The following is a 115343-nucleotide window of genomic DNA, read 5'->3' on the forward strand; positions in this document are numbered from 1 at the left end:
GATGGGTGCCGTCACCCTGGGCCGGTCCGCTCAGCCCGAACGGTTCACCGCGATGGACGCCGCCCTGCTGGAGGACATCGCCCGACGCGCCGGCATGGCCCTGGAGAACGCCCGCCTCTACCAGCGTCAGCGCAAGGTCGCCGAGACCATGCAGCGCCATCTGCTGCCGAAGCTCCCGCACGCACCCGGCCGCAGCATGACCGTCCGCTACCTGCCCGCGCCGGACGCCTCCCACGTGGGCGGCGACTGGTACGACGCGTTCACCCTGGTGGACGGCGCCACCGCCCTCGCCGTGGGGGACGTCGTCGGGCACGACCTGGAGGCCGCGGCGGGCATGGCGCAGCTGCGCAACATCCTCAGGGCGTACGCGGTGTCCCAGCAGCAGCCGCCGAGCAAGATCGTGGAGTGGCTCGACCATGCGACGACGCAGGGCATCGCCGAGGTCTCCATGGCCACGCTGGTCTTCGCCCGCATGACGGAGAACGCGGGCCGGTGCGAGCTGTCCTGGACGAACGCCGGTCACCCCCCTCCGCTGCTGGTCACGCACGAGGGCGTGGCCCGCTATCTGACCGACGGCCAGGGGGCCCTCCTGGGCCTCATGCCCGAGCAGGCCCGCCCCGACGCGACGGTGGAACTGCTGCCGGGGTCCACCCTGATCCTCTACACGGACGGCCTGATCGAGTCCCGGGCCAGCACCCTGGACGAGGGCATGGACCGACTGAGTCGGCACGCCGCAGCCCTGGCCCACCGCCCCTTGGAGGACTTCACCGACGAGCTGCTGGCACGTTCCCGCCCGCCGGACAACGACGACGACGTGGCCCTGCTCGCCGTGCGGTACGTGCCGAGCCCGTCCGGTTGACACGTCCGCCCCCGCAAGAGGGTCAGGGCGTGTCGTAGGTGTCGTGCCAGCGCCACCAGGCGTACGGATCGGTCTGGGGGTAGGTCTCCGGGGAGTCCTCCCAGGTCTCCTGGCGGCCCAGGGCCGTCATGTCCAGGTAGGTCCAGGTGCTGCCGAGGGCTTCGTCACCGCGGGCGTTGATGAAGTAGGTGCGGTAGACGGTGCCGGCGTCGTGGAGGAAGGCGTTGGTGCCGTGCCACTCGTCGACGCCGAAGTCCGCGTCGAAGTCGTCGGTGAGGGTGTACCAGGGGATCGTCCAGCCCATCCTCGCCTTCACCCGCCCGATGTCCGGCTGCGGGGCGCGTGAGGCGAAGACGAGGGTGGTGTCGCGGGCGTTGAGGTGGGCGAGGTTGCCCACGTGGTCGGCGACCATCGAGCAGCCGACGCAGGCATGCTCCGGCCAGCCGTTGACGCCCGGCTCGAAGAAGGCGCGGTAGACGATCAGCTGGCGGCGGCCCTGGAACAGGTCGGCGAGGGTCACTTGGCCGTCGGGGCCCTCGAACTCGTACGCCTTGTCCACCTTCAGCCACGGCATACGGCGGCGCCTGGCCGCCAGGGCGTCGCGGGCCCGGGTCAGGCGCTTCTCCTCCACGAGGAGCTCCTGGCGGGCCGCCTCCCACTCCTGCGGTGAAACGATCGGGGGTGTCTTCATGACGGAGGTCACCTTCCTCTCGGTCCCCTTCCAGGGTCCGCCCTCACGGCCAGTTTGGTGCGGGCGAAGTCGTGGTTGGCGGCCACCCGCTCGCGGTGCTGCGCGGGCAGCTTCCCGCCGTCCAGGAGCTGCTCGCAGGCCTCCAGCGACTCGCGGTAGGCGCCCATCCAGTACGCCGCCACCGCCAGCTCGTCCAGGGCCCGCCAGTCGTACCAGCCGTGCTCGACGAAGAGGATGTCGTCGGGCGGCGGGAGCTCCGCCGCGCGCCGCGCGAACAGGTAGGCGAGCGGCCAGCGTTCTCCGCGGGTCCGGCACAGGTGGGCGAGCTCCCCGAGCGGTTCGGCGCGGGTGGGCCGGTGTTCGTGGGCGTCCAGGAAGCGGGACATGACCTCGGGCATACGACGCTTCAGCTCCAGGGCGAGGCGGGCCGCGTAGAGCCGGGAGCAGAACGCCTCCTCGGCGAAGCCGTCCATGGCCGCCCGGCGGTCGTAGGCGGCCAGTGCCTTCGCCGGTTCGTCGGCGTCCCGCCAGCTCTGGGCGAGATAGAAGGCGTACCGGGTGTTGCCGGGCTCCTTGGCGAGGCCGTCCTTCAGGAGCGCCGCGTCCCGCAGGTACTTCGTGCGGGAGCTGCCCTGCGACCGGCCTCCACCGCCCATGATCACCATGCGGACGCCGTCGAGGGTGGCCCGGCTGAACTCGGTGTCGCACTCCAGGTATTCGTGCAGCACCCCGACGTACCGCCAGGGGAGACGGGTCGACACCAGCGTCGGGCGCCAGTGGACGACCGGGCCGTGGCGCACCTGCATGTCGTAGCAGTCGTGGGTGAGCGCCGGCAGGGTGAAGCCGGGCTCGGTCTCCAGTACGTCGTCGGCGTCGATGAACAGCAGATGGCTCGCCTGATCGCGGGCCCGTTCGATCGCCTCCGTACGGCTCGCGCCGAAGCCGCGGAACGGGCTCTCGTACAGCGCCCCGGGCAGGTCGGCGAGGGTCTCGCGGACGACATCCTGGGTGCCGTCGGTCGAGCCGGTGTCCAGGATCACCCAGCTGTCGACGAGGGGTCGTACGGACTCGAGGCAGCGCCGGATCACATGCGCCTCGTTCTTGACGATCATATTGAGGCAGACCGCGTTTGTGTTATTCATGGCATTTTCTTTTCTCTGCAGAAAAGGACCGCCCGGTGAAATTATCCAGCGCCGGGGGTGCGTGCAAGCAGCCACCGGTGAAACGACCGGTATAGGTATTCCTATGGTCATCGCCGCGCAGCTTCCCCCGCCTCGCGAAGAATTCCGCCCCGATGTCGCGGACGCGTCCGTGCGGGGCCGGGTACTGCTCTGGCTGGGGCCGTTCGCCCTCGCCCTGGGCCTGGGCGGCTTCGGGCTGACCGGCCCCCTCCTCGGCCGCGACGAGCTGGTCACCTGGGACATGGCCGGCCGGGACACCGACCGGATCGTCGCCACGCTGCGCCACGTCGACGCCGTACACGGCACCTATTACCTGCTGATGCACGGATGGGTGGAGCTCTTCGGGGATTCCGTCCTTTCCCTGCGACTGCCTTCCCTGTTCGCGGTGGCCGGCGCGGCGGCCGTCGTGGCGCTCCTCGGGAACCGGCTCTTCGGATATCGGGCCGGAATTCTGGCCGGTTTTCTCTTCGCGCTCGTCCCGGCGGTGAGCCGCTACGGCCAGGAAGCCCGCTCGTACGCGCTGGTGATGCTGGCCGTCGCCAGCGCCACGCTCCTGCTGCTGCGCGCCCTGGACCGGCCGCGCGGCCCCTGGCGCTGGGCCGCCTACGCGCTCGCCCTGGCCCTCACCGGCCTCCTGCACCTGATCGCACTCTCCGTCGTGATCGCCCACGTCTGTCTGCTCGCCGCCCACGCGCGCCGGGACCGCTCCCTGTGGTGGCGGGCCGGCCTCGCCCTCACGGCGGCCGGCGCGACGGTCGCCCCGCTCATCCTGCTCGGCCGCTCCCAGGCCGGACGCCAGCTGTACTGGGTCCCGGCGCCCGACGGCTGGGCACTGCTCTCCCTCCCCGGCGAGGTCTTCGCCTCCGCGCTGTGCGCCGGAGCCCTGATCGCCCTCGCCCTCGCGGCCCGCTCGGCGCGCAGGGCGCCGCTGCTGCTGTGCGGCACCTGGGCGCTGCTGCCCCCGGCCCTGGTCTGGGCCGCCTCGCACGGGGAGGTCTCCTACTTCCGCGGCGTCTACGTCCTGTTCACCCTCCCGGCCTGGGCGCTACTGGCCGGCTCGGGACTGGCCTCGGCCCGGCGTTCCTGGAAGGCGGGAGCGGCGGTCGTCGTGGCGCTGGCCCTGCTCGCCCTGCCGGATCAGCGGCAGCTGCGGCAGCCCTTCGAGCACAACGCCCCGGTGCCTCTCGACTACGCGGCGGCGGCCAGGGTGATCGAGCGGCTCCACCAGCCCGGGGACGCCGTGGTCTACGACCGCTTCGACAGCTGGCAGCTCGACGGTGGCGTGCGCTACTACCTGCCGCGTGAACTGCGGCTGCGGGATGTCTTCCTGACGCGGACTCCGGCGGAGATCGACGACCTCTACGCCGTCCAGTGCGCGGTCCCGGATCGGTGCGTCGCGGGCGAGCCGCGGATCTGGCTGCTGACGCAGGGCACCGACTTCCCCTTCAACGCGATCGACCCGGCGCAGGCGGGGGCCCTGCGCAGCCGGTACACGATCTCGAGGAGCACGCCGGTGACGGGGATGACGGTGAGTCTGCTGGAGCGTGTCGGTGCGGCAGGGGGCGCCCGGCAGTCCTGACATGCTGCCGGGCAGCCCCTTGTCGTGGTGCTACTTGGCTCAGACCCCGCCGTTCACGGCGCCTGGGGTCGGTTGCAGGGTCACGAGGGACCAGCCGTTGGGATCTTCGCAGGTGAGAGTGGGTTCGTTGTCGGTGTCCACGTCACAGGTGGTCTCGTAGATCGCACCGGCGGTGGTGATGACGTCGATGTTGACGTCCCCTTCCGTGCCCCCGCCCAGGGCCTGCTGTGCGATGGAGATTGCACAGGCGTTCGACGGGTAGTTGGCGAGGCCGCTGAGGTCGGTCCACAGGTAGTCCCCGACGGTCGGCTGGAGGTCGCGAATGCCGGCGTAGGCCCTCGTGACCGGGTCGCTCTGGGTCGCCGGGGACAGCACGGCCCGCAGCTCGAAGTTGTTCTCGTCCCGGGTGGCGTCGATGTCGACACACGGGCCGGGCGCGCCGGTGGCGCCGGTCGCTCCCGTCGCACCTGTGGCCCCGGTCGCCCCCGTCGCGCCCGTGGCACCCGGCGTGCCGTTCTCGCCCGAAGCACCGGTGGCACCGGTGGCACCGGTGGCGCCGGTGGCTCCCGTCGCGCCCGTGGCTCCGGTCGCTCCCGTTTTGCCCTTGTCTCCCTTCGGGCCCGTCGGCCCGGTGGGTCCGGTGGCGCCCTTGCACTTGTCCTTGCCGGTGTACGCCTCCGCGCCCACCCTCGACTGGTGGGGCTTGTGCGGCTTGCAGTTGTCGCCCGTCCGCGGCGTCGCCGCCGGCCTCTCGGACACCGCCTGCGCGGCCGCCGCGGCCGGGGTGACCAGTCCGCCGGCGATGACCAGGGCGAGGGAGGTCAGCATCCCGGCCTGCTGGAACCTCGCCCGGGCCAACGGCCCCAGCAGCGAGGGAGTGTGTCGAGGACTCATAGGCATGCTCCTTGGCACGAAACGGGTCCGGGGGAGTTCCCGGACCACGGTGCGAGGGTGACCCGCTCGCCCACGACAACCGACGCGCGCGCGACGGACGCGCCGTCAAATAGGTAAAACGGTCTAGCGGACAAGCGCCGTGACGGCATCGCAACCCACCGCGTGCATCCACGGCGCGGGCCGCGGCGTCTTGTCCGGTATGGAACCGCAGAAGCCACTGCCCGAGCCCCGACAGCCGGAGGGGTGCCTCGTGACGGCCATCCGCATCCCGGTGCGGATCGTCGTGCTCGTGCTGGTCGTGCCCGTGCGCATGGCGTGGGACGCGCTCGTCGTCGCCGGACGGTTCCTCAACGACACCGTGCTGCGGCCGCTGGGGCGGGCCCTGGAGTGGGCGCTGGAGTGGACAGGGCGAATCCTGTTCGTGTGGCCGCTCCTGGGCCTGTGGCGGTATCTGCTCGTACCGCTCGGCAAGGGGCTCGCGTGGCTCGGGAACGTACTGGTCGTCGTGCCCGCCGTATGGCTGTACCGGTACGTACTCACCCCCCTCGGGCACGGCATCGCGTGGACGGCACGAGGGATCGCGACCGGGCTGTATGCCGCGGGGGCCTGGCTCGTGCGGTATCTCGTCGTCGCCCCCGCTGTCTGGCTGTACCGGTGGGTCCTCACGCCGTCCGGGCACGGCGTGATGTGGCTGCTCCGGGGGATCGGGCGCGGGATCGCCGCCGTCGGGATCGGCGTGTACACGGCCGTCGCCTGGCTGGCGCGGTATCTCGTCGTCGTACCCGCCGTGTGGCTGTACGAGTGGGTCCTCACGCCGGTCGGGCACGGGGTGACGTGGCTGCTGCGGGGGATCGGGCTCGCGCTGTACTGGGTCGCGCGCGTGGTGTTCGTGCTGCCGGTGCTCGCCCTGTGGCGCTGGGTGCTCACGCCGGTCGGGCGGTTCCTCGCCGTGGTCGGGCGGGAGGTGGGGGACGCACTCGGGCACGCCTGGCGGATCGCCGGGCACGTCTCGCTCGCCGTCGGACGCTTCCTCGCCACCCTCTTCCGGTGGGTCTGCGTCGAGCCGGTGCGCTGGGCGTACCGGACCCTGCTCACCCCGGTCGGACATGTCGTACGCGATGTCGTGCTGCGGCCCGTCGCCGAGGCCGCCCGCGGTGTGGGAAGGGCCACGCGCGAGGCGCTCGCCTCCGTACGGGAGACCGCGCGGCAGGCGCGCGCCGACTTCCGGCGCATGCTCTTCGGCGAGCCCCGGGAGACGGTCGCCGTGGACCGGCGGGAACCGACGGGGCTCGAGACACGTACTCTTGGTAGCAGTACGACCGCTCTCACGAAGGACTGAACGACACTGGGCAAGCGACAGCCCGAAGGCCCGCCGCCCGCACCCGCGGTGCAGCGCATCCGACTGCGTTACACCAAGCGCGGCCGCCTCCGGTTCACCAGCCACCGTGACTTCCAGCGTGCCTTCGAGCGTGCGCTGCGCCGTGCCGAGGTGCCGATGGCGTACTCGGCGGGGTTCACGCCGCATCCGAAGGTGTCGTACGCCAATGCCGCACCCACCGGCACGGGCAGTGAGGCGGAGTATCTGGAGATCGCCCTCACCGAGGCCCGGGACCCCGAGAAGCTCAGGGTTCTGCTCGACGAGTCGATGCCCCTCGGCCTCGACATCGTCGACGCGGTCGAGGCCCGGACGTCCGGGCTCGCCGACCGGCTCACCGCCTCGGTGTGGGAGCTGCGGCTCGACGGAGTGGAGCCGGCGGAGGCCGAGAGGGCCGTTGTCGCCTTCAACGCCGCCGACGCCGTCGAGGTCCAGCGCAAGACCAAGAACGGCATCCGTTCTTTCGACGCCCGCTCCGCAGTCGTACAGCTGGAGACGCACAGTCCCCAGGCTGATAGGCCGACCGACCAGCCCTGTGCGATACTGCGGCTGGTTGTTCGGCACGTGACGCCTGCCGTACGACCCGACGACGTCCTGTCCGGTCTCCGCGCCGTGGCCGACCTGGCGCCGCCGGTCCCCGCAGCGGTGACCAGGCTGGCGCAGGGGCTGTTCGATGAAGAGACCGGCGAGGTGACCGACCCGCTCGCGCCCGACCGCGAGGCAGCTGAGGCCCCCACAACGGCCGCTGCCGCCGCGAAGGCGCCGGCGTAGGGAAGGTCCCGCGAAAGGACGGACGTCGTAGCGCCGCCCTCGTACTCGGGAGCCACCTGGGTCGGGCAGCGCACCGACCAGAAGACTTTCGCCAGGCCGTACCCAACAGGGTGTACGGAACCGGCGAGACAGGACACAGAGAGCTCCCGTGCGGCGCCCGCGCCCCGGACGGCGGCACCGCGCATCGCGCGAGCCGCGGACGTCACCGGCATCGCCGGACCAGGCGCGGCGCCCGGGAGCCTGACGGGAGAAACGCCCGCATGCTCGAGCCGACCGAACCCACCGAGGGTTCCGAACTCAACACCCCCAGCGACACCCTGCCGCCCCGCCGGCGGCGCCGTGCCGCATCCCGGCCGGCGGGTCCGCCGGTCGCCGCCGCGGCCGAAGCGCCGGACGAGGTGACGCCGGCCATACCGGCCGCCGCAGAGACCGCCGCCGAAGAGCCGACTGTGGCCGAAGAGACGGTCGCCGAAGAGGCGCCCGCGCCGCGTACGCGTCGGCGTGCCACCCGCCGGGCCTCCGCGCCCGCCGGAGCCCCCGCTGCCGCCGAGAGCGCTGTCGCCGAGACGGTCGTGCCGGTGGCCGAGGAGAGCGCGCCCGCCGAGGCCGCCGCGGTCGAGACCCCGGCCACCGAAGCCGCCGAGGCCGTCGAAGAGGCGCCCGCGCCGCGTACCCGTCGTCGGGCCGTCCGCCGGGCCTCCGCGCCGACCGGGTCCCCGGCCGCCGCCGAGACCGTGGCCGCCGAGACCGTCGTACCCGCCGCCGAACTGGAGGCCGAGGCCGAAGCCGAGGTCGTCGAGGAGCCGAAGGCCGAAGAGGCGCCCGCGCCGCGTACGCGTCGGCGTGCCACCCGTCGGGCCTCCGCGCCGGCCGGTGCGCCGGTCGCCGCCGAGACCGAGGCGGCCCCCGAGGCCGTTTCCGAGCCCGCTCCTGCGGCCGTTTCCGAGGCCGACACCGAGGCCGCTGCTCCTGCGGCCGTTTCCGAGGCCGCGTCCGAGGCCGATGCCGACGCCGCCCCCGAGGCCGCTGTCGAGGAAGAGGCCCCGCGTCGGGGTCGTCGGCGTGCCACGCGTCGAGTGGCCGCGCCCGTCGAGGCGCCCGAGACCGTGGAGGCGCCCGTGAGCGCTGACGAAGAGACCAAGCCCGCCGAGGAAGCCGCCGCCGAGGCCCCGGCCGCCGAGGAGGCCGCCCCGCGCCGCGCCCGCCGGCGTTCCGTGCGCCGCGCCGCCACCGGGTTCTCCGAGCCCGCGCAGGCCGCCGGTGACGAGGCCGCCGAGGACGACGCCCCGCGCCGTCCCGCGCGGCCCGCCGTGGCCGTGTTCCAGGCGCCCGTGTTCACCGAGCCGCAGTTCCAGACGCCCGAGCGGGCCGCCGCCGCGGCCGCCGCCGAGGCGGAGGTCGAGGAGCCCGAGGAGACCGTCGCCGCGGAGCCCCAGGAGGAGCCGGTCGCCACGCGGCGCCGTCGCCGCCGTCGGGGTGAGCCCGCGGAGACCGAGGCGCCGCAGGCGGTCGAGGCCGAGGACGAGGCCGAAGAGGCCGACGCCGAGGCCGAGGACGCCGTCGAGGGCGACTCGGAGGACTCCGAGGAGACCGGGTCCCGTCGTCGCCGTCGTCGCGGCGGCCGTCGTCGGCGCCGTGGCGAGTCCGCCGACTCCGAGGCCGAGGGCGAGGAGGGCGACGAGCTCGCCGCCGAGCAGGCCGACCAGGATGCCGAGGACACCGCCGAGCAGATCGAGGAGGACGCCGAGGACGAGCACGGCGACGAGGGCGGTTCCTCGTCCTCCAGCAGCCGTCGCCGCCGGCGCCGTCGTCGTCGCGCCGGTGACTCCTCCACCGACACCGAGCCCGGTGACGGCGACCCGGAGCGCACGGTCGTCAAGGTCCGCGAGCCCCGCCCGAAGTCCGAGCCGTCCGACGAGGTGCAGTCCATCAAGGGCTCGACCCGTCTGGAGGCCAAGAAGCAGCGGCGCCGGGAAGGCCGCGAGCAGGGCCGCCGCCGTGTCCCGATCATCACCGAGGCCGAGTTCCTCGCCCGCCGCGAGGCCGTCGAGCGTGTGATGGTCGTCCGGCAGAGCGGTGAGCGCACGCAGATCGGCGTCCTGGAGGACGGCGTGCTCGTCGAGCACTACGTCAACAAGGAGCAGGCCACCTCGTACGTCGGCAACGTGTACCTGGGCAAGGTCCAGAACGTGCTGCCGTCCATGGAGGCCGCGTTCATCGACATCGGCAAGGGGCGCAACGCGGTCCTGTACGCCGGTGAGGTCAACTTCGAGGCGCTGGGCATGGCCAACGGGCCGCGGCGCATCGAGTCCGCCCTGAAGTCCGGCCAGTCGGTCCTCGTCCAGGTGACGAAGGACCCGATCGGCCACAAGGGCGCCCGTCTGACCAGCCAGGTCTCCCTCCCGGGCCGCTACCTCGTGTACGTCCCCGAGGGCTCGATGACCGGCATCAGCCGCAAGCTGCCCGACACCGAGCGCGCGCGTCTGAAGACCATCCTCAAGAAGATCGTCCCCGAGGACGCGGGCGTCATCGTGCGCACCGCCGCCGAGGGCGCCAGCGAGGACGAGCTGCGCCGCGACGTCGAGCGGCTCCAGGCGCAGTGGGAGGACATCCAGAAGAAGTCGAAGAACGGCAACGCCCCGACGCTGCTGTACGGCGAGCCGGACATGACCGTCCGCGTCGTCCGCGACATCTTCAACGAGGACTTCACCAAGGTCGTCGTCAGCGGCGACGACGCGTGGCAGACCATCCACGGCTACGTCTCGCACGTCGCGCCCGACCTCGCCGACCGGCTGTCGAAGTGGACCAGTGAGGTCGACGTCTTCGCCACGTACCGGATCGACGAGCAACTCGCCAAGGCGCTGGACCGCAAGGTCTGGCTGCCCAGCGGTGGTTCGCTGGTGATCGACCGGACCGAGGCGATGGTCGTCGTCGACGTCAACACCGGCAAGTTCACCGGCCAGGGCGGCAACCTGGAGGAGACGGTCACCAGGAACAACCTGGAGGCGGCCGAGGAGATCGTGCGTCAGCTGCGGCTGCGCGACCTCGGCGGCATCATCGTCATCGACTTCATCGACATGGTCCTGGAGTCCAACCGGGACCTGGTGCTGCGCCGCCTCCTCGAGTGCCTGGGCCGGGACCGGACCAAGCACCAGGTCGCCGAGGTGACCTCGCTGGGGCTGGTCCAGATGACCCGCAAGCGGGTCGGCCAGGGCCTGCTGGAGTCGTTCTCCGAGACCTGCGTCCACTGCAACGGCCGCGGTGTCATCGTGCACATGGAGCAGCCGACCTCCGTCGGCGGTGGCGGCAAGCGCAAGAAGCGCGGACGCGGCGGCATCGAGCACGTGCACGAGGCCGCGGTGGCGGCGGAGGCGGCCGAGGCCGTCGACCACGACCACGAGGTGGAGACGGAGGCCGAGGTGGCCGCCGAGCTCGCCGAGCCGGTCGCGCTGCCCGCGCCCTTCGAGCCGGACGAGGAGCTGTACAGCAGCGCCGCCGAGGCGGAGGCCGCGGCCACCCGGGGCCGTTCGCGGCGCCGGGCGAGCCGGCGGGCGTCGGCTCCGGCCGGCGCGCCGCGTCGCGAGAAGGCGTCCGAGCGGGCCGACAGGTCCGAGCGGGCGGAGCAGGTCGAGGAGACCGTCCCGACCGCGCAGGACGTCACCGTCGCGGAGGAGGTCGAGCGTCCGGTGCAGCCGGAGCCGGCCGCCGAGGCGCACGCCGAGCCGGTCGCCGTCGAGGACCCGGTCGTCGAGGAGGCCGCGCCCAAGGGCCGTACCCGTCGCCGCGCCACCCGCAAGGTGTCCGCGCCCGCCGGTTCGCCGGCCGGTGCCGAGGCCGCCGTCGTGACCGTCGCCGAGGCCGCTCCCGCGGTCGAGGCGCCGGTGGAGCAGCCCGAGGCCCAGTCCGAGGCCCCGTCGCAGGCGCCCGCCGAGAGCGCCGCCCCGGCCCGGCCGCGGCGCCGCGCCGTGCGCAAGGCCACCGCGCCGACCGCGTCCGAGGAGGCGGCCGTCGTGGTCGTGCCGACGGCGACGGAGACCGCGGAGGCGTCGGAGGCCCCGGCCGCCGACACCGAGGAAGCCGCGCCCGCCAAGAAGACGGCCCGTAAGACGGCCAAGAAGGCGACGGCGAAGAACGCCGCCACCAAGAAGACGGCGGCCAAGAAGACCGCGGCGAAGAAGACCGCCGCCAAGAAGACGACCGCCAAGAAGGCGGCCGCGAAGAAGACGGCGGCGGCCGAACAGCAGCCGCTCTCGTCCGTCTCGACGACGGCCGACGAGAGCTGACGCTCCGACAGCCGCGCCTGCATGAAGCCGCCCCCCGGTCCCACGGCCGGGGGGCGGCTTCATGTTTTTTTCTTGTTACGTGGGCAACCCCGACGGAGTTCGGGCCGTCATACAAGTGTCGAAAGTGCGAACAGGCGTTGAATCACCCCTAGCTGCGGTGAATCACTCTTCCGCCAGCATGGTTACGATGTAAACCGAGATCGACGACAAATCCTGACAGTTGGGGTTTCACCCCCTCTCGGCACAGTCATTGGGGCTCAATACGTGAAGGCACTCGTGCTCTCCGGGGGAGCGGGCACTCGCCTCCGCCCGATCACCCACACCTCGGCCAAACAGCTCGTGCCGGTCGCCAACAAGCCCGTGCTCTTCTACGGCCTGGAAGCGATCGCCGACGCCGGGATCACCGAAGTCGGCATCGTGGTCGGCGACACCGCCGACGAGATCCGCGAAGCGGTCGGCGACGGCTCGCGGTTCGGCATCGAGGTCACCTACATCCCGCAGGACGCGCCGCTCGGCCTGGCCCACGCGGTGCTGATCGCGCGGGAGTTCCTCGGCGACGACGACTTCGTCATGTACCTCGGCGACAACTTCATCGTCGGCGGCATCACCGGTCTGGTGGAGGAGTTCCGGGCCGAGCGGCCCGAGGCGCAGATCCTGCTGACCCAGGTGCCCAACCCGACCTCCTTCGGAGTCGCGGAACTCGACGCCCAGGGACGGGTGGTGGGCCTGGAGGAGAAGCCGAAGCAGCCCAAGAGCGACCTCGCGCTCGTCGGCGTCTACCTCTTCACCCCGGCCATACACGAGGCCGTCCGCTCCATCGAGCCCTCCTGGCGCGGCGAGTTGGAGATCACGCACGCCATCCAGTGGCTGATCGACGAGAAGCGTGACGTCCGCTCCACCACGATCTCCGGCTACTGGAAGGACACCGGCAACGTCGCCGACATGCTGGAGGTCAACCGCTCCGTCCTGGAGACCGTCCCCGCGGTGAACGAGGGCACGGTCGACGAGGACAGCGAGATCATCGGCCGGGTCCGCATCGAGGCGGGTGCCCGGGTCAGCGGCAGCCGGATCGTCGGGCCCGCGATCATCGGGGCCGGGACGGTCGTCAGCGACGCGTACATCGGTCCGTTCACCTCGGTGTCCGAGGACTGCCGGATCGAGGACAGCGAAATCGAGTACTCCATCGTGCTGCGCGGCTCGTCCGTGACCGGCGTGCGCCGCGTGGAGGCCTCGCTCATCGGACGTGACGTCGAGGTCACGCCCGCACCCCGTAACCCGTCGGCCCACCGGCTCGTGCTCGGTGATCACAGCAAGGTGCAGATCTCCTCATGACGACCACCAAGATCCTGGTGACCGGCGGCGCCGGTTTCATCGGCTCGCACTACGTCCGTACGGTGCTCGGCCCCGAGGGCCCCGGTGACGTCGAGATCACCGTCCTCGACAAGCTGACGTACGCGGGCAACCCGGCCAACCTCGACGAGGTGCGCGCGCACCCCGGGTTCTCCTTCGTGCAGGGCGACATCTGCGACCCCGAGCTGGTCGGCAAGCTGATGGCCGAGCACGACCAGGTGGTGCACTTCGCCGCCGAGTCGCACGTCGACCGGTCCATCGACGGCGGCGCCGAGTTCGTCCGCACCAACGTCGTCGGCACCCACACGCTCATCGACGCCGCCCACCGCGCGGGCATCAGGACTTTCGTGCACATCTCCACCGACGAGGTCTACGGCTCCATCGACGAGGGCTCCTGGCCGGAGACGCACCCGCTCCAGCCCAACTCGCCGTATTCCTCCGCGAAGGCCTCCAGCGACCTGATCGCGCTGTCGTACCACCGCACCCACGGCCTGGACGTGCGCGTCACCCGCTGTTCCAACAACTACGGGCACCACCACTTCCCCGAGAAGGTCATCCCGCTCTTCGTGACCAACCTCCTCGACGGCAAGAAGGTCCCGCTCTACGGCGACGGCGGCAACGTCCGCGACTGGCTGCACATCGACGACCACGTCCAGGGCATCGAGCTGGTCCGCACCAAGGGCCGGGCCGGCGAGGTCTACAACATCGGCGGCGGCACCGAACTCTCCAACAAGGAGCTCACCGGGCTGCTCCTGGAGGCCTGTGGCGCGGACTGGGAGACCAGCGTCGAGTACGTCGAGGACCGCAAGGGCCACGACCGCCGCTACTCCGTGGACTGCACGAAGATCCGCGAGGAACTCGGCTACGAGCCCCGCAAGAGCTTCCGGCAGGGGCTCGCGGAGACCGTGCAGTGGTACAGAGACAACCGCGCCTGGTGGGAGCCGCTGAAGGAGCGGGCCGCGCTGTGACCGACAACCGCATCTGGCTGGTCACCGGCGCCGGCGGCATGCTCGGCCAGGACGTCCTGGCCCGGCTCGCCGAGGCGGGCGAGCAGACCGTCGCCCTCGACCGCGCCGCCCTCGACCTCACCGACGCCGACGCCGTGCGCAGCGCCCTCGAGGCGCACCGGCCCGCGGTCGTCGTCAACTGCGCGGCCTGGACCGCCGTCGACGACGCCGAGAGCCGGGAGGACGAGGCCCTGCGCATCAACGGCGACGGCCCCGCCCATCTCGCCGCCGCCTGCGCCGCCACAGGCGCCGTCCTCCTGCACGTCTCCACCGACTACGTCTTCGCGGGCGACGCGACGACCCCGTACGCCGAGGACGCCCCCACCGCCCCGCGCAGCGCCTACGGCCGCACCAAGCTCGCCGGCGAGCGGGCCGTGCTCGGCATCGAGCGCGGCTATGTGGTGCGCACGGCGTGGCTGTACGGCACGGGCGGCCCCAACTTCGTCCGTACGATGATCAAGTTGGAGGGGCTCAAGGACACCCTGGACGTCGTCGACGACCAGCGCGGCCAGCCCACCTGGAGCGCCGATCTCGCTGGGCTGCTGTACGACCTGGGCCGCGGCGCCCTGGCCGGCACCGCCCCGGCCGGCGTCTACCACGGCACCAGCTCCGGCGAGACGACCTGGTACGGCCTCACCCGCGAGATCTTCCGGCTGCTCGGCACCGACCCCGACCGGGTCCGCCCCACCACCAGCGAGGCCTTCGTCCGCCCCGCCCCCCGCCCGGCGTACAGCGTCCTCGGCCACGACCGCTTCGCCGTGGCCGGCATCCAGCCTCTGCGGGACTGGCGTGCGGCGCTCACCGAGGCCTTCCCGGAGATCCACCGGGTCCAGACGAAGGAGAACCCGGCGTGACCCTCAAGGTCAGCGTGGTCATCGCCGTCCACAACCCCGGCAAGTACATCGAGGACTGCATCGGCGGCCTGCTGCGGCAGAGCCTGCCGACGGACGAGTTCGAGGTGTTCTTCGTCGACGACGGCTCCACCGACGAGACCCCGGCCCGCCTGGACGCGCTCGCGGCCGAGCACCCGCACTTCCACGTCGTCCACCAGGAGGCCTCCGGCTGGTCGGGCAAGCCCCGCAACACCGGCATGGACGCCGCCCGGGGCGAGTACGTCATGTTCGTCGACCACGACGACTGGCTGGGCGACGAGGCCCTGGAGCGGATGTACGACTACGGCACGGCGAACGACGCCGATGTCGTCGTAGGGAAGATGGCGGGCATCGGACGGCCGGTGCCGCAGGAGCTGTTCCGGGTCAACCGGCCGCGGGCCACGGTCGAGAACGCGCCGCTGATCGACAGCCTCACCCCGCACAAGATGTTCCGGCGGGCGTTCCTCGCCGAGCACGGCATCCGCTTCAAGGAGGGGCGCCGGCGGCTGGAGGACCACGTCTTCGTCATCGAGGCGTACCTGCGGGCCAAGAGTGTCGCCGTCCTCGGCGACTACCTGTGCTACTACCACATCACCCGCGACGACGGCTCCAACGCGGGCTTCCAGCGCTTCGACCCGGCCGGCTACTTCGGCAACCTGCGCGAGGCCCTCGACGTGGTCGAGGAGCTCACCGAGCCCGGCCCCCTGCGCGACCGGCTGTTCAGCCGCTGGCTGCGCAACGAGATGGTCGAGCGGCTGCGCGGCCACCGGCTGCTGAAGCTCCCCGAGGACTACGCCGAGGAGCTCTACCGCGAGATCCGCGGCGTGGTCGTCGAGCGCTTCGGACCCGGCGTCCTCACCCACGTCGCCCCCATGCAGCGGGTCGTCGCGGGCCTCGTCGCCGCCGACCTCTACGACGACGTCCGGGAACTCGCCCAGTGGGAGGCCGCGATCCGGCCCACCGGCGAGCTGACCTCCCTGACCTGGGAGAACGGCCGCCTGGCCATCGGCTTCGGCGCCGAGTACGAGTCCGGCGGCGCCCCTCTCGTCTTCCGCCGGGAGGACGGGCGTGACGTGCTCGACCTGCCGCTGTCCGAGAAGGCGCGCGAGGCGCTGGACGGGCAGGGCATCACGCTGGACGCCCGGACCGACGACAGCGACGTCGACCTGGTTATCCGCAACCGCGACGACGCCACCCAGTACTACCTGCCGCTGGAGAGCGAGCGGCACGAGATCGACGCCGAGGCGGAAGGCGCCTTCCGGCAGCGGATCACCGCGACGGCCGTGCTCGACCCCGAGACCGCCGCCGCGGGCTCGCCCCTGACCAAGGGCATCTGGGACTTCTACCTGCGCATCAAGGCCGGCGGCTGGAGCAAGGAGTGCCGGATCGGCGCGGTGCACGGCGAGGGCGTGGAGCCCGGGCGGCTGGCCGCGCTCACCGGTGAGCCGCGCCGGCTCGTGCTGCCGTACTGGACCGACGGGCCGGGGAACCTCTCCCTCGACGTCGACCAGCACACCAACAAGCTGGAGCGCGAGGCCGTGGTGCTGGTGGACCCGGCCGCGGCGACGGTGGCCGAGGGGGCGACCGTCCGGCTTCCGCTGCCGCTCGCGGTGACCGGCGAGGAGACCGTACAGCTGCGCTTCGAGCGCAAGAACGTCGGCAAGTTCGTCGCCGACGCCGTGGCGGACGGCCGTACCGTGACCGCCGAGCTGCCGGTCGAGCGGCTCACCGGGGCGCGCTGGGCGGTCCGGATCGGGCTGCCGTCCCCCGACCGGGGCGAGCCGAAGTGGACCCGGCTCCCCGTGGACGTGGTCGTCGCGGCCGATGGCACCGCTAAGGTCATCGACCGGCACATCCCGCCGGCGAAGCCCGCCCCGAAACCGGCGCCGAAGCCCAAGCAGCCCGCCCCGCCGCGGCCGCTGTGGCGCCGGGTCGCCGGACGGGTCAAGCGGGCCTTGACGAACCCGCAGAAGAAAAGCTGAGGGCGTTGTGATGCGACGCCTGCAGAACAAGAGCTGAGGACCTGTGATGCGACCTCTTTCGATTTCCGGCTCCTGGGTGCATGAGCCGAAGGTCTTCCCCGACGGCCGGGGCAGCTTCCACGAGTGGTTCAAGGCCCCCCTCTTCACCGAGGCGGCCGGCCATCCGCTCACCCTCGCCCAGGCCAACATGTCCGTCTCCAGCCGGGGCACCCTGCGCGGCATCCACTTCGCGGACGTGCCGCCCGGACAGGCCAAGTACGTCAAGTGCGTGCGCGGCGCGGTCCTCGACGTGATCGTGGACATCCGGGTCGGCTCGCCCACCTTCGGCCGGTGGGAGATCGTCCGCCTCGACGACCAGGACCACCACGCCGTCTACCTCTCCGAGGGCCTCGGCCACGGCTTCATGGCGCTGACCGACGACGCGACCGTGGTCTACCTGTGCTCCGAGGGCTACGCCCCCGAGCGGGAGCACGGCATCCACCCGCTCGACCCGGAGCTCGGCATCGAGTGGCCCGCCGACCTCGCCCCGCTGCTGTCCGCCAAGGACGAGCAGGCGCCGAGCCTCGCGGAGGCCCGTGAGCAGGGGCTGCTGCCCTCGTACGAGGAGTGCGTGGCGTACCGGGAGGGTCTCGGCAGGTGACCGGGACGGGGCCGGTTTGACCCGTTCGGCAGCGGCCCCGTAACCTTGACCCTCGGCGTGTCCTTGGATATGGGCGCGCCACATCCCCGTAAACCTCATCCTCTCGGGCCTTGCGGCCGGGAGAGGCCGCTCGTTCTGCCGGGCGGCTGGACTGCGGGGGTGCCGTTCCCGAGCGAGAGAGTGAGATCCGCGTGTACGCCATCGTGCGCAGCGGTGGTCGCCAGCACAAGGTTGCTGTCGGCGACATCGTTGAGGTTGACAAGATTTCCACCGCCCAGGTTGGCGACACGGTCGAGCTCTCGACCCTGCTCGTTGTCGACGGCGACGCTGTGACCAGCGACCCGTGGGTGCTGGCCGGCATCAAGGTCCAGGCCGAGGTCGTGGACCACCACAAGGGCCAGAAGATCGACATTCTGCGCTACAAGAACAAGACCGGTTACCGCCGTCGCCAGGGCCACCGCCAGCAGTACACGGCGATCAAGGTCACTGAGATCCCCACGGCTGCGAAGTAAGGGACTGAGGAGAAATGGCACACAAGAAGGGCGCATCGTCCACCCGGAACGGTCGCGACTCCAACGCCCAGCGGCTCGGCGTGAAGCGCTTCGGCGGTCAGGTCGTTTCCGCTGGTGAGATCCTCGTCCGCCAGCGCGGCACGCACTTCCACCCCGGCGCGGGCGTCGGCCGTGGCGGCGACGACACGCTGTTCGCGCTGAACGCTGGTGCGGTGCAGTTCGGTACGCACCGTGGCCGCAAGGTCGTGAACATCGTTCCGGTCGCCTGAACCAGGCACTGATCGGAAGCTTTCGCGAGGCGGACCTCACTTCCCTTCCGGGAAGGCGGGTCCGCCTTTCGCGTGTTACGTAGTTAAGTATTCGTACGTCTCTGGAGGCACCGAACCATGACCACCTTCGTGGACCGCGTCGAACTGCATGTCGCCGCGGGTAACGGAGGTCACGGCTGTGCCTCCGTTCACCGGGAGAAGTTCAAGCCGCTCGGCGGACCCGACGGCGGCAACGGCGGGCGCGGCGGCGATGTGATCCTCACCGTCGACCAGTCCGTGACCACGCTGCTCGAGTACCACCACTCCCCGCACCGCAAGGCCACCAACGGCAAGCCCGGTGAGGGCGGCAACCGCTCCGGCAAGGACGGCCAGGACCTGGTCCTGTTCGTGCCGGACGGCACCGTCGTCCAGGACAAGGCGGGCAACGTCCTCGCCGACCTGGTCGGGCACGGCACCTCCTACGTCGCCGCCCAGGGCGGCCGCGGCGGCCTCGGCAACGCGGCGCTGGCCTCCGCCCGCCGCAAGGCGCCCGGCTTCGCGCTGCTCGGTGTGCCCGGGGACATGCAGGACATCGTCCTGGAGCTGAAGACCGTCGCCGACGTGGCGCTGGTCGGCTACCCGAGCGCCGGCAAGTCCTCGCTGATCTCGGTGCTGAGCGCGGCCAAGCCGAAGATCGCCGACTACCCCTTCACCACCCTGGTCCCGAACCTCGGTGTGGTCACCGCCGGCTCGACCGTCTACACCATCGCCGACGTGCCCGGCCTGATCCCGGGCGCCAGCCAGGGCAAGGGCCTCGGCCTCGAGTTCCTGCGGCACGTGGAGCGGTGCAGCGTGCTGGTGCACGTGCTGGACACGGCGACCCTGGAGTCCGACCGCGACCCCGTCTCCGACCTCGACATCATCGAGGAGGAGCTGCGGCAGTACGGCGCCGGGCTCGACAAGCGGCCCCGCATGGTCGTCCTCAACAAGATCGACGTCCCGGACGGCAAGGACCTCGCCGAGATGGTCCGCCCGGACCTGGAGGCCCGCGGCTACCGCGTCTTCGAGGTGTCCGCCGTGGCCCACATGGGGCTGAAGGAGCTGTCGTACGCGCTGGCCGACGTGGTCGCCAAGGCGCGGGCCGCGAAGCCGAAGGAAGAGGCGACGCGGATCGTCATCCGGCCGCAGGCCGTCGACGACGCGGGCTTCACCGTCGTCCGCGAGGAGGACGGGCTGTACCGGGTGCGCGGCGAGAAGCCCGAACGCTGGGTGCGGCAGACCGACTTCAACAACGACGAGGCCGTCGGCTACCTCGCCGACCGGCTCAACCGCCTCGGTGTCGAGGAGGAGTTGATGAAGGCGGGCGCCCGCTCCGGTGACGGCGTCGCCATCGGACCTGAGGACAACGCCGTCGTCTTCGACTGGGAGCCGACCGTCATGGCCGGTGCCGAGATGCTCGGCCGCCGTGGCGAGGACCACCGCTTCGAGGCCCCGCGTCCGGCCGCCCAGCGCCGCCGCGACAAGCAGGCCGAACGGGACGAGTCGGAGCGGGAGTACGACGACTTCGACCCCTTCGAGAAGTAGCCCTCCGGCAAGGGTTAACGGCAGGAAAAGCCGGGGCCTACGGCAGGGCAACCAACCGCCGTTCCGGTGTGTCGTACAGGGCAGCACGGATGAGGATCTTGATCCCTCCGCCGTGATCAACTGCCCTTGCGGCCAACGGAGTTCGCATGTCCCTGCCCAGTCACAGAACCCGGCGCGCCGTCGTCGCGGCGATCAGCCTGATCGCCGCCACCTGCGGCGCCCTGCCCGTCGCCCAGGCGGTCGCTCCGGCGGCCGGCGTACGGCAGGACTTCAACGGCGACGGCTACGAGGACCTCGCCGTCGCCGCGCCCTACGCGACGGTCGGCGGCAAGGCCAAGGCGGGATACGTCGCCGTCCTGTTCGGCTCGCCGAGCGGCATCCGGACGGCCTCCAGGAAGGTCTACAGCCAGGCCTCCGCCGGCATCCCCGGTGCCCCCGAGGCCGGTGACCTCTTCGGCTCCCGGCTGGCCGCGGCCGACCTCGACGGCGACGGGTACACCGACCTGCTCGTGGAGACCCTCGCCGAGCAGTGGCAGCAGGACGGCGTCGAACACTCCGGCACCCGGACCGTGCTCTGGGGCGGCCCCGCCGGTCTCACCTCCGGCAAGGTGCTGCCCGCCGAGGGCACCGGCCGCCTCCAGGCCCCGCTCACCGTCACCGGCGACTTCAACGGCGACGGCCACCAGGACCTGGCCCGCGACGGCCGTATCCTCTTCGGTCCCCTCGGCCGCGACGGACGCCCCGCGGCCACCCAGGAGAACGCCGCCCTCACCGACGGCGACCTGCTGATCGTCGCCGTGGCCGCCGGCGACACCGACGGCGACGGCACCGACGACCTCGCCATCATCGCCCGGGAACACGACTGGGACGACGAGACCAACTACGGCAACTACGTCTACTACGCGCACGGCAGCCGCGAAGGCCTGCGCCCCGGCGCCCAGTTGACGGCCCTCGCCCTGCGCAAGCAGGACGCCATCGCCCTCGGCGACCTCGACGGCGACGGCCGCGCCGACCTGGTCCTCGGCGAGGACGGCCTCCGTGTCGTCCACGCCGGCCGGCAGGGCCTGCCCGACACCGCACCCCGGATCATCACCCAGGACACCCCGGGCGTGCCCGGCGCCCAGGAGGCCGGGGACCGCTTCGGCTGGACGGTGTCCATCGGGGACACCAATGGCGACGGGTACGGCGACATCCTCGCCGGCATCCCGGAGGAGGACTTCGGCACACTGAAGAACGCCGGGACCTTCGCCGTCGTACCCGGCGGACCGGGCGGGGCGACCGGCGCCGGCACCAAGGTCCTCAGCCAGAACACCGCCGGCGTGCCCGGCACCGCCGAGAGCGGTGACCGGTTCGGCCTGAACGCCACGTTCGTCGACGGCAACGGCGACGGAAGGGCCGAGCCGGTCGTCGCGTCCGTCGCCGAGAACTCCTTCGCGGGCGGCGTCTGGGTCTTCCCCGGCGGCGCCACGGCCAAGGGTTCCTTCACCTTCGGCGCCGGCACGCTCGGCACGGTCGCGAGCGGCGCCCGGCTGGGCGACCAGTTCCCCCGCTGACACGCCCTCCACCCCCCTTCACCCCGATCAACCGGAGCATCATGAGCAAGCGCAGGCTCGCCCTCGCGGCGGCCGTGGCGGTCACCGCTGCCCTCACCGTCCCCGTGGCCGCGCAGGCCGCCGGGGCCGGACCGGCCGCGAGCAGGCTGCACGACGACTTCAACGGCGACGGGTACGACGACCTCGCGGTGGCCGCGCCCGCGGCGACCGTGGGCGGCAAGGCCAGGGCCGGGTATGTCGCGGTGCTGTACGGGTCGAAGAACGGGCTGACCACCACCGGCCGGAAGGTGTTCACGCAGAACACCGCGGGGGTGCCCGGCAGTTCGGAGACGGGCGACGGCTTCGGCTCCGCGCTCGACACCGCCGACCTGGACGGCGACGGCTACGCGGACCTGGTGGTCGGCGTGGGCGGTGAGGACACCTCGGCCGGTGTCGACGCCGGGCTCGTCGAAGTGGTGTGGGGCGGCGCGAACGGCCTCGCCGGCGGTACGTCCGTGGCGAGCGGGAAGGCGTACGACCAGCTCGGCGCCAAGGGCCGGCTGACCGTGGGGGACATCGGCGACGACGGCTCCCCGGACGTGGTGACCGTGGCGAACCAGCACGATCTGCGGGTCCTCAAGGGCCCGTTCACGCGCGGCGGGGCGAACGGCGGCGAGGCGCTGGTGCCGGACCGGTACGACAGCCGTGTCCTGGACCTGGCCACCGGTGACGTCAACGGCGACGGCCGCACCGACGTCGTCGGCGCCGAGAACGACGGCGACGAGTTCGACGCGCGCCGGGTCGTGTACTGGCTCGGCAACGGGACCGGGCTCAACCCCTTCACGCTGGTGTACGACATCGACGGCGCCGGGCTCCAGGGCGGCGAGAGCCTCGACGTCGGGGACGTGAACCGGGACGGCTACGACGACATCGTGGTGGGCCGGGCGATCGACGGCTACGACAGCGACCTCGACACCTACCTCGCCAAGGGCGGCCGGGTCGCCTGGATTCCGGGCACCGCGGACGGGCCCGACGGCGTGAAGGCGCAGTTCCTCAACCAGGACAGTCCCGGCGTGCCCGGCACCGCCGAGAAGGGCGACCGGTTCGGCACCGACGTACAGCTCGGGGACGTCGACGGGGACGGTTTCCTGGACGTCCTCACCGGGGTGCCCGGCGAGGACATCGGGTCCGTGACCGACGCCGGTGCCGTGGTAGTGCTGAGCGGCCGGGCGGACGGGCTGACCGGCGCCGGCTCCCACCAGGTCGTCACGCAGGACACCGGCAACGTGCCCGGCACCGCCGAGAAGGGCGACGCGTTCGGCACGGCCGTCCACCTCGGGGACGCCAACGGCGACGGACTGGCCGACGTGGCCGTGGGGGCGCCGGGGGAGAACGCGAACACCGGGTTCGTGTGGAGCTTCCGCTCCCGGGCGTCGTACGTCGTCGAGCCGGGCGGGGTGCCGCTGCCGGCGACGATCGTGGCACCGAACGGCACGACGGCCTTCGGCAACACGCTGCTGGGGACGACGGCGACGGGGGCGCGGCTCGGCACCGGGTTCGCCTACTGAGCGGAATCGTCTGATCATCCCTCAGACCCGTTGCGGCCACGACGAGTTCGTGTGCCGTGACGGGTCTCCTGTTGTCTGCCCAGTTGTCATGTGCGGGCACCCCGGCGTTCAGCGGGTGGACCGACCCGGAGCATGAGCTTCCCCTGTCCATGAGGCCAGTGAGGCAAGGGAGTTCGCTGATGACCGGAGCAGTTTCGCCCGACCGCCGCCGCTTTCTGACCGCCGGGGCCGCCGTGCTCGGCGCCGCCGCCTCCGCCCAGCTGTGGCTCCCGACGGCCGCCCGGGCAGCCGAAACCCCGCTGCCCGACGGGGTGTTCAGCCTCGGCGTGACCTCCGGCGACCCGCTCCCGGACGGCATCGTGCTGTGGACACGGCTCGCCCCGGACCCGCTGAACGGGGGCGGGATGCCCGACCGGACGGTCCCGGTGGAGTGGGAGCTCGCCGAGGACGAGCGCTTCAGAAAGCCCGTCCGCCGCGGCGTCGCCCAGGCCCGGCCCGAGTACGGGCACAGCGTTCACGTGGATGTACGGGGCCTGCGCCCGGGCCGCGCGTACTGGTACCGCTTCCGCACCGGCGGCCAGCTCTCCCCGACCGGCCGCACCCGCACCGCCCCGCACCCGCACAGCAAGGGCGGCAGCCTGCGCGTCGCGCTCGCGTCCTGCCAGAACTGGCAGCACGGCTACTTCACCCCGTACGCCGACATGCTCGCCCAGGACCCCGACTTCGTCCTCTTCGTCGGCGACTACATCTACGAGTCGACGCCGTCCTCGACGGGCGTGCGCAGGCACGAGGGCACCGGTGAGCCGTACAGCCTGGTCCAGTACCGCAACCGCTACGCCCAGTACCGCACCGACCCCGACCTCGCCGCGATGCACGCCAACGCGCCCTGGGTCGTCACCTTCGACGACCACGAGGTCGACAACGACTTCGCCGGCGAGATCCCGCAGGACCCCGACAAGCAGCCGCATGACGCCTTCGTGGCCCGTCTGACCGCGGCCTACCAGGCGTACTACGAGCACATGCCGGTCCGCGCGACCTCGGTGCCGAACGGGCCGCACATCCAGATGTACCGGCGCCTGGAGTTCGGCCGGCTGGCCCGGCTCAACGTGCTGGACACCCGGCAGTTCCGCAGCGACCAGGCGACCACGCAGGAGGGCGCCCAGGACCCGTCGCTCACCATGCTCGGCGCCCGGCAGAAGGAGTGGCTCCTCGACGGGCTGCACGACTCCCCGGCCCGCTGGAACCTCATCGCCTCGCAGATCATGATGGCCGAGACCGACCTCAAGATCGGCGAGGGCAAGCTCTGGTACTACGACGCCTGGGACGGCTACCAGGCCGAACGCAACGCCCTCATGGGGGAGTTCGCCGACGTCCGCAACCCGGTCGTCTTCACCGGCGACCGCCATCTGACGATGATCAGCGACCTCAAGAAGGACTTCGCCGACCCGGACTCCGACGTCGTCGGCGCCGAGTTCGTCGGCACCTCCATCTCCAGCAACGGCGACCAGGACCAGGCCGCCTTCCACGCCCAGTGGGACCCGCTGATGGCGGACAACCCGCACTGGAAGCTGCTCGACGCCCACCGCGGCTACCACCTGTTCGACATCGACAAGCACGGCATCGACGCCCAGGTGAGGGTCGTGGACACGGTCCGGCAGCCGACGGCGACGGCGAGCACGCTGGCCGCGCTGCGGGTGGAGTCGGGACAGCCGGGCGTCGAACTCGCCTGACCGGGTGTGAATCCTGTGTGACGGGAGCCTGGGACTCATCTGTGTCCCAGGTCTCTCTCAGCGCAGTCTCAGGAACCCCTCTTACCGTCCCTTAACCATGGAGACGGACTGTACGAGAAGACCTGAAGGCGTCCCGCCGCTGCCGCCCGGCACCCGCCTGCTGCACATCGGCCCCCACAAGACCGGCACCACGTCGATCCAGGGCGCGATGTTCGCCGCCAAGGACCGCCTCGGCGAGCACGGCGTCCTGTGGCCCGCCACCACCCGGCACCCGATGGAGGCCGTCCTCGCGGCCTGCGCCCGGCCCGGGATGATGGGCGACGCCGGGCCCAGCGAGAAGCAGTGGCTGCACCTGGTGGACCGGGTCAACGGCGCCGGGCGGGCCGTCACCTCGGTCATCAGCAGCGAGTTCTTCGCCGACGCCCCCGACGACGCCACCATCGGGCGGATCGTGGCGCAGCTCGGCGGCGACTCCGTGCACGTCCTGGTCACCCTGCGCCCGCTGGCGAAGATCATGCCCTCGCAGTGGCAGCAGTACGTGCAGAACGGGCTGCGCATGGGCTACGAGGAGTGGCTGGAGCACATGCTCCGCAAGGCCCCGTACGAGAAGCCCAACCCCAGCTTCTGGCGCCGGCACCGGCACGACCGGCTGGTCGAGCGCTGGGTCCGGGCGGTCGGCGCCGAGCGGGTCACCGTCGTCGTGGTCGACGACCGCGACCGCGACGGGCTGATGCGCACCTTCGAGCAGCTCCTCGGCCTTCCGCAGGGCCTGCTCCAGGAGGTCCCCGACACCGCGAACCGCTCTCTCACTCTCGCCGAGACCGAAATGCTGCGGAATCTTAATAAGGAATTCCGCGGCAATGGACTCCCCGACGAGCTGTATTCCAAGCTGGTGCGGCACGGCGCGGTGATGCATATGAAGAACGCGTGCAGTCCGACCCCGCAGGACGTGAAGATCTGTACCCCGCAGTGGGCCGTCGAGGCGGCCGCGGAGATCGGCGCCGAGATGGCGCGCAGCATCGGGGCGACGGGCGTACGCGTCCTCGGCGACCCGGCGCTGCTGTCCGCCGTGCCCAAGCCCGGCACCGAGACCCTCGCGGAACCGCGGATCGCTCCCGAGGTGGCCGCTCAGGCCCTGTACGGGGCGCTCGCGGCGGCCGCCGCCGCGCCGATCCGGAACACCGCCCCGGTCAAGTCCCGGACCGTGCACCAGACCTCGTCCAGGGAACTCGTGAAAGTGCTCGGCCACCGGTGTCTGAAGCGACTGCGCCGCCGCTGAGCCGGTGTCGGCCCCGACGCCGCTGAGCGGTACGGTCGTCACACACAGCAATACGTAACTCCTGTGGAGTTACTCACAGCAATTCCAGGGTGCTCACCACAACGGTCTCCTCAATCACCAGGAGTGCAAGGTGAATGACAGGTAGCGCGCACATATGCGGCGGACGGCGCTCACCTTGCACTGCGGTAACCCCAAGTGGGACCATTTCCAAGTTCCCTGTCGCCCCGAGGTAGGTCACCTGTGTCCCAGCACATCGCCAAGCCCCGTACCACCGCAGTGATCCTGGCCGGCGGTACCGGTCAGCGCGTGGGTCTCTCGATCCCCAAGCAGCTGCTGAAGATCGCCGGCAAGGCAGTCATCGAGCACACCCTGACCACCTTCGAGAACGCCGACTCGATCGACGACATCATCGTCCTGATGGCGCCGGGCTACGTGCCGGACATAGAGAAGATCGTGGCCAAGGCCGGGTTCACGAAGGTCAAGAAGATCATCGAGGGCGGTTCCACGCGGAACGAGACGACCGAGCGCGCCATCGAGGCGCTCGGCGAGGGCCTGGCCGAGGGCGAGGACCTCAACGTCCTGTTCCACGACGCCGTTCGCCCCCTTCTCTCGCAGCGTGTCATCGACGACTGCGTGGTCGCGCTCGAGCGCTACCAGGCCGTCGACGTCGCCATCCCGTCCGCGGACACCATCATCGTGACGCGCACCCACGGCGAGGACGGCGAGTTCATCACCGAGATCCCGGACCGCTCCCGGCTGCGCCGCGGCCAGACGCCGCAGGCCTTCAAGCTGTCCACGATCAAGCGGGCCTACGAGGTCGCCGCCGGCGACCCCAACTTCCAGGCCACGGACGACTGCTCGGTCGTGCTCAAGTACCTGCCGGACGTGCCGATCCACGTCGTCGCGGGCGACGAGTACAACATGAAGGTCACCCAGCCCGTCGACGTCTTCATCGCCGACAAGCTGTTCCAGCTGGCCTCCACCGCCGCGCCCGAGCAGGTCTCCGAGGAGGCCTACCGCGAGCTGCTGACCGGGAAGACCATGGTCGTCTTCGGCGGTTCGTACGGCATCGGCAAGGACATCGCCGAACTCGCCGAGTCCTACGGCGCGAAGGTCTACGCGCTGGGCCGCTCCACCACCGGCACGCACGTCGAGAACCCCGAGGAGGTCGACGACGCGCTGTCCAAGGCGTACGCCGAGACCGGGCGCATCGACTACGTCGTCAACACCGCCGGCGTGCTGCGCATCGGCAAGCTGGCCGAGACCGACAACGCGACCATCGAGGAAGCGCTGAAGGTCAACTACCTGGCCCCGGTGCAGATCGCCCGTTCGTCGTACAAGTACCTGTCCGAGACCAAGGGCCAGCTGCTCCTCTACACCTCCAGCAGCTACACCCGCGGTCGCGCCGAGTACAGCCTCTACTCCTCCACCAAGGCCGCGATGGTGAACCTCACCCAGGCCCTGTCCGACGAGTGGGCCGGTGACGGCATCCGGGTCAACTGCGTGAACCCCGAGCGCACCGCAACTCCCATGCGCACCAAGGCCTTCGGTCAGGAGCCGGCCGGTTCGCTGCTGTCCTCCGAGGTCGTGGCCCGTACCTCGCTGGACGTGCTGCTGTCCGAGCTGACCGGACATGTCATCGACGTCCGCCAGCAGGACCCGACGGCCGCCGCGGGCAAGGCCTCCGGCTTCGAGCAGGCGCTGGCCTCCGTTCTGGACCGTCAGGACGGCGTGGCATAATCAACTGCAATTAGACATCTGTTATTCAGGCCTCTGTGTTCGCCCGTTATCGGAGCATTCGCAGAGGCCTGAATCCGTACCTCTCGCGAATTCCTCACATTTTCGCCGCACCACAGAACAAAACCGGCACTCCCCCTCCAAGAGCAGGTTCCTCCGTGATAACCAGAGCCATTCGCGTCGCCCGGGTGGGCAGTGCGGCCGAGCTGGCCGCGGCGGCCCTCATGATCCTGGGCTTCCCTGTGCTCATGCTGGCCGCGCTCGTCCCGAGCGTTCCCGCCTTCGCGGCCGCGGCCGCAGTGACGTACCTGGCGGACCACTATCTGCATCGCAAGAGCAGCTATCTGATCAACCGCCTGAGCAAGGTGCGCGCGGGTCTGTCGATCCGCTTCCTGATCCGGCAGCTGCTGCTGATCCTGCTGCTGGCTCGCCTGGATCTCGCGGACGGCATCGTCTTCTACGGGGCGGTCGCCTGCTTCATCGCGTTCTACGGCCTCCAGGCCCCGCACGGCGCGCTGGTCACCCTGATCCGCAACCGCCGCCGGATGCCGGTCGCCACCCGCAACGTCGACCTGGCCGCCCGGATCCGCATCCCGGACGCCCCGCCGCGCCGCCTGCTCAACCGCTCCGCGGAGAAGATGCTGCACCTGGACCTGTTCGCCGTGATCGGCGTGCTGGTCTCGGCGTTCATGGACGACACCCTCGCGGCGTTCGTCGGCATCGGCGCGACGATAGCGCTGGGCACCCTGTACGTCGTCGCGCTCATGCCGTACGTCCGCGGCAGCAAGATCCCGCCGAACGCGGAGAAGGTCCTGGCCGCGGTCGACGACTGGCTGGCCGGCTACCGGCCGGAGACGGTGCTGTACTTCTCCGGCTCCAAGGACTCGGCGTACCAGGTCAACATGTGGCTGGAGACCATGGAGCAGCTGGACTCCAAGCCGCTGATCATCCTGCGTGAGCGGGCGATACTGAACAACCTGGCGCCGACCACGGTCCCCGTCATCTGCGTGCCCGGAGGGGTGCACCTGATGAACATGGACCTGTCGACCGTGCGCGTCGCGCTGTACGCGGCCAACGTCGGCAAGAACATCCACCTGCTGCGCGTGCCGACCATGAAGCACGTCTTCATCGGCCACGGCGACAGCGACAAGCTGGCCAGCGTCAACCCGTTCAGCAAGGTGTACGACGAGGTGTGGACCGCCGGCCGCGCGGGCCGCGACCGCTACGCCATCGCCGACGTCGGTGTCCGCGACGACGACATCGTCGAGGTCGGCCGCCCGCAGTTGGCGCCGATCCAGACCTGGCAGGGCGTCCCCGAGGGTCGTATCCCCACGGTCCTCTACGCGCCCACCTGGGAGGGCTGGGACGGCAACCCCGGCAACACCTCCCTGGTGCTGGCCGGCGAGAACATCGTCAAGAAGCTCATCAAGGCCGACCCGCCGGTCCGCGTCCTGTACAAGCCGCACCCCTTCACGGGCACGGTCAGCAAGGAGGCCGGCGCCGCGCACGCGCGCATCACCGCGCTGGTCGAGAAGGCCGCCGCCGAGCGCGCCACCGACGCCCGCTTCACCGCGGACGCCGCCGCCCAGGCGCAGGCCAAGGCCGAGCTGACCCGTATCGAGGCGCGGATCGCCCAGCTGGCCGGCAACGGCGGCGAGAAGGGCGACGAGGCCGAGGCCACCCGTGACGGGCTGGTCGACGTGGCCAAGCACGAGGAGATCGCCCGGCTGCGCGCCGAGTGGAACGACACCTACTGGCGTTCCTTCGGCACCCACGAGCACCGGGTCATCACCGGCGCCGAGCCGCGGCTGTACGACTGCTTCAACGTCTCCGACGCGATGGTCTCCGACATCTCCTCCGTGGTCTCCGACTTCATCGCGAGCGGCAAGCCGTACGCGGTGACGGACTCCGCGGAGCTGGGGGTGGAGGAGTTCAAGCGGCAGAACACGGCCGTGCGCGCCGCGACGATCCTGTCCAACAGCGCCGCCGAGCTGGGCGAGCTGCTGAGCGCGGTGCGCGACCTCGCGGGCGACCCGCTGGCCGAGGATCGCAAGGAGCTCAAGCAGTACCTGCTGGGCCCGGACGAGCCCACGTCCATCGAGCAGTTCAACACCGCGGTGGCGGACCTGGCCCGCAAGGCCGACACCCGCAACGTCGGCCAGGAGTCACGGGCGGCGGCCGGAGCCGCGGAGGCCACGACCACGGCCTGACCCAGCGGCCTGGCCCATTCGGCCCAGGGCCCGGTTTTCGAGGAGTGATTCTCGAAAACCGGGCCCTTTTGCGTACCTGAGGGGGGAACGGTCGTTGTAGTCCGTGACCTGCGTCACAAAGGCCGTGCACAAAGACAACCGCATGTGACTTTCAACCGTCTGACTGATTGTGAATATGAGGATACGGGGGAAATGTGACCCAGCCTGATGTGACCGTGGTCATCGGCGCCTACGAAGCGATGCCCTACCTCGTCGAGTGCCTCGCCTCCGTCGAGGCCCAGACCCTCGACCACGCCCGCATCGAGGTCATCGCGGTCGACGACGGCTCGACGGACGGCACGGGGGAGTGCCTGGAGCAGTTCGCGGCCCGCACGGACATGCCGGTCACCGTCATCCGCCAGGACAACTCCGGCGGCCCCAGCGGCCCGCGCAACGTCGGCCTGGACAAGGCCACCGGGCGGTACGTGTTCTTCCTCGACGCCGACGACCGGCTCGGCCCCGAGGCCCTTGAGCGGATGGTCGCGATGGCCGACCGCAACGGCACGGACGTGGTGCTCGGCCGCGTCGAGGGCATCAACCGCAAGCCGCCGCAGTCCATGTGGGGGCGGACGCTGGAGCGCACCGACGTCTGGTCGTCCAACATCAAGTTCACGCTGAGCGCGCAGAAGCTGTTCCGCCGCGAGCTGCTGAACCGTCACAGCATGCGCTTCGACGAGTCGCTGTGGACCGGCGAGGACGCCCTGTTCACCATGGAGGCCTATCTGCGGGCCGACGGCGTCTCCCTCATCGACGACTACACCTGCTACTACCTGGTGGGCCGCGAGGACGGCAAGCACGTGACGAAGAGCGGGAGTTACACCCTGCGCTTCGACTCCGCACGCGCCCTGATGACCCTCATCTCCGACATGCTCCCGCCGGGCCCACGCCGCGACATGCTCATGGTCCGCCCGTTCGTCGTCACCCTGCTCCCGCAGTTCGGCCCCAAGTACCTGAGGGACAGCGAGAAGGTACGACGGCACAAGTTCGAGCTGGCGAAGCCGCTGCTGGACGCCTACTGGACCGACGAGGTGGCCCGCCGGCTGCGGGTCGAGGAGCGGCTGCGGATGCACGCGGTGGCCGAGCAGCGCCCCGAACTCCTCCTGGAACTCCTGGAGTTCCGGCGGGCCAAGAAGGAGCCCGAGGCGCTACTGGAGAAGCGCGGCCGCCGGGTGTACTTCGCCTACCCGCACTTCCGGGACACCGCCGCGGGCATCCCGGACGCCCTCTACCTCGCCGAGCCCCGTGAGGCCCGCGCCGTCCCGGGCTACCGGGAGGGCGGGCTCGACTCGTTCGTGCGACGGGCGGTGCGCAAGGCGCGCCGGACGCTGCCGTCCCGGTCCCGGGACGTCAGGCCGGCTGCGGCGGCGTGACGGCGGACGCGTCCTCCGTGGGCCGGGGCGCGGGGATCTCCGCGGCCAGCCGCTCGGCCATCCGTACGCGGTGCTCCCGCGCCGCCGAACACAGCGTCTGCACGGCCGCGTTGAAGCGCTCCTGCGAGGACGGCTCGTCCGGCCCGAGCAGATGCCGCTTCAACTCGGCCCGCGCCTCGGCGAGTCCGTCCTTCTCCGGATGCCGTACGGCCTCCAGCAGCTCCGGCACCCCCGCCGCGTCCGGCGACAGCACGGTCGCCGCCCGCACGGTCGGGAACGCCTCCCGGAAGGCGTCCTCGGCCAGCCCGCTGGTGTTGGCCACCGCATAGGGCTTGCCGCTCGCCAGGAAGTCGCTGACGACGCTCGACACATCGCTGACGAGCAGGTCGGCCCGGTTGAAGCAGGCGTACAGCGCGGGCCGGGTGCCGGTGACGATCTGGTGCTCCCACTCCGGCAGCGAGGCCCAGTACGCCGCCTCCCAGGCCGCCGTGGCCCGCTCCACCGCCCGGGCCCGCCCCCGCGGCGGCGCCGACTGGAGCAGCATCCGCTCCACCGAGTCGGCGCTCGTCCGGAAGTCGGCGGTGGTGAGCCGGTCCAACTCCTCGGTGCACCGGGCCAGTTCACCTCCGGCGGCGGGCCGCGCCCCGGACCGCGCCCGGTTGGCGCCCCGGATCAGCTCCCGGATGCGCAGATCGGCCGCCCCTGCCCGCGGGTCCACCGACCCGGTCAGCGGATGCGGCTTGTACAGCAGCCGTACGCCGGGATCGGCGAGCAGCGCCCGTACGAGGTTCTCGCCGGCCTCGATGACGGAGGTGTTGCCCGGATTGCCGTCCCAGCCCTCCCAGGTGGGCGCGTACAGGACGGTGACGTACGCGCCCTTCGGCGGGCCCGCGTACGGCCGTACGGCCTCCAGCTGCGGCCGTCCGATCTCCCGCACCTCGCGGTCGTCCACGCCCACCTCGGCCAGCGCGTAGCGCTCCCGTGCCGCAGGTCCTGCCACCCACACCTCGTCGTACGCCTTCGCGTACGGGTTGCACGAGGACAGCTTGTCGCTCTCGCCGTGGTTGACGAACGTGTGCTTGAGGGTGGGGATGCGTAGCACCTGGGAGGTCTTGCCGGAGTTCGACGGGTGGATGAGGACCTGGAGCGTGGAGTGCTCCAGGCGCATCAGCGTGGTGACCTTGGGCAGGCAGATGATCGGCACGTCGGTCGCGGCGATCTTCTGCACCATGAAGCGCTCGCGCAGCACGATGACCGGCCGCCCGTCGAGCTTGGCGAGCGGCTCCAGCCACATGTTCGCCTGGTACGCGGAGGACGCGCCGCCGGAGAAGTACAGGCCGACCGTGGGCTGGTAGTCGGCCAGCCAGGCGTCGAACCAGTCGAGGACCTGCTGCTCGCCCGCCGGGCGGCGGCCCGGCAGCAGCCGCAGCAGCAGCTCGCCCAGGCCGAGCAGCCCGAGGACGAGGGACACGGCGAGTCCGCCGGCCGCGGCGGCCGGGTGGTCGGTCGCCGCGGTGGCCGCCAGGCCGAAGGTCGCGGGCAGCCCGAACACCAGCAGCCGGTGCCCGGGGCGGCGCAGCAGCAGCGCGGGCGGGGCGGTCGACAGGCGCAGCGCGGAGGCGTCGATGTTCCGGGTCACCACCGGCAGGGTGCGGGTACGGCGGACCAGGACGGAGACGGCCTGGATCGCGCAGTGCAGGGCGTAGAAGAGCAGCAGGGCGGCGACGATCGGGCCGTACACCCCCTCCCGGTCCTGCTCGCCCACCCGCAGCAGGCCCGCCACCAGCAGCAGGTCCCGCAGGACGTGCCGGACGGTGATGTCCGCGTGCGACTTGGCGAACACCGTCGCCATGCCCCGCTGCCACCGGTGCAGCACCCCCTCCCCGGCGACCGAGGCGGCCGTCGCGGCGAGCAGCAGCGGCACGTCGGGGAGGAACGCGGCGACGGCCTGGGCGGCGAAGGCGGCGGCCAGCAGGACCGTGACGAGGACGCGGGGAGCGGCGCGCCGCAGGGGCAGGCGCCGGCGCCGCGGTCGGCTCTTCGGGCTGTCGGTGGCGGAACGCTTCAGCGGGCGTCTGAGGCGGAGCAGCCGGGGTCGGCGGAGTCTCTTCGTGGGCACGGCGTCACTCCAAGGTCGTCAAGGACGTGCGCCCGGGTTAACGCCCGCCGACCACTGGACGACACGCGCGTGTCCGGGCGCCTTGGGGCGACCGTGGAGTGATAGGGACGCCGGGTCCGCTCAGCGGCCCGACTGAAGGGCCCGGCGGATCGGGCCGCCGACGACCCGGCGGGCGCGGCGGTAGACCGACGGTGCCGGGATGGTTCCGGCCGTCTTCGTCGACCGGGAACCGGCCTTGGCGCGCGCCAGGTCGCGCTTCAACCGCTCGTTGTCCAGGGTCAGTTCGGCGATGTTGCGCTGCATGAACGCCATCCGCGTGGCGAGCGAGCCGAGGTCGGCCTCCAGCCAGGGGCGGACGCCCGCCGGGAAGGACAGCTTCCGCAGCCGTTCCTCGAAGGCCGCGCCGCCGTCGCCGTGCGTGAAGGTGTTCTGCAGGCCGTTGCGGTCGAGGAAGCCCATGAACCGCTCGTAGCGCTCGTGGTGACCGCTCATCAGCTTGCCGAAGTCCGCGTCCTCGTACAGCCGCGCCGGGTCCAGGTCCGCGGGCGCCTTGTCGATGCGCAGGTGCGGGATGTCGAAGTAGCGGCACAGCTCCAGCGTCCGGGAGTCGCCCGAGAGCACGGTCGCGGGCGTACCGGCGAGCAGCGCGGCGATGTTGCCGTGGATGCGGGAGCCGAAGGAGAAGTCGAAGCCGCGCAGGTCGTCGATCCAGGTGACCGGGTCGATGTAGACGCGGACCTTGTCCTCGGCGTACATCGGGTGGTCGGGGTGCGTCGGTATCGCCTTGACCTTGGCGTTCGGGTCCGACAGGTCCCGCCAGTGCAGCTGCCGCGCGTCGGACAGGTTCTGGCCGATGAAGCGCAGGTGCGGGTAGCGGGCGTGGGTGCGCTCGATGACCTTGCCCAGGCCCTGCTTCTGCACGGCGCTGTGCGAGCCGTTGATCGCGATCCGGGACTCGGCGGTCAGCTCCGGCGCCCGCTTGTGGACGGCGAGGTCCTTGCCGTACATGAACAGCGACGGGCAGCCGATGACCTCGACGTCCCGGAAGCCCATGTCCTTGAGGTACTGCTCGGTGAACTCACCGCGCACACCGATCGAGGCGCTGCGGTCGAGGACCGCGGAGACGAAGTCGCGCACCGCGGGCTCGATGGGCTTGAGCCGCGACGGGTCGTAGTTCAGCCCGGTCTGCGCGCCGACACCGGTCACCACGACCGGGATCTTCAGCCGTCTGATGAGCCGCGTCAGCCGCTTCAGCCCGGCCTCGAACGAGGGACGGAAGGCGTTCGCCAGCGGTACGACGAAGGCGTCGTACTCCGCGTTGATCTGGGCCGCCGACGCCACGTCGGCCTTCATGCCGTTCGACACCACTTCGGTGGTCGGCGTCTGGAGGATCTTGTGGGTGGCGTCGCTGAAGATCAGGTTGCCGGAATTGGTGGCGATGACGTCCCGCTGGAGTGCTTCCTCGACAGCGACGACGTCGAAGGGACTCTTACCGGACCTGAGGAGAACGCGCTTCACGGCGTTCAACTTAAGTTGGGGCGTTCTTTGATTTCTATAAGGAACCCCTACAACCTTTTTGCCGTATGCGACGCGTGAGCAAACAGTTACGTGGTGATGTGTCCGTGGGCTGGAACGGGACGGCGGGCCCGGGCCCCCTTCGCGTAGATTGCTGCCACGCGCAAGGAAATGGGGACAGTGCAGGTGGCAAGCGTCGCAAGCGCTCGGCAGGCCGTGACCGAGGCCCGCAGGATCGTCGTCAAGGTGGGCTCCTCGTCGCTGACCACCGCGTCGGGAGGCCTGGACGCCGACCGCGTCGACGCGCTCGTCGACGTCCTCGCCAAGAGCCGCAGCGGGGGAGAGAAGGAGGTCGTCCTCGTCTCCTCCGGTGCCATCGCCGCCGGCCTCGCCCCGCTCGGGCTGCGCCGTCGCCCCAAGGACCTGGCCCGCCAGCAGGCCGCCGCCAGCGTCGGCCAGGGCCTCCTCGTCGCCCGCTACACCGCCTCCTTCGCCCGCTACGGCGTCCGCGTCGGCCAGGTGCTGCTCACCAGCGACGACATGAGCCGCCGCTCCCACCACCGCAACGCCTCCACCACCCTCGACAAGCTCCTCGCGATGGGCGCCTTCCCGGTCGTCAACGAGAACGACACCGTCGCCACGGACGAGATCCGCTTCGGCGACAACGACCGGCTCGCGGCGCTCGTGGCCCATCTCGTACGGGCCGACCTGCTGGTGCTGCTCTCCGACGTGGACGGCGTGTACGACGGCGACCCCAGCAAGCCCGGCACCTCGCGGATAGCGGAGGTGAGGGGACCGGCCGACCTGGCCGGCGTCGAGATCGGCAGCAGCGGCAAGGCCGGCGTCGGCACCGGCGGCATGGTCACCAAGGTCGAGGCCGCCCGGATCGCGGCCGCCGCCGGCATCCCCGTGGTGCTCACCAGCGCCGTGCACGCGGCCGACGCGCTGAGCGGCGGTGACACCGGCACCTACTTCCACCCCACCGGCAAGCGCTCCGCCGACCGGCTGCTGTGGCTCCAGCACGCGTCCACCCCGCAGGGCTCGCTGACCCTCGACGACGGCGCGGTGCGGGCGGTGGTGCAGCGCCGCAAGTCGCTGCTGCCGGCCGGGATCGCCGCCGTGGACGGCGAGTTCAACGCCGGGGACCCGGTCGAGCTGCGGGACACCGAGGGGCGCGCGGTGGCCCGGGGGCTCGTCAACTTCGACGCCAAGGAGATCCCCCAGCTGATCGGCCGCTCGACCCGGGAACTGGCGCGGGAGCTGGGGCCGGCCTATGAGCGCGAGGTCGTGCACCGGGACGACCTGGTGGTGCTGCACCCCTGAAGGCGGTGCGCTTCGCCCCCGAAAACAGGGGGAACGCCCTGCTCTGGAAGTCACCCCCAGGTGGACGTTCCGCAAAAGTGCCACGCGAGCCCTTGCGGCCTGCTCAACTTTGTCTCAGGGACACATTCCGCACGACCACCGTGTCGGTCACTGGGATCACTGGGTAAAGGAGGCCGTCGTGAGACGAGTGCGCCCTGGGGCCGGGCCCCGTGGTGGTGCCGGGGAGGCCTCGTCCCGAGCGGCCGGTGAGGAGCGCCTCTTGACGAGCGTCGCGGCCGGCGACCGCTACGAGGAGCCGGCCGAGCTGCCCAGGCTGTGGCACGTGACCCTCAGCGTCTCCGGCAAGGAGGCCCCGCTGAAGGAGGTGCGGCGCGGACTCGAACAGCTGGCCCACGACCACCCCTTTCTGCTGACCAGCCGCTACGCCAACGACCACGCCGAGATCCGCTACTGGGAGGAGGCCCGCGACCTCCACGACGCCGCCGCCGTCGCCCTGCGCCTGTGGGGCGAGCACCGCCAGACCGCCCAGCTGCCGCCCTGGGAGATCGTCGGCCTGGAGGTCATCGACCGCGAGACCTACCACCAGCGCGTCGCCGAGGGCTACGGTCCGGCCCCCGCGACCCCGGTAGGGGTTCACCCCTTTTGACCTGCATCGCTCCATAGGGGCGCATTGGCCCCGTCTCGCGGTGCAAGACGACGGGGCCCCCACCCCCGTACGGCGCACTACCCTTCCCTCATGACCACGCTCTCGCCGTACGACTCGATGTCCCCGGTCACCCAGGCCGCCTACCGTGCCAAGGCCGCCGCCGCCGACCTCGCCCCGCTGCCGCGGGCCGAGAAGGACGACGCGCTGCTCGCCATCGCGGACGCGCTCGAGGTCCGTACGAGCGAGATCGTCGAGGCCAACGCCAAGGACATCGCCAAGGCCCGCGAGGCCGGCACCAGCGAGACCGTCATCGACCGGCTGACCCTGACCCCGGAGCGCGTGCGCGCCATCGCCTCCGACGTCCGGGACGTCGTCGCGCTGCCCGACCCGGTCGGCGAGATCGTCCGCGGCTCCACCCTCCCGAACGGCATCGACCTGCGCCAGGTCCGCGTCCCGCTCGGCGTCGTCGGCATCATCTACGAGGCCCGGCCGAACGTGACGGTCGACGCCGCCGCCCTCTGCCTGAAGGCCGGCAACGCGGTGCTGCTGCGCGGCTCGGCCTCCGCGTACGAGTCCAACACCGCCCTGGTGCGGGTGCTGCGGGACGCCGTGGGCGGGGCGGGGCTGCCCGCCGACGCCGTGCAGCTGGTGCCCGGCGAGAGCCGCGAGAGCGTGCGCGAGCTGATGCGGGCCCGCGGCCTGGTCGACGTGCTCATCCCGCGCGGCGGCGCCTCGCTGATCCGGACCGTCGTCAGCGAGTCGACCGTCCCCGTCATCGAGACCGGCACCGGCAACTGCCACGTCTACGTCGACGCCCACGCCGACCTCGACATGGCGATCGACATCCTGATCAACTCCAAGGCCCAGCGCCCCAGCGTCTGCAACGCCGCCGAGACCCTCCTCGTCCACCAGGACATCGCCCCCGAGTTCCTGCCGCGCGCCCTGGACGCCCTCGCGGAGGCCGGCGTCACCGTGCACGCCGACGACCGGGTGCTGGCGTACGCCAAGGACTCCGAGGCGACCGTCGTCGAAGCCACGGCGGAGGACTGGGAGACCGAGTACCTCTCCTACGACATCGCCGCCGCCGTCGTCGACTCCCTGGACAAGGCCGTCGAGCACATCCGGCTGTGGACCTCAGGGCACACCGAGGCGATCGTCACCACCTCGCAGCAGGCCGCCCGCCGCTTCACCCAGCTGGTCGACTCCACCACCGTCGCCGTGAACGCCTCCACCCGCTTCACCGACGGCGGCCAGTTCGGCTTCGGCGCCGAGATCGGCATCTCCACGCAGAAGCTGCACGCCCGCGGCCCGATGGGCCTGCCGGAGCTGACCAGCACCAAGTACATCGTCACCGGCGACGGGCACGTACGGCGCTGAGGCGCGGACGCCGCTGAGACATGGACGGCGCTGAGGGCGTGCGCGCCTGCGCATATGCGTGCGGCACGCGCGGTCGGCGTACGCCTGTGCGCACGGGAGACGTCTCACCCAGCGGATGAATTTCCATACCGTCTGCCCAAATTGACCCCCCAGGTCTACTCTGGATCCGTGCCGGAGGACGTGGGGGGCACGCCGTTCCCTGACGGCTGGGAGCCCGACGACGACCACGACCGCGGGGTGTCGGACGAAGAGTTCGCCTCCGTGGTCTTCGACGAGGCCTTCATCCGGGCGGCCGTGGTGCACGAGCCGACCGCCGTCGAACGCCTCCTGGCCGCCGCCCAGGCGAGAGCGGAGGCCTCCGAGGCCGAGGCCCGCCGGGCCCACGGCCGCGGCGAGCGCTACGACGACGGGTACGGCACCGACGGCCGAGCCGGTTTCGGCCATGATCCCGAGCTCGACGACCTGGACGACACGGACATCCTCGAAGGCCGCTACGGCGCCCCCGGCACCTACGGCAAGCAGGTCCGCTGGCACCGCCCCGTCGCCTGGATGCTCGCGCTCGTGATGGGCATCGGCATGGTCGCCCTCGCCTTCACCGCGGTCTACCGCGGCGCGTCCTCGAACAACCGCGACCAGGTCCCGCCCCCGCCCGCCTCGACCGGCCTCGAACAGGGCAGCGCGGCGGCCCCCTCCGCCTCCGCCGACTACTCCCAGCCGGCCTTCTCGGCGGTCCCGAAGACGCCCTGACAGCTTGCCGGCCATGCGCTGACGATCCTGGTGAGAACCTGTCAGAACTTGTCGTGCGGCGGGGCGTTTACCTGAGCTCCCGGAGACCTACTCTGAAGATATGGGAGGGCCTGGAGAACCACCTGAGGGTGCACCCGAGGGCGGCCCCGGGGGTGGTGAGGACGAGTACCGATCCGTCGTCTTCGACGAGTCGTTCGTCCGTGCTGCCCGGCTCCAGGAGTACTCCGCGCAGGAGCGCATGGCCGACCACGCCCCGGCCGTCCGACGCCGCCCGCCGATGCGCCGGGGACTGTCCCGGCAGGCCCTCGTCCTCGTCCTGCTGATCGCCCTCGCCTTCGGCACGGCGATCTACATGGGCGTACGGCACCCCTACCAGACCCCCGCCGCGGTACGGGACGTGTCGCTGCCCCTCCAGACGACCGTCGTCCCGCTCGCCCCGGTCGGCAAGGTGCCGGGCGCGGCCGACCCCGAGTACCTGTACGACCACAGCCCCGCCGCGCAGTTCCGCATCGGCGCCGCCGGGATCACGCTGCCCGCCGCGCGCGACACCTCGCACTTCTCCGAGACCCAGGTGATGAGCGCGCTGGACACGGTCAAGGAGTACCTGGTCCGCTCCGCGCTCTACCCGGAGGTGCTCACTGGCGGCGAGACCCGGCCCGTCCGCGTCCTGCTCCCCGCCGACCAGCACCTCCAGTTCGACGAGAGCCTGAGCCATCCGGCCGCGGACGGGCGGCACGCGGTGACCGGATGGCTGGTTCGCTTCGACGCGAGGAGCGTGCAGCTGGCCGACCCGCAGATCCGGGTGCGCGGGACGCTGGCCGTCAGCGAGACCGAGTCCACGATGCTCGAGGTGACCGCGGACCACACGTACGTGTACGCGCTGCGGCCCGCCGGGGCCGATGCCAAGGCGGAGGCCTCGCTGTTCACCGTCCGGCGGGAGCTGCACTTCCGGTTCGACCGGGAGGACGTGCGGCTGCATCAGGCGCAGTTGTCCACGTCGTACGTGCAGGCCGGGCCGTTGTCCTGCGGGGACAACGCGGCGGATGTGCTCAGTCCGTTGCTGGCGGGGCAGACGGCGAAGGCGGGTGGGCCGGTGGGGACCGATCCGTTCGCCACGGATCGGGCTACGGCGGTTTGTGGGACCTTGGCCGCGGGGGCGTTGCCCAAGGGGTGACGCCGGTGGTTTGTGCCTAGGCGCCGTTGGGGTTCTGCGGTGTGGCAGGTGCGGGTTGTGTGTGGCTTGTCGCGCAGTTCCCCGCGCCCCTAAGGGCGTCACCTCCCCCGGCGTTTGTCAGTCCTCGTCCGGTTCCCTCGGGGGCTGGTCCTTCGGGTTGGTGGTCGTGAAGCCGCCGAAGCCTCGGCGGACCCTGCCGCCCAGGTCGCCCGCGCCGCCTGCGATGTCCGTGACCAGCTTCATCAGGGGGTCCTTGGAGGACTTGACGTGGGTGGCGTAGTGGGACGCCGACTCGCGGAAGGAGTCCGTGACCGAGGTGTCCTTGTCCTCGGTGCGGCGCGGGTAGTGGCCGTCCATCAGGCGCTGGTAGTCGCGGGACTCGGACCACTTCTTCAGCTCGGCCGCGCGGATCGTGGTGAAGGGGTGGCTGCGCGGGAGGACGTTCAGGATCTTCAGCACGCTGTCGCGCAGGTCGCCGCCCGCCTCGTACTCCTCGGCCTGCTTCAGGAACGCGTCCACGTTCATCTCGTGCAGATGGTGGCCGCCCGCCAGCTTCATCAGGCCGCGCATCGAGGCCTGGAGGTCCTGGCCGACGAGCAGGCCCGCGCGGTCCGCGGACAGCTCCGACTTGCGGAACCACTCGCGCAGCGCGGTCACGATCGCCATGATCGCGAGGTTGCCCAGCGGGATCCACGCCACCCGCAGGGCGAGGTTCGTCAGGAAGAGCAGGATGGTGCGGTAGACGGCGTGGCCGGACAGGGCGTGGCCCACCTCGTGGCCGACGACGGCGCGCATCTCCTCCTCGTCGAGCAGCTCGACGAGGCCGGTCGTCACCACGATGATCGGCTCGTCCAGGCCGATGCACATCGCGTTCGGCTTCGGGTCCTGGCTGACGTACATCGGCGGGACCTTCTCCAGGTCCAGGATGTAACAGGCGTCCCGCAGCATGTCGTTGAGGTACGCGAACTGCTGGTCCGAGACCCGCACCGAGTCGGACAGGAACAGGAGCCTCAGGCTCCGCTCGGGCAGCAGGCCGCTGAGCGCCTTGAAGACCGTGTCGAACCCGCTGAGCTTGCGCAGCGCCACCAGGGCGGAGCGGTCGGCGGGGTGTTCGTACGCCCGCGAGGAGATCCCGGGGAAGCGCCTGCGCTGCCTGCTCGGGACGTTCTCGTGTCCGTTCTGCTCGTGGCCGTCGTCGGACATGTCTTCCCCCATGTGCGTGAGTGTGGTCCTTTGCGGACCCTTGTGCGGCCCTTTGCGCCCCCGAAGCAGAGCCCAGCCTAGGCGGAGATACGGTGGACGGGCAGTACAGCGAAGGAGTCCCGTCATGGAGCACAGCCCCGCGTCCGCCTGGCTGACCGAAGCCGCGAACGCAGCCCAGCAGGAAGGGTCGGGGTATCTGCTCCGGGTCGTACTGGTCGTGATGGTGGTGGGCTGTGTGCTGACCGCGTGGTTCCTGCTGCGGGGCTACAAGCAGAAGGACGACTGAGTCGGGCCGGAAGTTCCGTCGCGGTGCGCCAACGGCGGAGTCGGCGTGATCGCCGTCGAGCCGCCCGCTTACGATGGGCCGACATCTTTATCCCGCCCACACCGGATAGGTCCAGATGAGCTTCCACAGCACCGCTGCCCAGTTGGTCACCCTTGCCGCCGAGGGCGAGGAGCACGGCGGCAACCACGAGAGCCTGAGCCCCTACCTCACCGGCGGTGGCGCCTTCGTCGTCCTGCTGCTCCTGCTGTGGATCACCACCCGCTTCAACCGCGACCGCTGAGCCGCCGAGGGCCCGGGGGAGACCGGCCCCACGGAACGGGCCGGTAGGGTCTGCACGCATGGGAGAGCAGGACATGCCTACCGGCCCGGGCAACGGCCCGACGAACCCCGGCAAGCGCCGTCTCGGCGTCATGGGCGGGACGTTCGACCCGATCCACCACGGACACCTCGTGGCGGCCAGTGAGGTCGCCGCGCAGTTCCACCTGGACGAGGTGGTGTTCGTACCGACCGGGCAGCCGTGGCAGAAGAGCCACCGCAGTGTCTCGCCGGCCGAGGACCGCTATCTGATGACGGTCATCGCCACCGCCGAGAACCCGCAGTTCTCGGTGAGCCGCATCGACATCGACCGCGGCGGACCCACGTACACCGTGGACACCCTGCGCGACCTGCGGGTGCTCAACCCCGACACGGACCTCTTCTTCATCACCGGGGCCGACGCCCTCGCCCAGCTCCTCACCTGGCGGGACACCGAGGAACTGTTCTCCCTCGCGCACTTCATCGGCGTGACCCGGCCGGGCCACCACCTGACGGACGCCGGGCTCCCCGAGGGCGGTGTCTCTCTCGTGGAGGTTCCCGCGCTCGCCATCTCCTCCACAGACTGCCGTGCGAGAGTCGCCAAGGGCGACCCGATCTGGTACATGGTGCCGGACGGAGTCGTGCGCTACATCGACAAGCGCGAGCTGTACCGCGGCGAGTGAGCCGAGAGGGGCACCGGTGAACGACCGATACGACGCGGGCCACGGCGGCGACCGCGACCAGTACCAGCTCGTCGGCTACGACGAGTACGGCCGGCCCGTCTACCGGCAGGTGCCCCAGCAGCAACAGCACCAGCAGCCGTACGACCCGTACGCGCAGCAGTCGCAACAGGGTTACGGCTACGACCCGTACGCCGCCGGAGCACAGCAGCAGACGGGGCAGTACCCCGCGCAGTCGTACGACACCGGCACCCAGCGGCCCGTACCGCCCTACGACCCGTACGACACCGGTCAGCACAACCCCGTGCCGCCCTACGACCCCTACGGGGGCGCGCAGGGCGGGGCGCCGGCAGCCCCGTACGACCCCTACGGGCGGGCCGCGACCAGCGCGCAGCAGCCGCGGGTCGCCGAGCAGACCGCCTACATCCCGCAGCAGGCCGGCCCGGCCGAGGAGCGCTCCGACGAGGCTGAACGGGACTACCACACCGGGCAGTTCGCCTTCGTCGAGGAACCCGACGGTGACTCCGAGGACGTCATCGACTGGCTGAACTTCACCGAGAACCGCACCGAGCGCCGCGAGGAGGCCAAGCGCCGCGCCCGCAGCCGGCTCGTCGCCCTGGTCGTCGTCCTGGCGCTCACCGCGGTCGGCGGCGTCGGCTACCTCTGGTACGCCGGGAAGCTGCCCGGACTGTCCTCGTCGTCCGACTCCGGGACCGGCACCGGCACGTCCGCCGCCGCCCAGAACCGTGACGTGATCGTCGTCCATCTGCACAACACCAAGAGCGGCGGCACCTCCACGGCGCTGCTCGTCGACAACACCACCACCAAGCAGGGCACCACCGTCCTGCTGCCCAACTCCCTCGCCCTGACCGACGACGACGGCACCACGACCACCCTCGCCAAGTCCGTCGAGGACGACGGCTCCTCCGGCACCCGCGACGCGATCGACACCGTCCTCGGCACCCAGATCCAGGGCACCTGGCGCCTGGACACCCCCTACCTGCAGAACCTCGTCGACCTCGTCGGCAACATCGACGTCGACACCAACACCGACGTGCCCGACCCGGCCGCCAAGAAGAAGGGCACCGCGCCCCTGGTGAACAAGGGCGAGGACCAGACCCTCAGCGGCAAGACGGCCGTCGCCTACGCCACCTACCGCGCCTCCGGCGAGGCCCAGAACGCCCAGCTGGAGCGGTTCGGGCAGGTCATGCAGGCCGTGCTGCGCAAGCTGTCCTCCGACGCGGGGGCCGCCACGACCACCGTGCAGACGCTGGCGCAGATCCTCGACCCGTCGCTCACCGACAAGGACCTCGGCACCTTCCTCGCCAAGCTCGCCGACCTCGCCAAGGGCGGCGACTACAAGACGGCGCTGCTGCCCGTCCAGGCCGACGGCACGCTCAGCGCCCAGGCCAGCGACAGCGTGGTCAAGGACGTCCTCGGCGGCACCGCCAAGAGCCCCGACAAGGACGCCGCCGTCCGCGTCTCGGTCCAGAACGCCAGCGGTGTGAAGGACAACACGGAGAAGGCCCGCGTGGTCCTCCTCAACGGCGGCTTCACCTTCCTGGAGGGCGGCACCGCCTCCGGCACCCAGGCCGCCTCCAAGGTCGTCTACGCCGACGCCGCCGACAAGGAGAACGCCACCGAGGTCGCCAAGACCCTGGGCCTGCCCACCAGCGCCGTCAGCAAGGGCAAGACCACCTCGAACGCGAACGTCTCCGTGGTCCTCGGCCAGAACTACGACCCGTCCTCGTAGCGGCACCCGGAAGGCCGGGTCGCGGACGCCCGTGACCCGGCCCCACCTGGTGGTCCCTTAATCACATGGGGTGCGCTCGGCGGTCCGTGAGACCCTTGAGGTCAAGTGACCGCCGACCGAAAGCCGTGTAGTGACCGCCACTGACCGCTCCATCGAGCTCATCCACACCGCCGCCCAGGCGGCCGCCGACAAGCTCGCGCACGACATCATCGCCTACGACGTCAGCGACGTGCTGTCGATCACGGACGCCTTCCTGCTGGCCTCCGCGCCCAACGACCGCCAGGTCAAGTCGATCGTCGACGAGATCGAGGAGCGCCTGCAGAAGGAGCTCGGCGCCAAGCCGGTCCGCCGCGAGGGCGACCGCGAGGCCCGCTGGGTCCTGCTCGACTACGTCGACATCGTCGTCCACGTCCAGCACAGCGAGGAGCGGGTCTTCTACGCCCTGGAGCGGCTGTGGAAGGACTGCCCCGAGCTGGACCTGCCCGAGGACGCCAAGGTCACCCGCGGCAAGGCCGAGGAGCACGCCAAGCTGCAGGCCGCCGAGGAGTCCGCCGACCTCGGTGGTGACTGGCGATGAGCGCCACCGGTGAGGTGACGGACGCGAAGCGGGGCGGCCGCGGCCGCCGCGTCATCCTGTGGCGGCACGGCCAGACCTCCTGGAACGTGGAACGCCGCTTCCAGGGCACCACGGACGTCGCCCTCACCGAGGCCGGCATCGCCCAGGCCCGCCGCGCCGCCCGGTTGCTCGCCTCCCTGAAGCCCGACGCCATCGTGGCCTCGGACCTTCAACGGGCCGCGCACACGGCCGCCGAGCTCGCCGTGCTCACCGGTCTCGACGTCAGCCACGACGAGGGCCTGCGCGAGACGTACGCGGGCGCCTGGCAGGGCCTGACGCACGAGGAGATCATCGCCTCCTACGGCGAGGAGTACGCCGCGTGGAAGCGCGGTGAGCCGGTCCGCCGCGGCGGCGGCGAGCTGGAGACCGAGGTGGCCGACCGCGCCGCCCCGGTGGTGCTCCGGCACGCCGACAAGCTCCCCGACGAGGGCACCCTCGTCGTCGTCAGCCACGGCGGCACCATCCGTACCACCATCGGCCGTCTCCTCGGCCTGGAGGCCCGGAGCTGGGAGAGCCTCGGCGGCCTCTCCAACTGCTGCTGGTCCGTCCTCGGTGAGGGCGCCCGCGGCTGGCGGCTGCTCGAGCACAACGCCGGCACCCTGCCGGAACCCGTGCTCGGGGACGACGACTGAGCGGATTTCACTTTCTGGCAGGTCGCAGGCTAAAGTTCTTCTTGTTCGCCCCGCCGAGCGGGAAGAACAAAGCTCGGGGCTATAGCTCAGTTGGTAGAGCGCCTGCATGGCATGCAGGAGGTCAGGAGTTCAATTCTCCTTAGCTCCACAGCGAGATCCCGCCGGACCGATCAGGTCCGGCGGGATCTTCGGTTTTCAGGAGAAGGCCATGGCCAGTCTGTCCGGCTTGACGGTAATGGCCGTCTCGGCGCGGGGCGGGCGGGAGACGAGGCGCAGGCGGGGCCAGGTCTCCAGGAGGGTCGCGAGGATGATCTGCATTTCGACCCAGGCGAAGTTCTCTCCGATGCACTTACGGCGGCCGTCCCCGAAGGCGAAGAACGAATCACGGGTCGAGGGCAGACGGCCGTCGGCCCAGCGGTCGGGGTCGAAGGCGGCGGGGTCGGGGAAGTGGGCGGGGTCGTTCTGGTGGAGGTACGGGCTCCACACGACGTCGGCGCCCCGGGGGATGCGGTGTCCGCCGAGCTCGATGTCCCGGGTGGCGGTCCGGGTCACCATCCAGGCCGGCCCATATTTCCGGACACCCTCCTGGAGGACCTGCCGGGCGTAGGGAAGCCGGTCGAGGTCCTCCTCGCGCAAGGGCCGGCCGGCGCAGACCGCGGCCAGTTCGGCACGCAGCCGCTCCTCGATCTCGGGGTGCCGGGTGAGCTCGTACAGGGTCCAGGCGAGGGCGGTGGCGGTCGTCTCGATCGCCGCGTTCATCAGGGTGATGGCCTCGTCCTGGAGCTGCTCGCGGGTGAACTGGTCCTCGGCCGCCTTCAGGGTCTCGAACAGCCCGGCCTGTTCGTCGCCGGCGGCCGCCTGGTGGGGGCATCCGGCCGCTGCCGCCGGGTCGGGTGCGGAGGGTGTGTGGTCGATGGCCTGGTCCATGAGGACGCGCAGCCGGGCGATCCCGCGGGCCTGGGCGCGGTTCGCGGGCAGCGGGAGCCGGGTCACCCACGGCGGCAGGACGGTCTGCCGGATCGCCCCCTTCATGAGCGCGGGCATGAGAGTGGTGAACTCCCGCTGCAGGTGCGCGGGGAGGTCAGCGCCGAAGAGCGCGACGAGGAAGGCGGCGAGTGTGACGTCGTTCATGTCGGCGAACACGTCGCGGAGTTGACCCTTCTGCCACGCTCCGACCATGGACCTGGACTGCTCGATCATGGCCGTGCGGCGGGTGGCGATGTGGGCCTTGTTGAACATGGGCTGCATCAGCCGGCGGTTGCGCAGATGGGTGTCGCCGTCTCCGATCGTGGCGAGGCCGTCGCCGAACACGCCCCGCAGGACGTCGAAGATCTTTCCCCCCTTGGCGAAGTGCGCTGCCTCGGTGACCAGTACGGTGCGGGTGAGCACGGGATCGGTGACGACGTAGGCGGGGGTCGGCCCCAGACGTATTCGGACGACGCTGCCGTGGTCGCGCAGTGATGAGATGAACGGCAGCGGGCTTCGCACCAGATGATGGGCGTGTCCGATCAACGGCAGCCCGCCAGGGGCGGTCGGGACGGGGGCGGGTACGGCGGGGGAGGCGGTCACGGCCTTGGCACTCCTCGTGTCAGGGTTGATTGCGGCCGTAGTTTCTGCCCCGCTTCGCCCGGTGGAATGCCGACGTGAAGTGATCTTCACGGCACGTCCACGGCACGGTTCTTCAATCGGCTTGAGTCACTTGGGGTCCCGCAGGCGTATACCTCTGCGGAGGCGCTTCGGGTGTGCGTTCGCGCTGGCCGGGACCGCCGCGGTGGGCGTCGTGTCCGGACTGGTACTGAGGCGTCGCTGACCGTATTGGTCCGGCCGTGGCAGAATCAAACGGCCGGAAGGGGGCGCGGCCCGACGGGAGGGAGTAGCGATGCCTGCGAGCATCCTCGAGGAGGTCGACGGCCTTCTCGGAGCAGTGTTGACACGGGACACCGTCACCCGCCTCATCTGCCCTTCCTGCGGTTCCCTCCACGTCGCCCAGGTTCTCGGTGACAACGGCGGAATCTCCTACGTGTGCACGGCCTGCGGCCACAGCTGGAGCTGATCGATGGGTGCACACAGGCGAAAGTGCGACTGGTGCGGCAGCGGGACGCCGATCGTGCGGGACATGGAGCCGCTCAATCCCGACTACCAGTACTGGTGCGAGGAATGCGCGCGGGCGCTGATCATAAAAGGCGACCCGATCGAGACGTACCGCGAACTCGAGGGCGAGCCGATCTACGGCCGGCTGCTCGAAGAGCACTGCACGCTCAAGAGGTTCTACTCGTTCGTCACCGCGTGAGGCCCGTCGTCGGCGGGCCTCAGGGTGCCTCGGGGAAACGATTTGGTGTTCCACCCGGGGGACCGTGTAATGTTGGCGTCGCCGCCGGGGGAAACCGCGGAGGACACCAAGCAAGGGGCTATAGCTCAGTTGGTAGAGCGCCTGCATGGCATGCAGGAGGTCAGGAGTTCAATTCTCCTTAGCTCCACAGAAAGGTCCCGCCGGGTCGAAAGATCCGGCGGGATTCTTGCGTTTCCAGGGGCAGTTGACGCTACGAGGGGCCCGTCCGCGTTCGGACGGGCCCCTACTGTTGTCGGCTCAGCGACCCAGCGCCCGGCGGCCGCGGCCCTGGGAGAGGACCGGGAGGTTGCGGGACTGGCCGTTGTCGCGGGGCGCCGACTCCTCCAGGCGCAGGGCGAGGGCGGGGCAGCGGCGCACCGCGCGCAGGGCCTTCGCCTCGGCGTAGCGGGGGACCTGGGCCTGGGCGACCGTGGGGAAGCCGTCGGCGCCGAGTTCGAAGACCTCCGGGAGGATGTCGGCGCACAGGCCGTGGCCGCGGCACAGCGTCCAGTCGACGTAGATCTTCTGGCGGCTGGGGCCGCTCTCCTCGGCCTCGGCGCCGCCGGGGATGCCCGTAGGTGTCTTGCCGCCCTCGAAGAGCGGCAGAACGCCCTCCACGGGCCGTCCGCAGCCGTTTCCGAGGACGTGGGCGGCGAGGTCGTCGGTGAACGCCTTGATGGTCGACTCCAGGAACATCGCGGAGCCGTCCGGGTGCGAGCACGCGCCGCGCCGCTTCACGTTCTTGGCGACCTGCTTGAGCGCCTCCAGGGCGGCCGGACCGCCGCCGTTGAGGATGTCCTCCATGCCGCGCGCGGCGGCCGGCAGCCCGAGGTAGCAGGGGCCGCACTGGCCCGCGCTCTCCTCGGCCAGCCACTTCGCCACCATCAGCGACTCGCCCAGCGGGCAGGTGTCCTGGCTGATCGGCAGGATCGCGCCCGCGCCGAGCGAACCGCCCACCGCGTCCAGGGAGTTGCGGGAGACGATCGCCTCGTTGACCGTCGCCGCGTCGATCCACTTGCCGTGGTAGCCGCCGGTCAGCACACCCTGGGGGACCGGCGGGGCGCCCGCGAGCTGGAGGACGTAGCGCAGCGGCACGCCCGTGGGGACCTCGATGACCATGGGGCGGGCGACCGCGCCGGAGACCGTGAGCATGACGGTGCCCGGCTCGTCGTACAGGCCGGTGTTGCCGTAGCGCTCGGGGCCGATGCGGGCGGCGATCGCCAGTTGCGCGAAGGTCTCGGCGTTCGACAGCAGGGTCGGGGCGCCGCCGACGCCGTTCTGGGAGGCGCTGACCTTGCGGCCGGGCGGGATCGCCGGGCCGCCGTCGATCGAGCGGATCAGCGAGGCCGCCGCTCCGGTGACCATACGGACGGGATTGCGCTGCACACGCGCGCGGAGAGCGGATCTACGGCCGTTGCTCAGACCGCGTTCGGCGAGTGCGGCCTCCATGGAGCGCTGGGTGGACTCCCGGGTGACCCCCACCACGAGCGTGCGGGCACCGAGGGCCTCGGCGGCCAGCAGGGCGCCGTCCAGGATGAGGTGCGGGGCACGGTTGATGAGCACCGTGTCCTTGCGGCAGGCCGGTTCGTCCTCGCTGCCGTTGACGACGACGACCGGTCGTACACCGCGCTTGATGGCCGCCTCGGCGACCGAGCGCAGCTTCTTGTGGAAGGGGAAGCCCGCGCCGCCGCGGCCCTTCAGGTTGATGTTCTCGGCGAGCTTCGCGAGTTGCTCGCCGCCCATGGGTTCGAGCGGCCCGTGCACCTTCAGGTGCATGGGCAGATCGAGTCTTTCGACAAGGTCGAAGCCCGACGTGAGCTGGGGAAGACCGACCACGCGGACTTCTGGGACGTCGGGCAGGGCCTCGTTCACCTATAGCCTCCGGAAGGCATGTTCCAAGGTTCGCCCGAGCCCGGTGCACCGAAGTCGTAGGACTCACCGGGCGTTGGATCAGTGGCGGGACCGCTGTTGTACGTGTCGTTCGAGTAGTACGTGCCGGAAACGGTGTTCGACTCACCGGTGTCGTACACGTCACTCGTGCCGTATCCGGACGTGTCCGCATTGCGGTAGGTCGGGATGTTGTATCCGGTGTCCTGGAGCGGGTCGTAGGCGGACGGGGGTGCCTCGCCGACCGGGGGTGGCGACGGGATCGGCCAGCTGCCCGAGGTGCTGCCGCCGCTGTCGTAGCGGGGCATGGCCTCGGTGGGCTGCATGTCCATGGGCAGGTCCATGCGGGCGGTCTGGTCGGCGCCGTACGACGGTTGTTGCGGGATGCGCGGGGTCGGGGTGACGGCGCGGTAGGCGGCCGCGAAGCCGTTCGCGGGTTCCGGGGCGGGGGCGGGGGTGTCGTAGGAGGCAGGTGCCGTGCGGGGCTGGGCGGGGCGCGCGTTCTCGTAGCCGGGCAGCGCGGCGGAGGAGGCCTCGGCGACCCTGGCCCGGCTCGCGTCCAGCTCCTCGCGGCCCGGCCGCTCCTCGGTGCCCAGGATCGCCTGGATGCGGTCGGCGACCTTGCGCTTGACCGGGCGGGGCGCCGCGCGCAGGGCGAGCGCGGCCATGACGCCGGCCAGCGAGAGGCTGTAGAGGATCACGAAGATCGGCTTCGCCTCGCGACCCGCGTAGAGGCCGTGGACCAGGGCGAAGCACCAGGCCGGGTAGGCCAGCATGTGCATGGCGCGCCAGCGGGCCGCGACCGGTGCCGGGGAGGCGAACTGGTTGCGCAGGGCGCCGGTGATGCCCACGAAGATCATCAGCAGCCCGGCCAGCGAGCCGAGGCCGATGAGCCCGGCGCTGCCGGTGACGCCGAGCGAGAACGGGATGATCGCGGCGATCAGCTGGGTGTGGTCGAGGGCGACCTTCGTGGTGATGTGCAGCAGCAGGAAGGCGATCGAGCCGACGGCGGTCGTGCGGTGCACGGCCTGGCCGATGATCCGCTGTTTGGGGTTGAGGAAGATCCGGTCCTGCGCGACCAGACCCCAGATCACCGAGCAGCTGAGGGAGACGAGGGACAGCACGCCCGCGCCGAAGTTCAGGAAGTCACGGACCGTGTCACCTCCTACCAGCACGAACACGGGTATGAAGAGCAGAACGACAGCCGTCGCCATGCCGTAGGCCGAGCGGCCGGGCCGGGGGAGCGAGCTGTTACTTCGACGAGGGTTCATGGGGGCAACTCCGAGCAGTTCGGGAAGGCGGTCCCGCTGCCGCACTCTAAGTGGAGCCATACCGATCGGTACGGGGTTTGAGTTATTGCGCTGTTACCAAAAGGCTGTGTGGTCGTTGTGTTGTCCCTTAGGGGGCGTTACGCGAAGTAACTTTTGACGTTTGTTCAGTTCGGTACCCGATGTCCGGGGCCATAGGAGGCATACGTATGTGCGTCGCGGCTTGCTCAACGGCTGCGGTACCCTGACGCCATGCGTGCCGTACGCCTTCTGCTTAGCGAGCCGCGCTGATCAGTCCCGACCGCCGGACGAGCCGGCCGGTCGGAGTCAGCGCGGCGTCCCCTCCTGTGCGAGGGGATTTTTCGTTTCCGGAACGAGACAGCCGCTGGCAGAGACGATCGATGGAGCTTGAGGATCATGAGCGAGACGAACCCCGCCGCTGCCGCCGAGGTGGCCGCGCCGCACCGCTACACGGCCGCCGTCGCGGCCGAGATCGAGGCACGCTGGCAGGACTTCTGGGACGCCGAGGGTACGTACGCCGCACCGAACCCCAAGGGTGACCTGGCGGGCGACCCGGAGCTGGCCGCCAAGCCCAAGAAGTTCATCATGGACATGTTCCCGTACCCCTCCGGTGCGGGCCTGCACGTCGGCCACCCGCTGGGCTACATCGCCACCGACGTCTTCGCCCGCTTCCAGCGGATGACCGGCCACAACGTCCTGCACACCCTGGGCTTCGACGCCTTCGGCCTGCCCGCCGAGCAGTACGCGGTGCAGACCGGCACGCACCCGCGGGTCTCCACCGAGGCCAACATCGAGAACATGAAGACCCAGCTGCGCCGGCTGGGCCTGGGCCACGACAAGCGCCGGTCGTTCGCCACGATCGACCCCGAGTACTACAAGTGGACCCAGTGGATCTTCCTGCAGATCTTCAACTCCTGGTACGACGACGAGGCCAGGAAGGCCCGCCCGATCGCCGAGCTGGTCGCCCAGTTCGAGTCCGGTGAGCGTGCGGTACCCGGTGGCTCTTCCTGGGACGCGCTGACCGCCGCCGAGCGTGCCGACGTCCTGGGCGAGTTCCGCCTGGCCTACGCCTCCGACGCGCCCGTCAACTGGTGTCCAGGCCTGGGCACCGTGCTGGCCAACGAGGAGGTCACCGCCGACGGCCGCTCCGAGCGCGGCAACTTCCCCGTCTTCAAGGCCAAGCTGCGCCAGTGGAACATGCGCATCACCGCCTACGCGGACAGGCTGCTGGACGACCTGGACGCGCTGGACTGGCCCGAGGCCATCAAGCTGCAGCAGCGCAACTGGATCGGCCGCTCCGAGGGCGCCCGCGTCGACTTCCCGATCGACGGCGAGAAGATCACCGTCTTCACCACCCGCCCTGACACCCTGTTCGGCGCCACCTACATGGTGCTGGCGCCCGAGCACCCGCTGGTCGAGAAGTTCACCCCGGCCGCCTGGCCCGAGGGCACCCACGACGTGTGGACCGGCGGTCACGCCACCCCGGCCGAGGCCGTCGCCGCGTACCGCGCGCAGGCCGCCTCCAAGTCCGACGTGGAGCGGCAGGCCGAGGCCAAGGACAAGACCGGCGTCTTCATCGGCTCGTACGCCACCAACCCGGTCAACGGCGAGCAGATCCCCGTCTTCATCGCCGACTACGTGCTGATGGGCTATGGCACCGGCGCGATCATGGCCGTCCCCGCGGGCGACCAGCGCGACTTCGAGTTCGCGCGCGCCTTCGAGCTGCCGATCACCTGCATCGTCGAGCCGACCGACGGCCGCGGCACCGACACCTCCACGTGGGAGGACGCCTTCGCCTCGTACGACGCGAAGATCATCAACTCCTCCGGCGAGGGCGTCTCCCTGGACGGCCTGCCGGTCGCCGAGGCCAAGGCGCGCATCACCGAGTGGCTGGAGCGGTCCGGCGTCGGCGAGGGCACCGTCAACTTCCGGCTGCGCGACTGGCTGTTCAGCCGGCAGCGCTACTGGGGCGAGCCCTTCCCGATCGTCTACGACGAGGATGGCATCGCCCACTCGCTGCCCGAGTCGATGCTGCCGCTGGAGCTGCCCGAGGTCGAGGACTACTCGCCCCGCACCTTCGACCCGGACGACGCGGACACCTCCCCGGAGACCCCGCTGTCCCGCAACGAGGACTGGGTCAACGTCACCCTGGACCTGGGCGACGGGCGCGGGCCGCGGAAGTACCGGCGCGAGACCAACACCATGCCCAACTGGGCGGGTTCCTGCTGGTACGAGCTGCGCTACCTGGACCCGCACAACGACCGGCAGCTGGTCGACCCCGAGATCGAGCAGTACTGGATGGGCCCGCGCGCGGGCCAGCCGCACGGTGGCGTCGACCTGTACGTCGGCGGCGCCGAGCACGCCGTGCTGCACCTGCTGTACGCGCGCTTCTGGTCCAAGGTGCTGTTCGACCTGGGCCACGTCTCCTCCGCGGAGCCGTTCCACAAGCTGTTCAACCAGGGCATGATCCAGGCCTTCGTCTACCGCGACATCCGTGGCTTCCCGGTGCCCGCCGAGGAGGTGGAGGAGCGCGACGGCGCCTTCTACTACCAGGGCGAGAAGGTCACCAAGCTGCTGGGCAAGATGGGCAAGTCCCTGAAGAACGCGGTCACCCCCGAGTCCATCTGTGAGGAGTACGGCGCCGACACCCTGCGGCTGTACGAGATGGCCATGGGCCCGCTGGACGTCTCCCGGCCGTGGGACACGCGCGCGGTGGTCGGCCAGTTCCGGCTGCTCCAGCGGCTGTGGCGCAACGTCGTCGACGAGACGACCGGCGAGGTGACCGTCGTCGACACCGAGGCCGACGAGGACACCCTGCGCGCGCTGCACAAGGCCATCGACGGCGTACGGCAGGACCTGGAGGGCATGCGGTTCAACACCGCCATCGCCAAGGTCACCGAGCTGAACAACCACCTGACCAAGGCGGGTGGCGCGGTGCCGCGCCCGGTCGCCGAGTCGCTGGTGCTGCTGGTCGCGCCTCTGGCCCCGCACATCGCCGAGGAGCTGTGGCGCAAGCTGGGGCACACCGACTCGGTGGTCCACCAGGACTTCCCGGTCGCCGACCCGGCGTACGTCGTGGACGAGACCGTGACCTGCGTCGTGCAGATCAAGGGCAAGGTCAAGGCCCGCCTGGAGGTCTCGCCGGCCATCTCCGACGAGGAGCTGGAGAAGGTGGCGCTGGCCGACGACAAGGTCGTGGCTGCGCTGGACGGGGCGGGCATTCGCAAGGTGATCGTGCGGGCGCCGAAGCTGGTGAACATCGTTCCGGCGTAAGACCCCTTAAGGGTTGGGTACGGGCAGGTTCGGGGTTCTTCTGGAACTTCGGGCCTGCCCGTCGCGTTTACCGTTGAAGAGCGGCGCGGAGCCTCGCGCCCGGTCGGAGGAGGAGCGTTGTGGAGGCACTGATGGCGATCGTCGCTCTGCTTTTCATCCTCTTCCTGGTGCTCGGCGCCTACGCCACCGTGAAGGCCGTCGGCGCCGCCAAGCGGGGCGTGGACCGCACGATCACCCAGGCCCGGCGCACTGTCGAGGACCACACCCTGCGCGCCAAGTCCATGGTGCAGCCCGGCCCCGCGGGCGAGGTCGCCCAACTGCGGCTGAAACTGCGCACCTCCATGCGCGCCACCCAGGACGCGCTGCACGCGGGCGTGGCCGAGGACGAGTCCCTCAAGGAGTCCCTGGCCCTCTTCGAGCGGCTCAGCGCGCACGGCCACGAACTGGACGGCGAACTGCGCCGACTGGAGTCCGAACCGGATCGCGCGACCCTCGCCGAGCGGCTGCCCGCCCTGCGCGAGCGCACCGAGACCATCACGCGGTCCGCGGACTCCCTGCGCTGGGCCGCGCGTGACCGGGCCCGCCGTTTCGCGGACGACGACCTGGACTCGCTGAGCACCCAGATCGACATGGAGGCCGGCGCGCTACGGCACTGGACGACCGCCGAGCCGTCGGGCCCCGCCGCGGCGCAGTCCTCGCCACCGCCCTGGCCCGAGGCCCCGGCCGCCGACGCCCCGAGCTCCCGGCAGACCTGGCCGGAGACCCCGCAGTCCCGTACGGCCGAGGAACCGACACAGACCGCCGCCATCACTCCGCCCGCCACCCGTCCCACCTACCCCTGGCAGAAGAAGCCCCGCCCCGAGAGCACGACTTGATCCGGCCACGGCCCTCCCGGCCGGGAGGGGTCGGACTGCCGCCCGGGCGCTACGCCAGGTAACCTCCAGCTCATGTCCCGCCATGTCGCGATCGTCACCGATTCAACGGCCTACCTGCCGCCGCGGACGATGGAGCGTCACGGCATCACGGCGGTACCGCTGACCGTGGTCCTCGGCGACCAGGCACTCGAAGAGGGCACCGAGATCTCGACCCGGTCCCTGGCCCAGGCGCTCCAGAAGCGACGCCCGGTCACCACCTCCCGCCCGAGCCCGCAGCACTTCGCGGAGACCTATCGCAAGGTGGCCGAGACCGGTGCCACCGGAATCGTCTCCCTCCACCTCTCCGCCGAGCTCTCCGGCACTTACGACGCGGCCGTTCTCGCGGCCCGCGAGGCGCCGGTGCCGGTGCGGGTCGTGGACACCGGGATGATCGCCATGGCGCTCGGCTTCTGCGCGCTCGCGGCGGCCGAGGCCGCGGAGAGTGGCGGCACCATCGACGAGGCCGTCACCGCCGCGGAGAAGCGGGCGTCCGGCACCTCCGCCTACTTCTACGTCGACACCCTCGACTATCTGCGCCGCGGTGGCCGGATCGGGGCGGCGCAGGCACTCCTCGGCTCCGCCCTCGCGGTCAAGCCGCTGCTCCAGCTGCAGGGCGGCCGCATCGAACCGCTGGAGAAGGTGCGTACGGCGTCGAAGGCGATCGCCCGCCTGGAGGAGATCGTGGCCGACCGTGCGGGCAGCGCCCAGGTCGACATCGCGGTGCACCATCTCGCCGCCCCCGACCGGGCGTCGGCCCTGGCGGACCGGCTGCGGGCGCGGGTGCCCGGGCTGGCGGACCTGCATGTGAGCGAGGTCGGGGCGGTGATCGGGGCGCATACGGGGCCTGGGTTGTTGGGGGCTGTGGTTTCGCCTCGGTGACGATGGCTTGGTCGGGGCGTGGTGGTCGGTCACTCGTGTGGGTGGCGGAGTTATCCACAACTGGGTGGTTGTCCCCGGGAATTGAGCAAGATCATCGCGGGTGGGCGATGTGCCCGATCCTCGTCGCATGGCACTTCGATCACGTTCACGCACAGCGACTCCCACCAGTGGGCCGGGCCGTGGCCCCGCCTCGGATGTCCGCAACCGCCATCGCCGCCGTCCTGCGACCAGGGGCGGGGCACGGCAGCGGTATGCGTCGGCCGAGGAGCTTCGGCGGCGCGCGGAGGTCATCTTCGCCGAACGGGCGGGGGAGCGGCGGGAGTCGGGGGTGGGGTCGCCGGGCCGTGATGGGTCGGGCGCTCCGGGGGCGTCGGAGTCCTGGGAGGATCGTCCGTCGGAGTCGCAGACTTGGGTGGACCCGACGCCGGCCTCGGCCTCGACGTCGTCGGGTTCGGACTCGGCGGCTGGGGATTGGCGGGGGCGGGTCGGGCCTGCCCTGCGGGAGCGGATGCCGGTGTGGCTTCAGGCCAGGTGTGGTCTGGAGCGGCGGAGCGTCCTCGCGCTGACCGTGCTGCTCGTGGTCGCGGCCGGTTTCGCCGTGCAGCACTTCTGGAGCGGCCGTACGCAGTCGGTGCGGGCGCCGGAGGTAGTGCGGGCCGCGGTGCCTTTCGAGGAGGGGCGCGAGGAGGCAGGGGCCGGTGCCGCGAGCGGTGCGCCGAGCGTGGCCGGTACGGCGACAGGTACGGCGACGGCGGAGATCGTGGTGGACGTCAGCGGCAAGGTCCGCGAACCGGGGATTCACCGGCTCCCGGCGGGATCGCGGGTGGCCGACGCCCTGCGCGCGGCCGGCGGGGTGCGGCCCGGTACGGACACCACCGGCCTCAACCGGGCCCGCTTCCTGGTGGACGGTGAGCAGATCGTCGTGGGCACCCCGGCGGGGGCGGCGGGAGCAGCAGGAGGGGCGGCCGGAGCGGTCGGAGGGCCGGCCGGTTCAGGTGGTTCCGTGCCGGGGGCCGGGCCCGCTGCGCCCGTCTCCCTCAACACGGCGACCGTGGACCAGCTCGACACGCTGCCCGGCGTCGGTCCGGTGCTGGCCCAGCACATCGTCGACTACCGCACCCAGCACGGCGGTTTCCGCTCGGTGGACGAGCTGCGCGAGGTCAACGGCATCGGGGAACGCCGCTTCGCCGACCTGCGGAATCTCGTACGGCCATGAGTCGTCTCCCAGGACCCTCGACGCGCCCGCCGGCAACGGCTCCTCCGCGCCCTCCTGTGCACGCCACGGCCGGCGCCCGGCTGGGAGCGGCCAACCCGCGGCAGGAAGGACCGACCGATCTACGACTCGTACCGCCCGCGTTGGCCGCGTGGGTAACGGCGGCGTCGACGCTGGACGTCGCGCCGGAGTGGGTCACCGGTGTCGCCGTCTGGTGCCTGGTGGTGGGAGTCGTGCTCCTGCTGTGGCGCAGACGTGCGGGGCGACGGGTGGCGATCGCCGCCGTGCTGCTGTGCGTCGCCGCGGCCGCTGCCTCCGCCGGGCTGCACGGCGCAGACCTGCGCCGGGGGCCGGTTCCCGGCCTGGTGCGGGAGTACGCCACCGTGACCGCGGAGATCGAGGTCACCTCCGATCCCCGGCTCACCCGACCACGGGTCAAGGGGGATCACATGGCCCCGGCCTCCGTGCTGATCGGCGCGGAGGTGCGGCGGGTCGAGGAGGCGGACGGGACGACGGTGGCGACTCGGACGCCGGTGTTGGTGATTGTTGATGTGGGGGCGGGGAGGGACAGGGCTGGCGGTCCGGGAGGCGTGGATGCCGGGTCCGGGGCTGCGGCGTGGCTTCGGTTGTTGCCGTCTGCTCGGGTGCGGGTGAGTGCGCGGCTGGCGCCGGCGATGGTGGAGGGGGATCGGATCGCGGGGGTGGCGCGGGTCTCGGGTCGGGTGGCGCCGGAGGTTGTCGCTGAGCCGTCGGGGGTGCAGCGGTTCGCGGGGCGGCTTCGGGCGGGGTTGCGGGCGGCCACCGATCCGTTGCCCGGTGACGCCCGGGCGCTGTTGCCGGGGCTGGTCGTCGGGGACACCTCGCGGATCACGCCGGAGCTGGACGACGCGTTCAAGGCCACCGACCTCACCCACACGCTCGCCGTCTCCGGGAGCAACCTCACGATCATCCTCGCCCTGCTCATCGGACCGCCCGGGCTGGCCCAGCGCATTGAGCGCAGAGGCCTCGCGCCCCGGCTGGGCATCCCGCTGCGGAGCACGGCGGTGCTCGGCGGAGTGCTCACGCTGGCCTTCGTCGTCGTGTGCCGGCCGGACCCGAGCGTGCTGCGGGCCGCGGCCTGCGGAGCGGTCGTCCTGCTCGCCCTGGCGACCGGACGCCGCAGATCGCTGATCCCGGCGCTGGCGACGGCCGTACTGCTGCTGGTGCTGTACGACCCCTGGCTGGCCCGGAGTTACGGGTTCCTGCTGTCCGTGCTGGCCACCGGGGCCCTGCTGACGATCGGGCCCCGCTGGAGCGCCGCCCTGCAACGGCGGCGGGTGCCTCCGCGGCTGGCCGAGGCGTTGGCCGCCGCCAGTGCCGCGCAGGCCCTGTGCGCGCCGGTCGTGGCGGTGCTGTCGGCGCGGGTGAGTCTGGTGGCGGTGCCGTGCAATCTGCTCGCGGAGTTCGCTGTGGCGCCGGCCACGGTGCTGGGTTTCGCGGCGCTGGCGACGGCGCCCGTGGCGATGCCGGTGGCCAAGGTGCTGGCGTGGTGCGCGAGTTGGCCCGCCGGATGGATCGCGGACGTCGCCCGCACCGGGGCCGCCCTGCCCGGCTCCGGGGTGGACTGGCCGGGCAGCTGGGGCGGGGCGGCGCTGCTCGCGGTGGTCACGGGGGTGGTCGTTGTGGCCGGGCGGCGGTTGCTGCGGCACCCGTGGTGGTGCGGGGCGTGCGGGGTGTTCCTCGTGCTGGTGGTGGTGCAGCCGCCGCCGCTGACCCGGGTGGTCACGGGGTGGCCGCCGCCGGGCTGGCGGTTCGCGGTCTGTGACGTGGGCCAGGGTGACGCGACGGTGCTCGCGGCGGGTGACGGCACCGGTGTGGTGGTCGACGCCGGGCCCGACCCGGCGCTCGTCGACCGGTGCCTGCGCACACTCGGGATCACCAGAATCCCCTTGGTCGTGCTGACCCATTTCCACGCCGACCATGTGGCGGGACTGCCGGGTGTGCTGCGTGGACGGGCCGTGGGCGCGATCGAGACGACCGGGTTCGAAGAGCCCGTGGATCAGGTGGAGTTCGTACGGAGAGAGGCGGAGCGGCGGCACATCCCGGTCACGCACGCGGTCGCGGGGGAGGAGCGGCGGACGGGGGCGCTGGCCTGGCAGGTCGTGTGGCCGCCCCCGAGTTCGCCGCCGGGGGCCGTGGGAGGGCCCGTGACGCCGGAACCGGAAGGGCCGAACGACGCCAGCGTCACGCTGCTCGTGCGGTCGGGCGGGCTGCGGTTCCTGTTGCTCGGCGATCTCGAACCCCCGGCCCAGCAGGCGCTGTTGAGGTCACCGGCGGGCGCGTCGCTGGGCGGCGTGGACGTGCTCAAGGTGGCTCACCATGGCTCGGCCTACCAGGATCCGGAGCTCATACGGAGGGTGGCGCCGCGGCTGGCGCTGATCTCCTGCGGGCGGGACAACCCGTACGGTCACCCGGCTCCCGGCACGGTCGCGGCCCTGCGGGCCCAGGGCGCGGTGGTGCTGCGCACGGACGAGGACGGGGCGCTGGCGGTCGCCGGCACGGAGGAGGAGCTGAGGGTGGTGGGCGGCTGAGGTCCGGGAGGGAGACACGGGAGGGGGTGCCGGATGGCTGAGGTCGGTCGAGGGCGAGGGCGGACGAGGAGGGCGTGGCGGAGACTGAAGGCATGGATTCTGTACAGGTCGACGCCTACCTCCGTCGTCTGGGAGCCGGCCGCCCGGCGAGGCCCACCACGGACGCCCTGCGCGAGCTTCAGCTCCTCCATCTGCGGGCCGTGCCGTTCGAGAACCTGTCGGTGCATCTCGGCGAGGAGATCGTGCTGGAGGAGAAGCGGCTGCTGGACAAGGTGGTGGGGGCGAACAGGGGAGGGTTCTGCTACGAACTCAACGGCGCCTTCGGGGCGTTGCTCGGCGCGCTGGGCTTCGACGTGACGCTGCTCGCGGCCCGGGTGTACGGGGAGGAGGGGCGGCTCGGCATCCCGTACGACCATCTCGCGCTGCGGGTGCGGACGGTGGACGGGGGTGACTGGCTGGCCGACGTCGGCTTCGGGGCGAACAGTCACCGGCCGCTGGCGATCGGGGTGCGGGACGAGCAGGCCGATCCCGCGGGCACCTTCCGGGTCGTCGAGGCGGCGCCGGACGCGGCGGGGGTGCGGGGCGGTGGGGTCGCGGCGGCCGAGGCGGCGGACCTGGACGTCGTCATGAACGGCGAGCCGCAGTACCGCCTGGAGGTCCGGCCCCGGGTGCTCCGTGACTTCGTGGCGGGCGCGTGGTGGCACAGCACGTCGCCGGGGTCGCACTTCACGCGGTCGCTGGTGTGTTCGCGGCTCGCGGAGGACGGGGGCAGGATCACGCTGAGCGGCCGGGGCCTCACGGTGACGGCGGCGGACGGGACGCGTGAGGTGCGGGAGCTGGCGACGGACGAGGAGGTGCTGGCGGTGTACCGGGAGCGGTTCGGGATCGCGCTGGAGCGGGTGCCGGAGGTGCGGGACTTCGGCCGGGCCGGGCGGTGAGCGGCGACGGGAGGGGGCGGTTGTCGGTGGTGCAGGCGCTGCAGGAGGGTGCGGGCCTCGGTGGTGCGGGTGGTGGCCGACGGGCGGCCGTCGGTGGCGCGGCTGTGGCCGACGGGGCGGTCGTCGGTGGTGCGGGTGGTGGCCGGCGGGGCGGTCGTCGGTGGTGCGGGTGGTGGCCGGCGGGGCGGTCGTCGGTGGTGCGGGTGGTGGCCGGCGGGGCGGCCGTCCGTGGTGCGGGTGGTGTCGGGTGGGTGCCGGAGAATGGGCTCGTGAGTGATGTGAGACATGTGCTGGTGCTGCCCGACCGGGATGCCGCGGAGGAAGTGGCGGAGGCGCTCGGGGAGCGGTTCGGGGTGGCCGAGGAGCCGCAGCTGGTGCGGGACGCGTTGGCCGGGGAGGACGACGCGGAGGACGCGCAGTGGCTGGTCGTCCTGCGGGACGAGGAAGGGCGGCTCGACCCTGGGGAGCTGGACGAGTTCGTGGGCGGGTGGGACGGCTGGCGGGAGGAGCCGTAGGGCCCGTGGGGGCCGGGGGGACGGGCGCGGGGGAGTGCGTTGTCAGTGGTGCGTGCCATGCTTGTCGCGATGGCCAGGAAGACTGCGAATGACGACCCTCTCGCCCCCGTGACGCTCGCCGTGGGCCAGGAGGACCTTCTGCTCGACCGTGCCGTGCAGGAGGTGGTGGCCGCCGCCCGGGCCGCCGACGCCGACACGGACGTACGGGATCTGACCCCGGACCAGTTGCAGCCAGGCACGCTCGCCGAGCTGACCAGTCCCTCGCTCTTCGCGGAGCGCAAGGTCGTGGTGGTGCGCAACGCGCAGGATCTGTCGGCCGACACAGTGAAGGACGTGAAGGCGTATCTCGGGGCGCCCGCCGAGGAGATCACGCTGGTGCTCCTGCACGCGGGCGGGGTGAAGGGCAAGGGGCTGCTCGATGCCGCGCGCAAGGCCGGGGCGCGGGAGGTGGCCTGCCCGAAGATGACCAAGCCGGCGGACCGGCTGGCGTTCGTGCGGGGTGAGTTCCGGGCGGCGGGGCGGTCGGCGACTCCGGAGGCGAGTCAGGCGCTGGTCGATGCGATCGGCAGCGATCTGCGGGAGCTGGCGTCGGCCGTGTCGCAGCTGGTGGCCGACGTCGAGGGGACGATCGACGAGGCGGTGGTCGGGCGGTACTACACGGGGCGGGCCGAGGCGTCGAGCTTCACCGTCGCCGACCGGGCGGTCGAGGGACGGGCCGCGGAGGCGCTGGAGGCGCTGCGGTGGTCGTTGGCGACCGGTGTGGCGCCGGTGATGATCACCAGCGCGCTCGCGCAGGGCGTGCGGGCGATCGGGAAGCTGTCGTCGGCGCGGGGTGGGCGGCCCGCGGATCTCGCGCGGGAGCTGGGGATGCCGCCGTGGAAGATCGACCGGGTGCGCCAGCAGATGCGGGGGTGGACGCCGGACGGGGTCGCGTTCGCACTGCGCGCGGTGGCCGAGGCGGACGCGGGCGTGAAGGGCGGCGGGGACGACCCCGAGTACGCCCTGGAGAAGGCGGTCGTGGCGATCGCCCGGGCGGCGCGGTCGCGGGGGCGGACGTAGGCGAAATGGGCCGCTCCTCCGGTGGACCCGGCCTCGGAGGAGAGGAGAATCGTGCGTGTCAGCCGAAATCGCCGAATACACGGAAAGGTGGCGATCGTCATGGCTGAACACCCCCACGCAGCACTGGTCCGCAAGGGCTATGAGGCATTCTCGCGCGGCGACATGGACACCCTGCGCGGGTTGATGACGGCGGACTGTACCCAGCACGTGCCGGGCAGTGGCCCGCTCTCGGGTGACTTCAAGGGACAGGACGCGATCATCGAGATGTACGGGCGCCTGGTCGAGGAGACCGGGGGGACGATGCGTGTCGAACTGCGCCAGACGCTCGTCGACGGCCGGGGCCACGTCGTCGCCCTGCACCACACGACCGCGCAGCGAGGCGGCAAGACGTACGACATGGACGAGGCCATCGTCTTCCGGATCGTGGGAGACAAGGCCAGCGATCTCGACCAGTGCGTCCAGGACATCGACCAGGCCGACGCGTTCTGGGCGTGACCACAGAGCACGCCGAAGGCCCCGGCTTCCGCCCTGGGGAAGGGTGGGTGCTGGGGCCTTCGGTTCACGATGCTGGATCCGCGCCCGCGTGGCGAACGCAGGCCGCGCGCAGATCCGGGGAGCCGGTCGGGAGCGGATGAGAGAGGGCCCGCTCGGGTCCTTCCGGCGTCAAATCAAGTGTCAGCCGTTGAGGCCGGCGACCTTCGAAGCAAGCGCCGACTTCTTGTTGGCGGCCTGGTTCTTGTGGATGACGCCCTTCGAGACGGCCTTGTCGAGCTGACGCGCGGCAGCGCGCTGGTACTCGGTGGCCTTCTCGACGTCACCCGCGGCAGCAGCCTCACGGGCCTTGCGGATCGCGGTCTTCAGGGAGGACTTGACGGCCTTGTTGCGCAGCCGGGCCTTCTCGTTGGTCTTGATCCGCTTGATCTGGGACTTGATGTTCGCCACTGATTGAGCCTTTTCAGGTTCAGGCACGGAACCGCGAGGGATCCGGGCCAGGTGATTTCTTGGGGTGTGCCTCGCGCTGAGAGGGCATGAGACACAGCCACCCAGGCTACCAGGGGCCCGGGTGGTGGCCCAAAACGGTCCCCGGTCGCCCGCCGTGGGACCATGGAGCCTACGTATCGATCCGACCCGAGGCATAAGGCGCCTCAAGAGACAGGACCCTGCGTGCCCGCGACCCCTAACAATGTGCCCGAGCCGAGCCGTACCGACCCGGCTCTGATCCGCAATTTCTGCATCATCGCGCACATCGACCACGGCAAGTCCACCCTCGCCGACCGGATGCTCCAGCTGACCGGTGTGGTCGAGCAGCGGCAGATGCGTGCTCAGTACCTCGACCGTATGGACATCGAGCGTGAGCGTGGCATCACGATCAAGTCCCAGGCGGTGCGTTTGCCGTGGGCTCCGACCCACGACAAGACCGACACGCACATCCTGAACATGATCGACACCCCCGGGCACGTCGACTTCACCTACGAGGTCTCGCGGTCGCTCGCCGCCTGCGAGGGGACCATCCTCCTCGTCGACGCCGCCCAGGGCATCGAGGCCCAGACCCTCGCCAACCTGTACCTGGCGATGGAGAACGACCTCACGATCATCCCCGTGCTGAACAAGATCGACCTGCCGGCCGCGCAGCCCGAGAAGTTCGCCGAGGAGCTCGCCAACCTCGTCGGCTGCGACCCCGACGACGTGCTCAAGGTCTCCGCCAAGACCGGCCTCGGCGTCGAGGCGCTGCTCGACAAGGTCGTCAAGGAGATCCCGCCGCCGGTCGGCGTCAAGGACGCGCCCGCCCGCGCGATGATCTTCGACTCCGTCTACGACTCCTACCGCGGTGTCGTGACGTACGTCCGAGTCATCGACGGCCAGCTCAACAAGCGCGAGCGCATCAAGATGATGTCGACCGGCGCGACCCACGAGCTGCTGGAGATCGGCACCAACTCGCCGGAGATGCTCGGCGCCGACGGCCTCGGCGTCGGTGAGGTGGGCTACCTCATCACCGGTGTGAAGGACGTCCGCCAGTCCAAGGTCGGTGACACCGTCACCAGCCAGCAGAAGGGGGCCACCGAGGCGCTCGGGGGGTACAAGGACCCCAAGCCCATGGTCTTCTCCGGGCTCTATCCGCTGGACGGCTCCGACTACCCCGAGCTGCGCGAGGCCCTGGACAAGCTCCAGCTCAACGACGCCGCGCTGGTGTACGAGCCGGAGACCTCCGCCGCGCTCGGCTTCGGTTTCCGCGTCGGCTTCCTGGGCCTGCTGCACCTCGACGTGATCCGTGAGCGGCTGGAGCGCGAGTTCGGCCTCGACCTCATCGCCACCGCCCCCAACGTGGTCTACCGCGTCCTCATGGAGGACGGCACCGAGCACACGGTCACCAACCCGAGCGAGTTCCCCGAGGGCAAGATCAACGAGGTGTACGAGCCCGTCGTACGGGCCACCATCCTCGCGCCGTCGGAGTTCATCGGGGCGATCATGGAGCTGTGCCAGACCCGGCGCGGCACCCTGCTCGGCATGGACTACCTGTCCGAGGACCGGGTCGAGATCCGGTACACCCTGCCGCTCGCCGAGATCGTCTTCGACTTCTTCGACCAGCTGAAGTCCAAGACCCGCGGCTACGCGTCCCTCGACTACGAGCCCACCGGCGAGCAGGCCTCCAGCCTCGTCAAGGTCGACATCCTGCTGCACGGTGACAAGGTCGACGCCTTCTCGGCGATCACGCACAAGGACGCGGCGTACGCGTACGGTGTGCGGCTCGTCGCCAAGCTGCGCGAGCTCATCCCGCGGCAGGCCTTCGAGGTGCCCATCCAGGCCGCCATCGGCTCCCGGGTCATCGCCCGCGAGACCATCCGCGCCATCCGCAAGGACGTCCTCGCCAAGTGCTACGGCGGTGACATCTCCCGTAAGCGGAAGCTGCTGGAGAAGCAGAAGGAGGGCAAGAAGCGGATGAAGATGGTGGGCTCTGTGGAGGTTCCGCAGGAGGCCTTCATCGCCGTACTGAGCAGTGACGACGCCGCGGGTTCCGGCAAGGGCAAGAAGTAGCGTCGTTTTCCCGTGAAAATAGGGGCCTGTCACGTGTGAGCGTGACGGGCCCCTACGCGTGCGTAACGTCGCGCTCTGTAGGAAGTGACAGGACGTCGCCCCTTACGCAGGCGGCGGTCGCGCTCTACTCTGATCTCCACTCGATAGTTACTCGTGAGTTAAACAACACCCACTCGGGCACACCCCGTGAGTGCCCGGCCCCTCGAGTACACCAGCCGCACTGAGCCAGCCGCCGCACTGTCGCGGGCCCCGGAGGATGTCGTGAGCGACACACAGACCCTGATCGAGAACCGACCGCCGAGCGTGGCGACCCTCTTCCTGGAGCGCGTTGCGGCCACGCCCGACGCGGAGGCGTACCGCTACCCGGTGCCACCGGCCTCCGGTGAGGGCCCCGACGACTGGAAGTCGCTGAGCTGGGGGCAGACCGCCGAGCGCGTCTTCGCCATCGCCGCCGGCCTGATCGAGCTCGGCGTGCAGCCCGAGCAGCGGGTCGCGCTGTCGTCCTCGACCCGCGTCGAGTGGATCCTCGCCGACCTCGGCATCCTGTGCGCCGGCGCCGCCACGACCACGGTGTATCCGCAGACCAACGCCGACGAGTCGGCGTTCATCGTCTCCGACTCCGAGAGCCGCGTCCTGTTCGCCGAGAACGCCGAGCAGCTGGCCAAGGCGCAGGAGAAGCGCGCCGAGCTGCCCGAGCTGACCCATGTCGTCGTCATCGACGCCGAGGGCGTGGAGACCGGCGACTGGGTACTCACCCTCGCCGAGCTGGAGGCCCGTGGCGCGGCCCGCCTGGAGAAGGACCCCGACCTGATCAAGGAGAAGGTCGGCGCGATCACCAAGGACCAGCTGGCCACCCTCATCTACACCTCGGGCACCACCGGCCGCCCCAAGGGCGTACGGCTCCCGCACGACAACTGGGCCTACATGGCCAAGGCGATCGCCGCTACCGGGCTGATCAGCGCCGAGGACGTGCAGTACCTGTGGCTGCCGCTCGCGCACGTCTTCGGCAAGGTCCTCACCTCCGGGCAGATCGAGGTCGGGCACGTCACCGCCGTCGACGGCCGCGTCGACAAGATCATCGAGAATCTGCCGGTCGTGCAGCCGACGTACATGGCGGCCGTCCCGCGCATCTTCGAGAAGGTCTACAACGGGGTCGCCGCGAAGGCCCGGGCGGGCGGCGGCGCCAAGTACAAGATCTTCCAGTGGGCGTCCGAGGTGGCCCGCGAGTACGCCAAGGCCAGCCAGGACAACTTCCGCCGCACCGGCACCGCGAGCGCCCCCTTCGGCCTCTCCGCCAAGCACAAGGTCGCCGACGCGCTGGTCTTCGCCAAGATCCGCGAGGCGTTCGGCGGGAACCTGCGCGCCTGCGTCTCCGGGTCGGCGGCGCTCGCCCCCGAGATCGGGTACTTCTTCGCCGGCGCCGGCATCCACATCCTCGAGGGATACGGCCTCACGGAGTCCTCGGCCGCCTCCTTCGTGAACCCCGGCGAGGCCTACCGCACCGGCACGGTCGGCAAGCCGCTGCCCGGCACGGAGGTGCGGATCGCCGACGACGGGGAGATCCTGCTGCGCGGGCCCGGCATCATGGAGGGCTACCACGGGCTGCCCGAGAAGACCGCCGAGGTGCTGGAGAGCGACGGCTGGTTCCACACCGGGGACATCGGTGAGCTGTCGCCCGACGGGTACCTGCGGATCACCGACCGCAAGAAGGACCTCATCAAGACGTCGGGTGGCAAGTACATCGCGCCGGCCGAGGTCGAGGGGCAGTTCAAGGCGGTGTGCCCGTACGTCTCCAACATCCTCGTGCACGGGGCGGACAGGAACTTCTGCACGGCGCTCATCGCGCTCGACGAGGTCGCGATTCTCGGGTGGGCCGAGGAGAACGGGCTCGGTGGGAAGTCGTACGCGGAGGTCGTGGCCGACCCGGCGACGGTGGCGCTGGTCGAGGGGTATGTGAAGCAGCTCAACGAGGGGCTTCAGCGGTGGCAGACCATCAAGAAGTTCCGGTTGCTGCCTCGGGATCTCGATGTGGAGCACGGGGAGATCACGCCGAGTCTGAAGTTGAAGCGGCCGGTTGTGGAGCGGGAGTACAAGCATCTGATTGACGAGATGTATGCGGGTACTCGCGAGGCGTAGGGGGTGGCGAGGGTTGGTCGGCGGCTGCGGGTGTGCGGGGGCTGGTCGCGCAGTTCCCCGCGCCCCCAAGAAAAAGCCTTAGCCCCGCCCTCTGTTCACAAGTTGGCGTAGCTCCTGGATCCGGGCGCGCAACACCGCCCGGTCCGGGGGGCCCTCCCCCTCCAACTGCTCCTCCAGCTCCGCCAGTCTGCTCGCCACCTCCCCGTACTCCGCCTGGTCCTGGGCCAGCAGGCGCTCCAACTGCTGGTTCTTTCTATGCAGGTCCAGGAACACGCTGACCTTTGCCCTCAGGACCCAGGGGTCGAAGGGCTTGGTCAAGTAGTCGGCCGCGCCGGTCGCGTAGCCGCGGAAGGCGTAGCCGGAGTCGTCCTCCGCGCCGGTCAGGAAGATGATCGGGACGTCCTTGGTCTGGTCGAGCCGTTTGATGTTCGCGGCGGTCTCGAAGCCGTCCATGCCCGGCATGCGGACGTCGAGCAGGACGAGGGCGAACTGCCGGCGCAGCAGCGCCTTCATCGCCTCCTCGCCCGAACGGGCCCGGACGAGCGGCTCGTTGAGGGACCCCAGGACGGCCTCCAGCGCGATCAGGTTGTCCTCCATGTCGTCGACCAGGAGGATGCTGGCGCGCTCGTCGGTCGTTGCCTCAGCGCTCATGGTGACTGTGCCTCATTCAGTCGTCGGCGGAACCGGCACTTCTCCTGTCGCGTCCGGTTCCTCTACGGCAGTTTGCGCCTCGGGACCGTTTTCGTCCGCGCCCTCGGGATCGAGGAGTGCGCACACGACGGTCAGCAACTGGTCGACGTCCACCGGTTTGGGTACGTAGTCGTTGGCGCCCCGCGCGATCGATTTCTCCCGGTCTCCGGGCATCGCCTTCGCGGTCAGCGCGACGATGGGCAGGCCGGTCCAGCGGGGGGTGCGGCGGATGGCGGCGATGGTCTCGTAGCCGTCCATCTCCGGCATCATGATGTCCATCAGGACGAGTTCGACGTCCGGGTTGCGCTCCAGCGTCTCGATGCCCTCGCGGCCGTTCTCGGCGTAGAGGACGGGCATGCCGACCCGGCCCAGGACGTGGGTCAGCGCGAAGACGTTGCGGATGTCGTCGTCGACGATCAGCACCCGGCGCCCGGGGAGCACTTGGCCCGCCCTGCCGGACTTCCACGCCTCCAGCTTGGTCGGTGCGGGCCAGGCGTCGTCCACGTCGTGGGTGGCCGTGTAGGGCTCCGAGGAGAGCTGCTCCGGCACCATCGGCAGGGAACGGTCCTCGGGGACCGGGCCGGTCGCCGCGTGGCCGGGGCTGACGACGGGGACGTAGAGCGTGAAGGTGGAGCCCTTGCCGGGTTCGCTCTCGGCGACGATACGGCCGCCCAGCAGGCCGGCGATCTCCCGGCTGATGGACAGCCCGAGGCCGGTGCCGCCGTACTTGCGGTTGGTGGTGCCGTCGGCCTGCTGGAACGCCTCGAAGATCACCGGGAGCTTCTCGGCCGCGATACCGATCCCCGTGTCGGAGACGGCGAAGGCGACCACGTCGTCGCTCTCGCGGATGTACCGGTGGTCGGGGTCCTTGATGCGGTTCACCCGGAGCTCGACCCGGCCGGACGCGGTGAACTTGATCGCGTTGGACAGCAGGTTGCGCAGGATCTGCTGGAGGCGCTGTTCGTCGGAGTACATCTCGCGCGGTACGTCCTCGCCGACGGACACCTCGAAGGCGAGTCCGCGGTCCAGGGTGAGTGGGCGGAACGTGGCGTGGACGTAGTCGAGGAGCTTGATCAGGGGGAGCTTCTTCGGGCGGACGTCCATCCGGCCCGCCTCGATCTTGGACAGGTCGAGGATGTCGTTGATCAGCTGCAGGAGGTCCGAGCCCGAGCGGTGGATCGTCGTCGCGAACTGCACCTCCTGGTCGGAGAGATGGCCGTCCGGATTGTCCGAGAGCAGCCTCGCCAGGATGAGCAGGGAGTTGAGCGGGGTGCGGAGTTCGTGGGACATGTTCGCCAGGAACTCCGACTTGTACTGGGAAGACGTGGCCAACAGGGCGGCCTTCTCCTCCAGTTCGGCGTTCGAACGCTGCAACTCCGCCTGCTGCTTCTGGAGTTCGTCCGATCGCTCCTGGAGCTGCATCGCCAGGCGCTGGGACTCGCCCAGCAGCGATTCCGTACGGGAGTTGGCGATGATCGTGTTGATCGCGACGCCGATGGTGTTCACGAACTGGTCGAAGAACGCCAGGTGGACGTCGGAGAAGCGGGAGAAGGAGGCGAGTTCGATGACGCCCAGGAGCTTGTCCTCGAAGAGGATCGGGATGATCACGACACTCGTGGGAGCCGCCTCGCCCAGACCGCTGTTGATCTTGATGTAGTCCGGCGGGGCCTCCTCGACGAGGATGCGCTTCTTCTCGCGGGCCGCCTGCCGGACCAGGCCGTGCACCGGAAGGCCGCCGGTCTCCACGGTCGCGCCCTGCGCCGAGCCGTAGCCCGCGATGAACGCCAGCCCCTTCGTGGGAACGGTGGTGCGGATGGACGCGCCGTCCTCGTCCGGGTCGGCCAGGAAGAACGCCCCGTACTGGGCGTTCACCAGCGGGGTCAGCTCGCGCAGGATCAGGTCGGCGACCTCCATCAGGTCGCGGTGGCCCTGCATCAGGGCCGCGAGGCGGGCCAGGTTCGACTCCAGCCAGTCCTTCGCGCGGGTCGTCTCGCGGAGGTTGGCCACCATCAGGTTGATGTTGTCCTTCAGCTCGGCGACCTCGCCCTGGGTCTCCACGGTGATCGAGCGGGACATGTCGCCCTGGGCCACCGCGGATGCCACCTCAGCGATCGCGCGCACCTGGGTGGTCAGGTTGGAGGCGAGTTCGTTCACGTTGGTCGTCAGGCGCTTCCAGGTGCCGTACACGCCCTCCACCCGCGCCTGGCCGCCCAGTTGGCCCTCGGAGCCGACCTCGCGGGCCACGCGGGTCACCTCGGAGGAGAACGAGGACAGCGTGTCGACCATGGTGTTGATGGCCGTCTTCAGCTCCAGGATCTCACCGCGCGCGTCCACGTCGATCTTCTTGGAGAGGTCGCCGTTGGCGACGGCGGTGGTCACCTGGGCGATGTTCCGCACCTGTGAAGTCAGGTTGTCGGCCATGTAGTTGACGTTGTCGGTCAGGTCCCGCCAGACACCGCTCACGCCCAGCACCTGGGCGCGGCCGCCGAGCCGGCCGTCGGTGCCGACCTCGCGGGCGACGCGGGTGACCTCGTCGGCGAAGGCCCGTAGCTGCTCCACCATCGTGTTGACGGTGTCCTTGAGTTCGAGGATCTCGCCGCGGGCGTCGACCGTGATCTTCTTGGAGAGGTCGCCGTTGGCGACGGCGGTCGTCACCTGGGCGATGTTCCGGACCTGTGAAGTCAGGTTCAGCGCCATGAAGTTGACGTTGTCGGTAAGGTCCTTCCAGACGCCGCTCACGCCGCGCACCTGCGCCTGGCCGCCGAGGTTTCCTTCCGTGCCGACCTCGCGGGCGACGCGGGTGACCTCGTCGGCGAAGGCGGAGAGCTGGTCGACCATCGTGTTGATCGTGGACTTCAGCTCCAGGATCTCGCCCTTGGCCTCGACCGTGATCTTCTTGCCGAGGTCACCCTGGGCCACCGCGGTGGAGACCAGGGCGATGTTGCGGACCTGTGATGTCAGGTTGTCCGCCATGAAGTTGACGTTGTCGGTGAGGTCCTTCCAGACGCCGCTCACGCCGCGCACCTGGGCCCGGCCGCCGAGGTTTCCTTCCGTGCCGACCTCGCGGGCGACGCGGGTGACCTCGTCGGCGAAGGCCGAAAGCTGGTCCACCATCGTGTTGATGGTCGACTTCAGCTCCAGGATCTCGCCCTGCGCGTCCACCGTGATCTTCTGCGAGAGGTCGCCGTTGGCCACGGCGGTGGTCACCTGGGCGATGTTCCGGACCTGTGAAGTCAGGTTCGACGCCATGAAGTTGACGTTGTCGGTGAGGTCCTTCCATACGCCCGACACGCCCCGCACCTGGGCGCGCCCGCCCAGCTGGCCCTCGGTGCCGACCTCGCGGGCCACGCGGGTGACCTCGTCGGCGAACGCGGAGAGCTGGTCGACCATCGTGTTCACGGTCAGCTTCAGTTCCAGCAGCTCACCGGTGGCCTCGACGGTGACCGTGCGGGTCAGGTCGCCGCGGGCCACGGCCGTGGTCACCAGGGCGATGTCACGGACCTGCGCGGTCAGCCGGGACGCCATGGTGTTGACCGCCTCGGTCACGTCCCGCCAACTGCCCGACAGGCCCGTCACCTTGGCGCGTCCGCCGAGCCGCCCCTCGGTGCCGACCTCGCGGGCGACCCGCGTCACCTCGCCCGTGAACAGGGACAGCTGGTCGACCATCTTGTTCACGGCCCGGCCCAGCCGTCGCAGATCACCCCGCAGCTGCCGGTTGCCGTCGTGCAGATCGACGCGCTGGGTCAGATCACCGCCCGCCACCGCGTCCAGCACCCGGGTCGCGTTGGCGGCCGGGGCGACCAGGGCGTCCAGCAGCTGGTTCACATCGTTGACCCGGGCGGCCCAGGCGCCGGCACCCGGGCTCGGTGAGAGCCGCTCGTCGAGCCGGCCGTGCCGCACCAACTCCCGCTTGACCCGCTGGACTTCCGTCGCGAAATGGACGTTCCGGTCGACCAGCTGGTTGAAGATCGCGGACAGCTCGGCCACGACAGGTCCGTGCCCCGTCTCCGACACCTTCGCGAAGTGCCCGTCCCGCGCGGCCGTCATCGCGGCGAGCAGCGGACGCAGATCCGATGCTCGAATCTGGTCCTGAATGTGTCCGTCTTCGAGCACACGCGTAGCACTGTTCTCACTCATGGCGGCCCACTTCGGTAACTCGGCGCTTATGGGCGCAGCCAGTCTGTCACTCTGTCCGCATCGACTGAGGCGTATTCGTCCGAACTGCTCGGGGAGCTGGACATGGGGGCCATTCCGACGCAACGGGAGAGCGATTCCCGTGCTTCTGATGCGCCTGTGCCCGGCGGTGTGCCCCCGTGCGCCCGGGCGCACGCCACCCTTCCCGGCAGCTCCCGGGCGCCGGGCGCCGCCCGCGCACTGCTGCGCGCCGCGCTCACGGAATGGGCCGAACTCGCCCTGCCCGGCGCGGAACTGCTCACCGAACGCGTCACCGACGACCTCACCATCGTCACCAGCGAACTCGTCACCAACGCGGTCGTCCACGCGGGCACCGACGTCGAACTGGACTGCCGTATGGAGGACACGGGCGCGGTGGTCGTGGAGGTCACCGACCACCACCCGTCGCGCGCCCCGCGCGCAGGCGCCCCCGAACCGCCGTACACGGCACCGGAGTACGCCCCCGGCACCCCAGAACTCGGCCGGGGCACCCCGGAGTACGGGCGCGGTCTGCGTCTCGTCGCCACCCTCGCCGAGTCCTGGGGCATCACGTACCGCACCGGCTCCAAGACGGTGTGGGCCCGGCTCACCGACGAGGACGACGCGGACGTCGGCGACATGGAGGCGTACCCGGGAGAGCGCGGCCTGCGCGTCGCCGAGATCCTCGCCCCCGAACCCGCGCGCGCCGAACGCGACCGGGAGTGGCTCAACCGCGGTGCCCTGTCCTTCCTCGCCGAGGCCTCCGACCTGCTCGCCGGGCAACTCGACGAGGACCTGGTGGCCGCGCTCGCCGGACAGCTGATCGTGCCGCGGCTCGCCGACTGGTGCGCGGTGTGGCTGGAGGACGAGCTCATGGGCCGCTGGGGCTCCCCGCGCGCGACCGAGCCCGACGGCGGGCCGGGCGGCGGAGGCGTCGGAGGCTGGGGCGCCGACGGGATCGCCGGACCGGGACCGCGGCTCGCCCGCGTCTGGCACGGCAGCGAGAACCTCATCGAGGACCTGCGCCGGGCCCTGGAGAAGGAGGTCCCGCGGCTGCCGGACCCGCCGCGCTCGGGCCCCGTCCCCTTCCCCTGGCCCGGCGAGGCCCTCGGCCCGCACGGCATGCACGGCGCGGCCCTCGCGTACCGCCTCATCGCCGGCGGCCGGCCGCTCGGCACGCTGGTCATCGGACGGGCGGGCCTGCTGCGCTTCCCCGACGAGATCACCGGGCTCGTCGAGGACCTCGGCCGCCGCGTCGCCCTCGCCATCAGCGCCGCCCGCCAGTACGCCCGCCAGGCCACCATCAGCGCCGTCCTCCAGCGCGGACTGCTGCCCGGCGCGGTCGCGGAGATCCCCGGCATGAGCAGCGCCCTCGTCCACGAACCCTGTGACAAGGCGGGCCCCAGCGGCGACTTCTACGACCTGTTCCCCTGCGGCGACGGCCGCTGGTGCTTCGCCATCGGCGACGTCCAGGGCAAGGGGCCCGAAGCCGCCGTGGTGATCGGCCTGGCCCGGCCCTGGCTGCGGCTGCTGGCCCGCGAGGGATACGCCGTCGCCGAGGTCCTCGACCGGCTCAATCAGCTCCTCCTCGACGACGCCACCGAGGCCGCGGACGCCGCCGCCCGCGCCTTCGCCGGACCGGTGGGACCCGCCGGTCCCGCCGACGGCCCGCAGACCCGCTTCCTGTCGCTCCTCTTCGGCCAGCTCCGCCCCTTCGACGGCGGCGTCCAGTGCACCCTCGCCTCCGCCGGCCACCCCCTGCCGCTGCTCCTCGGACCGGACGGCGGGGTCCGCACGGTCGCCCAGCCGCAGACCCTCCTCGGGGTCGTCGAGGACGCCGTCTACACCAGCGAGATCATCGAGCTGCGCCACGGCGACACCCTCCTGTGCGTCACCGACGGAGTCACCGAGCGGCGCAGCGGCTCCCGCCAGTTCGACGACGGTGACGGCCTCGCGGCGGCCCTCGCCGGCTGCGCGGGCCTGACCGCCCCGCTCATCGCCGAGCGCATCAAACGCCTGGTCCACGAGTTCGGCGTACGACCGCCCGACGACGACCTGGCCCTGCTGGTGCTCCAGGCCGAGTAGCCGCCGGGGTGCTGGACAATGGAAGGCATGCCTTCCGCACTCCCCGACGGCGAGCCCGTCCCCGACGACGGCGCACTCCCCGCGCACGCGCTCTCCGGAGCCGCCGAGCGCCCCCTCGGGTTCTATCTGCACGTCCCCTACTGCGCGACCCGCTGCGGGTACTGCGACTTCAACACCTACACCGCGACCGAGCTGCGCGGCACCGGCGGCGTCCTCGCCTCCCGCGACAACTACGCCGACACCCTGATCGACGAGATCCGGCTGGCCCGCAAGGTGCTCGGGGACGACCCGCGCGAGGTCCGCACGGTGTTCGTGGGCGGCGGTACGCCGACGCTGCTGGCCGCGGGCGATCTCGTACGGATGCTCGCCGCGATCCGCGACGAGTTCGGGCTCGCGACGGACGCCGAGGTCACGACGGAGGCGAACCCGGAGTCGGTGGACCCGGCCTATCTCGCCACCCTGCGCGAGGGCGGCTTCAACCGGATCTCCTTCGGCATGCAGAGCGCGAAGCAGCATGTGCTGCGCGTGCTGGACCGGACCCACACGCCGGGGCGCCCCGAGGCGTGCGTGGCGGAGGCACGGGCGGCGGGCTTCGAGCACGTCAACCTGGACCTGATCTACGGCACGCCGGGGGAGTCGGACGACGACTGGCGGGCCTCGCTGGACGCGGCGATCGGGGCGGGGCCGGATCATGTCAGCGCGTACGCCTTGATCGTGGAGGAGGGTACGCAGCTGGCTCGGCGGATTCGTCGCGGCGAGGTTCCGATGACCGACGACGACGTGCACGCCGACCGGTATCTGATCGCGGAGGACGCGTTCGCGGCGGCCGGCTTCGACTGGTACGAGGTCTCGAACTGGGCCACCTCCGAGGCCGGGCGGTGCCTCCACAACGAGCTGTACTGGCGTGGTGCCGACTGGTGGGGTGCGGGGCCGGGAGCGCACTCGCATGTGGGCGGGGTGCGCTGGTGGAACGTGAAGCATCCCGGCGCGTACGCGGCGGCGCTGGCGGCGGGGCGGTCGCCGGGGGCGGGGCGTGAGGTGTTGTCGGCGGAGGACCGGAGGGTCGAGCGGATTCTGCTGGAGTTGCGGTTGCGGGAGGGGGTGCCGCTTGACCTGCTCCGTGAGGAGGGCCTGCGTGCCGCTCGCCGGGCGCTGTCGGACGGGCTTCTGCGGCAGGAGTCGTACGACGAGGGGCGGGCTGTGTTGACGCTTCGGGGGCGGTTGCTGGCGGATGCGGTGGTGCGGGATCTGGTGGATTAGGGGCCTACGGGGGTGCCGCGGTCTGTTGTGTGGCGGGTGCGGGTGTGTGGGGGCTGGGCGCGCAGTTCCCCGCGCCCCTTAGGTGGGTGCAGCTCGCCTCTTTTATGCCGTTACGAAGTCGATCAGTTCCTCGACCCTGCCCAGCAGCTCTGGCTCCAGGTCCTTGTAGGAGTTCACCCGCTTCAGGATCGCCTGCCATACCGCGGCCGTGTTCTCTGAAGGCCAGCCCAGTGCCTTGCACACGCCCGTTTTCCAGTCCTGGCCGTGCGGGACGCGTGGCCACGCCTCGATGCCCAGGGACGACGGTTTCACCGCCTCCCAGATGTCGATGTAGGGGTGGCCCACGACCAGGGCGTGTTCGCTGGTGACCGATGCCGCGATACGGGACTCCTTGCTGCCCGGCACCAAGTGGTCCACCAGGACGCCCAGCCGCGCGTCCGGGCCCGGCGCGAACTCCGCGACGATCGACGGGAGGTCGTCCACGCCCTCCAGGTACTCCACCACGACGCCCTCGATGCGCAGGTCGTCGCCCCACACCTTCTCGACCAGTTCGGCGTCGTGCCGGCCCTCGACGTAGATGCGGCCGGCGCGGGCCACGCGGGCGCGGGCGCCGGGGACGGCCACCGAGCCGGAAGCCGTACGTGTGGGTCGTAGCGGAGTCGATGACGTGGGGCGTACGAGCGTCACCACCCTGCCCTCCAGCAGGAAGCCCCTCGGCTCCATCGGGAACACCCGGAGCTTGCCGAAGCGGTCCTCCAGGGTCACCGTGCCCGCCTCGCAGCGGATCACCGCGCCGCAGAAACCGGTGCCCGGCTCCTCGACCACCAGGCCGGGCTCGGCCGGGACCTCCGGGACGGGCTTCGGCTTCTTCCACGGCGGGGTCAGGTCGGCGGAGTACTGGCGCATTCGGATGACGATAGGAGAAGCCCGCGGCCGGTCACCGCGACACGCCGAAACGTGCGGCCAGGGCGTCCCGCTGCGCCCGTACGAACGTCGCGTCCACCACCGCTCCGTGACCGGGCACGTACAACGCGTCCTCGCCGCCCAGGTCCAGGAGCCGGTCCAGGGCGGCCGGCCAGTGCGACGGTACGGCGTCCGGGCCCGCCTGCGGCTCACCGGACTCCTCGACCAGATCGCCGCAGAACACCACCTCGGGCGAGCCGGGCACCAGCACCGCGAGGTCGTGGGCCGTGTGCCCCGGGCCGACGTTCGCCAGCAGGACCTGCCGGCCGCCGCCGAGGTCGAGGGTCCACTCGCCGGAGACCAGGTGGCGGGGGCGGGGGAGGGCATCGACCGCCTCGTCGGCCAGGTGCTCGGCCAGCCCCTCCCGTACCGCGTCCGCGCGCAGCTCCTCGCGGGCCTGGTGCTGAGCGAGGAGCGTGTCCATGCCGACCGGCCCGAACACGTCCGCGCCCGCGAACGCGCCCGCGCCGAAGACATGGTCGAAGTGGGGGTGGGTCAGCGCGAGATGGGTCACACGGTGCCCGGCGAGCGCCTCCGCCTGCGCCCGCAGCCGTGCCCCCTCCGCGAGGCTCGACCCGGCGTCGACCAACAGGGCCGTGTCCGCGCCGACGACCAGCCCCGCCGTGCAGTCCCAGACCGGCAGCCGGCACCGGCCCACCCCGGCCGCCACCCTCTGCCACCCCAGCTCTTCCCAAGTCACCGTCATACCGCGACGCTAGCCGTACAGGCGGTTCACGGGCTGTCACACCCGGGCCGACCTTGCCCGGGTGGTACCCCACCGCCGTACACTGGGCCGCGGGGAACGCTGGCACTCGGACGGACAGAGTGCCAGGCGGGGGCCTGGGGAACGACTTCTGGAGGTGTGCGCGATGCTGAGTGAACGCAGGCTTCAGGTGCTGCGCGCCATCGTCCAGGACTACGTCGGCACCGAGGAGCCCGTCGGTTCCAAGGCCCTCACCGAGCGGCACAACCTGGGCGTCTCCCCGGCGACCGTGCGCAACGACATGGCCGCCCTGGAGGACGAGGGGTTCATCGCCCAGCCGCACACCAGCGCCGGGCGTATCCCCACGGACAAGGGCTATCGGCTGTTCGTCGACAAGCTCGCGGGCGTCAAGCCGATGACGGCGCCCGAGCGGCGCGCGATCCAGAACTTCCTCGACGGCGCCGTCGACCTCGACGACGTGGTGGCCCGGACCGTGCGGCTGCTCGCGCAGCTCACCCGGCAGGTGGCGGTGGTGCAGTACCCGTCGCTGACCCGGTCCACGGTGCGGCATGTGGAGCTGCTCTCGCTCGCTCCCGCGCGCGTGATGCTCGTCCTGATCACCGACACCGGCCGGGTCGAGCAGCGCATGGTCGACTGCCCGGCGCCCTTCGGGGAGGCCTCGCTGGCCGATCTGCGGGCGCGCCTCAACAGCAGGGTCGCGGGGCGTCGGTTCACCGATGTGCCGCGCCTGGTCGAGGACCTGCCCGAGGGCTTCGACGTCGAGGATCGGGGTACGGTCGCCACCGTGCTCTCCACTCTGCTGGAGACACTCGTCGAGGAGAACGAGGAGCGGTTGATGATCGGCGGAACCGCCAATCTCACCCGCTTCGGACATGACTTCCCCCTCACCATCCGGCCCGTCCTGGAGGCGCTGGAGGAGCAGGTCGTGCTCCTCAAGTTGCTTGGCGAGGCAGGGGATTCGGGCATGACCGTACGCATCGGTCACGAGAACGCCTATGAGGGACTCAACTCAACTTCGGTGGTGTCGGTCGGCTACGGTTCGGGCGGCGAGGCAGTAGCCAAGCTCGGCGTGGTCGGACCGACCCGCATGGATTACCCGGGAACGATGGGAGCGGTACGCGCAGTGGCACGGTACGTCGGACAGATCCTGGCGGAGTCGTAAGTGGCCACGGACTACTACGCCGTTCTCGGCGTGCGCCGCGACGCGTCGCAGGATGAGATCAAGAAGGCGTTCCGTCGGCTCGCACGCGAGCTGCACCCGGACGTCAACCCCGATCCGAAGACCCAGGAGCGGTTCAAGGAGATCAACGCCGCTTACGAGGTGCTGTCGGACCCGCAGAAGAAGCAGGTCTACGACCTCGGCGGCGACCCGCTGTCCCAGGCGGGCGGCGGAGGCGCGGGCGGCTTCGGCGCCGGTGGCTTCGGGAACTTCTCGGACATCATGGACGCCTTCTTCGGTACGGCGTCGCAGCGGGGTCCGCGGTCGCGTACGCGGCGCGGCCAGGACGCGATGATCCGGCTGGAGATCGAGCTCGACGAGGCGGCCTTCGGCACGACGAAGGACATCCAGGTCGACACCGCGATCGTCTGCTCCACCTGCAACGGTGAGGGTGCGGCGCCGGGGACCTCCGCGCAGACGTGTGACATGTGCCGGGGCCGCGGTGAGGTCTCGCAGGTCACCCGGTCCTTCCTGGGCCAGGTCATGACCTCGCGTCCCTGCCCGCAGTGCCAGGGCTTCGGTACGGTCGTGCCGACGCCGTGCCCCGAGTGCGCCGGTGACGGCCGGGTCCGCTCGCGTCGCACGCTGACGGTGAAGATCCCGGCCGGTGTCGACAACGGCACGCGGATCCAGCTCGCGGGCGAGGGCGAGGTCGGTCCCGGTGGCGGTCCCGCCGGTGACCTGTACGTCGAGATCCACGAGCTGCCGCATCCGATGTTCCAGCGGCGCGGTGACGATCTGCACTGCACGGTGACGATCCCGATGACGGCGGCGGCTCTCGGCACGAAGGTGCCGCTGGAGACGCTGGACGGCATGGAAGAGGTCGACATCCGGCCGGGCACGCAGTCCGGCCAGTCGATCCCGCTGCACGGGCGGGGTGTCACGCATCTGCGGGGCGGGGGTCGTGGTGACCTCATCGTCCACGTCGAGGTGCAGACCCCGAACAAGCTGGACCCGGAGCAGGAGCGACTGCTGCGAGAGCTGGCGAAGCTGCGCGGCGAGGAGCGTCCTCAGGGGCAGTTCCAGCCGGGTCAGCAGGGGTTGTTCTCGCGGCTGAAGGACGCGTTCAACGGGCGCTGACGCGGGGTGGGCGCCGGCACCGCCAGGTGGCCGGCGCCTTCTTGTGCCAGTGGACTATGCCTGCGGAAGGCCGGATTCGGACTTGTTCGGGGGACGTGACAACATGCGGGCATGTCCTCCGCGCTGACCGGTCTCTTCCCCCTTCCGATCGTGCAGGCCCCCATGGCGGGCGGTGTCTCCGTGCCGCAGTTGGCTGCTGCCGTGTCCGAGGCCGGGGGGCTCGGGTTCCTCGCCGCCGGGTACAAGACGGCCGACGGCATGTACCAGGAGATCAAGCAGCTGCGCGGGCTGACCGGGCGGCCCTTCGGCGTCAACCTCTTCATGCCGCAGCCCGAGTACGCCGATCCCGCGGCGGTCGACGTGTACGCGCACCAGCTGGCCGGCGAGGCCTCCTGGTACGAGACCGAGCTCGGTGACCGCGACAGCGGGCGGGACGACGGATACGACGCCAAGCTCGCCGTACTCCTCGACAATCCCGTACCCGTCGTCTCCTTCCACTTCGGCGTCCCGAACGGTGAGGTGCTGGAGGCGCTGCGGCGGGCGGGGACCTTCACGCTCGTCACCGCGACCACCCCCGACGAGGCCCTCGCCGTGGAGCGGGCCGGGGCCGACGCGGTCATCGCGCAGGGCGTCGAGGCGGGCGGGCATCAGGGCACCCATCGGGACATCCCCGAGAACGACGGGGCCGGGCTCGGGCTGCTCTCGCTCGTCGGGCAGATCCGGGAGACGGTCCGGATTCCCGTCGTCGCCGCCGGCGGCCTCATGCGCGGCAGCCAGATCGCCGCCGTCCTCGCCGCGGGCGCCGGCGCCGCCCAGCTCGGCACCGCCTTCCTCGCCACCCCCGAGTCCGGCGCCGCGGAGATCCACAAGCAGGCGCTGACCAACCCGCTCTTCGTACGGACGGAACTCACCCGGGCCTTCTCCGGCCGGCCGGCCCGCGGGCTCGTCAACCGGTTCATGCGCGAGCACGGCCCGTACGCCCCCGCCGCCTACCCCGAGGTGCACCACCTCACCTCACCCCTGCGCAAGGCCGCCGCCAAGGCCAAGGACGCGCAGGGCATGGCCCTGTGGGCGGGACAGGGGCACCGGATGGCCCGTCCGCTGCCCGCCGGGCAGCTCGTGGAGGTGCTGGCCGCCGAACTCGCCGACGCCACGACAGCGTTGTCCGGTCACCGCAGCGCCGGAGGTGACCTCCGATGACAGCGCCCGTGTTCGTCGTCGAGCACTTCGACGCCGGTGGCGGCGGCCACTACGTCCTCGACGGCCCCGAGGGACGGCACGCCGTCTCCGTGAAGCGCCTCCAGCCCGGCGAGGACGTCATCCTCACCGACGGCGCCGGACGCTGGGCCGACTGCGTCGTGCTCGGCACCGAGGGCAAGGACCGGCTGATCGTCCAGCTGGACAGCGTGACCGAGGAGCCGGTGGCGCAGCCGCGCATCACCGTCGTGCAGGCTCTGCCCAAGGGCGACCGGGGCGAGCTCGCCGTCGAGACCATGACCGAGGTCGGCGTCGACGCGGTCGTGCCCTGGCAGGCGGCCCGGTGCATCACGCAGTGGAAGGGCGACCGGGGCCTGAAGGCGCTCGGCAAGTGGCGGGCCACCGCCCGCGAGGCCGGCAAGCAGTCCCGGCGCGTCCGCTTCCCCGAGGTCGCGGATCTGGCGACGACCAAGCAGGTCGCGGCACTTCTCGCCCGCGCCGACTTCGCCGCCGTGCTCCACTCGGACTTCGAACGCGGCAGTCAGGCGCTCGCCACCGCCGAACTCCCCGACGAGGGCGAGATCGTGCTCGTCGTCGGACCCGAAGGGGGCGTCGCCAAGGACGAGTTGGCGCTCTTCGAGGAGGCCGGTGCGAAGGCGTACGTGCTGGGTCCTACCGTGTTGCGTACGTCGACCGCCGGGACCGCGGCCGCAGCCCTGCTCCTCGGCCGCACCGGCCGCTGGTCCTGACCGATCCCCCGGGGGGAACACCGTGGAACTCGCCCAAGTACGGCTCCTCGTCACCGACTTCGCCGCCTGCTACCGCTTCTACGCCGAAGTCCTCGGCCTGAAGCCGCAGTCGGGGGCGACCGAGGGACCGTACGAGAAGTTCAGCCCCAGCACCGGGGCGGCGGGCATCGCCCTCCAGGACCGGGCGATGATGGCCGGGATACTGGGCGAGCTGGGCGACGCGGCCAGCGGACACCGGTCGCTGGTGGTGCTGCGCGTCGACGACCTGGACTCCTACTGCGAGCAGATCACCTCCCGCGGCGCGGAACTCCTCCACGGCCCCGCCCCGATGACGGACCGCATGCGGGTCGCCCACCTCAAGGACCCGGAGGGGAACCTGGTGGAACTCCAGGAGTGGCTGCTGCTGCGCGCTTGAGGTCCACGGCCTCGGCGACGGCGGCGAAGAACTCCCAGCCGTCCAACTCCCCGTCGTCCGGCAGAGGTCCACGACGCGTGGCCTCGTCGAGGAGGGCGCGTACGACGGCCGGTTCGCGCAGATTGATCAGGTTGCCCCGGCCGTCCGCCGCGCAGCCCTGGAACCAGGGGTGCCCCTCGGAGACGTACCGGCCCGAACCCGGGCCGCCCGGCCGGAACACGAACCGGGTCCGGCGACCGTCGCGGTGCACGGTGACGGTGTCGCGCCAGACACCGTCGCGGCCCTTCTTCTGGCGGTGGCTCCAGAGGTAGGTCGTGTTCTCGTCGATGCCGAGGCGTCGCAGACGGTGGTCGTTGCGCATGACGTCGGGCCCTCCGGTGCTCGGATGTCACTCGATTGTGGCCGAGTGTCCGTATGCGCTCTACCGCGTCGGGCGGGACAGTGGGAAGCTGCCCTCCATGGGGGTATTGAGGAGGATTTGGCGGCGCCGGGGCCGGCGGATCGGTGCGGTGGGCGCGCTTGTCGTCGTGGGTGTCGGCGGGGCCGTCGCCTGTGATCCCGCGGGGCTGAGTTCCGCGTCCGTGGCGTACACGACCGATCAGACCGTCACCAAGGAGCTGGAGCGGCAGCACGCGAAGGTGCAGTGGCTCACCTGCCAGGCCTCCTACGGCAACCGCCCCACCCCGACCGCGACCGAGAAAGCCGTCGCCGAGGTGCACTGCACCGGCGAGACCAACGACGGCAAGGACATCAAGGTAGACGGGAAGGTCACCCGGGTCGTCAACGGGCAGTGCGTGCGCGGGGAGTTGACCGCGAAGATCGACGGCAAGCAGTGGTTCCAGGTGAACGGGCTGGGCAACTGCAACGCCACCCCGGAGCCGGCCAACAACAACCCCGGGGCCACGGTCACCGTCACTGTCACCGAGACCGTGTGGTGCGACAAGTACCCGGACTGCCGCCCGGTGCAGGGCAAATGACCTTAGGGTGATCGGGTGACCCAGTCCGCGACGCCCGCGTATCTCCGATACCCGCATCTGCACGGCGACCTGGTCGCCTTCACCGCCGAGGACGACGTCTGGATCGCGCCCCTCGACGGCGGCCGCGCCTGGCGGGTCAGCAGTGACAACGTGCCGGTCTCCACACCCCGCATCTCGCCGGACGGCACCACCGTCGCCTGGACCTCGACGCGGGACGGGGCACCCGAGGTGCACATCGCGCCGGTCGACGGCGGACCCGCGAAGCGCCTGACGCACTGGGGGAGTTGGCGCACCCAGGTGCGCGGCTGGACCCCGGACGGGCAGGTCCTCGCCCTCACCACCCACGGCCAGGCCAGCCTGCGCCGCTCCTGGGCGCACACCGTCCCGCTCGACGGCGGACCGTCCACCGTCCTGCCGTACGGCCCCGTGGGTGGCGTGGCGCAGGGGCCGAGCACTGTTCTCCTCTCCGCACCCATGGGGCGCGAGGCCGCCTGGTGGAAGCGGTACCGGGGCGGTACCGCGGGCAAGTTGTGGATCGACGGCGGAGGGGACGGGGAGTTCGTACGGCTGCATGAGGAGCTCGACGGGAACATCGAGTTCCCCGTGTGGGCGGGGGAGCGGATCGCCTTCCTCTCCGACCACGAAGGCGTAGGGGCTCTCTACTCCTCCCTCGCGGACGGGGCCGATCTGCGCCGGCACACCCCGCTCGACGGGTTCTACGCCCGGCACGCCGCCGGGGACGGCGACCGGGTCGTCTACGTCTCCGCCGGTGAGCTGTGGGTCCTCGACGACCTGGACGGGGCCGAGCCGCGCCGGCTCGACGTCCGGCTCGGCGGGTCCCGCCCCGACCTCCAGCCGTATACCCTGAACGCCTCCCGCTGGGTCGAGTCGGCGTCCCCCGACCACACCGCGCGCGGCAGCGCCGTCTGTGTGCGCGGGGCCGTGCACTGGGTCACCCACCGCTCCGGGCCCGCCCGCGCGCTCGCCGCCGAGCCCGGGGTGCGGTCCCGGCTGCCGCAGGCCTTCCGCGCGGACGGCGAGGAGTGGGTGGTGTGGGTGACGGACGCCGACGGCGACGACGCCCTGGAGTTCGCGCCCGCCACCGGCCTCGCCCCCGGCGCCACCCCGCGCCGGCTCGCGGCGGGGCAGCTGGGCCGGGTCCTCGACCTGGCGATGGCGCCGGACGGCAGCCGGGCCGCCGTAGCCGCGCACGACGGGCGCGTCCTCCTCGTCGAACGCGAGACGGGCGAGGTCCGCGAGATCGACCGCAGTGAAGACGGTGACGCTTCCGGGCTGGTCTTCTCCCCCGACTCGGCCTGGCTCGCCTGGTCCCACCCCGGCCCGCGCCCGCTCAGCCAGCTCCGCCTCGCCAACACCACCGACCTGTCGGTCACCGAGGCGACCCCGCTGCGCTTCCAGGACTACGCCCCCGCCTTCACCCTCGACGGCAAGCACCTGGCGTTCCTCTCCACCCGCTCCTTCGACCCGGTCTACGACGAGCACGTCTTCGACCTGGCCTTCGTGGAGGGCGCCCGCCCGCACCTCATCACCCTCGCCGCCACCACCCCGTCCCCCTTCGGACCGCAGCGGCACGGCCGCCCCTTCGACGCCCCCGACAAGGACGAGACCCCCGACAGCGAGGGCGCCCCGGCCACCCGGATCGACCTCGAAGGCCTCGCCGACCGGATCGTGCCCTTCCCGGTGGAGGCCGCCCGCTACTCCGACCTGCGGGCCGCGAAGGACGGCGTGCTGTGGCTCAGGCACCCGGTGCGCGGGGTGCTGGGCGCCTCCCGGGCCACGCCCGACGCGCCCGATCCCAAGACCGAGCTGGAGCGCTTCGACCTCGTCCAGCAGCGCGTCGAGCATCTGGCCGCCGACGCCGACCACTTCGCCGTCAGCGGCGACGGCAAGCGGGTCCTGCTCGGGACCGACGGCCGGCTGAAGGTCGTACCGAGCGACCGCCGCGCCTCGAACGACGACGACAGCGACACCAACATCACCGTCGACCTCACCCGCATCCGGCAGACGATCGACCCGGCGGCCGAGTGGCGGCAGATGTACGACGAGACCGGCCGCATCATGCGCGACCACTTCTGGCGCCCCGACCTCGGCGGCACCGACTGGGACGGCGTCCTCGACCGCTACCGCCCCGTCCTCGGCCGCGTCGCCACCCACGACGACCTCGTCGACCTCCTCTGGGAGGTCCAGGGCGAACTGGGCACCTCGCACGCCTACGTCGTCCCGCGCGGCGGCTACGGCAACGGCGCCCGGCAAGGCCTCCTCGGAGCCGACATCTCCCGCCACGCGGACGGCAGTTGGCGCATCGACCGCATCCTGCCCTCGGAGACCTCCGACCCCGACGCCCGTTCCCCGCTCGCCGCGCCCGGCGTCGCAGTCCGCGCCGGGGACGCGATCGTCGCCGTCGCGGGACGGCCCGTCGACCCGGTGACGGGCCCGGGGCCGCTGCTCGTCGGTACGGCGGGCAAGGCGATCGAGCTGACCATCTCCCCGTCCGGCGGCGGCGACGTACGGCACGCGGTCGTCGTCCCGGTCGCCAACGAGGAGCCCCTGCGCTACCACGCCTGGGTCACCGACCGCCGCGCCTACGTCCACGAGCGCTCCGGCGGCCGGCTCGGCTACCTCCACGTCCCCGACATGCAGGCCCCCGGCTGGGCCCAGATCCACCGCGACCTGCGCGTCGAGGTGGCCCGCGAGGGGCTCGTCGTCGACGTCCGCGAGAACCGCGGCGGGCACACCTCCCAGCTGGTGGTGGAGAAGCTGGCCCGCAAGATCGTCGGCTGGGCCAGCCCCCGCGGCATGCGCCCCTACAGCTACCCCCAGGACGCCCCGCGCGGCCCCGTCGTCGCCGTCGCCAACGAGTTCTCCGGCTCGGACGGCGACATCGTCAACGCGGCCATCAAGGCCCTCGGTATCGGCCCGGTCGTCGGGACCCGCACCTGGGGCGGCGTCGTCGGCATCGACAGCCGCTACCACCTCGTCGACGACACGCTCGTCACGCAGCCCAAGTACGCCTTCTGGCTGGAGGGTTACGAGTGGGGCGTGGAGAACCACGGCGTGGACCCGGACGTCGAGGTCGTCCAGCGTCCGCAGGACCACGGGGCGGGACGGGACGTCCAACTGGACGAGGCCATAAGGCTCGCGCTGGAGGCGCTGGAGGGAACTCCGGCGAAGGTGCCTCCGTCGCTTCCCTGACCTGCTCGATACGATGCCCCGAAGACTTCGGGCGATTACGGCGAGAGGACGCACATGCCAGGGGAGCCGCAGGCGGACTGCCTGTTCTGCAAGATCGTCGAGGGACAGATCCCGGCCACGATCGTCCGCGAGTCGGACACCACCGTCGCCTTCCGGGACATCAACCCCCAGGCGCCGACGCATGTCCTGGTCATCCCCAAGGTGCACTACCGGGACGCCGCCGCCCTCGCCGCCGCGGAGCCCACCATCGCCGCCGACGTGCTGCGCGAGGCGCAGACCGTCGCCGACGAGGAGAAGCTGGAGAGCTACCGCATCGTCTTCAACACGGGCGCCGGCGCGGGCCAGACCGTCTGGCACGCGCACGCGCACGTCCTCGGTGGCCGCGGCCTCGAATGGCCCCCCGGGTAAGTCACCGTGTCCGTACGTGAATTGGTGGTCCTCGGCACCGCCAGCCAGGTCCCCACCCGGCACCGCAACCACAACGGCTACCTCCTGCGCTGGGACGGCGAGGGCATCCTCTTCGACCCGGGCGAGGGCACCCAGCGCCAGATGCTGCGCGCCGGGGTCGCCGCGCACGACCTGAACCGGATCTGCGTCACCCACTTCCACGGCGACCACTCCCTCGGTCTCGCGGGCGTCATCCAGCGCATCAACCTCGACCGCGTCCCGCACGAGATCACCGCCCACTACCCCAAGTCCGGCCAGCGCTTCTTCGACCGGCTGCGGTACGCGACGGCGTACCGGGAGACGGTCGAGCTCACCCAGGCGCCGGTGAGCGCGGACGGGGTGCTGGGCGCGTCCGCCACCTACACCCTGGAGGCCCGCAAGCTCTCCCACCCCGTCGAGTCGTACGGCTACCGACTCGTCGAACCCGACGGCCGCCGCATGCTGCCCGACCGCCTCGCGGCGCACGGCATCAAGGGCCCGGACGTCGGGCGCATCCAGCGCGAGGGCGCGGTGGGCGGCGTGACGCTGGCGGACGTCAGTGAGGTCCGGCGCGGGCAGCGGTTCGCGTTCGTCATGGACACCCGGCTGTGCGAGGGCGTGTACGCCCTCGCGGACGGCTGCGACATGCTCGTCATCGAGTCGACGTTCCTCGACGAGGACACGAACCTCGCGGTCGAACACGGCCACCTCACGGCCGGGCAGGCCGCGACCGTCGCCCGGGACGCCGGCGTACGGCATCTCGTCCTCACCCACTTCAGCCAGCGCTACACCGAGCCCGACGAGTTCGAACGGCAGGCGCGGGCGGCCGGGTTCGAGGGCGAGCTGACCGTGGCGCACGACCTGCTGCGGGTGCCGGTTCCGAAACGGCGGTAAAGCGGCCGTACGATGCTTTGATGCCCCTCCCCAAAGCTGAACTGCACCTGCACATCGAAGGCACGCTGGAGCCCGAGCTGGCGTTCGAGCTGGCCGCGCGCAATGGCGTCTCCCTGCCGTACGCGGACACCGAAGAGCTGCGCAAGGCGTACGACTTCGAGGACCTCCAGTCCTTCCTGAACCTGTACTACGAGCTCATGGCCGTGCTCCGCACCGAGCGCGACTTCGAGGACCTCGCCGACGCGTACCTGGCGCGCGCCGCCGCGCAGGGGGTGCGGCACGCGGAGATCTTCTTCGACCCGCAGGCGCACATCGCGCGCGGTGTGGGCATGGGCACGGTCGTGGAAGGGCTGTGGCGGGCGCTCGGTGAGAGCGAGGCGCGGCACGGTGTCTCCACGCAGCTGATCATGTGCTTCCTGCGGGACGAGTCCGCCGAGTCGGCCCTGGAGACGCTGGAGGCCGCGAAGCCGTACCTCGACCGGATCGTCGGCGTCGGGCTCGACTCCGCCGAGGTCGGGCATCCGCCGGTGAAGTTCCGCGAGGTGTACGAGGCGGCTGCCGCGCTGGGGCTGCGGCGGGTCGCCCATGCGGGGGAGGAGGGGCCGCCGGAGTACATCACCGAGGCGCTGGACGTGCTCGGCGTGGAGCGGATCGATCATGGGCTGCGGTGCATGGAGGATGCGGGGCTGGTGGAGCGGCTGGTGCGGGAGCGGGTTCCGTTGACCTTGTGCCCGCTGTCCAATGTGCGGCTGCGGACGGTCGACGTGCTTGCGGATCATCCGCTTCCGGCGATGTTGGACGCGGGGTTGTTGTGCACCGTGAACTCCGACGACCCCGCCTATTTCGGGGGGTACGCCGGGGACAACTTCGATGCGGTGCGCTCCGCGTTGGGGCTGGGGGAGGAGCGGTTGCGGGAGCTTGCTCGGAACTCGTTCTTGGCGAGTTTTCTGGAGCATGACGAGGAGCGGCGGGCTCGGTATCTCGCGGAGGTTGAGGAATATCGGTTCTGATTCGGCTGCGGGTCCGGTGGGGGCTGGTCGCGCCCACGCGGCGGAGCCGCAAATCGATACAGCCCCGCGCCCCTAGAGGCCCTCTACGCAGCCGTTGCCTTGTTGTAGGTCGGCGCTTCCACCGGGACTTCCACCACCGGCAAGGAGCGCCTGCCCTTGCCCATCGCCACCGCCGTCATCGGTACGGCGATCAGCAGTAGGCCCGCCGCCAGTACCAGGCCCATCGTTGCGAAGCCTGCCTGTGCTGACAGGACGCTGCCTGCCAGTGGGCCCGCCGCCGTGCCCAGGGACGAGGCCGAGCCGACCAGGACCGCCCAGCGGCCCCTCGGGTCCAGGGAGGCGGCCAGGCCTATGACGTACGACAGGACGATCGGGTAGAGCGTGTTCCACGCGATCTCGCCGGTCGCGAAGGTCGTGAGGTCGGTCGCGGAGGCGCTCAGGGCGATGCAGGCGGCGATGAGGGCCGTGCCCGCGCCGATGGGGAGGGCCCTGCCGAGGCGGGGGCCGAGGGCGCTCGCGCCGATGACGCCGAGGAGGCCGGCGCCGAGGGCGATCGCGAAGACCGCGCCGACGGTCGCCTCGGTGAGGTGGGCCTGGTCGAGGCCGATGCGGCCGCTGACGCCCCAGAGGGAGTTCTGGGCGAGGGACCAGCACGGCAGGGTGAGGGCGAGGAGCAGTCCGGCGCGCAGGTGCGGGAGCGGGGTCTTCGGCTGCTGCCGGGTGCGGTGGGGGGCCGTCGCGGGGGCGAGGCGGGTGGTCAGGGGCCAGACCGCCGCTGCCGTGAGGGCGATCGCCGCCAGCGGCTGGCCGTGGCCGGGGCCGAGGTGCGGGACCGTCAGATAGACGGCGCCGGCGAGCGCGGAGACGCCGAGCAGGCCGAGCGTGGTGGTGCGGTGCGGGTCGGGCTGGGCGGCGATGCCGGTGGCGGCCACCGCTGTCGCCGTACCGGAGCCGAAGCCGCCGATGAGCACGCCCGCGATGACGGCCCACAGGGTGTGGGTGAGCGCGGCGCCGCCGTAGCCGAGGACGGCGAGGACGAGGCCGGTGCGGGCGAGGAGGCGGGGGCCGATCCGGTCGACGCGGGAGGCGAGCAGGAATCCCGCTGAGGCCGAACTCAGCAGCAGCGCGCTGCCGACGGCGCCCGCCTGGGTGGCGGAGAGCGGAAGCCCCGAGTCGAGCCTGCCGACAGTGGTCGGGAGGAGGTACGGGGCGAGGTACCCGGCCGTGAACAGGGCGATGAGGGGCCAGGGCAGGGTGGTGCGGGGGGCGGACACGGGCGTTCCCAGGGCATGCGAAAGAAGCGGCTCAAGAAGGGGGTTGGGCGACGACCGTCGACGGACAGGAACGCGCGGGCAATTTGTATCAAGCACGCGGTTCGAGAAGAAGAGTGGGGGGTGTGATGTGGGGCACTTCGTGTTTGGGGTGGGGGAGAGCGGGTAAACGAGGCGCCCGTGACAGGTGTTCGGTGGCTTGACGCGGGGCCTCAGCGCCAGTGGACCGCCGCGCCGCCCGCCGCCGGTACCGTCGCCTCGATCTTGCCCCTGATCTCCCGCATCACCGCGACGATCCGCCCCTCGTGCTCCGGCGTCAGCCGGGCCACCGGCACCGAGCAACTGATGGCGTCCTGGGTCGGGGAGTCGTAGCGCAGGGCGAAGCCGAAGCCGATGATGCCGGGGACGCCTTCCTCGCGGTCGACCGAGTAGCCGCGGGCCCGCGTCTCGGCAAGGTCCGCCGTGAGGGTCTCGCGGGTCGTGCGGGTGTTGGGCGTGAGCTCCTCGTACGGGCCCTCGGGCAGTTCCGTGTCGGGGTGCTCGGCGAGCAGGGCCTTGCCGAGGGCGCCCGCGTGGGCGGGGAGGCGGCGGCCGACGCGGCTGATGGTGCGCAGGTACTCGTGGGACTCGCGGGTCGCCAGATAGGCCACGTCCCGGCCGTCGAGCCGGCCCATGTGGATGGTCTCGCCCAGCGCGTCGGACGCCTCGTCGAGATACGGCCGTACGACCCGGACACGCGGGTCGGAGTCGAGGTAACTGGTGCCGGTCAGCAGGGCGTGGATGCCGATGCCGTAGAGGGAGCCGGTGATGTCGGTGCGGACCCAGCCGCGCGAGATCAGGGTCTGGAGGAGGGCGTACATCGAGCTGCGGGGGACCCCGAGTTCGTCGGCCAGTTCCTGGAGGCGTGCCGGGCGGTCCCCGCGGGCCGCGAGGAGTTCCAGCAGCTCGACCGTCCGCGCCGCCGACTTCACCTCGCGGACGCCCGCTGTCTCTGACATGAGCCGATCGTAATCCGACGGGGCGGCGCCATTGACGGTTATCGTTCGTGTATCTAACCTCCATCTCTATATGTGGATGTCGTCTACATGGGGAGATGATGAGGCGTGGGGATCGACACCGACAGGGGCGGGGGCGTCGCCCGGCGGCTGCGGGACGGCATGGCGGCCGGGGTGCTGTCCTTCCCGCTGACCAGCTTCCGCGAGGACGGCACGCTCGACCCGGACGGCTTCCGCGCCCACGTCGCCGCGCAGCTCGCCGCCGCTCCCGGCGCCCTCTTCCCGGCGTGTGGCACCGGGGAGTTCTTCTCGCTGGACGAGGACGAGTACCGGACGGTCGTGACCGTCGCCGTCGAGGAGGCGGCCGGCCGGGTGCCCGTCGTCGCCGGGGTCGGGTACGGGTGGGCGCAGGCCGTGCGGTTCGCGCGGATCGCCGAGGAGGCGGGCGCCGACGCGCTGCTCGTGCTCCCGCACTACCTGGTCGCCGCCCCGCAGGACGGGCTCGTCCGGCAGCTGGAGGAGATCGCCGCCCGCACGTCGCTGCCGCTCATCGCCTACCAGCGGGGCCAAGTCGCCTTCACCGCCGCCTCTTTGAGGCGCGTCGCCGAGATCCCCGGCGTCATCGGCCTCAAGGACGGGCACAGCGACCTGGACCGGCTGCAACGCCTCACCCTCGCCGCGCCCGAGGGCTTCCTCTTCTTCAACGGGGCCGCCACCGCGGAGATCCAGGCCCGCGCCTACGCCACGGTCGGAGTTCCCGCGTACTCGTCGGCGGTGCACGCCTTCGCCCCCGAGATCGCGAACTCCTTCTTCGCGGCGCTGCGGGACGGCGACGGCAAGACGGTCGAGCGGTTGCTGCGCGAGTTCTACGTGCCGCTCGTCGAACTCCGCGACCGGGTACCCGGATACGCCGTGTCCCTCGTCAAGGCCGCGGCCCGGCTGCGCGGGCGTCCCGTCGGGCCGGTCCGCGCGCCCCTCACCGATCCGTCGGACCGCGATCTCACCGACCTCGGGAACCTGCTCACCACCGGACTCGACCTCGTAGGAGCCGCCCTGTGAATCTCACGATCACCGACGTACGCCTGACGCCGATCCTCGTCGCCGACCCGCCGCTGCTCAACACGCAAGGCGTGCACCAGCCGTACACACCCCGGCTGATCGTCGAGGTGGAGACGGCCGACGGGGTGGTGGGGGTCGGCGAGACCTACGGCGACACCAAGTACCTGGAGCTGGCACGGCCGTTCGCGGAGAAGCTGATCGGACGTCAGGTGTCCGACCTGAACGGCCTGTTCACGGTCGCCGACGAGGTCGCTGTCGATGACGCGCGGGTGTCCGGGCAGGTCGACGTGGGTGGGCTGCGGGGCGTGCAGACCGCCGACAAGCTGCGGTTGTCCGTCGTCTCCGGGTTCGAGGTCGCCTGCCTCGACGCGCTCGGCAAGGCGCTCGGGCTGCCCGTGCACGCGCTGCTCGGGGGCAAGGTGCGGGACGCCGTCGAGTACAGCGCCTACCTCTTCTACAAATGGGCCGACCATCCGGCGGGCGTCGCCGCGGAGAAGGACGACTGGGGGGCCGCCGTCGATCCGGCCGGGGTCGTGGCGCAGGCCCGGCTGTTCAAGGAGCGGTACGGGTTCACGTCGTTCAAGCTCAAGGGCGGGGTGTTTCCGCCGGACGAGGAGATCGCCGCGGTGCGGGCGCTCGCCGAGGCGTTTCCCGGGCATCCGCTGCGGCTCGATCCCAACGGGGCCTGGTCCGTGGCCACTTCGCTGAGAGTGGCGGAGGAACTCGGGGACGTTCTGGAGTACCTGGAGGACCCCGCGCTCGGTACGGCCGCCATGGCCGAGGTGGCCGCCGGGACCGACGTGCCGCTCGCCACGAACATGTGCGTGACGACGTTCGCGGAGATCGCGGAGGCGTTCGGGAAGGGGGCCGTGCAGGTGGTGCTGTCCGACCACCACTACTGGGGCGGCCTGCGGAACACCCAGCAACTCGCCGCGATCTGCCGGACGTTCGGGGTGGGAGTGTCCATGCACTCCAACACCCATCTGGGGATCTCGCTGGCCGCGATGACGCACGTGGCGGCCACCGTGCCCGACCTTCACCATGCGTGCGACTCGCACTATCCCTGGCAGGCGGAGGACGTCCTGACGCAGCGGCTGGTGTTCGAGGGCGGGAAGGTCGCCGTGTCCGACGCGCCGGGACTCGGGGTCGAGCTCGACCGGGAGAAGCTGCGGGCGCTGCACCAGCGGTGGCTCGACGACGACGGAACACTGCGGGAGCGGGACGACGCGGCGGCGATGCGGGCCGCGGAGCCGGGGTGGGTGACGCCGGGGGTGCCGCGCTGGTAGTGGGGGTTCTTTTCTCGCCCCCGCCGCCCCTACCCGTCCCATCACCAGGGGCTCCGCCCCTTCGACCCCGCCAGGGGGCTCTGCCCCCTGGACCCCCGTCGGCCCCGAAGGGGCCTCGTCCTCAAACGCCGGACGGGCTGGATGATGCGGCCGGTGCTTCGTGGGTGGGGCGGTGTTGGCAGCCCTGTTGTCAGTGGTGTGGTGCAGACTGGCTGAATCCGTACCACTCGCAGGGAGCGCCCCGTGATCGCGTCCAGCGCATCCGTCGGAAAGGGACCGTCGCACCTCGGAGCGACCGGGCCGTGTCAGGCCCAGGTCGACCCGCTCGCCGCGCTGCGCACCCCCGACGACCCCCCTTGGGACGTCTATCTCACCGGCACCGTCTTCCTCGACATCATCTTCACCGGGCTCGACTCCGCCCCCGTGCGCGGCACCGAGTCCTGGGCGCGCGGGATGGGGTCGAGCCCCGGCGGAGTCGCCAACATGGCCACCGCGCTGGCCCGGCTGGGGCTCAGGACCTCCCTCGCCGCCGCCTTCGGCTCCGACCACTACGGCGAGTACTGCTGGGACGCCCTGGCCCAGGGCGAGGGCATCGACCTCTCGCCGTCGCGCACCGTCGCCGGCTGGCACTCCCCGGTCACCGTCTCCATGGCGTACGAGGGCGAGCGGACGATGGTCTCCCACGGCCACGAGCCGCCCCCGGAGGAGCCCGCCCCGGACTGCCCCCCACGCGCGCGTGCCGCCGTCGCCTCCCTGGTGCCGGGCAAGCGCGCCCCCTGGATCGCCCAGGCCGCGAGCAAGGGCACCCGTGTCTTCGCCGACGTCGGCTGGGACGACACCGGAGCCTGGGACCTGGCGGGCCTCGCCGACCTCGAACACTGCGAGGCCTTCCTGCCCAACGCCGAGGAGGCCATGCGGTACACCCGCACCTCCTGCCCGCGCGAGGCCGCCCACGCCCTCCTCGACCATGTGCCGCTCGCCGTGGTCACCCTCGGCGCGGAGGGCGCCTACGCGGCCGACCGGCGGACCGGGGAGTCCGCCGAGGTGCCCGCCATCGCCGTCGAGGCCCTCGACCCCACCGGCGCCGGTGATGTCTTCGTCGCCGGGTTCGTCACCGGCACGCTGGCGGGCTGGCCGCTCGCCGACCGGCTCGCCTTCGCCGGGCTCACGGCCGCGCTCTCCGTCCAGGAGTTCGGCGGCTCCCTCTCGGCACCGGGCTGGTCGGAGATCGGCGCCTGGTGGCGCAAGGTCCAGTCACTGCCGGGCCAGGACCCCGCGGCCCTGCGGCGCTACGGCTTCCTGGCGGAACTCGTACCGGCGGAACAGGCCCGCCCGTGGCCGCTGCGGCGCGCGGTGCCGACGATCGGGTTCCGCCGGTCGGCGTAGGGGCGGGGCGTCGGGGCGGAGGGCGCGGCAAGGCGGGGCGCGGCGGGCCCGCAGTCCTGGCCGTCGGCGCCAGGTGCAGACCTCGCCCGGCCCGGCGGGCCCTGAGGCCGGACGGTGCGGCGGGTGCGTGGCGGGCGGTCGGCGAGGGGGCGAGCCGGTTGGCATGAGGCCCGAGGGCTCAGACCGCCGTACGGCCCAGAACCTCCGCGACCTGCACCCGCACCGCCTCCCGTGCCGGCGCCGGCAGAGCGCCGAGCGGCGTGCCCGCCAGGGCGTCGAGGACCCGGTCGCCGTCCGTGTCGTACGGGACGGTCTCGGTCAGGACGTCGTAGCCGTCCCGTACCGCCACCCGCAGCAGGGGCCTGGACTCGCCGGCGGGTGTCACGGCCGCCGCGATCACCAGCGGGGGCTCGCCGGTCTCCGGGAGCTTGCGGTAGGCGCTGGCCAAGGGGGTGCGCCAGCGCAGGCTCAGCAGGAGCGGGCGCTTCGCCGTGAGTTCGCTGAGGTCGGTCTCGAAGGTGCCCGCCGTGTCCAGTGCCGTGGCCCGGGCGTCCAGCACCAGGGCGGCGGGCAGGAGACAGCGCAGGGTGCTGCCGACGATGTTGCCGCCGACCGTCGCGGTGCGGCGTACCGCCCCGGTGCCCACGCGCGAGGCCGCCTGGTGCAGCACCTCCGGCACCCGCTCGTCGACCCGGTGCAGCAGCACCGCCGCCCCCAGCTCCCCGGCACCGAGCACATTGGCCTCGGGCACCTCGCGCAGGCTCATCGCCTGCTGCGGGAAGCCGTCCCGTTGCCAGACGGCCCACTGGAGGGTGGCTCCGCCGACGGGTATCGCTCCCTCGGACAGGCACTGGCGTGCCTCGGACACGGACGTGGGCAGACGCAAGAGCACGGCCGACCTGCTTTCCCCGGACTGGCGCGACGAGAACCCGGTGCGCGCGTAGCGGTGTCGGCGCGCATTCTCCCCACGCACGCGGGGGGCGTATGCAGGGCTCATCGCTGCACTGAGGGCGCCCTCACGCTCGGTGACCGCGGGCGGAAAAGGCCTTCGGCGTTGTCAGTTCCCCGGCGTACCCTGGAAATCGCCAGGCCGCCCATGTGGCGGGCGAGTCGTTTCGAGGAGGACGAGCAAGGCCTACAGAGCCGGCCCATGACTCAGACACCCACAGATCGCACCCCCGCGCAGGGACAGGCGAGAGCACAGTTCACCGTCCCCGCCCAGCACCCCATGGTGACCGTGCTGGGGTCCGGCGACTCCCTGCTGCGCGTGATCGAGAAGGCCTTCCCGGCGGCCGACATCCATGTCCGGGGCAATGAGATCAGCGCGGTCGGCGACGCCGCCGAAGTGGCCATCGTCCAGCGCCTGTTCGACGAGATGATGCTGGTGCTCCGCACCGGACAGCCGATGACGGAGGACGCAGTGGAACGCTCCATCGCGATGCTCAGAGCGAGCGAGAACGGCACCAACGACGGCCAGGAGACCCCGGCCGAGGTGCTCACCCAGAACATCCTCTCCTCGCGCGGCCGGACGATCCGCCCCAAGACCCTCAACCAGAAGCGGTACGTCGACGCGATCGACAAGCACACGATCGTCTTCGGCATCGGCCCCGCCGGTACCGGCAAGACCTATCTCGCCATGGCCAAGGCGGTGCAGGCCCTGCAGTCCAAGCAGGTCAACCGCATCATCCTGACCCGCCCCGCGGTGGAGGCGGGCGAGCGCCTCGGCTTCCTGCCGGGCACGCTCTACGAGAAGATCGACCCCTACCTGCGCCCGCTGTACGACGCGCTGCACGACATGCTCGACCCCGACTCCATCCCGAGGCTGATGGCCGCGGGCACGATCGAGGTCGCGCCGCTGGCATACATGAGGGGCCGCACCCTTAATGATGCTTTTATCATCCTGGACGAGGCTCAGAACACGAGCCCCGAGCAGATGAAGATGTTCCTCACCCGCCTCGGCTTCGACTCGAAGATCGTGATCACGGGTGACGTGACCCAGGTCGACCTGCCCAACGGCACCAAGTCGGGTCTGCGTCAGGTCCAGGACATCCTGGAGGGCCTCGACGACGTGCACTTCTCGCGGCTCACGTCCCACGATGTCGTACGGCACAAGCTCGTCGGCCGTATCGTCGACGCGTACGAGAAGTACGACAGCAAGCACGGCACCGAGAACGGCGGCCACAAGGGCGGCGGCCGGGGCAGGTCCGGGCACAAGGGGAAGTAGACACCGCAGCACCATGTCGATCGACGTCAACAACGAGTCCGGAACCGAGGTCGACGAGCAGGCGATCCTCGACATCGCCCGCTACGCGCTCGCGCGGATGCGCATCCACCCGCTCTCCGAGCTCTCGGTGATCGTTGTGGACGCCGACGCCATGGAGCAGCTGCACATCCAGTGGATGGACCTGCCCGGGCCGACCGATGTCATGTCCTTCCCGATGGACGAGCTGCGACCGCCCGGCAAGGACGACGAGGAGCCCCCGCAGGGGCTGCTGGGCGACATCGTGCTCTGTCCCGAGGTGGCCAAGAAGCAGGGGGAGGACGCGCCCACGCAGCACTCCATGGACGAGGAGCTCCAGCTCCTGACCGTCCATGGCGTGCTGCACCTGCTCGGCTACGACCACGAGGAGCCGGACGAGAAGGCCGAGATGTTCGGCCTCCAGGCCGCCATCGTGGACGGCTGGCGGGCGGAGAAGGGTATGACGGGTCCGTCGCCGGCCCCGACCGTGTCATGAGCCTTCCCCTCGTCTCCGGCGCGATCGCCCTGGTCGTCGTCGCCTGGCTCGCCGCCTGCGCGGAGGCGGGCCTCGCGCGCGTCTCCAGCTTCCGCGCCGAGGAGGCCGTCCGGGTCGGCCGGCGCGGCAGCGCCAAACTCGCGCAGATCGCCGCCGACCCGACCCGCTATCTCAACGTGGCGCTGCTGGTCCGCGTCGCCTGCGAGATGGCCGCGGCGGCGATGGTCACGTACGCCTGCCTCCAGGAGTTCGACGGCACCACCCAGGCCCTGCTCGTCGCGATCGGCGTCATGGTCCTGGTGTCGTACGTCGCCGTCGGGGTCTCCCCGCGCACCATCGGCCGCCAGCACCCGCTGAACACCGCGACGGCGGCGGCGTACGTCCTGCTGCCGCTCGCGCGGATCATGGGCCCGATCCCCAACCTGCTGATCCTCATCGGCAACGCGCTCACCCCCGGCAAGGGCTTCCGCCGCGGCCCCTTCGCCTCCGAGGCGGAGCTGCGCGCGCTGGTCGACCTCGCCGAGAAGGAGTCGCTCATCGAGGACGACGAGCGCCGCATGGTGCACTCCGTCTTCGAACTCGGCGACACCCTCGTGCGCGAGGTCATGGTGCCGCGCACCGACCTCGTCGTCATCGAGCGCTACAAGACGATCCGTCAGGCCCTCACCCTCGCCCTGCGCTCCGGTTTCTCCCGCATACCGGTGACCGGGGAGAGCGAGGACGACATCGTCGGGATCGTGTATCTGAAGGACCTGGTCCGCAAGACGCACATCAGCCGGGACGCGGAGAGCGAGCTGGTCTCCACGGCCATGCGGCCCGCCGCGTTCGTGCCCGACACCAAGAACGCGGGCGACCTGCTGCGCGAGATGCAGCGGGACCGCAATCACGTCGCCGTCGTCATCGACGAGTACGGCGGCACCGCCGGCATCGTCACCATCGAGGACATCCTCGAGGAGATCGTCGGCGAGATCACCGACGAGTACGACCGTGAGCTGCCCCCGGTGAAGGAGCTGGGCGACGACCGCTTCCGGGTCACCGCCCGCCTCGACATCACCGACCTGGGCGAGCTGTACGGCCTCGACGAGTACGACGACGAGGACGTGGAGACGGTCGGCGGACTCCTCGCGAAGGCCCTCGGCCGCGTTCCCATCGCCGGCGCCTCGGCGGTCGTGGACCTGCCGGACGAGCGGGCGCTGCGGCTGACCGCGGAAGCCGCGGCCGGGCGGCGGAACAAGATCGTGACCGTGCTGGTGGAGCCCGCAGAGGTGCCCAAGGAGGACGAGTGACCCCGAAGGAACTGCGCACCCTCTGCCTCTCCTTCAACGCGGCCGTGGAGGACTTCCCCTTCTCGCCCGAGATCTCCGTCTTCAAGGTGCTGGGCAAGATGTTCGCCCTGTCCTGGCTGGACAACCGCCCCCTGACGGTCAACCTCAAGTGCGACCCGGAGGACGCGGTCCGGCTCCGGGGCGAGTACGAGGGCCTGATCATCCCCGGCTACCACATGAACAAGCGCCACTGGAACACCGTCACGGTCGACGGCGAACTCCCGGACCGGCTGGTCCGGGAGCTCGTGGAGGACTCGTACGACCTGGTCGTGGCCGGCCTACCGCGCGCCGAGCGCCTCCGCCTCGACCGCCCCTGACCGCCGGGTCCGCAGGCCTACGGCGACGAGGGCGGCGGTGGCCAGGACGATCGCCGCGTCGATCGCGACGACCGTGCGGACGCCGGACAGCAGGTCACCGGCGGTCGTCGCCAGGACGCCCAGCAGCGGGATGCCGATCGTGATGCCGACCTGCTGGGTCGAGGTGACCAGGCCGGTCGCCAGGCCCTGCTCCTCGTCCGGCACGCCCGAGGTGACGGTCAGGCCGTACGAGATGATCGCGCCGAGGTGGAACATGCTGGCCAGCGAGACGGCGGCGACGGCCAGCCACACCGAGGCGTTGCCCTCGCCGAGGCCCAGCAGCGCGGCGATCAGGACGCCCTGGCCGGTGAGGGAGACGACCAGCGTGCGGCGGGCGCCGCCGAGCCGGGCGATGACCCTCGGCGTGTAGACGCCCGCCACCACCGACAGCACACCCTGCACCCCGAAGACGAGGCCGGTCTCGAACGCCGACAGGTGCAGGACCTCCTGGAGGTACAGGGTCAGCACGAAGACGATCGTCGACATCATCGAGAAGGTGACCAGACCGCCCAGGTTGCCCCACGCCACCGTGCGGCGGCGCAGCATCGGCAGCGACACCAGCGGGGCCGCGCTGCGGGACTCGACGACCGCGAAGGCGGTCAGCAGGACGAGACCGGCGACCAGGGTGACGACGACGTCGGTGCGGGCGAAGCCGTGGTCGGCGGCCGTCGACAGGGCGTAGATCAGCGAGAGCAGACCGCCGGTGACGGTGACCGCGCCGGGGATGTCCAGGCGGGGGCGGTCCGGGGTGCGGGACTCCGGCAGTAGGCCGGGTGCGAGGGGCAGGACGAGCAGCGCGAACAGGGTCAGCAGGCCCATCGTCGAGCGCCAGCCGAAGGCGTCGGTGAGGACGCCGCCCGCCACCATGCCGACGGTGTAGCCGAGGGACAGCAGCGTGCCGGAGATGCCGAGCGCACGGTCGCGGGCCGGGCCCTCCGGGAAGGTCGTGGTGAGCAGGGACATGCCGGTCGGCACGATGGCCGCCGCGCCCACGCCTTGCAGCGCGCGTCCGGCGAGGAACGACGCCGGGTCCCAGGCGAACGTCGCCAGCAGCGAGGCCGCGGCGAACAGGGCGAGGCCGGTCAGGAACAGCTTGCGGCGGCCGTACAGGTCGCCGATCCGGCCGAAGAGGAGGAGGAAGCCGCCGGACGGCAGCGCGAACGCGGTGACCGCCCACTGGAGTGCGGACTGGCTCATGCCGAGGTCCGCGCCGAGGACGGGCAGGGCGACGTTCAGGACGGAGAAGTCCAGGGCGACCATGAACTGGGCCGCGCACAGGACGAAGAGGACGAGCTTGTCGCGGTGCGAGAGCCGTGGTGCGGGGACGGTCCCGGTCCCGGTCCCGGTTTCGGTCCCGGTCTCGGTTTCGGTTTCGGTTTCAGTTCCGGTCTCGGTTCCGGTCTCGGTTCCGGTGGTGGTTGTGGATGCGGTGTCGGTCGCCATGGGCAAGAGCCTCGTGGCCGCGGAATAGCCGTGGGGAGACGGCAGTTGTCCTGGTGGTGGCACCACCAGGCAACGGCGGCGGTACGAGGGGGACGAGTTCGTGGTGGCGGAGGCTGTCCAGCGGCGGCAGGAGCTGCGGGAGTTTCTGATGAGCCGGCGGGCCCGGGTCTCGCCCGCCGAGGCCGGGCTGCCGGACGGCGGAGCGCGGCGCCGGACGCCCGGACTGCGGCGCGAGGAGGTCGCCGTGCTCGCAGGGGTGGGCGCCTCCTGGTACCAGTGGCTTGAACAGGGGCGGGACATCTCGGTGTCGCCGCAGGTCGTGGACTCCGTCGCGCGCGTGCTGCGGCTCAGCGGCGCCGAGCGCCGGCATCTGTACGTCCTCGCCGGGCTGAACCCGCCGGTGCCCGAGGTGGAGCCGGACCGGCGGGACATGTGCGACGGGCTGCGGCGGATGATCGACGCGTGGATGCCGTATCCGGCGCACATCATGGACCTCTACTACAACTGCGTGCTCTACAACGACGCCGCCGCGATGGTCCTCGGGATGCGGCCCGACATCACGCAGAACTGTCTCGTCGACTTCTTCACCGATCCGATGTACCGGTCGCGGTCGATGAGTTGGGAGCAGAACGCGCGCACCGTGGTGGCCCAGTTCCGGGCGGCCTCGGCCGCGCGGCCCGACGACGAGGGGTTCCGGCAGGTGCTGGCGGACGTGTCGGCGGCGAGTGAGGAGTTCGTCGCGCTCTGGAAGGAGCGGGACATCGAGGACGCCGGGCAGATCCGCAAGGAGCTGGAGCATCCGGTGGTCGGGCTGCTGCACGTCGAGGCGAGCGTGCTGAAGATGCCGGTACGGCCGGATCTGTCGATCGTGCTGCACACGCCGATGGACGAGGTGACGGCCGGGAAGCTGGAGTGGCTGGCGTCGCCGGAGGGGCGGCGGGGGGCGATGTACCCCGTGGCCGGGTGAGGGCCGGTGGGGTGCGGGTACGTATCCTCGGCTCATGACCGACAGCGCGCTTGATCCTGAGGACCGCAAGATCGTGACCCTGGCCCGTTCCGCGCGGGCGCGTAACGGGGTGCCCGAGGGGGCGGCGGTGCGGGACGACACCGGACGTACGTATGTGGCGGGGACGGTGGCTCTTGCGTCCCTGCAGTTGAGCGCGTTGCAGACGGCTGTGGCGATGGCGGTGGCTTCCGGGGCGAAGTCGTTGGAGGCGGCGGCGGTGGTGACGGAGGCGGAGACGGTGGCCGTCGCGGATCGGGCGGCTGTGCGGGATCTGGGTGGGGCGGCTGTGCCGGTGCTGCTGGCGGGGCCGGACGGGGTGGTGCGGGCTACGGTGACGGCGGGCTGAGGTCGGGTTTTTCCTCGCCCCCGCCGCCCCTACCCGTCCCATCACTGGGGGCTGCCGCCCCCAGACCCCCGCTTCGGCCCTGAAGGGGCCTCGTCCTCAAACGCCGGACGGGCTGAAGGATGCGGGCCGGCGCTTCAGAGGTGCCGGACGGGCTGGAGGATGCGGGCCAGCGCCTCAGAGGTGCTGGACGGGCTGGAGGATGCGGGCCAGCGCTTCAGAGGTGCGGACGGGCTGGAGGATGCGGCTGGAATTGAACCTTGTCGTGTTCAGACTCTCGCGTATCAATGGAATCGGTAGTTCCGACGGTCCGTCAGGTTTTCGTTCCTCACCCCCCACGCGGCGCGTCCCGCACCACGCCTCGCACGCGGGCCGTCCGGGCTTCTCCCGTCCATCCCCACATGGCACTTCCCCGATATGGGAAGGGAGTCGGAACCCGATGAGAGGCAAACGAACAGCGACAGGTGCGGCACTGGTGACCGGGGCGCTCGCGGTCGCCGGGCTGGTGTTCGCGCCCGCCGCCCTGGCCGTCAGCCCGGGCAGCGCGACCATCAACGCCGACTGCGGCAGCTTCGGCAGTGGTGAAGCCACCATCACCGCCACCCAGGACGGCACCGCCGCGACCATGACGATCAACTCCTCGGCCATCACCGCACCGATCGGCCTGTCCGAGGACTCGATCACCTCCACCCTCGCTCTGGTGAACGCCTCCGGCGGCACCACGTCCTTCACCGCCACCGAGAACCCGGAGATGGCCGCCGGCGACCCCGTGCAGGTCGGCCCGCTCCCCGGCACCGTGGCCTCCGGTGACAGCCTCGAGGCGTATGGTGGCTCGCTCACGATGACGGTCTTCGGGATCACCATCACCTGTACGGCGACCGCACCGCAGTCGCCGGGACCGTTCGTGTTCGACTGAGAATCGCGCAAATGTCGCTGATGGGCTGTCAGTTCCTGTGAGACGTACAGGAACTGACGGTTCATCAGTTCATGGCTCAATCTCCATTGACTTCTCACGCGATCCCCACATCAATGCCCCCAACTGAGTCAGAGAGGGGGCACTCCCCATGGATACGACATCACGAAGACGCCGCTGGGCCGCACTGCTCGGCGCGGGCGCACTGGCGGTCGCCGCGTCGGGCGGCCTGGCCGGTCCGGCCGCCGCCGCGAGCAACGTCGATTTCGCCACCCACTGCATCCCGCCCGCCGTCGCCGGCATCCCGCCCATCGACGGCACCACGACCGCGCTCATCACGGTCGACAACGCCGCCCCCAAGGTCGGCGACACCGTCACCGTGACCTACACCGTGGTCAAGCCCGCCGCCAGCAACCCCACCGCGATCAGCCTCCCGGCCGACATCATGACGCCGTCCGGCAAGGTCACCCTCGGCGGGGCACAGACCGGGGACGTCACCGTCGTCGGGCCCAAGAAGAACGATCCGGTCGCCGGCAACGCGCCCTTCCCGTCGTTCAGCATGACCGGCACCTTCACCGTCACCACCGCCGGGGCCATCACGCTCTCGCCCGGCGACTACAACATCCACACCAGCTACATCCTGGAGCTGGACACCCCCTGCACCGTCACCAACGGGCCCGCCCCGGTCTCCGAGACGGTCACGGCGAGTCCGGCCACCCAGCCCAACACCCGTGCCATCACGCTCGGTTCGGCCTCCGGGAACCCCGGTGACAGCGTCACCGTCAACGGCAGCAACTTCACCCCGGGCGCGACCGTCACCCTCGCCGGACGCTCCGGTGCCGGCCAGACCGCGGACACCGCGACCGTGACGGCGGACGGCAACGGCGCCTTCAACGGGTCGCTGGTCGTGAACGACAAGACCACTACCGGTGTCGTCGCCTACGAGGGCGCGAGCTGGAGCGATGAAACCGGTGCCGGGCCCGCCGCCTACACCGTCATCGACAACACGCCCATCCCCGACAACGCCCAGAAGATCAGCACCACCGTGAAGGCGGGCACCCTGTCGATGACCCAGGCCGGGGACACCGTCTCCCTGGGCGCGGTCGACTACGGCAAGGGCGGCACCTCGGGCGGCGACCTCAACACCGTGAGCGTCAAGGACTTCCGTGGCGGTGTCGCGGGCTGGTCCCTGACCGGCAAGGTCACCGACTTCACCGGTCCCGGCGCCAAGATCGATGCCGGGGCGCTCAGTTGGACCCCCGCCTGCACCACCAAGGCGGGCAGCCCCAGCACCTGCCAGGCCGGTTCGTCCGGCACCGTGGGCGCGGCCGGGGCGACCCTGGCGTCCGCGCCCAACGGCACGGTCACCGGCGGTGAGTTCACCGTCGACGCGAAACTCTCCCTGAACGTACCGGCGTTCACGCCTCCGGGCACGTACTCCGGCGTTCTCACCCTCACGCTCAGCTGACCGTACGGGCGTCCGCACCCGCCCGTGGCTGTCTGTGTCCGCCTCGTCCTCGTGGGGGTCCGCACCCATGCGTCGTACGTTCTCCGCCCTTGTCCTCGGGCTTCTTCTCGCTGTCCTCGCCCCGCCCGCGCACGCCGCCGACAACGGCAGCTGGTCGGTCTACCCGCTCGCCACGAAGCTGGCCGCGCGGCCCTACTTCTATCTCTCCGCCGACCCCGGGCAGACCCTCACCGACAAGGTGGTCGTCGCCAACAAGACCGGGAAGGCGCTGACTTTCCGGCTGTACGCCGCCGACGCCTACAACACCGCCCGCGACGGCGGCTTCGCCGTGCGCACGGCGAAGGAGAAGATGCGGGGCGTAGGGGTGTGGGCGCGGCCCGCGAAGAGCCGGGTCACCGTGCCCGCGCACGGCAAGGTGACCGTGCCGTTCACGATGAAGGTGCCGGACGGTGCCGAACCCGGTGACCACCCGGGAGCCATCGTGGCCCTCGACGAGCGGATCGACCGGGGCGACGGGTCGGTCGCGCTCGGGGTGCAGCGGGCCGTGGCCGCCCGCGTCTATCTACGGGTCGGCGGGCCGACGCTCCCCGCGATCTCCGTGGAGGACGTCCGGGTCAGCCACCACCAGCCGCTCGTGCCGGGACTGGGCGACAGCGCGGCGACGGTCTCGTACACCCTGCACAACACCGGCAATGTCACCCTCGACCCGAAGGTGGAGCTGCGCGCGACGGGCCTTTTCGGCCGTACGCTGCTCGCCCGCGACCTGACGAACGTCCCCTCCGAGCTGCTGCCCGGGCAGAGCGTCCGGCTGAGCGAGCCGTGGCGGGGCGCGCCCCAGCTGGACTGGGGCGAGGTGACGCTCACGGCGAGCGCGAAGGACACCCGCGAGTCGGCGGGCGCCTCCTTCCTCGCGCTGCCGTGGCTGATGGCGGTGCTGCTGGCGGCGGTCGTGGGGGTGGGGGTCGTACTGCTGATCAGAGCGCGTCGGGGCCGCGCTCGCCGGTCCGCACCCGTACGACCGTCTCGACCGGCAGTGCCCACACCTTCCCGTCCCCGATCTTCCCCGTCTGCGCGGCCTTGACGATCGCGTCGATGACGGCGTCGGAGTCGGCGTCCTCCACCACGACCTCGATACGGACCTTCGGGACCAGGTCGACCTGGTACTCGGCGCCGCGGTACACCTCGGTGTGGCCGCGCTGGCGGCCGTAGCCGCTGGCCTCGCTCACGGTCAGACCGTGGATGCCCATCTCCTGGAGGGCGGTCTTCACCTCGTCGAGGCGGTAGGGCTTGACGATCGCGGTGATGAGCTTCATGCCTGGCTCTTGACCTTCTGGGCGGAGGGGACGGAGGACGCGCTGACCGGGGCGCCGTGGCCCAGGACGCCGTGATCGTATGCGGTCTCGGCGTGCACCGTAAGGTCCAGGCCGGTGTGCTCCTGCTCCTCGCTCGCGCGGAAGCCGATCGTCCGGTCGAGCAGCTTGCCGATGCCGTACGTCACCAGGAAGGCGTACGCCCCCACGGCGACCACGGCCACCAGCTGCTTGCCGAGCTGGGCGAGGCCACCGCCGTAGAGCAGGCCCTCGGTGCCGCCGGTCATCGACTCGACGGCGAAGACGCCGATGAGGAGGGTGCCGACGATGCCGCCGACCAGGTGGACGCCGACGACGTCGAGGGAGTCGTCGTAGTTGAGCTTGAACTTCCAGCTCACGGCGTAGGAGCAGATCACGCCCGCGGCGAGGCCGACGACGAGGGCGCCGAGGAGGGAGACCGAGCCGCAGGACGGGGTGATCGCGACCAGGCCCGCCACCGCGCCGGACGCGGCGCCCAGCGTGGTGGGGTGGCCGTCGCGCTTCTGCTCGACGAAGAGCCAGCCGAGCAGGCCCGTGCAGCCGGCGGCGAGGGTGTTGAGGAAGGCCGCGGCCGCCAGTCCGTTGGCTCCCAGCGCCGAACCCGCGTTGAAGCCGAACCAGCCGAACCAGAGGAGACCGGCGCCGAGCACGACCATCGGGAGGTTGTGCGGGCGCATCGCGTCCTTCTTGAAGCCGAGGCGCGGGCCGAGGACGAGCGCGAGGGCCAGTCCGGAGGCGCCGGAGGTGATCTCGACGGGCAGACCGCCCGCGAAGTCCAGTGCGCCGAGCTTGTCGAGGATCCAGCCGCCCGGGCCCCAGACCCAGTGGGTGACGGGAACGTATACGAGGAGCGCCCAGACGGGAACGAAGACCAGCCACGCGCCGAACTTCGCGCGGTCCGCGATCGCGCCGCTGATCAGGGCCGCCGTGATGATCGCGAAGGTGAGCTGGAAGGTGGCGAAGAGGAGGGTGGGGACCGTGCCCTGGACGCTGTCGGGGCCGAGGCCCGCCATGCCGATGTGGTCGAGGCCGCCGATGAGGCCGCCGCCGGCGTCGTCGCCGAAGGCGAGGGAGTAGCCGGCGGCCAGCCACACCACCGTCACCAGGGCGATCGACACGAAGCTCATCATCAGCATGTTGAGGACGCTCTTCGTGCGGACCATGCCGGCGTAGAACAGGGCCAGGCCCGGGGTCATCAGCAGGACGAGGGCGGTGGCGGCGAGCAGCCAGGCGGTGTCGCCGGTGTCGATACCTTGCGCGGCGAGGGTCACGGTCGTCTCCAACGGTGTGGGGGCTCGTCAGAGGTTCACCGGCGTGCGTTTCCGGACGGGCACGACCGTGTTTCCCCGATGTTTCGTTGCGTGGAGGTTTCCGGGAGCTCACCGGGAGGCGGGTGGGGGGACGCTTGTACGGCGGGGCTCTGTGGATCAGGGAGAATGGGCCGCATGAGCGTTCGTAGTCAGTCATCCGAGCCGTCTGAGCCGACCGGGGCTCCCCATCGCGCCGGCTTCGCCTGCTTCGTGGGCCGCCCCAACGCGGGCAAGTCCACCCTCACGAACGCTCTGGTCGGGCAGAAGGTGGCGATCACCGCCAACCAGCCGCAGACGACGCGGCACACCGTGCGCGGGATCGTGCACCGGGAGGACGCGCAGCTGATCCTGGTGGACACCCCGGGGCTGCACAAGCCGCGGACGCTGCTGGGGGAGCGGCTGAACGACGTGGTGCGTACGACCTGGGCCGAGGTCGACGTGATCGGCTTCTGCCTGCCCGCGAACGAGAAGATCGGGCCCGGTGACCGGTTCATCGCGAAGGAGCTCGCCGGGATCAAGAAGTCGCCGAAGGTCGCGATCGTCACGAAGACGGACCTCGTCGACTCCAAGGCCCTCGCCGAGCAGCTGATCGCGATCGATCAGCTGGGCAAGGAGCTGGGGATCGAGTGGGCGCAGATCGTGCCGGTGTCGGCGACGGCGAACAAGCAGGTGGATCTGCTGGCGGATCTGCTGGTGCCGTTGCTGCCGGAAGGGCCTGCCCTCTACCCCGAGGGTGACCTGACGGACGAGCCGGAGCAGGTCATGATCGCGGAGCTGATCCGTGAGGCGGCGCTGGAAGGTGTCCGGGACGAGCTTCCGCACTCCATCGCGGTGGTCGTCGAGGAGATGCTCCCCCGCGAGGACCGCCCCGCCGACAAGCCCCTCCTCGACATCCACGCCTTCGTCTACATCGAGCGCCCCAGCCAGAAGGGCATCATCATCGGCCCCAAGGGCAAGCGCCTGAAGGAGGTCGGCATCAAGAGCCGCAAGCAGATCGAGGCGTTGCTGGGGACGCCGGTGTTCCTGGACCTCCACGTGAAGGTGGCGAAGGACTGGCAGCGCGACCCGAAGCAGCTACGGCGTCTGGGCTTCTGACGGCGACAGGTCCTGCAAGCCCACCACCCTCAGCAGCTGAAGGCGTTCGTAGGCCTCTGTGCCCGGGCGGGCCGAGTGGACTATCAGGAGGTGGTGGTGTTCGTGGCTCAGCATGACCTCGCAGTCCAGTTCCAGGAGGCCCACCACCGGGTGCAGGAAGCGCTTCGTCGCTCGGTTGCGTTGCGACACCTCGTGGTCCTGCCAGAGAGTCTCGAACTCCTCGCTCGAGGCGCGTAGTTCGGCGACGAGTGCCGCCGGTTCCGGGTCGTCCGGGCGGGACGCCGCCACCGCGCGGAGCGACGAGACGTGGGTGCGGGCGTGGACGGCGATGTCCTCCTCCGGGAAGAGGTCCCGGGCCGCCGGGTCCAGGAAGAAGCGGCGCAGGAGGTTGCGGTCCCGGCGCGGGCGGGACATCACGTCACCCACCAGCGCCTTCGCCATCGCGTTCTGGGCCAGCACCTCACCGCAGTCGTTCACCACCTGCGCCGGGGTGTCGTGCAGCCGGTCGAGGATGAGCAGGAGGCCGGGGCGGACGTGGGCCGATGCCGTTTCCCGCCGTGGAGGCTCCTCGCCCGCCAGGTGGAACAGGTGGTCCTGTTCCACCGCCGTCAGGCGTAGCGCCCGCGCCAGTGCCGTCAGCATCTGGCGGGACGGGCGTGGGCCACGGGACTGTTCCAGGCGCGTGTAGTAGTCCACGGACATCCCCGCCAGCGACGCCACCTCCTCCCGCCGGAGGCCGGGCGTACGGCGCCTCGCGCCCGGCGTCAGCCCCACGTCAGACGGGGTCAGGCGGGCGCGGCCACGGCGTAGGAAGTCCGCCAGTTCGGGTCGGTTCACCCCTCCAGCCTGCGTCAGCCCGCCCGGCTTATCCAGGGACTGCCGATCCCCCGATCGACGGGTCTCTCCCGCGCCGTCCCGCCTCGGCCGAGGCTGGTCACCGACGAGAGGAGCACAGGATGCTGACGTTGGTGACAGGGACGACCGGACAGGTCGGCCGACGGTTCGTGCCCCGGCTGCTGGCCCAGGCCCGGCCGGGCGAGCGGGTGCGGGTGCTCGTGCGGGACGCCACCCGTGGGGAACCCTTCGCCGAACTGGGCGCCGAGGTCGTCGTCGGCGATCTGCGGGACGCCGAGGTGCTCGGCAAGGCGGTCGCGGGTGTGGACGTGGTCGTGAACGTCGCGGCCGCCTTCCGCGGCGTGCCGGACGACGAGGCCCGGGCCGTCAACCACGAGGCGGCCGTGCAGCTGGGGCATGCCGCGCTCGCGGCCGGGGTGGGGCGGTTCGTGCAGGTCAGCACGGGCCTTGTGTACGGCACCGGACGCGGGCGCCTGCTGACGGAGGACGACGAGAGCCGGCCCGGCGGGTCGATGTGGGGCGCCTACCCCGAGTCGAAGGCGCGGGCCGAGCGGGAACTGCTCGCGATGGAGGGGCTGGACGTACGCGTCGCCCGCCTCCCCTTCGTCTACGGCGAGGGCGACCCCCATCTCGCCCAGTCCCTGATGTGGGCGAAGCACTGGGCGGCCACCCAGCGCCTGCACATGGGCCATCACGTGGACGTCGCCCAGGGCCTGCTGCGCATCCTGCACGCGCCGGGCATCGCGGGCCGGATCTACAACATCGCCGACGACGCCCCCGTCACGGCGGTCGAGTTGCACCAGCTGAACGGCGTCGAGGTCCCGCCGGAGCTGCATGAGCGGAGCGACCCCGACCCGTGGCTGGTGCTCATGTCGACGGACCGCATCCGCCGCGAGCTCGGGTACCGGCCGGTGTATCCGTCGGTCTATGCGGCCAGGGACGCCGGAGCGCTGTGATGGGGCGGTGGGCGGCTGCGGGACCGTTGTGGCTGGTCGCGCCCACGCGGCGGCAGCCGCACATCGACACAGGCCCGCGCCCCTGACGGGGCGCTCTAGTCCACGCCCCTTATACGGTCGACGAACACAGCCCCCGCCAACCCGATCACCGCTGCCACCGCGTACAGCACCCGGTACCCACCCAGATGCGTCACGATCGGTGCGGCCACGGCGGGGGCGGCGACCTGGGGGAGGGCGTTGGCGACGTTGATGACGCCGAGGTCCTTGCCCCGGTCCAGGGCCTTCGGCAGGACGTCCGTCATCAGCGCGAAGTCGACCGACATGAACACCCCGAGGGCCAGGCCCAGCAGCGCCGCCACCACGATCGCGCCGGGCCAGGTCTGCCAGGCCGCGAGCAGCGCCGTGGCCGCCGCCATCAGCGCCCCGGACCAGCGCACGAACGGTTTGCGGCGGCCCACCCGGTCCGACCACACCCCGCCCACCACGACCGTGGCCAGCAGCGTCACGCTGTTCACCGCGGTGAGGATCAGGACGCCGTGCTCCGGGTCGTCGTACCGCAGCCGGTCCCGCAGGTAGTACAGCAGGTACAGGATCACCAGCGCGTTGCTGAGGTTGATCAGGAACCGGGTCAGCCAGGCCCAGGCGAAGTCCGGGTAGCGGCGGGGGCTCAGCCAGAAACCGCGGAGGAACGAACGGCCGTGCCACGGCGGGCGGTTCGCCGTCTCCAGCCGTAGGTCCGGGTAGCGGAGGACGTACGGCAGGACCCCCGCCGCCGCGAACACAGCGCAGGCCACGTACCCCGCCGCGATCCCGCCCGCCGCCGTCGCCAGCCCCGTACCGGCCACCGCGCCCAGGATCTGCGCGGCCCCCAACCACCCGCCCACCGACCCGCGTTGGAGCCTCGGCACCCGGTCCGGCACTGCCGCCGTCACCGCCGCGAAGGACGCGTTCAGGGTCAGCTGGACCAGGCACCAGCCGAGCGTCATCAGCCACAGCCCGCCCGCGCCCGCGAGCAGCAGCAGGGACAGGGACCCTCCGGCCGATCCCGCCACGATCCACGGCGTACGGCGGCCCCAGCGCGCCGTCGTCCGGTCCGACAGGGCGCCGAAGAACGGGTTCGCGGCCAGCGACACCACCGCGCCGGCGCCCGTCACCCACGCCAGCAGCGTCTCCTTCGACATGCCGGTGCCGGGTGCGAAGTCCTCCGCCTGGCGGGCCAGCAGGATCTGCAGCGGGCCGTACCAGCCCACCCAGATCGCCACGTTGGCGAGCGAGAGGGCCGCCGTCCAGCCCCGGCCGACCCGCTCGACGGGTTCGTCCAGGGCCGTCGCCGTCGACGTCATCTCTGGGCCCGCAACAGGGACCGGTACCAGGTGTACGAGTCCTTCTTGGTCCTCTCCAGCGTCGTGAAGTCCACGTGCACCAGGCCGAACCGCTGCGCATAGCCCTCGGCCCACTCGAAGTTGTCCATCAGCGACCACACGAAGTAGCCACGGACGTCGACGCCGGCCTCCGACGCCCGGTGCAGGGCCCGGACATGGCCGTCGAGGTAGTCGATCCTGGCGCGGTCGTGGAGGCCCTCGTACGAGCAGCCGTTCTCCGTGATGACGATGGGCGGCAGCCGGTCGCCGTAGCGTTCGTGGAAGGTGGTGAGGAGCTCGGTCAGGCCCTCCGGGACCACCGGCCAGCCGAAGTCGGTGACCGGGACGTCCTCGATCTCCTGGACGGAGAAGGGGAGTTCGGCCGGGATGGTCAGACCGCCGAACTCGATGTCCGCGCCCTGCGGGGCGCCCACCCGGGTCGGCGCGTAGTAGTTGACGCCGTAGAAGTCCAGCGGCTCGGAGATGACCTTGAGGTCCGCCGCCACGTCGCCCGGCATCAACTCGCCCAGCCCGTCCGGGTATTCGCCCAGCAGGATCGGCTCGGCGAACAGCCGGTTGAGCAGCAGGTCGTAGAACGCCGCCGCCTCCAGGTCCGGCTGCTCCTGGGAGGCGGGCCAGGTCGGGCCGTGCGAGTTGGCGATGCCGATGTCGGTGGCACCGGACGCGCGCAGGGCCTGGACGCCCAGACCGTGGGCGAGGAGCAGATGGTGGGCGACCGGGAGCGCGTCGAACATCAGCCGCTTGCCGGGAGCGTGGGCGCCCAACGCATGGCCGAACAGGGTGTGTTCGGCGGGCTCGTTGATCGTGATCCACTTCTTCACCCGGTCACCGAGGCGGTCGGCGACGACCGACACGTACTCGGCGTAGCGCGCCGCGGTGTCCCGCTCCAGCCAGTCGAGGCCGACCGGCAGGTCCCAGTGGAACAGGGTCGGGACCGGGCGGACGCCCGCCGCGCAGAGCTCGTCGACCAGGCGGTCGTAGAAGTCCAGGCCGCCCTCCGCACGAACCCGCGGCCAGGAGACCGAGAAGCGGTACGCGTCCACGCCCAGATCGGCCAGGAGCGCCACGTCCTCGCGGTAGCGGTGGTAGTGGTCGCAGGCCGTCGCCGCCGTCGAGCCGTCCTTCACCCGGCCCGGCTCGGCGGTGAACGCGTCCCACACGGAGGGCTCGCGCAGTTCCGCCGCGCCCTCGATCTGATGGGCCGAGGTCGAGACGCCCCAGAGGAAGCCGGCCGGGAACTTCGGTATCGCGTTGGTCGCCATGGGCCGGATCATCCTTACCGCCGGTAAGGGAAGTCAACGCCCCAGCGGGAACTGCCCGTTACGCTCCCTCCTTGAGCACCCGCGAGATCAGCCCGCGCTGCTCCTCGGTGAGCCGGGGGTCGGCGGTGTAGACCGTCTTCCCGTCGACCGTGATCTCGTAACTGAACCCGTCGGGGACCCCGACGGGCGGGATGTGCCGCCCGTCGGCGATCGCCTTCTCGGCCAGGGCTCGCCATTCCGGTGCGTCGGGCCGCCCCGAGGTGTCCACCTCGGCGCTGCGCTCGATACCCGCGAATCCGCCCGTGCGCCTCACTCGAATACGCATGGGACCGTGTGTAGTACGGAATTACGCCGTGCGCACCCCGACCTGCTCCCACGCCTTGAGCACGGCCTGGAGTTCCTCGCCCTCCTGGTAGCGGGCCTTGGCCGCCGCCACCGTCAGCGTCGCGAAGTCCGTGAACAGGGCGTCCTTCTTCAGCTGGCCGCCGGTCAGCACGTCGTACCAGATCTGCCCCGCCCGCTCCCAGGCGTGGCCGCCGAGGGTGGTGGCGACGATGTAGAACGCGTGGTTGGGGATGCCGGAGTTGATGTGGACGCCGCCGTTGTCGCGGCCGGTGCGGACGTAGTCGTCCATCGTCGCGGGCTGCGGGTCCTTGCCGAGGACGTCGTCGTCGTACGCCGTGCCCGGCTCCTTCATGGAGCGCAGCGCCTTGCCCGTGACGCGCGGGGCGAGGAGGCCCGCGCCGATCAGCCAGTCGGCCTCGGCGGCGGTCTGGCCGAGCGTGTACTGCTTGATGAGGGAGCCGAAGACGTCGGACATCGACTCGTTCAGCGCGCCGGGCTGGCCGAAGTAGGTCAGGTTGGCGGTGTACTGCGTGACGCCGTGGGTGAGTTCGTGGCCGATGACGTCGATCGGGATGGTGAAGTCGAGGAAGATCTCGCCGTCCCCGTCGCCGAACACCATCTGCTCGCCGTTCCAGAACGCGTTGTTGTAGTCCCGGTCGTAGTGGACCGTCGCGTCGAGCGGGAGGCCGCCTGCGTCGATCGAGTCGCGCTCGTACGCCTTCAGGTACAGCTCGAAGGTGGCGCCGAGGCCCGCGTACGCGCGGTTGACCGTGGCGTCCTTGCCGGGTTCCGAGCCCTCGGCGCGGACCTTCTTCCCGGGCAGCTCGGTGCGGTGCTTCGCGTCGTAGAGGGTGCGGTGCGGCTTGCCGGCCTCCGCGCCGAGCGGCGCGGCGACGGACGGGGCGCCGACGACCGTGGTCAGCCGGCGGTGGGTGCGCTCGAAGGCGTCGCGTTCCAGGGTCCTGCGCGCGGGATCGGCGAGCGCGGGGTCCTCGGCCTGAGCCAGCTTGTCGAGGACGTGCGGCGGTACGACGGTGCAGAAGACGGGCTCGAAGCCCCCGTTGGTCTTCGTCATGCCCGGCACCCTTGCACTGCGTTATGCCGCTGTCACTACCCGCAACCATGATTGGTGAAATATACGGACAGCAGGGCGCACGCTCCGTGACGAAGTGGTATGACGAAGTGGCGTGGCGCACTTTTTGTCCGGTTCCCTGTTATTCGTCACCCGGGTCCCGCATGCTGATACAGCGCCCCGCATCCGAACCGGCTCGGCTAGCATGCTTCGCATCATGCGTTTCGGGCTGCTTCTTCTTAGCTGCCGCGGCGAGGGCCTGTAGTCCAGGTCGACTCCCTCCCCGCGGAGCTTGGCGTTGCGTCGTCGGCCGTCCTTCCGGACACCCTGAGGAGCCCCCGCATCATGGCGAACCGCCAGCAGCCCAGTTCCATGCCGATCCACAAGTACGGCCAGTACGACCAGGTCGACATCCCGGACCGCACCTGGCCGAACAACCGGATCACCGTCGCCCCCCGCTGGCTCTCCACGGACCTGCGTGACGGCAACCAGGCCCTGATCGACCCCATGTCGCCCGAGCGCAAGCGCCGGATGTTCGACCAGCTGGTCAAGATGGGCTACAAGGAGATCGAGGTCGGCTTCCCCGCCTCCGGCCAGACGGACTTCGACTTCGTCCGCTCGATCATCGAGGAGCCGGGCGCGATCCCGGACGACGTCACCATCTCCGTACTGACCCAGGCCCGCGAGGACCTGATCGAGCGGACCGTCGAATCGCTGAAGGGCGCCAAGCGCGCGACCGTCCACCTGTACAACGCGACGGCCCCCGTCTTCCGCCGGGTCGTCTTCCGCGGCTCCAAGGACGACATCAAGCAGATCGCCGTCGACGGCACGCGCCTGGTCATGGAGTACGCGGAGAAGCTGCTGGGCCCGGAGACGGAGTTCGGCTACCAGTACTCGCCGGAGATCTTCACCGACACCGAGCTGGACTTCGCGCTGGAGGTCTGCGAGGCGGTCATGGACGTCTACCAGCCGGGCCCGGGCCGCGAGATCATCCTCAACCTGCCCGCCACGGTGGAGCGTTCGACGCCGTCCACGCACGCGGACCGCTTCGAGTGGATGAGCCGCAACCTCTCCCGCCGCGAGCACGTGGTCATCTCCGTCCACCCGCACAACGACCGCGGTACGGCCGTCGCCGCCGCCGAGCTGGCGCTGATGGCCGGCGCCGACCGCGTCGAGGGCTGCCTGTTCGGCCAGGGCGAGCGCACCGGCAACGTCGACCTGGTCACCCTGGGCATGAACCTGTTCTCGCAGGGCGTCGACCCGCAGATCGACTTCTCCGACATCGACGAGATCCGTCGCGTGTGGGAGTACTGCAACCAGATGGAGGTCCACCCGCGCCACCCGTACGTGGGCGACCTGGTCTACACGTCCTTCTCCGGCTCCC

At 71.1% G+C, this 115343-nt stretch carries 96 protein-coding genes and 2 tRNA genes (2 of these 98 cut by a window edge); 72 read left to right on the top strand and 26 right to left on the bottom strand.

The genetic code is table 11. From position 1 onward, the window contains the following. Positions 1–859, top strand: the 3' portion of a protein-coding gene (locus tag IQ210_RS02520; protein WP_228046923.1) for a SpoIIE family protein phosphatase. It extends 833 nt beyond the left edge of the window; the window shows 859 of its 1692 coding nt (coding positions 834–1692); its start codon lies off the left edge, out of view; it ends in the stop codon at positions 857–859. Positions 860–881: 22 nt separating this feature from the next. Here the strand turns inward: IQ210_RS02520 and IQ210_RS02525 are convergent, their stop codons facing one another. Together IQ210_RS02525 and IQ210_RS02530 are read right to left on the bottom strand one after the other, a co-directional pair. Continuing rightward, entirely contained in the window at positions 882–1550 is a 669-nt protein-coding gene (locus tag IQ210_RS02525; RefSeq protein ID WP_194076433.1) for a DUF899 domain-containing protein, read from the bottom strand. 8 nt (positions 1551–1558) lie between these two features. Further along, entirely contained in the window at positions 1559–2692 is a 1134-nt protein-coding gene (locus IQ210_RS02530) for a tetratricopeptide repeat-containing glycosyltransferase (RefSeq protein WP_194076436.1), read from the bottom strand. 103 nt (positions 2693–2795) lie between these two features. Here IQ210_RS02530 and IQ210_RS02535 point away from each other — a divergent pair, with 103 nt between their 5' ends. Continuing rightward, positions 2796–4310, top strand: coding sequence for a glycosyltransferase family 39 protein (locus IQ210_RS02535; protein WP_194076438.1), 1515 nt, complete (start codon positions 2796–2798; stop codon positions 4308–4310). 39 nt (positions 4311–4349) lie between these two features. Here IQ210_RS02535 and IQ210_RS02540 read toward each other — a convergent pair whose 3' ends face one another. Further along, positions 4350–5204: a hypothetical protein gene (locus tag IQ210_RS02540; protein WP_194076440.1), complete on the bottom strand. Its 855-nt coding sequence runs from the start codon at positions 5202–5204 to the stop codon at positions 4350–4352. 199 nt (positions 5205–5403) lie between these two features. Between IQ210_RS02540 and IQ210_RS02545 the strand changes: the two genes are divergently transcribed. The 18 genes from IQ210_RS02545 to IQ210_RS02630 all read left to right on the top strand — a co-directional run bounded on the left by IQ210_RS02545 (position 5404) and on the right by IQ210_RS02630 (position 31293). Next, positions 5404–6543 (top strand): hypothetical protein, encoded by a 1140-nt coding sequence (locus IQ210_RS02545; protein WP_194076442.1) that lies wholly within the window; start codon positions 5404–5406, stop codon positions 6541–6543. A gap of 48 nt (positions 6544–6591) precedes the next feature. Beyond that, entirely contained in the window at positions 6592–7350 is a 759-nt protein-coding gene (locus IQ210_RS02550; RefSeq protein WP_194076444.1) for a TIGR03936 family radical SAM-associated protein, read from the top strand. Between the two features lie 260 nt (positions 7351–7610). Further along, positions 7611–11633, top strand: coding sequence for an Rne/Rng family ribonuclease (locus IQ210_RS02555; RefSeq protein WP_194076446.1), 4023 nt, complete (start codon positions 7611–7613; stop codon positions 11631–11633). 264 nt (positions 11634–11897) lie between these two features. Continuing rightward, positions 11898–12965, top strand: a complete 1068-nt coding sequence (locus tag IQ210_RS02560) for a glucose-1-phosphate thymidylyltransferase (protein ID WP_194076447.1) — start codon at positions 11898–11900, stop codon at positions 12963–12965. Further along, the gene (rfbB, locus tag IQ210_RS02565; protein WP_194076448.1) at positions 12962–13951 is read left to right on the top strand and encodes a dTDP-glucose 4,6-dehydratase; all 990 of its coding nucleotides are present in this window, start codon (positions 12962–12964) and stop codon (positions 13949–13951) included. The genes IQ210_RS02560 and rfbB overlap by 4 nt, the downstream gene beginning before the upstream one ends. Further along, positions 13948–14844, top strand: coding sequence for a dTDP-4-dehydrorhamnose reductase (rfbD, locus tag IQ210_RS02570; RefSeq protein ID WP_194076449.1), 897 nt, complete (start codon positions 13948–13950; stop codon positions 14842–14844). Before rfbB ends, rfbD begins: the two co-directional genes overlap by 4 nt. Next, positions 14841–16844: a glycosyltransferase family 2 protein gene (locus IQ210_RS02575; protein WP_194076450.1), complete on the top strand. Its 2004-nt coding sequence runs from the start codon at positions 14841–14843 to the stop codon at positions 16842–16844. The genes rfbD and IQ210_RS02575 overlap by 4 nt, the downstream gene beginning before the upstream one ends. A gap of 46 nt (positions 16845–16890) precedes the next feature. Next, entirely contained in the window at positions 16891–17484 is a 594-nt protein-coding gene (gene rfbC, locus IQ210_RS02580) for a dTDP-4-dehydrorhamnose 3,5-epimerase (RefSeq protein ID WP_194076451.1), read from the top strand. 191 nt (positions 17485–17675) lie between these two features. Continuing rightward, complete coding sequence (gene rplU, locus IQ210_RS02585) at positions 17676–17996, top strand: 50S ribosomal protein L21 (RefSeq protein WP_020269559.1); 321 nt, start codon at positions 17676–17678, stop codon at positions 17994–17996. A 14-nt stretch (positions 17997–18010) separates the two neighbouring features. Beyond that, the gene (gene rpmA, locus IQ210_RS02590) at positions 18011–18265 is read left to right on the top strand and encodes a 50S ribosomal protein L27 (protein WP_004950923.1); all 255 of its coding nucleotides are present in this window, start codon (positions 18011–18013) and stop codon (positions 18263–18265) included. Between the two features lie 117 nt (positions 18266–18382). Then, positions 18383–19828: a GTPase ObgE gene (gene obgE / locus IQ210_RS02595; protein WP_194076452.1), complete on the top strand. Its 1446-nt coding sequence runs from the start codon at positions 18383–18385 to the stop codon at positions 19826–19828. Positions 19829–19974: 146 nt separating this feature from the next. Next, positions 19975–21381 (top strand): FG-GAP repeat domain-containing protein, encoded by a 1407-nt coding sequence (locus tag IQ210_RS02600; RefSeq protein ID WP_194076453.1) that lies wholly within the window; start codon positions 19975–19977, stop codon positions 21379–21381. Positions 21382–21422: 41 nt separating this feature from the next. Beyond that, on the top strand, positions 21423–22928 hold the full coding sequence (locus tag IQ210_RS02605) for an FG-GAP-like repeat-containing protein (RefSeq protein WP_194076454.1): 1506 nt from the start codon (positions 21423–21425) through the stop codon (positions 22926–22928). A gap of 179 nt (positions 22929–23107) precedes the next feature. Continuing rightward, positions 23108–24658 carry an alkaline phosphatase D family protein gene (locus IQ210_RS02610; RefSeq protein ID WP_194076455.1) on the top strand — a complete coding sequence of 517 codons (1551 nt, stop codon included), beginning with the start codon at positions 23108–23110 and terminating at the stop codon, positions 24656–24658. A gap of 97 nt (positions 24659–24755) precedes the next feature. Continuing rightward, positions 24756–25937, top strand: a complete 1182-nt coding sequence (locus IQ210_RS02615) for a hypothetical protein (RefSeq protein ID WP_194076456.1) — start codon at positions 24756–24758, stop codon at positions 25935–25937. A 240-nt stretch (positions 25938–26177) separates the two neighbouring features. Further along, complete coding sequence (locus IQ210_RS02620; RefSeq protein ID WP_194076457.1) at positions 26178–27677, top strand: bifunctional cytidylyltransferase/SDR family oxidoreductase; 1500 nt, start codon at positions 26178–26180, stop codon at positions 27675–27677. 155 nt (positions 27678–27832) lie between these two features. Further along, positions 27833–29884, top strand: a complete 2052-nt coding sequence (locus IQ210_RS02625) for a hypothetical protein (RefSeq protein WP_322656301.1) — start codon at positions 27833–27835, stop codon at positions 29882–29884. 239 nt (positions 29885–30123) lie between these two features. Then, positions 30124–31293, top strand: coding sequence for a glycosyltransferase family 2 protein (locus IQ210_RS02630; protein ID WP_228046936.1), 1170 nt, complete (start codon positions 30124–30126; stop codon positions 31291–31293). Here the strand turns inward: IQ210_RS02630 and IQ210_RS02635 are convergent. Further along, entirely contained in the window at positions 31271–33304 is a 2034-nt protein-coding gene (locus IQ210_RS02635) for a hypothetical protein (RefSeq protein ID WP_194077060.1), read from the bottom strand. The genes IQ210_RS02630 and IQ210_RS02635 overlap by 23 nt on opposite strands. Positions 33305–33532: 228 nt before the next feature. Next, entirely contained in the window at positions 33533–34930 is a 1398-nt protein-coding gene (locus IQ210_RS02640; RefSeq protein WP_194076458.1) for a polysaccharide pyruvyl transferase family protein, read from the bottom strand. Positions 34931–35143: 213 nt separating this feature from the next. Here IQ210_RS02640 and proB point away from each other — a divergent pair, with 213 nt between their 5' ends. The 5 genes from proB (at position 35144) to IQ210_RS02665 (ending at position 40194) form a co-directional block, all read left to right on the top strand. Continuing rightward, positions 35144–36250, top strand: coding sequence for a glutamate 5-kinase (proB, locus tag IQ210_RS02645; protein ID WP_194077062.1), 1107 nt, complete (start codon positions 35144–35146; stop codon positions 36248–36250). 178 nt (positions 36251–36428) lie between these two features. Further along, positions 36429–36896, top strand: coding sequence for a hypothetical protein (locus tag IQ210_RS02650; protein WP_390897515.1), 468 nt, complete (start codon positions 36429–36431; stop codon positions 36894–36896). Positions 36897–36986: 90 nt separating this feature from the next. Further along, positions 36987–38273 (top strand): glutamate-5-semialdehyde dehydrogenase, encoded by a 1287-nt coding sequence (locus IQ210_RS02655; RefSeq protein WP_194076459.1) that lies wholly within the window; start codon positions 36987–36989, stop codon positions 38271–38273. A gap of 168 nt (positions 38274–38441) precedes the next feature. After that, positions 38442–39020, top strand: coding sequence for an SCO2584 family spore wall biosynthesis protein (locus tag IQ210_RS02660; RefSeq protein WP_455431956.1), 579 nt, complete (start codon positions 38442–38444; stop codon positions 39018–39020). Between the two features lie 100 nt (positions 39021–39120). Beyond that, positions 39121–40194 (top strand): SCO2583 family membrane protein, encoded by a 1074-nt coding sequence (locus IQ210_RS02665; RefSeq protein WP_194076461.1) that lies wholly within the window; start codon positions 39121–39123, stop codon positions 40192–40194. 117 nt (positions 40195–40311) lie between these two features. Here the strand turns inward: IQ210_RS02665 and IQ210_RS02670 are convergent, their stop codons facing one another. Beyond that, the gene (locus IQ210_RS02670) at positions 40312–41397 is read right to left on the bottom strand and encodes a M48 family metallopeptidase (RefSeq protein ID WP_194077066.1); all 1086 of its coding nucleotides are present in this window, start codon (positions 41395–41397) and stop codon (positions 40312–40314) included. A 124-nt stretch (positions 41398–41521) separates the two neighbouring features. Between IQ210_RS02670 and IQ210_RS02675 the strand changes: the two genes are divergently transcribed. The 7 genes from IQ210_RS02675 (at position 41522) to IQ210_RS02705 (ending at position 45806) form a co-directional block, all read left to right on the top strand. Then, complete coding sequence (locus tag IQ210_RS02675; protein WP_097264001.1) at positions 41522–41683, top strand: hypothetical protein; 162 nt, start codon at positions 41522–41524, stop codon at positions 41681–41683. A gap of 115 nt (positions 41684–41798) precedes the next feature. Then, a complete protein-coding gene (locus tag IQ210_RS02680) occupies positions 41799–41963 on the top strand; it encodes a hypothetical protein (RefSeq protein WP_097263999.1) in 165 nt (54 codons plus the stop codon). Between the two features lie 58 nt (positions 41964–42021). After that, positions 42022–42660: a nicotinate-nucleotide adenylyltransferase gene (gene nadD / locus IQ210_RS02685; protein WP_194076462.1), complete on the top strand. Its 639-nt coding sequence runs from the start codon at positions 42022–42024 to the stop codon at positions 42658–42660. 16 nt (positions 42661–42676) lie between these two features. Then, positions 42677–44410, top strand: a complete 1734-nt coding sequence (locus IQ210_RS02690; RefSeq protein WP_194076464.1) for an LCP family protein — start codon at positions 42677–42679, stop codon at positions 44408–44410. 130 nt (positions 44411–44540) lie between these two features. Next, positions 44541–44987: a ribosome silencing factor gene (rsfS, locus tag IQ210_RS02695; RefSeq protein WP_194076473.1), complete on the top strand. Its 447-nt coding sequence runs from the start codon at positions 44541–44543 to the stop codon at positions 44985–44987. Beyond that, on the top strand, positions 44984–45658 hold the full coding sequence (locus tag IQ210_RS02700) for a histidine phosphatase family protein (protein WP_194076476.1): 675 nt from the start codon (positions 44984–44986) through the stop codon (positions 45656–45658). Before rsfS ends, IQ210_RS02700 begins: the two co-directional genes overlap by 4 nt. A 75-nt stretch (positions 45659–45733) precedes the next feature. Further along, positions 45734–45806, top strand: a tRNA-Ala gene (locus tag IQ210_RS02705). A 47-nt stretch (positions 45807–45853) separates the two neighbouring features. Here the strand turns inward: IQ210_RS02705 and IQ210_RS02710 are convergent. Further along, positions 45854–47227, bottom strand: a complete 1374-nt coding sequence (locus IQ210_RS02710) for a cytochrome P450 (RefSeq protein WP_194076485.1) — start codon at positions 47225–47227, stop codon at positions 45854–45856. A gap of 487 nt (positions 47228–47714) precedes the next feature. Here IQ210_RS02710 and IQ210_RS02715 point away from each other — a divergent pair, with 487 nt between their 5' ends. After that, on the top strand, positions 47715–47948 hold the full coding sequence (locus IQ210_RS02715; RefSeq protein ID WP_019523121.1) for a hypothetical protein: 234 nt from the start codon (positions 47715–47717) through the stop codon (positions 47946–47948). A 114-nt stretch (positions 47949–48062) separates the two neighbouring features. After that, positions 48063–48135 (top strand) — tRNA-Ala (locus IQ210_RS02720). Between the two features lie 110 nt (positions 48136–48245). Here the strand turns inward: IQ210_RS02720 and IQ210_RS02725 are convergent. Both IQ210_RS02725 and IQ210_RS02730 read right to left on the bottom strand, forming a co-directional pair. After that, a complete protein-coding gene (locus IQ210_RS02725) occupies positions 48246–49859 on the bottom strand; it encodes an NADH-quinone oxidoreductase subunit NuoF family protein (protein ID WP_194076488.1) in 1614 nt (537 codons plus the stop codon). Next, a complete protein-coding gene (locus tag IQ210_RS02730; RefSeq protein WP_228046709.1) occupies positions 49856–51145 on the bottom strand; it encodes a cytochrome b/b6 domain-containing protein in 1290 nt (429 codons plus the stop codon). The genes IQ210_RS02725 and IQ210_RS02730 overlap by 4 nt, the downstream gene beginning before the upstream one ends. Before the next feature lie 414 nt (positions 51146–51559). Between IQ210_RS02730 and leuS the strand changes: the two genes are divergently transcribed. The 9 genes from leuS to IQ210_RS02775 all read left to right on the top strand — a co-directional run bounded on the left by leuS (position 51560) and on the right by IQ210_RS02775 (position 63019). Further along, on the top strand, positions 51560–54436 hold the full coding sequence (gene leuS / locus IQ210_RS02735; RefSeq protein ID WP_194076490.1) for a leucine--tRNA ligase: 2877 nt from the start codon (positions 51560–51562) through the stop codon (positions 54434–54436). Positions 54437–54567: 131 nt separating this feature from the next. Continuing rightward, the gene (locus tag IQ210_RS02740; protein ID WP_228046710.1) at positions 54568–55311 is read left to right on the top strand and encodes a hypothetical protein; all 744 of its coding nucleotides are present in this window, start codon (positions 54568–54570) and stop codon (positions 55309–55311) included. Positions 55312–55383: 72 nt separating this feature from the next. Beyond that, positions 55384–56229, top strand: coding sequence for a DegV family protein (locus IQ210_RS02745; RefSeq protein ID WP_194076494.1), 846 nt, complete (start codon positions 55384–55386; stop codon positions 56227–56229). Between the two features lie 127 nt (positions 56230–56356). Further along, a complete protein-coding gene (locus IQ210_RS02750; protein WP_194076496.1) occupies positions 56357–57445 on the top strand; it encodes a ComEA family DNA-binding protein in 1089 nt (362 codons plus the stop codon). Next, positions 57442–60012, top strand: a complete 2571-nt coding sequence (locus IQ210_RS02755; protein WP_194076498.1) for a ComEC/Rec2 family competence protein — start codon at positions 57442–57444, stop codon at positions 60010–60012. Before IQ210_RS02750 ends, IQ210_RS02755 begins: the two co-directional genes overlap by 4 nt. A 92-nt stretch (positions 60013–60104) precedes the next feature. Then, the gene (locus IQ210_RS02760) at positions 60105–60950 is read left to right on the top strand and encodes an arylamine N-acetyltransferase family protein (RefSeq protein ID WP_194076500.1); all 846 of its coding nucleotides are present in this window, start codon (positions 60105–60107) and stop codon (positions 60948–60950) included. Between the two features lie 269 nt (positions 60951–61219). Beyond that, positions 61220–61465 (top strand): hypothetical protein, encoded by a 246-nt coding sequence (locus IQ210_RS02765; protein WP_194076502.1) that lies wholly within the window; start codon positions 61220–61222, stop codon positions 61463–61465. A gap of 69 nt (positions 61466–61534) precedes the next feature. Beyond that, complete coding sequence (gene holA / locus IQ210_RS02770; RefSeq protein WP_194076504.1) at positions 61535–62524, top strand: DNA polymerase III subunit delta; 990 nt, start codon at positions 61535–61537, stop codon at positions 62522–62524. A 99-nt stretch (positions 62525–62623) separates the two neighbouring features. Beyond that, positions 62624–63019: a nuclear transport factor 2 family protein gene (locus tag IQ210_RS02775; RefSeq protein ID WP_194076506.1), complete on the top strand. Its 396-nt coding sequence runs from the start codon at positions 62624–62626 to the stop codon at positions 63017–63019. A 180-nt stretch (positions 63020–63199) separates the two neighbouring features. Here the strand turns inward: IQ210_RS02775 and rpsT are convergent, their stop codons facing one another. After that, positions 63200–63466, bottom strand: coding sequence for a 30S ribosomal protein S20 (rpsT, locus tag IQ210_RS02780; RefSeq protein ID WP_059191727.1), 267 nt, complete (start codon positions 63464–63466; stop codon positions 63200–63202). A gap of 222 nt (positions 63467–63688) precedes the next feature. Between rpsT and lepA the strand changes: the two genes are divergently transcribed. Together lepA and IQ210_RS02790 are read left to right on the top strand one after the other, a co-directional pair. After that, the gene (lepA, locus tag IQ210_RS02785; RefSeq protein WP_194076509.1) at positions 63689–65557 is read left to right on the top strand and encodes a translation elongation factor 4; all 1869 of its coding nucleotides are present in this window, start codon (positions 63689–63691) and stop codon (positions 65555–65557) included. 261 nt (positions 65558–65818) lie between these two features. Further along, entirely contained in the window at positions 65819–67693 is a 1875-nt protein-coding gene (locus tag IQ210_RS02790; protein WP_194076511.1) for an AMP-dependent synthetase/ligase, read from the top strand. Positions 67694–67771: 78 nt separating this feature from the next. On the opposite strand, the gene IQ210_RS02795 is transcribed toward IQ210_RS02790, so the two are convergent. Beyond that, positions 67772–68344 (bottom strand): response regulator, encoded by a 573-nt coding sequence (locus IQ210_RS02795; protein WP_194076513.1) that lies wholly within the window; start codon positions 68342–68344, stop codon positions 67772–67774. 12 nt (positions 68345–68356) lie between these two features. Next, entirely contained in the window at positions 68357–72430 is a 4074-nt protein-coding gene (locus tag IQ210_RS02800; protein ID WP_407699679.1) for a HAMP domain-containing protein, read from the bottom strand. A gap of 192 nt (positions 72431–72622) precedes the next feature. On the opposite strand from IQ210_RS02800, the gene IQ210_RS02805 reads away from it, so the two are divergent. Next, positions 72623–74620 (top strand): SpoIIE family protein phosphatase, encoded by a 1998-nt coding sequence (locus IQ210_RS02805; RefSeq protein ID WP_194076515.1) that lies wholly within the window; start codon positions 72623–72625, stop codon positions 74618–74620. 27 nt (positions 74621–74647) lie between these two features. Then, positions 74648–75880, top strand: coding sequence for a radical SAM family heme chaperone HemW (gene hemW, locus IQ210_RS02810; RefSeq protein ID WP_194076517.1), 1233 nt, complete (start codon positions 74648–74650; stop codon positions 75878–75880). A gap of 102 nt (positions 75881–75982) precedes the next feature. On the opposite strand, the gene IQ210_RS02815 is transcribed toward hemW, so the two are convergent. Both IQ210_RS02815 and IQ210_RS02820 read right to left on the bottom strand, forming a co-directional pair. Then, positions 75983–76786, bottom strand: coding sequence for a DUF3097 domain-containing protein (locus IQ210_RS02815; RefSeq protein WP_194076518.1), 804 nt, complete (start codon positions 76784–76786; stop codon positions 75983–75985). A 31-nt stretch (positions 76787–76817) separates the two neighbouring features. Beyond that, complete coding sequence (locus IQ210_RS02820) at positions 76818–77549, bottom strand: MBL fold metallo-hydrolase (protein ID WP_194076519.1); 732 nt, start codon at positions 77547–77549, stop codon at positions 76818–76820. Positions 77550–77712: 163 nt separating this feature from the next. On the opposite strand from IQ210_RS02820, the gene hrcA reads away from it, so the two are divergent. From hrcA to IQ210_RS02845, 5 genes are all read left to right on the top strand, one after another. Continuing rightward, positions 77713–78729, top strand: coding sequence for a heat-inducible transcriptional repressor HrcA (gene hrcA / locus IQ210_RS02825; protein WP_194076520.1), 1017 nt, complete (start codon positions 77713–77715; stop codon positions 78727–78729). Further along, positions 78730–79866: a molecular chaperone DnaJ gene (gene dnaJ, locus IQ210_RS02830; protein ID WP_194076521.1), complete on the top strand. Its 1137-nt coding sequence runs from the start codon at positions 78730–78732 to the stop codon at positions 79864–79866. It abuts the gene before it with no gap. A 111-nt stretch (positions 79867–79977) separates the two neighbouring features. Next, a complete protein-coding gene (locus IQ210_RS02835) occupies positions 79978–81066 on the top strand; it encodes a nitronate monooxygenase (protein ID WP_194076522.1) in 1089 nt (362 codons plus the stop codon). Next, positions 81063–81812, top strand: coding sequence for a 16S rRNA (uracil(1498)-N(3))-methyltransferase (locus IQ210_RS02840; RefSeq protein ID WP_194076523.1), 750 nt, complete (start codon positions 81063–81065; stop codon positions 81810–81812). Before IQ210_RS02835 ends, IQ210_RS02840 begins: the two co-directional genes overlap by 4 nt. A gap of 22 nt (positions 81813–81834) precedes the next feature. Beyond that, complete coding sequence (locus IQ210_RS02845) at positions 81835–82227, top strand: VOC family protein (protein WP_194076525.1); 393 nt, start codon at positions 81835–81837, stop codon at positions 82225–82227. Here IQ210_RS02845 and IQ210_RS02850 read toward each other — a convergent pair. Beyond that, on the bottom strand, positions 82169–82588 hold the full coding sequence (locus IQ210_RS02850; RefSeq protein WP_194076527.1) for a hypothetical protein: 420 nt from the start codon (positions 82586–82588) through the stop codon (positions 82169–82171). The genes IQ210_RS02845 and IQ210_RS02850 overlap by 59 nt on opposite strands. 97 nt (positions 82589–82685) lie before the next feature. Here IQ210_RS02850 and IQ210_RS02855 point away from each other — a divergent pair, with 97 nt between their 5' ends. The 5 genes from IQ210_RS02855 to IQ210_RS02875 are packed head-to-tail and all read left to right on the top strand — an operon-like array spanning position 82686 to position 88747. After that, entirely contained in the window at positions 82686–83204 is a 519-nt protein-coding gene (locus IQ210_RS02855) for a hypothetical protein (RefSeq protein WP_194076529.1), read from the top strand. A gap of 15 nt (positions 83205–83219) precedes the next feature. Further along, a complete protein-coding gene (locus IQ210_RS02860; RefSeq protein ID WP_194076531.1) occupies positions 83220–86417 on the top strand; it encodes a S41 family peptidase in 3198 nt (1065 codons plus the stop codon). Between the two features lie 54 nt (positions 86418–86471). After that, positions 86472–86825 (top strand): histidine triad nucleotide-binding protein, encoded by a 354-nt coding sequence (locus IQ210_RS02865; RefSeq protein WP_194076533.1) that lies wholly within the window; start codon positions 86472–86474, stop codon positions 86823–86825. Between the two features lie 6 nt (positions 86826–86831). Further along, complete coding sequence (locus IQ210_RS02870; RefSeq protein WP_194076535.1) at positions 86832–87737, top strand: ribonuclease Z; 906 nt, start codon at positions 86832–86834, stop codon at positions 87735–87737. A 20-nt stretch (positions 87738–87757) separates the two neighbouring features. Beyond that, positions 87758–88747: an adenosine deaminase gene (locus tag IQ210_RS02875; protein WP_194076537.1), complete on the top strand. Its 990-nt coding sequence runs from the start codon at positions 87758–87760 to the stop codon at positions 88745–88747. A gap of 83 nt (positions 88748–88830) precedes the next feature. Here IQ210_RS02875 and IQ210_RS02880 read toward each other — a convergent pair whose 3' ends face one another. Both IQ210_RS02880 and IQ210_RS02885 read right to left on the bottom strand, forming a co-directional pair. Beyond that, positions 88831–90021 (bottom strand): MFS transporter, encoded by a 1191-nt coding sequence (locus IQ210_RS02880; protein ID WP_194076538.1) that lies wholly within the window; start codon positions 90019–90021, stop codon positions 88831–88833. A gap of 209 nt (positions 90022–90230) precedes the next feature. Further along, on the bottom strand, positions 90231–91016 hold the full coding sequence (locus IQ210_RS02885) for an IclR family transcriptional regulator (protein WP_194076539.1): 786 nt from the start codon (positions 91014–91016) through the stop codon (positions 90231–90233). A gap of 159 nt (positions 91017–91175) precedes the next feature. Between IQ210_RS02885 and IQ210_RS02890 the strand changes: the two genes are divergently transcribed. The 3 genes from IQ210_RS02890 (at position 91176) to IQ210_RS02900 (ending at position 94744) form a co-directional block, all read left to right on the top strand. Further along, positions 91176–92072 carry a 5-dehydro-4-deoxyglucarate dehydratase gene (locus IQ210_RS02890; RefSeq protein ID WP_194077072.1) on the top strand — a complete coding sequence of 299 codons (897 nt, stop codon included), beginning with the start codon at positions 91176–91178 and terminating at the stop codon, positions 92070–92072. Then, positions 92069–93358 (top strand): glucarate dehydratase family protein, encoded by a 1290-nt coding sequence (locus IQ210_RS02895; RefSeq protein WP_194076540.1) that lies wholly within the window; start codon positions 92069–92071, stop codon positions 93356–93358. The genes IQ210_RS02890 and IQ210_RS02895 overlap by 4 nt, the downstream gene beginning before the upstream one ends. 243 nt (positions 93359–93601) lie before the next feature. Further along, positions 93602–94744 (top strand): carbohydrate kinase family protein, encoded by a 1143-nt coding sequence (locus IQ210_RS02900; protein WP_194076541.1) that lies wholly within the window; start codon positions 93602–93604, stop codon positions 94742–94744. Positions 94745–94922: 178 nt separating this feature from the next. On the opposite strand, the gene IQ210_RS02905 is transcribed toward IQ210_RS02900, so the two are convergent. Continuing rightward, on the bottom strand, positions 94923–95636 hold the full coding sequence (locus tag IQ210_RS02905; RefSeq protein WP_194076542.1) for an FAD binding domain-containing protein: 714 nt from the start codon (positions 95634–95636) through the stop codon (positions 94923–94925). 258 nt (positions 95637–95894) lie between these two features. Between IQ210_RS02905 and IQ210_RS02910 the strand changes: the two genes are divergently transcribed. Genes IQ210_RS02910 through IQ210_RS02925 form a run of 4 tightly spaced genes read left to right on the top strand, consistent with a single transcriptional unit; the run spans position 95895 to position 99121 of the window. Beyond that, positions 95895–96968, top strand: coding sequence for a PhoH family protein (locus IQ210_RS02910; protein WP_194076544.1), 1074 nt, complete (start codon positions 95895–95897; stop codon positions 96966–96968). 13 nt (positions 96969–96981) lie between these two features. Further along, on the top strand, positions 96982–97479 hold the full coding sequence (gene ybeY / locus IQ210_RS02915; RefSeq protein WP_109498898.1) for an rRNA maturation RNase YbeY: 498 nt from the start codon (positions 96982–96984) through the stop codon (positions 97477–97479). Next, on the top strand, positions 97476–98765 hold the full coding sequence (locus IQ210_RS02920) for a hemolysin family protein (RefSeq protein ID WP_194076546.1): 1290 nt from the start codon (positions 97476–97478) through the stop codon (positions 98763–98765). Before ybeY ends, IQ210_RS02920 begins: the two co-directional genes overlap by 4 nt. Continuing rightward, complete coding sequence (locus IQ210_RS02925; protein WP_194076548.1) at positions 98762–99121, top strand: MmcQ/YjbR family DNA-binding protein; 360 nt, start codon at positions 98762–98764, stop codon at positions 99119–99121. The genes IQ210_RS02920 and IQ210_RS02925 overlap by 4 nt, the downstream gene beginning before the upstream one ends. Here the strand turns inward: IQ210_RS02925 and IQ210_RS02930 are convergent. Further along, positions 99083–100603, bottom strand: coding sequence for an MFS transporter (locus IQ210_RS02930; RefSeq protein WP_194076550.1), 1521 nt, complete (start codon positions 100601–100603; stop codon positions 99083–99085). The two genes, IQ210_RS02925 and IQ210_RS02930, sit on opposite strands and share 39 nt — an antisense overlap. A gap of 148 nt (positions 100604–100751) precedes the next feature. On the opposite strand from IQ210_RS02930, the gene IQ210_RS02935 reads away from it, so the two are divergent. From IQ210_RS02935 to IQ210_RS02955, 5 genes are all read left to right on the top strand, one after another. Further along, positions 100752–101570, top strand: coding sequence for a helix-turn-helix transcriptional regulator (locus tag IQ210_RS02935; RefSeq protein WP_194077082.1), 819 nt, complete (start codon positions 100752–100754; stop codon positions 101568–101570). A gap of 34 nt (positions 101571–101604) precedes the next feature. Further along, entirely contained in the window at positions 101605–101955 is a 351-nt protein-coding gene (locus tag IQ210_RS02940; RefSeq protein WP_194076552.1) for a cytidine/deoxycytidylate deaminase family protein, read from the top strand. Between the two features lie 436 nt (positions 101956–102391). Next, positions 102392–102868, top strand: a complete 477-nt coding sequence (locus IQ210_RS02945) for a hypothetical protein (protein ID WP_194076554.1) — start codon at positions 102392–102394, stop codon at positions 102866–102868. 148 nt (positions 102869–103016) lie between these two features. Continuing rightward, positions 103017–104333 carry a WxL domain-containing protein gene (locus tag IQ210_RS02950; protein WP_194076556.1) on the top strand — a complete coding sequence of 439 codons (1317 nt, stop codon included), beginning with the start codon at positions 103017–103019 and terminating at the stop codon, positions 104331–104333. A 67-nt stretch (positions 104334–104400) separates the two neighbouring features. Beyond that, positions 104401–105414 (top strand): WxL protein peptidoglycan domain-containing protein, encoded by a 1014-nt coding sequence (locus IQ210_RS02955; protein ID WP_194076558.1) that lies wholly within the window; start codon positions 104401–104403, stop codon positions 105412–105414. Here IQ210_RS02955 and IQ210_RS02960 read toward each other — a convergent pair. Together IQ210_RS02960 and IQ210_RS02965 are read right to left on the bottom strand one after the other, a co-directional pair. Then, positions 105308–105646 carry a P-II family nitrogen regulator gene (locus IQ210_RS02960; RefSeq protein WP_194076560.1) on the bottom strand — a complete coding sequence of 113 codons (339 nt, stop codon included), beginning with the start codon at positions 105644–105646 and terminating at the stop codon, positions 105308–105310. The genes IQ210_RS02955 and IQ210_RS02960 overlap by 107 nt on opposite strands. Continuing rightward, the gene (locus IQ210_RS02965) at positions 105643–106953 is read right to left on the bottom strand and encodes an ammonium transporter (protein ID WP_194076562.1); all 1311 of its coding nucleotides are present in this window, start codon (positions 106951–106953) and stop codon (positions 105643–105645) included. Before IQ210_RS02965 ends, IQ210_RS02960 begins: the two co-directional genes overlap by 4 nt. A 174-nt stretch (positions 106954–107127) precedes the next feature. Here IQ210_RS02965 and era point away from each other — a divergent pair, with 174 nt between their 5' ends. Then, positions 107128–108087: a GTPase Era gene (gene era, locus IQ210_RS02970; RefSeq protein ID WP_194076564.1), complete on the top strand. Its 960-nt coding sequence runs from the start codon at positions 107128–107130 to the stop codon at positions 108085–108087. Here era and IQ210_RS02975 read toward each other — a convergent pair. Then, positions 108067–108924 (bottom strand): helix-turn-helix transcriptional regulator, encoded by an 858-nt coding sequence (locus tag IQ210_RS02975; protein ID WP_194076566.1) that lies wholly within the window; start codon positions 108922–108924, stop codon positions 108067–108069. The genes era and IQ210_RS02975 overlap by 21 nt on opposite strands. A 119-nt stretch (positions 108925–109043) precedes the next feature. Here IQ210_RS02975 and IQ210_RS02980 point away from each other — a divergent pair, with 119 nt between their 5' ends. Then, positions 109044–109898 carry an NAD-dependent epimerase/dehydratase family protein gene (locus IQ210_RS02980; protein WP_194076568.1) on the top strand — a complete coding sequence of 285 codons (855 nt, stop codon included), beginning with the start codon at positions 109044–109046 and terminating at the stop codon, positions 109896–109898. 95 nt (positions 109899–109993) lie between these two features. On the opposite strand, the gene IQ210_RS02985 is transcribed toward IQ210_RS02980, so the two are convergent. Genes IQ210_RS02985 through IQ210_RS03000 form a run of 4 tightly spaced genes read right to left on the bottom strand, consistent with a single transcriptional unit; the run spans position 109994 to position 113962 of the window. Beyond that, the gene (locus tag IQ210_RS02985; protein ID WP_194076570.1) at positions 109994–111241 is read right to left on the bottom strand and encodes an MFS transporter; all 1248 of its coding nucleotides are present in this window, start codon (positions 111239–111241) and stop codon (positions 109994–109996) included. Continuing rightward, a complete protein-coding gene (locus IQ210_RS02990) occupies positions 111238–112554 on the bottom strand; it encodes a GH1 family beta-glucosidase (RefSeq protein WP_194076572.1) in 1317 nt (438 codons plus the stop codon). The genes IQ210_RS02985 and IQ210_RS02990 overlap by 4 nt, the downstream gene beginning before the upstream one ends. Positions 112555–112600: 46 nt before the next feature. After that, entirely contained in the window at positions 112601–112867 is a 267-nt protein-coding gene (locus IQ210_RS02995; RefSeq protein WP_194076575.1) for a protealysin inhibitor emfourin, read from the bottom strand. A gap of 21 nt (positions 112868–112888) precedes the next feature. Then, on the bottom strand, positions 112889–113962 hold the full coding sequence (locus tag IQ210_RS03000; protein WP_194076577.1) for a M4 family metallopeptidase: 1074 nt from the start codon (positions 113960–113962) through the stop codon (positions 112889–112891). 342 nt (positions 113963–114304) lie between these two features. Here IQ210_RS03000 and leuA point away from each other — a divergent pair, with 342 nt between their 5' ends. Beyond that, on the top strand, positions 114305–115343 hold the 5' portion of the coding sequence (gene leuA / locus IQ210_RS03005) for a 2-isopropylmalate synthase (RefSeq protein WP_194076579.1). Its footprint extends 683 nt past the window's final position; only the first 1039 of its 1722 coding nucleotides appear in the window; its start codon is at positions 114305–114307; its stop codon lies off the right edge, out of view.

This window comes from Streptomyces justiciae, assembly GCF_015163075.1.
Taxonomy (GTDB): Bacteria; Actinomycetota; Actinomycetes; order Streptomycetales; family Streptomycetaceae; genus Streptomyces; species Streptomyces justiciae.

Excerpts from the sequence above, each read along its gene's own strand:
- IQ210_RS02985 (WP_194076570.1), bottom strand. The coding sequence starts at position 111,241 with ATGACGTCGACGGCGACGGCCCTGGACGAACCCGTCGAGCGGGTCGGC.
- IQ210_RS02805 (WP_194076515.1), top strand. The coding sequence starts at position 72,623 with ATGGGGGCCATTCCGACGCAACGGGAGAGCGATTCCCGTGCTTCTGAT.
- IQ210_RS02955 (WP_194076558.1), top strand. The coding sequence starts at position 104,401 with ATGCGTCGTACGTTCTCCGCCCTTGTCCTCGGGCTTCTTCTCGCTGTC.
- era (WP_194076564.1), top strand. The coding sequence starts at position 107,128 with ATGAGCGTTCGTAGTCAGTCATCCGAGCCGTCTGAGCCGACCGGGGCT.
- IQ210_RS02945 (WP_194076554.1), top strand. The coding sequence starts at position 102,392 with ATGAGAGGCAAACGAACAGCGACAGGTGCGGCACTGGTGACCGGGGCG.
- rpmA (WP_004950923.1), top strand. The coding sequence starts at position 18,011 with ATGGCACACAAGAAGGGCGCATCGTCCACCCGGAACGGTCGCGACTCC.
- IQ210_RS02530 (WP_194076436.1), bottom strand. The coding sequence starts at position 2,692 with ATGAATAACACAAACGCGGTCTGCCTCAATATGATCGTCAAGAACGAG.
- ybeY (WP_109498898.1), top strand. The coding sequence starts at position 96,982 with ATGTCGATCGACGTCAACAACGAGTCCGGAACCGAGGTCGACGAGCAG.
- IQ210_RS02730 (WP_228046709.1), bottom strand. The coding sequence starts at position 51,145 with ATGAACCCTCGTCGAAGTAACAGCTCGCTCCCCCGGCCCGGCCGCTCG.
- IQ210_RS02555 (WP_194076446.1), top strand. The coding sequence starts at position 7,611 with ATGCTCGAGCCGACCGAACCCACCGAGGGTTCCGAACTCAACACCCCC.
- IQ210_RS02630 (WP_228046936.1), top strand. The coding sequence starts at position 30,124 with ATGCCCTACCTCGTCGAGTGCCTCGCCTCCGTCGAGGCCCAGACCCTC.
- IQ210_RS02665 (WP_194076461.1), top strand. The coding sequence starts at position 39,121 with ATGGGAGGGCCTGGAGAACCACCTGAGGGTGCACCCGAGGGCGGCCCC.
- IQ210_RS02745 (WP_194076494.1), top strand. The coding sequence starts at position 55,384 with ATGTCCCGCCATGTCGCGATCGTCACCGATTCAACGGCCTACCTGCCG.
- IQ210_RS02980 (WP_194076568.1), top strand. The coding sequence starts at position 109,044 with ATGCTGACGTTGGTGACAGGGACGACCGGACAGGTCGGCCGACGGTTC.
- obgE (WP_194076452.1), top strand. The coding sequence starts at position 18,383 with ATGACCACCTTCGTGGACCGCGTCGAACTGCATGTCGCCGCGGGTAAC.
- IQ210_RS02740 (WP_228046710.1), top strand. The coding sequence starts at position 54,568 with ATGGCGATCGTCGCTCTGCTTTTCATCCTCTTCCTGGTGCTCGGCGCC.
- leuS (WP_194076490.1), top strand. The coding sequence starts at position 51,560 with ATGAGCGAGACGAACCCCGCCGCTGCCGCCGAGGTGGCCGCGCCGCAC.
- rfbC (WP_194076451.1), top strand. The coding sequence starts at position 16,891 with ATGCGACCTCTTTCGATTTCCGGCTCCTGGGTGCATGAGCCGAAGGTC.
- IQ210_RS02670 (WP_194077066.1), bottom strand. The coding sequence starts at position 41,397 with ATGTCCGACGACGGCCACGAGCAGAACGGACACGAGAACGTCCCGAGC.
- rfbB (WP_194076448.1), top strand. The coding sequence starts at position 12,962 with ATGACGACCACCAAGATCCTGGTGACCGGCGGCGCCGGTTTCATCGGC.
- IQ210_RS02750 (WP_194076496.1), top strand. The coding sequence starts at position 56,357 with ATGGCACTTCGATCACGTTCACGCACAGCGACTCCCACCAGTGGGCCG.
- IQ210_RS02930 (WP_194076550.1), bottom strand. The coding sequence starts at position 100,603 with ATGGCGACCGACACCGCATCCACAACCACCACCGGAACCGAGACCGGA.
- IQ210_RS02950 (WP_194076556.1), top strand. The coding sequence starts at position 103,017 with ATGGATACGACATCACGAAGACGCCGCTGGGCCGCACTGCTCGGCGCG.
- IQ210_RS02995 (WP_194076575.1), bottom strand. The coding sequence starts at position 112,867 with ATGCGTATTCGAGTGAGGCGCACGGGCGGATTCGCGGGTATCGAGCGC.
- IQ210_RS02535 (WP_194076438.1), top strand. The coding sequence starts at position 2,796 with ATGGTCATCGCCGCGCAGCTTCCCCCGCCTCGCGAAGAATTCCGCCCC.
- IQ210_RS02680 (WP_097263999.1), top strand. The coding sequence starts at position 41,799 with ATGAGCTTCCACAGCACCGCTGCCCAGTTGGTCACCCTTGCCGCCGAG.
- IQ210_RS02615 (WP_194076456.1), top strand. The coding sequence starts at position 24,756 with ATGGAGACGGACTGTACGAGAAGACCTGAAGGCGTCCCGCCGCTGCCG.
- IQ210_RS02800 (WP_407699679.1), bottom strand. The coding sequence starts at position 72,430 with ATGACGGCCGCGCGGGACGGGCACTTCGCGAAGGTGTCGGAGACGGGG.
- IQ210_RS02840 (WP_194076523.1), top strand. The coding sequence starts at position 81,063 with ATGACAGCGCCCGTGTTCGTCGTCGAGCACTTCGACGCCGGTGGCGGC.
- IQ210_RS02655 (WP_194076459.1), top strand. The coding sequence starts at position 36,987 with ATGACCACGCTCTCGCCGTACGACTCGATGTCCCCGGTCACCCAGGCC.
- IQ210_RS02675 (WP_097264001.1), top strand. The coding sequence starts at position 41,522 with ATGGAGCACAGCCCCGCGTCCGCCTGGCTGACCGAAGCCGCGAACGCA.
- IQ210_RS02610 (WP_194076455.1), top strand. The coding sequence starts at position 23,108 with ATGACCGGAGCAGTTTCGCCCGACCGCCGCCGCTTTCTGACCGCCGGG.
- IQ210_RS02850 (WP_194076527.1), bottom strand. The coding sequence starts at position 82,588 with ATGCGCAACGACCACCGTCTGCGACGCCTCGGCATCGACGAGAACACG.
- IQ210_RS02820 (WP_194076519.1), bottom strand. The coding sequence starts at position 77,549 with ATGACGGTGACTTGGGAAGAGCTGGGGTGGCAGAGGGTGGCGGCCGGG.
- IQ210_RS02835 (WP_194076522.1), top strand. The coding sequence starts at position 79,978 with ATGTCCTCCGCGCTGACCGGTCTCTTCCCCCTTCCGATCGTGCAGGCC.
- IQ210_RS02960 (WP_194076560.1), bottom strand. The coding sequence starts at position 105,646 with ATGAAGCTCATCACCGCGATCGTCAAGCCCTACCGCCTCGACGAGGTG.
- IQ210_RS02935 (WP_194077082.1), top strand. The coding sequence starts at position 100,752 with ATGAGCCGGCGGGCCCGGGTCTCGCCCGCCGAGGCCGGGCTGCCGGAC.
- IQ210_RS02600 (WP_194076453.1), top strand. The coding sequence starts at position 19,975 with ATGTCCCTGCCCAGTCACAGAACCCGGCGCGCCGTCGTCGCGGCGATC.
- IQ210_RS02605 (WP_194076454.1), top strand. The coding sequence starts at position 21,423 with ATGAGCAAGCGCAGGCTCGCCCTCGCGGCGGCCGTGGCGGTCACCGCT.
- IQ210_RS02760 (WP_194076500.1), top strand. The coding sequence starts at position 60,105 with ATGGATTCTGTACAGGTCGACGCCTACCTCCGTCGTCTGGGAGCCGGC.
- IQ210_RS02875 (WP_194076537.1), top strand. The coding sequence starts at position 87,758 with ATGCCCCTCCCCAAAGCTGAACTGCACCTGCACATCGAAGGCACGCTG.
- IQ210_RS02525 (WP_194076433.1), bottom strand. The coding sequence starts at position 1,550 with ATGAAGACACCCCCGATCGTTTCACCGCAGGAGTGGGAGGCGGCCCGC.
- IQ210_RS02940 (WP_194076552.1), top strand. The coding sequence starts at position 101,605 with ATGACCGACAGCGCGCTTGATCCTGAGGACCGCAAGATCGTGACCCTG.
- IQ210_RS02715 (WP_019523121.1), top strand. The coding sequence starts at position 47,715 with ATGGGTGCACACAGGCGAAAGTGCGACTGGTGCGGCAGCGGGACGCCG.
- hrcA (WP_194076520.1), top strand. The coding sequence starts at position 77,713 with ATGCTGAGTGAACGCAGGCTTCAGGTGCTGCGCGCCATCGTCCAGGAC.
- IQ210_RS02855 (WP_194076529.1), top strand. The coding sequence starts at position 82,686 with ATGGGGGTATTGAGGAGGATTTGGCGGCGCCGGGGCCGGCGGATCGGT.
- nadD (WP_194076462.1), top strand. The coding sequence starts at position 42,022 with ATGGGAGAGCAGGACATGCCTACCGGCCCGGGCAACGGCCCGACGAAC.
- IQ210_RS02910 (WP_194076544.1), top strand. The coding sequence starts at position 95,895 with ATGACTCAGACACCCACAGATCGCACCCCCGCGCAGGGACAGGCGAGA.
- IQ210_RS02545 (WP_194076442.1), top strand. The coding sequence starts at position 5,404 with ATGGAACCGCAGAAGCCACTGCCCGAGCCCCGACAGCCGGAGGGGTGC.
- IQ210_RS02540 (WP_194076440.1), bottom strand. The coding sequence starts at position 5,204 with ATGAGTCCTCGACACACTCCCTCGCTGCTGGGGCCGTTGGCCCGGGCG.
- IQ210_RS02890 (WP_194077072.1), top strand. The coding sequence starts at position 91,176 with ATGGCGGCCGGGGTGCTGTCCTTCCCGCTGACCAGCTTCCGCGAGGAC.
- IQ210_RS02920 (WP_194076546.1), top strand. The coding sequence starts at position 97,476 with ATGAGCCTTCCCCTCGTCTCCGGCGCGATCGCCCTGGTCGTCGTCGCC.
- IQ210_RS02990 (WP_194076572.1), bottom strand. The coding sequence starts at position 112,554 with ATGATCCGGCCCATGGCGACCAACGCGATACCGAAGTTCCCGGCCGGC.
- IQ210_RS02815 (WP_194076518.1), bottom strand. The coding sequence starts at position 76,786 with ATGCGCCAGTACTCCGCCGACCTGACCCCGCCGTGGAAGAAGCCGAAG.
- IQ210_RS02795 (WP_194076513.1), bottom strand. The coding sequence starts at position 68,344 with ATGAGCGCTGAGGCAACGACCGACGAGCGCGCCAGCATCCTCCTGGTC.
- IQ210_RS02755 (WP_194076498.1), top strand. The coding sequence starts at position 57,442 with ATGAGTCGTCTCCCAGGACCCTCGACGCGCCCGCCGGCAACGGCTCCT.
- IQ210_RS03000 (WP_194076577.1), bottom strand. The coding sequence starts at position 113,962 with ATGACGAAGACCAACGGGGGCTTCGAGCCCGTCTTCTGCACCGTCGTA.
- IQ210_RS02775 (WP_194076506.1), top strand. The coding sequence starts at position 62,624 with ATGGCTGAACACCCCCACGCAGCACTGGTCCGCAAGGGCTATGAGGCA.
- IQ210_RS02885 (WP_194076539.1), bottom strand. The coding sequence starts at position 91,016 with ATGTCAGAGACAGCGGGCGTCCGCGAGGTGAAGTCGGCGGCGCGGACG.
- IQ210_RS02700 (WP_194076476.1), top strand. The coding sequence starts at position 44,984 with ATGAGCGCCACCGGTGAGGTGACGGACGCGAAGCGGGGCGGCCGCGGC.
- IQ210_RS02865 (WP_194076533.1), top strand. The coding sequence starts at position 86,472 with ATGCCAGGGGAGCCGCAGGCGGACTGCCTGTTCTGCAAGATCGTCGAG.
- holA (WP_194076504.1), top strand. The coding sequence starts at position 61,535 with ATGGCCAGGAAGACTGCGAATGACGACCCTCTCGCCCCCGTGACGCTC.
- hemW (WP_194076517.1), top strand. The coding sequence starts at position 74,648 with ATGCCTTCCGCACTCCCCGACGGCGAGCCCGTCCCCGACGACGGCGCA.